This is a genomic window from Pseudomonas oligotrophica (assembly GCF_021726475.1).
Lineage (GTDB): Bacteria > Pseudomonadota > Gammaproteobacteria > Pseudomonadales > Pseudomonadaceae > Stutzerimonas > Stutzerimonas oligotrophica.
Window position 1 is genome coordinate 386,759 of the sequence record NZ_JAKJRU010000003.1, and the last position, 112,300, is coordinate 499,058.

107 protein-coding genes (2 of these 107 cut by a window edge) are annotated in these 112,300 nt (G+C 67.7%); 71 read left to right on the top strand and 36 right to left on the bottom strand.

Going from position 1 to position 112,300, the window contains the following annotated elements; all coding sequences use genetic code 11:
* The 18 genes from L3N39_RS08880 to L3N39_RS08965 form a co-directional block, all read left to right on the top strand.
* On the top strand, positions 1–92 hold the end of the coding sequence (locus L3N39_RS08880) for a chemotaxis protein CheV (protein ID WP_237256962.1). The gene continues 841 nt to the left of window position 1, outside the view; only the last 92 of its 933 coding nucleotides appear in the window; the start codon falls outside the window, past its left edge; it ends in the stop codon at positions 90–92.
* 35 nt (positions 93–127) lie between these two features.
* On the top strand, positions 128–952 hold the full coding sequence (gene cheR / locus L3N39_RS08885; RefSeq protein ID WP_237256963.1) for a protein-glutamate O-methyltransferase CheR: 825 nt from the start codon (positions 128–130) through the stop codon (positions 950–952).
* Positions 953–1,133: 181 nt separating this feature from the next.
* Positions 1,134–1,538 carry a flagellar basal body rod protein FlgB gene (gene flgB, locus L3N39_RS08890; protein WP_237256964.1) on the top strand — a complete coding sequence of 135 codons (405 nt, stop codon included), beginning with the start codon at positions 1,134–1,136 and terminating at the stop codon, positions 1,536–1,538.
* A gap of 12 nt (positions 1,539–1,550) precedes the next feature.
* Positions 1,551–1,994 carry a flagellar basal body rod protein FlgC gene (gene flgC, locus L3N39_RS08895; protein WP_237256965.1) on the top strand — a complete coding sequence of 148 codons (444 nt, stop codon included), beginning with the start codon at positions 1,551–1,553 and terminating at the stop codon, positions 1,992–1,994.
* A 15-nt stretch (positions 1,995–2,009) separates the two neighbouring features.
* Complete coding sequence (gene flgD, locus L3N39_RS08900) at positions 2,010–2,693, top strand: flagellar hook assembly protein FlgD (RefSeq protein ID WP_237256966.1); 684 nt, start codon at positions 2,010–2,012, stop codon at positions 2,691–2,693.
* 30 nt (positions 2,694–2,723) lie between these two features.
* Positions 2,724–4,097: a flagellar hook protein FlgE gene (gene flgE / locus L3N39_RS08905; protein WP_237256967.1), complete on the top strand. Its 1,374-nt coding sequence runs from the start codon at positions 2,724–2,726 to the stop codon at positions 4,095–4,097.
* Positions 4,098–4,300: 203 nt separating this feature from the next.
* Positions 4,301–5,041 (top strand): flagellar basal-body rod protein FlgF, encoded by a 741-nt coding sequence (gene flgF / locus L3N39_RS08910; RefSeq protein ID WP_237256968.1) that lies wholly within the window; start codon positions 4,301–4,303, stop codon positions 5,039–5,041.
* Positions 5,042–5,079: 38 nt separating this feature from the next.
* Entirely contained in the window at positions 5,080–5,865 is a 786-nt protein-coding gene (gene flgG / locus L3N39_RS08915) for a flagellar basal-body rod protein FlgG (RefSeq protein ID WP_237256969.1), read from the top strand.
* A 67-nt stretch (positions 5,866–5,932) separates the two neighbouring features.
* On the top strand, positions 5,933–6,625 hold the full coding sequence (flgH, locus tag L3N39_RS08920; RefSeq protein ID WP_237256970.1) for a flagellar basal body L-ring protein FlgH: 693 nt from the start codon (positions 5,933–5,935) through the stop codon (positions 6,623–6,625).
* Between the two features lie 11 nt (positions 6,626–6,636).
* Positions 6,637–7,737 carry a flagellar basal body P-ring protein FlgI gene (locus tag L3N39_RS08925; protein ID WP_237256971.1) on the top strand — a complete coding sequence of 367 codons (1,101 nt, stop codon included), beginning with the start codon at positions 6,637–6,639 and terminating at the stop codon, positions 7,735–7,737.
* Positions 7,738–7,746: 9 nt separating this feature from the next.
* Complete coding sequence (flgJ, locus tag L3N39_RS08930) at positions 7,747–8,922, top strand: flagellar assembly peptidoglycan hydrolase FlgJ (protein WP_237256972.1); 1,176 nt, start codon at positions 7,747–7,749, stop codon at positions 8,920–8,922.
* Between the two features lie 3 nt (positions 8,923–8,925).
* Positions 8,926–10,917, top strand: a complete 1,992-nt coding sequence (gene flgK / locus L3N39_RS08935) for a flagellar hook-associated protein FlgK (RefSeq protein WP_237256973.1) — start codon at positions 8,926–8,928, stop codon at positions 10,915–10,917.
* A gap of 11 nt (positions 10,918–10,928) precedes the next feature.
* The gene (gene flgL / locus L3N39_RS08940; protein ID WP_237256974.1) at positions 10,929–12,155 is read left to right on the top strand and encodes a flagellar hook-associated protein FlgL; all 1,227 of its coding nucleotides are present in this window, start codon (positions 10,929–10,931) and stop codon (positions 12,153–12,155) included.
* A gap of 125 nt (positions 12,156–12,280) precedes the next feature.
* Positions 12,281–12,598 carry a ComEA family DNA-binding protein gene (locus L3N39_RS08945; RefSeq protein ID WP_237257078.1) on the top strand — a complete coding sequence of 106 codons (318 nt, stop codon included), beginning with the start codon at positions 12,281–12,283 and terminating at the stop codon, positions 12,596–12,598.
* Between the two features lie 320 nt (positions 12,599–12,918).
* The gene (locus L3N39_RS08950; RefSeq protein ID WP_237256975.1) at positions 12,919–13,353 is read left to right on the top strand and encodes a YkvA family protein; all 435 of its coding nucleotides are present in this window, start codon (positions 12,919–12,921) and stop codon (positions 13,351–13,353) included.
* 100 nt (positions 13,354–13,453) lie between these two features.
* Entirely contained in the window at positions 13,454–13,783 is a 330-nt protein-coding gene (locus tag L3N39_RS08955; RefSeq protein ID WP_237256976.1) for a helix-turn-helix domain-containing protein, read from the top strand.
* Entirely contained in the window at positions 13,780–14,154 is a 375-nt protein-coding gene (locus L3N39_RS08960; RefSeq protein WP_237256977.1) for a hypothetical protein, read from the top strand. The genes L3N39_RS08955 and L3N39_RS08960 overlap by 4 nt, the downstream gene beginning before the upstream one ends.
* Positions 14,154–14,621 carry an SEL1-like repeat protein gene (locus L3N39_RS08965; RefSeq protein ID WP_237256978.1) on the top strand — a complete coding sequence of 156 codons (468 nt, stop codon included), beginning with the start codon at positions 14,154–14,156 and terminating at the stop codon, positions 14,619–14,621. The genes L3N39_RS08960 and L3N39_RS08965 overlap by 1 nt, the downstream gene beginning before the upstream one ends.
* Here the strand turns inward: L3N39_RS08965 and L3N39_RS08970 are convergent.
* Positions 14,588–16,369 carry a GGDEF domain-containing protein gene (locus L3N39_RS08970; protein WP_237256979.1) on the bottom strand — a complete coding sequence of 594 codons (1,782 nt, stop codon included), beginning with the start codon at positions 16,367–16,369 and terminating at the stop codon, positions 14,588–14,590. The genes L3N39_RS08965 and L3N39_RS08970 overlap by 34 nt on opposite strands.
* A gap of 112 nt (positions 16,370–16,481) precedes the next feature.
* Positions 16,482–18,569: a carboxy terminal-processing peptidase gene (locus L3N39_RS08975; RefSeq protein ID WP_237256980.1), complete on the bottom strand. Its 2,088-nt coding sequence runs from the start codon at positions 18,567–18,569 to the stop codon at positions 16,482–16,484.
* A 174-nt stretch (positions 18,570–18,743) separates the two neighbouring features.
* Between L3N39_RS08975 and L3N39_RS08980 the strand changes: the two genes are divergently transcribed.
* Positions 18,744–19,706: an NAD(P)H-quinone oxidoreductase gene (locus tag L3N39_RS08980; protein ID WP_237256981.1), complete on the top strand. Its 963-nt coding sequence runs from the start codon at positions 18,744–18,746 to the stop codon at positions 19,704–19,706.
* Positions 19,707–19,745: 39 nt separating this feature from the next.
* Here the strand turns inward: L3N39_RS08980 and L3N39_RS08985 are convergent, their stop codons facing one another.
* The 5 genes from L3N39_RS08985 to minC all read right to left on the bottom strand — a co-directional run bounded on the left by L3N39_RS08985 (position 19,746) and on the right by minC (position 23,688).
* Positions 19,746–21,035: a M18 family aminopeptidase gene (locus L3N39_RS08985; RefSeq protein ID WP_237256982.1), complete on the bottom strand. Its 1,290-nt coding sequence runs from the start codon at positions 21,033–21,035 to the stop codon at positions 19,746–19,748.
* Between the two features lie 70 nt (positions 21,036–21,105).
* Positions 21,106–21,741 (bottom strand): RluA family pseudouridine synthase, encoded by a 636-nt coding sequence (locus tag L3N39_RS08990; RefSeq protein WP_237256983.1) that lies wholly within the window; start codon positions 21,739–21,741, stop codon positions 21,106–21,108.
* A gap of 60 nt (positions 21,742–21,801) precedes the next feature.
* A complete protein-coding gene (gene minE / locus L3N39_RS08995) occupies positions 21,802–22,059 on the bottom strand; it encodes a cell division topological specificity factor MinE (protein ID WP_003287467.1) in 258 nt (85 codons plus the stop codon).
* Positions 22,056–22,871 (bottom strand): septum site-determining protein MinD, encoded by an 816-nt coding sequence (minD, locus tag L3N39_RS09000; protein ID WP_237256984.1) that lies wholly within the window; start codon positions 22,869–22,871, stop codon positions 22,056–22,058. The genes minE and minD overlap by 4 nt, the downstream gene beginning before the upstream one ends.
* A 91-nt stretch (positions 22,872–22,962) precedes the next feature.
* Positions 22,963–23,688, bottom strand: a complete 726-nt coding sequence (gene minC, locus L3N39_RS09005) for a septum site-determining protein MinC (RefSeq protein ID WP_237256985.1) — start codon at positions 23,686–23,688, stop codon at positions 22,963–22,965.
* Positions 23,689–23,839: 151 nt separating this feature from the next.
* On the opposite strand from minC, the gene L3N39_RS09010 reads away from it, so the two are divergent.
* On the top strand, positions 23,840–24,769 hold the full coding sequence (locus L3N39_RS09010) for a lipid A biosynthesis lauroyl acyltransferase (RefSeq protein ID WP_237256986.1): 930 nt from the start codon (positions 23,840–23,842) through the stop codon (positions 24,767–24,769).
* Between the two features lie 3 nt (positions 24,770–24,772).
* Here L3N39_RS09010 and L3N39_RS09015 read toward each other — a convergent pair whose 3' ends face one another.
* Positions 24,773–25,543 carry an MlaA family lipoprotein gene (locus L3N39_RS09015; RefSeq protein WP_431978014.1) on the bottom strand — a complete coding sequence of 257 codons (771 nt, stop codon included), beginning with the start codon at positions 25,541–25,543 and terminating at the stop codon, positions 24,773–24,775.
* Positions 25,536–26,828, bottom strand: coding sequence for an alpha/beta fold hydrolase family protein (locus L3N39_RS09020; protein ID WP_237256987.1), 1,293 nt, complete (start codon positions 26,826–26,828; stop codon positions 25,536–25,538). The genes L3N39_RS09015 and L3N39_RS09020 overlap by 8 nt, the downstream gene beginning before the upstream one ends.
* 217 nt (positions 26,829–27,045) lie before the next feature.
* Here L3N39_RS09020 and L3N39_RS09025 point away from each other — a divergent pair, with 217 nt between their 5' ends.
* Complete coding sequence (locus L3N39_RS09025) at positions 27,046–27,414, top strand: hypothetical protein (RefSeq protein ID WP_237256988.1); 369 nt, start codon at positions 27,046–27,048, stop codon at positions 27,412–27,414.
* On the opposite strand, the gene L3N39_RS09030 is transcribed toward L3N39_RS09025, so the two are convergent.
* A complete protein-coding gene (locus L3N39_RS09030; protein WP_237256989.1) occupies positions 27,399–28,964 on the bottom strand; it encodes a glycoside hydrolase family 17 protein in 1,566 nt (521 codons plus the stop codon). The two genes, L3N39_RS09025 and L3N39_RS09030, sit on opposite strands and share 16 nt — an antisense overlap.
* A gap of 372 nt (positions 28,965–29,336) precedes the next feature.
* Here L3N39_RS09030 and L3N39_RS09035 point away from each other — a divergent pair, with 372 nt between their 5' ends.
* The 5 genes from L3N39_RS09035 to L3N39_RS09055 all read left to right on the top strand — a co-directional run bounded on the left by L3N39_RS09035 (position 29,337) and on the right by L3N39_RS09055 (position 34,044).
* Positions 29,337–29,651, top strand: a complete 315-nt coding sequence (locus L3N39_RS09035; RefSeq protein WP_237256990.1) for a DUF485 domain-containing protein — start codon at positions 29,337–29,339, stop codon at positions 29,649–29,651.
* Complete coding sequence (locus tag L3N39_RS09040; RefSeq protein WP_237256991.1) at positions 29,651–31,303, top strand: cation acetate symporter; 1,653 nt, start codon at positions 29,651–29,653, stop codon at positions 31,301–31,303. Before L3N39_RS09035 ends, L3N39_RS09040 begins: the two co-directional genes overlap by 1 nt.
* Before the next feature lie 173 nt (positions 31,304–31,476).
* On the top strand, positions 31,477–32,283 hold the full coding sequence (locus L3N39_RS09045) for an SDR family oxidoreductase (RefSeq protein WP_237256992.1): 807 nt from the start codon (positions 31,477–31,479) through the stop codon (positions 32,281–32,283).
* 104 nt (positions 32,284–32,387) lie between these two features.
* Complete coding sequence (locus L3N39_RS09050; RefSeq protein ID WP_237256993.1) at positions 32,388–33,509, top strand: MFS transporter; 1,122 nt, start codon at positions 32,388–32,390, stop codon at positions 33,507–33,509.
* A 106-nt stretch (positions 33,510–33,615) separates the two neighbouring features.
* Entirely contained in the window at positions 33,616–34,044 is a 429-nt protein-coding gene (locus L3N39_RS09055) for a hypothetical protein (RefSeq protein ID WP_237256994.1), read from the top strand.
* On the opposite strand, the gene L3N39_RS09060 is transcribed toward L3N39_RS09055, so the two are convergent.
* From L3N39_RS09060 to L3N39_RS09080, 5 genes are all read right to left on the bottom strand, one after another.
* A complete protein-coding gene (locus L3N39_RS09060) occupies positions 34,041–34,271 on the bottom strand; it encodes a YheU family protein (RefSeq protein WP_237256995.1) in 231 nt (76 codons plus the stop codon). The two genes, L3N39_RS09055 and L3N39_RS09060, sit on opposite strands and share 4 nt — an antisense overlap.
* On the bottom strand, positions 34,265–37,030 hold the full coding sequence (locus L3N39_RS09065) for a hybrid sensor histidine kinase/response regulator (RefSeq protein WP_237257080.1): 2,766 nt from the start codon (positions 37,028–37,030) through the stop codon (positions 34,265–34,267). The genes L3N39_RS09060 and L3N39_RS09065 overlap by 7 nt, the downstream gene beginning before the upstream one ends.
* Before the next feature lie 179 nt (positions 37,031–37,209).
* Complete coding sequence (locus L3N39_RS09070; RefSeq protein ID WP_237256996.1) at positions 37,210–38,403, bottom strand: osmoprotectant NAGGN system M42 family peptidase; 1,194 nt, start codon at positions 38,401–38,403, stop codon at positions 37,210–37,212.
* Positions 38,404–38,499: 96 nt separating this feature from the next.
* On the bottom strand, positions 38,500–40,242 hold the full coding sequence (ngg, locus tag L3N39_RS09075; protein ID WP_237256997.1) for an N-acetylglutaminylglutamine synthetase: 1,743 nt from the start codon (positions 40,240–40,242) through the stop codon (positions 38,500–38,502).
* Positions 40,243–40,308: 66 nt separating this feature from the next.
* Complete coding sequence (locus L3N39_RS09080; protein WP_237256998.1) at positions 40,309–42,081, bottom strand: N-acetylglutaminylglutamine amidotransferase; 1,773 nt, start codon at positions 42,079–42,081, stop codon at positions 40,309–40,311.
* A gap of 176 nt (positions 42,082–42,257) precedes the next feature.
* Between L3N39_RS09080 and L3N39_RS09085 the strand changes: the two genes are divergently transcribed.
* Positions 42,258–42,728: a MarR family winged helix-turn-helix transcriptional regulator gene (locus L3N39_RS09085; protein WP_237256999.1), complete on the top strand. Its 471-nt coding sequence runs from the start codon at positions 42,258–42,260 to the stop codon at positions 42,726–42,728.
* Between the two features lie 3 nt (positions 42,729–42,731).
* Here L3N39_RS09085 and L3N39_RS09090 read toward each other — a convergent pair whose 3' ends face one another.
* Positions 42,732–43,586 carry a LysR substrate-binding domain-containing protein gene (locus tag L3N39_RS09090; protein ID WP_237257000.1) on the bottom strand — a complete coding sequence of 285 codons (855 nt, stop codon included), beginning with the start codon at positions 43,584–43,586 and terminating at the stop codon, positions 42,732–42,734.
* Between the two features lie 95 nt (positions 43,587–43,681).
* Here L3N39_RS09090 and L3N39_RS09095 point away from each other — a divergent pair, with 95 nt between their 5' ends.
* The gene (locus L3N39_RS09095) at positions 43,682–43,912 is read left to right on the top strand and encodes a DUF1127 domain-containing protein (RefSeq protein WP_237257001.1); all 231 of its coding nucleotides are present in this window, start codon (positions 43,682–43,684) and stop codon (positions 43,910–43,912) included.
* A gap of 9 nt (positions 43,913–43,921) precedes the next feature.
* Here the strand turns inward: L3N39_RS09095 and L3N39_RS09100 are convergent, their stop codons facing one another.
* From L3N39_RS09100 to L3N39_RS09120, 5 genes are all read right to left on the bottom strand, one after another.
* On the bottom strand, positions 43,922–44,677 hold the full coding sequence (locus L3N39_RS09100) for a sulfite exporter TauE/SafE family protein (protein WP_237257002.1): 756 nt from the start codon (positions 44,675–44,677) through the stop codon (positions 43,922–43,924).
* Positions 44,678–44,756: 79 nt separating this feature from the next.
* Positions 44,757–45,308 (bottom strand): Tll0287-like domain-containing protein, encoded by a 552-nt coding sequence (locus L3N39_RS09105; protein WP_237257003.1) that lies wholly within the window; start codon positions 45,306–45,308, stop codon positions 44,757–44,759.
* 99 nt (positions 45,309–45,407) lie between these two features.
* On the bottom strand, positions 45,408–47,387 hold the full coding sequence (mnmC, locus tag L3N39_RS09110) for a bifunctional tRNA (5-methylaminomethyl-2-thiouridine)(34)-methyltransferase MnmC2/FAD-dependent 5-carboxymethylaminomethyl-2-thiouridine(34) oxidoreductase MnmC1 (RefSeq protein WP_237257004.1): 1,980 nt from the start codon (positions 47,385–47,387) through the stop codon (positions 45,408–45,410).
* Between the two features lie 31 nt (positions 47,388–47,418).
* A complete protein-coding gene (locus L3N39_RS09115) occupies positions 47,419–50,187 on the bottom strand; it encodes a response regulator (protein WP_237257005.1) in 2,769 nt (922 codons plus the stop codon).
* A 67-nt stretch (positions 50,188–50,254) separates the two neighbouring features.
* Positions 50,255–50,881: a trimeric intracellular cation channel family protein gene (locus L3N39_RS09120; RefSeq protein ID WP_237257006.1), complete on the bottom strand. Its 627-nt coding sequence runs from the start codon at positions 50,879–50,881 to the stop codon at positions 50,255–50,257.
* Between the two features lie 133 nt (positions 50,882–51,014).
* Here L3N39_RS09120 and L3N39_RS09125 point away from each other — a divergent pair, with 133 nt between their 5' ends.
* The 7 genes from L3N39_RS09125 (at position 51,015) to L3N39_RS09155 (ending at position 58,583) form a co-directional block, all read left to right on the top strand.
* Positions 51,015–51,908, top strand: coding sequence for an HTH-type transcriptional regulator ArgP (locus L3N39_RS09125; RefSeq protein WP_237257007.1), 894 nt, complete (start codon positions 51,015–51,017; stop codon positions 51,906–51,908).
* 124 nt (positions 51,909–52,032) lie between these two features.
* Positions 52,033–52,935 (top strand): cysteine synthase CysM, encoded by a 903-nt coding sequence (cysM, locus tag L3N39_RS09130; protein ID WP_237257008.1) that lies wholly within the window; start codon positions 52,033–52,035, stop codon positions 52,933–52,935.
* 66 nt (positions 52,936–53,001) lie between these two features.
* A complete protein-coding gene (rlmD, locus tag L3N39_RS09135; RefSeq protein ID WP_237257009.1) occupies positions 53,002–54,366 on the top strand; it encodes a 23S rRNA (uracil(1939)-C(5))-methyltransferase RlmD in 1,365 nt (454 codons plus the stop codon).
* Between the two features lie 94 nt (positions 54,367–54,460).
* Positions 54,461–56,701, top strand: coding sequence for a GTP diphosphokinase (relA, locus tag L3N39_RS09140; RefSeq protein ID WP_237257010.1), 2,241 nt, complete (start codon positions 54,461–54,463; stop codon positions 56,699–56,701).
* Between the two features lie 150 nt (positions 56,702–56,851).
* Complete coding sequence (gene mazG / locus L3N39_RS09145; protein WP_237257011.1) at positions 56,852–57,682, top strand: nucleoside triphosphate pyrophosphohydrolase; 831 nt, start codon at positions 56,852–56,854, stop codon at positions 57,680–57,682.
* 108 nt (positions 57,683–57,790) lie between these two features.
* Entirely contained in the window at positions 57,791–58,330 is a 540-nt protein-coding gene (locus tag L3N39_RS09150) for a DUF2058 domain-containing protein (RefSeq protein WP_237257012.1), read from the top strand.
* 100 nt (positions 58,331–58,430) lie between these two features.
* Positions 58,431–58,583 (top strand): hypothetical protein, encoded by a 153-nt coding sequence (locus L3N39_RS09155; RefSeq protein WP_237257013.1) that lies wholly within the window; start codon positions 58,431–58,433, stop codon positions 58,581–58,583.
* Between the two features lie 57 nt (positions 58,584–58,640).
* Here the strand turns inward: L3N39_RS09155 and L3N39_RS09160 are convergent, their stop codons facing one another.
* A complete protein-coding gene (locus L3N39_RS09160) occupies positions 58,641–59,981 on the bottom strand; it encodes an erythromycin esterase family protein (protein WP_237257014.1) in 1,341 nt (446 codons plus the stop codon).
* Positions 59,982–60,163: 182 nt separating this feature from the next.
* On the opposite strand from L3N39_RS09160, the gene L3N39_RS09165 reads away from it, so the two are divergent.
* Positions 60,164–60,394 carry a hypothetical protein gene (locus tag L3N39_RS09165; RefSeq protein WP_237257015.1) on the top strand — a complete coding sequence of 77 codons (231 nt, stop codon included), beginning with the start codon at positions 60,164–60,166 and terminating at the stop codon, positions 60,392–60,394.
* Positions 60,395–60,453: 59 nt separating this feature from the next.
* Here the strand turns inward: L3N39_RS09165 and pdeM are convergent, their stop codons facing one another.
* The 8 genes from pdeM to mfd form a co-directional block, all read right to left on the bottom strand.
* Complete coding sequence (gene pdeM, locus L3N39_RS09170; protein WP_237257016.1) at positions 60,454–61,107, bottom strand: ligase-associated DNA damage response endonuclease PdeM; 654 nt, start codon at positions 61,105–61,107, stop codon at positions 60,454–60,456.
* Positions 61,104–63,692 (bottom strand): ligase-associated DNA damage response DEXH box helicase, encoded by a 2,589-nt coding sequence (locus tag L3N39_RS09175; protein ID WP_237257017.1) that lies wholly within the window; start codon positions 63,690–63,692, stop codon positions 61,104–61,106. The genes pdeM and L3N39_RS09175 overlap by 4 nt, the downstream gene beginning before the upstream one ends.
* Positions 63,693–63,953: 261 nt before the next feature.
* Positions 63,954–65,663: an ATP-dependent DNA ligase gene (locus tag L3N39_RS09180; protein WP_237257018.1), complete on the bottom strand. Its 1,710-nt coding sequence runs from the start codon at positions 65,661–65,663 to the stop codon at positions 63,954–63,956.
* Positions 65,660–66,685 carry a ligase-associated DNA damage response exonuclease gene (locus L3N39_RS09185; protein WP_237257019.1) on the bottom strand — a complete coding sequence of 342 codons (1,026 nt, stop codon included), beginning with the start codon at positions 66,683–66,685 and terminating at the stop codon, positions 65,660–65,662. The genes L3N39_RS09180 and L3N39_RS09185 overlap by 4 nt, the downstream gene beginning before the upstream one ends.
* A gap of 102 nt (positions 66,686–66,787) precedes the next feature.
* Entirely contained in the window at positions 66,788–67,333 is a 546-nt protein-coding gene (locus L3N39_RS09190; protein WP_237257020.1) for a hypothetical protein, read from the bottom strand.
* Between the two features lie 77 nt (positions 67,334–67,410).
* Positions 67,411–69,729 (bottom strand): DEAD/DEAH box helicase, encoded by a 2,319-nt coding sequence (locus L3N39_RS09195; protein WP_237257021.1) that lies wholly within the window; start codon positions 69,727–69,729, stop codon positions 67,411–67,413.
* 33 nt (positions 69,730–69,762) lie between these two features.
* The gene (locus tag L3N39_RS09200; RefSeq protein WP_237257022.1) at positions 69,763–70,287 is read right to left on the bottom strand and encodes a CsiV family protein; all 525 of its coding nucleotides are present in this window, start codon (positions 70,285–70,287) and stop codon (positions 69,763–69,765) included.
* Positions 70,288–70,296: 9 nt separating this feature from the next.
* Entirely contained in the window at positions 70,297–73,737 is a 3,441-nt protein-coding gene (gene mfd, locus L3N39_RS09205) for a transcription-repair coupling factor (protein ID WP_237257023.1), read from the bottom strand.
* A gap of 207 nt (positions 73,738–73,944) precedes the next feature.
* Between mfd and L3N39_RS09210 the strand changes: the two genes are divergently transcribed.
* The 10 genes from L3N39_RS09210 to sthA all read left to right on the top strand — a co-directional run bounded on the left by L3N39_RS09210 (position 73,945) and on the right by sthA (position 84,319).
* Positions 73,945–75,396 (top strand): glyceraldehyde-3-phosphate dehydrogenase, encoded by a 1,452-nt coding sequence (locus L3N39_RS09210; RefSeq protein ID WP_237257024.1) that lies wholly within the window; start codon positions 73,945–73,947, stop codon positions 75,394–75,396.
* Positions 75,397–75,719: 323 nt separating this feature from the next.
* Complete coding sequence (locus L3N39_RS09215) at positions 75,720–77,057, top strand: Na(+)-translocating NADH-quinone reductase subunit A (RefSeq protein ID WP_237257025.1); 1,338 nt, start codon at positions 75,720–75,722, stop codon at positions 77,055–77,057.
* Between the two features lie 4 nt (positions 77,058–77,061).
* On the top strand, positions 77,062–78,273 hold the full coding sequence (locus tag L3N39_RS09220; protein WP_237257026.1) for an NADH:ubiquinone reductase (Na(+)-transporting) subunit B: 1,212 nt from the start codon (positions 77,062–77,064) through the stop codon (positions 78,271–78,273).
* Positions 78,266–79,060, top strand: a complete 795-nt coding sequence (locus tag L3N39_RS09225) for a Na(+)-translocating NADH-quinone reductase subunit C (RefSeq protein WP_237257027.1) — start codon at positions 78,266–78,268, stop codon at positions 79,058–79,060. The genes L3N39_RS09220 and L3N39_RS09225 overlap by 8 nt, the downstream gene beginning before the upstream one ends.
* Positions 79,061–79,062: 2 nt before the next feature.
* Positions 79,063–79,731: an NADH:ubiquinone reductase (Na(+)-transporting) subunit D gene (locus L3N39_RS09230; protein WP_431978015.1), complete on the top strand. Its 669-nt coding sequence runs from the start codon at positions 79,063–79,065 to the stop codon at positions 79,729–79,731.
* Positions 79,731–80,339: an NADH:ubiquinone reductase (Na(+)-transporting) subunit E gene (gene nqrE / locus L3N39_RS09235; RefSeq protein WP_237257029.1), complete on the top strand. Its 609-nt coding sequence runs from the start codon at positions 79,731–79,733 to the stop codon at positions 80,337–80,339. Before L3N39_RS09230 ends, nqrE begins: the two co-directional genes overlap by 1 nt.
* Before the next feature lie 12 nt (positions 80,340–80,351).
* Complete coding sequence (gene nqrF, locus L3N39_RS09240; protein ID WP_237257081.1) at positions 80,352–81,578, top strand: NADH:ubiquinone reductase (Na(+)-transporting) subunit F; 1,227 nt, start codon at positions 80,352–80,354, stop codon at positions 81,576–81,578.
* A 1-nt stretch (position 81,579) separates the two neighbouring features.
* Positions 81,580–82,605, top strand: coding sequence for an FAD:protein FMN transferase (locus L3N39_RS09245; protein ID WP_237257030.1), 1,026 nt, complete (start codon positions 81,580–81,582; stop codon positions 82,603–82,605).
* Entirely contained in the window at positions 82,602–82,829 is a 228-nt protein-coding gene (gene nqrM / locus L3N39_RS09250) for a (Na+)-NQR maturation NqrM (protein ID WP_237257031.1), read from the top strand. Before L3N39_RS09245 ends, nqrM begins: the two co-directional genes overlap by 4 nt.
* A gap of 95 nt (positions 82,830–82,924) precedes the next feature.
* Positions 82,925–84,319 (top strand): Si-specific NAD(P)(+) transhydrogenase, encoded by a 1,395-nt coding sequence (gene sthA / locus L3N39_RS09255; protein WP_237257032.1) that lies wholly within the window; start codon positions 82,925–82,927, stop codon positions 84,317–84,319.
* Between the two features lie 156 nt (positions 84,320–84,475).
* Here sthA and L3N39_RS09260 read toward each other — a convergent pair whose 3' ends face one another.
* The 3 genes from L3N39_RS09260 to L3N39_RS09270 are packed head-to-tail and all read right to left on the bottom strand — an operon-like array spanning position 84,476 to position 86,081.
* Positions 84,476–85,201, bottom strand: a complete 726-nt coding sequence (locus tag L3N39_RS09260) for a glycerophosphodiester phosphodiesterase (protein ID WP_237257033.1) — start codon at positions 85,199–85,201, stop codon at positions 84,476–84,478.
* Between the two features lie 2 nt (positions 85,202–85,203).
* The gene (locus tag L3N39_RS09265; protein ID WP_237257034.1) at positions 85,204–85,503 is read right to left on the bottom strand and encodes a phosphodiesterase; all 300 of its coding nucleotides are present in this window, start codon (positions 85,501–85,503) and stop codon (positions 85,204–85,206) included.
* Positions 85,504–85,508: 5 nt separating this feature from the next.
* Complete coding sequence (locus L3N39_RS09270; RefSeq protein ID WP_237257035.1) at positions 85,509–86,081, bottom strand: PilZ domain-containing protein; 573 nt, start codon at positions 86,079–86,081, stop codon at positions 85,509–85,511.
* A gap of 96 nt (positions 86,082–86,177) precedes the next feature.
* Between L3N39_RS09270 and L3N39_RS09275 the strand changes: the two genes are divergently transcribed.
* From L3N39_RS09275 to L3N39_RS09285, 3 genes are read left to right on the top strand one after another with little or no spacing between them, the layout of a single operon-like run.
* Complete coding sequence (locus tag L3N39_RS09275) at positions 86,178–87,425, top strand: lipoprotein-releasing ABC transporter permease subunit (protein ID WP_237257036.1); 1,248 nt, start codon at positions 86,178–86,180, stop codon at positions 87,423–87,425.
* A 7-nt stretch (positions 87,426–87,432) separates the two neighbouring features.
* Complete coding sequence (gene lolD / locus L3N39_RS09280) at positions 87,433–88,128, top strand: lipoprotein-releasing ABC transporter ATP-binding protein LolD (RefSeq protein WP_237257037.1); 696 nt, start codon at positions 87,433–87,435, stop codon at positions 88,126–88,128.
* Positions 88,128–89,372 (top strand): lipoprotein-releasing ABC transporter permease subunit, encoded by a 1,245-nt coding sequence (locus L3N39_RS09285; RefSeq protein WP_237257082.1) that lies wholly within the window; start codon positions 88,128–88,130, stop codon positions 89,370–89,372. The genes lolD and L3N39_RS09285 overlap by 1 nt, the downstream gene beginning before the upstream one ends.
* 4 nt (positions 89,373–89,376) lie before the next feature.
* Here the strand turns inward: L3N39_RS09285 and L3N39_RS09290 are convergent, their stop codons facing one another.
* Positions 89,377–89,892 (bottom strand): DUF2062 domain-containing protein, encoded by a 516-nt coding sequence (locus L3N39_RS09290; protein ID WP_237257038.1) that lies wholly within the window; start codon positions 89,890–89,892, stop codon positions 89,377–89,379.
* A gap of 140 nt (positions 89,893–90,032) precedes the next feature.
* Here L3N39_RS09290 and L3N39_RS09295 point away from each other — a divergent pair, with 140 nt between their 5' ends.
* The 8 genes from L3N39_RS09295 to murB are packed head-to-tail and all read left to right on the top strand — an operon-like array spanning position 90,033 to position 96,870.
* On the top strand, positions 90,033–92,300 hold the full coding sequence (locus tag L3N39_RS09295; RefSeq protein WP_237257039.1) for a DNA internalization-related competence protein ComEC/Rec2: 2,268 nt from the start codon (positions 90,033–90,035) through the stop codon (positions 92,298–92,300).
* 29 nt (positions 92,301–92,329) lie between these two features.
* A complete protein-coding gene (locus L3N39_RS09300; RefSeq protein WP_237257040.1) occupies positions 92,330–92,962 on the top strand; it encodes a MotA/TolQ/ExbB proton channel family protein in 633 nt (210 codons plus the stop codon).
* On the top strand, positions 92,959–93,387 hold the full coding sequence (locus L3N39_RS09305; protein ID WP_237257041.1) for an ExbD/TolR family protein: 429 nt from the start codon (positions 92,959–92,961) through the stop codon (positions 93,385–93,387). Before L3N39_RS09300 ends, L3N39_RS09305 begins: the two co-directional genes overlap by 4 nt.
* Positions 93,387–94,394: a tetraacyldisaccharide 4'-kinase gene (gene lpxK / locus L3N39_RS09310; RefSeq protein WP_237257042.1), complete on the top strand. Its 1,008-nt coding sequence runs from the start codon at positions 93,387–93,389 to the stop codon at positions 94,392–94,394. The genes L3N39_RS09305 and lpxK overlap by 1 nt, the downstream gene beginning before the upstream one ends.
* 46 nt (positions 94,395–94,440) lie before the next feature.
* Complete coding sequence (locus tag L3N39_RS09315) at positions 94,441–94,626, top strand: Trm112 family protein (RefSeq protein WP_237257043.1); 186 nt, start codon at positions 94,441–94,443, stop codon at positions 94,624–94,626.
* Entirely contained in the window at positions 94,623–95,393 is a 771-nt protein-coding gene (gene kdsB, locus L3N39_RS09320) for a 3-deoxy-manno-octulosonate cytidylyltransferase (RefSeq protein WP_237257044.1), read from the top strand. Before L3N39_RS09315 ends, kdsB begins: the two co-directional genes overlap by 4 nt.
* Positions 95,390–95,854: a low molecular weight protein-tyrosine-phosphatase gene (locus tag L3N39_RS09325; protein WP_237257045.1), complete on the top strand. Its 465-nt coding sequence runs from the start codon at positions 95,390–95,392 to the stop codon at positions 95,852–95,854. Before kdsB ends, L3N39_RS09325 begins: the two co-directional genes overlap by 4 nt.
* Positions 95,851–96,870 carry a UDP-N-acetylmuramate dehydrogenase gene (gene murB / locus L3N39_RS09330; RefSeq protein WP_237257046.1) on the top strand — a complete coding sequence of 340 codons (1,020 nt, stop codon included), beginning with the start codon at positions 95,851–95,853 and terminating at the stop codon, positions 96,868–96,870. The genes L3N39_RS09325 and murB overlap by 4 nt, the downstream gene beginning before the upstream one ends.
* A 176-nt stretch (positions 96,871–97,046) precedes the next feature.
* Here murB and rne read toward each other — a convergent pair whose 3' ends face one another.
* Complete coding sequence (gene rne, locus L3N39_RS09335; RefSeq protein ID WP_237257047.1) at positions 97,047–100,160, bottom strand: ribonuclease E; 3,114 nt, start codon at positions 100,158–100,160, stop codon at positions 97,047–97,049.
* 544 nt (positions 100,161–100,704) lie between these two features.
* Here rne and rluC point away from each other — a divergent pair.
* From rluC to L3N39_RS09350, 3 genes are read left to right on the top strand one after another with little or no spacing between them, the layout of a single operon-like run.
* Positions 100,705–101,658 (top strand): 23S rRNA pseudouridine(955/2504/2580) synthase RluC, encoded by a 954-nt coding sequence (gene rluC, locus L3N39_RS09340; protein WP_237257048.1) that lies wholly within the window; start codon positions 100,705–100,707, stop codon positions 101,656–101,658.
* Entirely contained in the window at positions 101,651–102,316 is a 666-nt protein-coding gene (locus L3N39_RS09345) for an HAD-IA family hydrolase (RefSeq protein ID WP_237257049.1), read from the top strand. Before rluC ends, L3N39_RS09345 begins: the two co-directional genes overlap by 8 nt.
* A 6-nt stretch (positions 102,317–102,322) precedes the next feature.
* A complete protein-coding gene (locus L3N39_RS09350; protein ID WP_237257050.1) occupies positions 102,323–103,306 on the top strand; it encodes a S49 family peptidase in 984 nt (327 codons plus the stop codon).
* Between the two features lie 6 nt (positions 103,307–103,312).
* On the opposite strand, the gene L3N39_RS09355 is transcribed toward L3N39_RS09350, so the two are convergent.
* Positions 103,313–103,891 (bottom strand): Maf family protein, encoded by a 579-nt coding sequence (locus tag L3N39_RS09355; protein ID WP_237257051.1) that lies wholly within the window; start codon positions 103,889–103,891, stop codon positions 103,313–103,315.
* Between the two features lie 119 nt (positions 103,892–104,010).
* On the opposite strand from L3N39_RS09355, the gene L3N39_RS09360 reads away from it, so the two are divergent.
* From L3N39_RS09360 to L3N39_RS09410, 11 genes are all read left to right on the top strand, one after another.
* Positions 104,011–104,538: a YceD family protein gene (locus L3N39_RS09360; protein ID WP_237257052.1), complete on the top strand. Its 528-nt coding sequence runs from the start codon at positions 104,011–104,013 to the stop codon at positions 104,536–104,538.
* A 13-nt stretch (positions 104,539–104,551) separates the two neighbouring features.
* Complete coding sequence (rpmF, locus tag L3N39_RS09365; protein ID WP_041106089.1) at positions 104,552–104,734, top strand: 50S ribosomal protein L32; 183 nt, start codon at positions 104,552–104,554, stop codon at positions 104,732–104,734.
* 1 nt (position 104,735) lies between these two features.
* Positions 104,736–105,797, top strand: coding sequence for a phosphate acyltransferase PlsX (gene plsX / locus L3N39_RS09370; RefSeq protein WP_237257053.1), 1,062 nt, complete (start codon positions 104,736–104,738; stop codon positions 105,795–105,797).
* A gap of 54 nt (positions 105,798–105,851) precedes the next feature.
* Positions 105,852–106,790, top strand: a complete 939-nt coding sequence (gene fabD / locus L3N39_RS09375; RefSeq protein WP_237257054.1) for an ACP S-malonyltransferase — start codon at positions 105,852–105,854, stop codon at positions 106,788–106,790.
* A 14-nt stretch (positions 106,791–106,804) separates the two neighbouring features.
* The gene (gene fabG / locus L3N39_RS09380) at positions 106,805–107,548 is read left to right on the top strand and encodes a 3-oxoacyl-ACP reductase FabG (RefSeq protein WP_237257055.1); all 744 of its coding nucleotides are present in this window, start codon (positions 106,805–106,807) and stop codon (positions 107,546–107,548) included.
* Positions 107,549–107,739: 191 nt separating this feature from the next.
* A complete protein-coding gene (acpP, locus tag L3N39_RS09385; protein WP_003283670.1) occupies positions 107,740–107,976 on the top strand; it encodes an acyl carrier protein in 237 nt (78 codons plus the stop codon).
* Between the two features lie 167 nt (positions 107,977–108,143).
* Positions 108,144–109,388, top strand: coding sequence for a beta-ketoacyl-ACP synthase II (gene fabF / locus L3N39_RS09390; RefSeq protein ID WP_237257056.1), 1,245 nt, complete (start codon positions 108,144–108,146; stop codon positions 109,386–109,388).
* Positions 109,385–110,209 (top strand): aminodeoxychorismate lyase, encoded by an 825-nt coding sequence (gene pabC / locus L3N39_RS09395; RefSeq protein ID WP_431978016.1) that lies wholly within the window; start codon positions 109,385–109,387, stop codon positions 110,207–110,209. The genes fabF and pabC overlap by 4 nt, the downstream gene beginning before the upstream one ends.
* Positions 110,206–111,273, top strand: coding sequence for an endolytic transglycosylase MltG (gene mltG, locus L3N39_RS09400; RefSeq protein ID WP_237257057.1), 1,068 nt, complete (start codon positions 110,206–110,208; stop codon positions 111,271–111,273). Before pabC ends, mltG begins: the two co-directional genes overlap by 4 nt.
* On the top strand, positions 111,270–111,902 hold the full coding sequence (gene tmk, locus L3N39_RS09405) for a dTMP kinase (protein WP_237257058.1): 633 nt from the start codon (positions 111,270–111,272) through the stop codon (positions 111,900–111,902). Before mltG ends, tmk begins: the two co-directional genes overlap by 4 nt.
* Positions 111,895–112,300, top strand: partial view of a DNA polymerase III subunit delta' gene (locus tag L3N39_RS09410; RefSeq protein ID WP_237257059.1) — the 5' portion only. 581 nt of this gene lie beyond the right edge of the window; the window shows 406 of its 987 coding nt (coding positions 1–406); the start codon lies at positions 111,895–111,897; its stop codon lies beyond the right edge, outside the window. Before tmk ends, L3N39_RS09410 begins: the two co-directional genes overlap by 8 nt.

Here is a 112,300-nt window from a genome sequence, read left to right on the forward strand (position 1 = left end):
GCGTGGGGGCCGACGACTTCCTGGCGAAGTTCCAACCGGACGACCTGGCCGGTCGTGTGGTTGAGCGGATCAGGCAGGCAGATGCGAACTGAGGCTGGGTCCTCGCATTCGACAGTGAGGCAAATGGGTGTCAGTTGATCAGGATTTCGACCTGTTCCGCGCGTTCCTGGAAAAGGCCTGCGGGATATTGCTCGGCAGCAACAAGCAGTATCTGGTCTCCAGCCGGCTGAACAAGCTGATGGAGCAGCAGGGCATCAAGAGCCTGGGCGAGCTGGTGCGCCGGCTGCAGGCCATGCCGCGCTCGGGCCTCAAGGAGCAGGTCGTCGATGCCATGACGACCAACGAGACCCTGTGGTTTCGCGATACCTATCCGTTCGAGGTGCTCAAGGCGCGGCTCTTTCCAGAGCTGGTCAAGGCCGGCAGCGGCCAGCGCCTGCGCATCTGGTCGGCGGCCTGCTCGTCCGGGCAGGAGCCCTATTCGATCTCCATGTCCATCGACGAATACGAGCGCAGCCTGCCCAGCCAGCCGAAGCTGGGCGTGCAGATCGTCGCCACCGAGCTGTCCGGCGCCATGCTGGCGGCGAGCAAGGCGGCCGAGTACGACACCCTGGCGATTGCCCGCGGCCTTTCGAGCGAGCGCCTGCAGCGCTATTTCGATCCCAAGGGGCCGGGGCGCTGGGTCGTCAAGCCGGCCATTCGCAGCCGCGTCGAGTTCCGCGTGCAGAACCTGCTCGACAGCTATGCGGCGCTCGGCAAGTTCGACATCGTGTTCTGCCGCAACGTGTTGATCTACTTCTCGGCCGATGTGAAGAAGGACATCCTCAAGCGCATCCACGCCACGCTCAAGCCGGGTGGCTACCTCTTGCTCGGCGCCTCGGAGGCGCTCAACGGCCTGCCGGAGCTGTACCAGATGGTCCAGTGCAGCCCGGGCATCATCTACAAGGCCAAGTAGCCGGCCGGCGGCAAAAAACCGTCATCCAAGGCTGCCAGGGCGGCAATCGGTGCGGTAAAGCCTTGCCGCTTTTGACGCCGTGCCGCCGCCCTTTCTTCCTAGCCCCTTGAAATACCGGGCCTTTCCCGTTGTGGCATGGGCCTTGCTTTTTGCTCGCCACCATCAATAGGAGGGCGGGCCGATGAGCATCAGCTTCGACAAGGCTCTGGGTATTCACGAAAAGGCGCTGGACTTTCGCGCGCAGCGGGCCGAGGTGCTGGCCAACAATATCGCCAACGCCGATACGCCGAACTACAAGGCCCGCGACCTGGATTTCAAGACCGTGCTGGCGCAACAGGCGGCCAAGGGGCAGGGTGGCTTCGCGACCGAGCGGACCCATGCGCGCCATATCGCCAGCGAAGGCCTGGAGCTGGCCGACCCGGCGTTGCGTTTTCGCACCCCGGCGCAACCTTCCCTCGACCAGAACACCGTGGATCTGCAGATCGAGCAATCGAGCTACGCGCAGAACGCCATCGACTTCCAGGCCAGCTTCACCCTGCTCAACAGCAAGTTCCGCGGGCTGATGACCGCCCTGCGCGGCGAATAACGGAGTACGAGCATGTCCCTCAGCAGTGTTTTCAACATCGCCGGCACCGGCATGAGCGCACAGAGCACGCGCCTGAACACCATTTCCAGCAACATCGCCAACGCCGAGACGGTGTCTTCCAGCGTCGACCAGACCTACCGGGCCCGGCATCCGGTGTTCGCCACCATGCTCCAGCAGGCCAGTGGTGGCGCCGGTGATTCGTTGTTCGCCGACGAGCAGCAGGCTGGTGTCGGCGTGCAGGTGCTCGGCGTGGTCGAGGACCAGGGCGAGCTGCAGGCGCGCTACGAGCCGAATCACCCGGCTGCCGACGAAAGCGGCTACGTGTATTACCCCAACGTCAACGTGGTCGAGGAGATGGCGGACATGATCTCGGCCAGCCGTGCGTTCCAGACCAACGCCGAGTTGATGAATACCGCCAAGACGATGCTGCAGAAAGTTCTGACGCTCGGCCAGTAACCGCAGGAGTACGAGATGACAACTACCAGCGGCGTCAGCGCCGGCAGCTCGGTGCTCGATCAGTACCAGATCGGCAACGATCGTGAGGCCAAGGGCAACGACCTGGGCAAGAACGAATTCCTCGAGCTGCTGGTCGCCCAGCTGAACAACCAGAATCCGCTCGAGCCGCAGGAGAACGGCGAGTTCATCGGCCAGCTGGCGCAGTTCAGCACGGTCGAGGGCGTCGAGAAGCTCAACTCGAGCATGGAAACCATCCTTTCCGGCTACCAGTCCTCGCAGGCACTGCAGGCTTCGTCGCTGGTCGGGCGCAAGGTGATCGTGCCGACCGAGCGGGCAGTGGTCGACACCAGCGAGACGTTCAAGGCCAGCCTGGTGCTGCCCACCAGCAGCAGCAACGTCTTCGTCAACGTCTATGACAGCGCCGGGACCATGGTCAACCGGGTCAACCTCGGCCAGCAGCAGGCCGGCAACGTCTCCTTCATGTGGGACGGCAAGAACTCCAGCGGCGACGTGGTGCCGCCGGGTACCTACAGGTTCGAGGCGCAGGCCACCTACGACGGCGAGACCAAGGGGCTCTACACCTTGCTGCCGGCCAACGTGGACAGCGTCACCCTCGGGCAGAACGGTGGCGAGCTCATGCTCAACCTGGCCGGCGTCGGCAGCATCGGTCTTTCCCAGGTCCAGATCATCGGTCAATAAGCGCCGCCAGGTTCGGCACAGGAGCGATTCATGTCTTTCAACATCGGCCTCAGCGGCATGCGCGCCGCCAGCAAGGATCTCAACGTCACCGGCAACAACATCGCCAACGCCGGTACCGTAGGCTTCAAGCAGTCCCGCGCGGAATTCGCCGACGTGTACGCGGCCTCCGTGCTGGGTACCGGCAAGAACCCGCAGGGCAGCGGCGTGCTGCTGGCGAACGTGTCGCAGCAGTTCAACCAGGGCAACATCAACTACACGCAGAACGCGCTGGATCTGGCGATCAACGGCAACGGCTTCTTCCAGGTCAGCAACAACGGTGCGGTGAGCTACACGCGCGCCGGCTACTTCGGCACCGACCGCGAAGGCTTTGTCGTCGACAACTTCGGCTACAAGCTGCAGGGCTATGCGGTCGACGGCAACGGCAACCTGCAGAACGGCGTGGTCAGCGACCTCCAGGTGCAGACCACCAACCAGGCGCCGAAGGCCAGCTCGAAGATCGACACGGTCTTCAACCTGAACTCGACCAATGGCTCGCCGAGTGCCTGGACGAGTGCCTACGAGGGTTGGCTGACCACCAATCCCGGCGACACCGCCGGCGCCCTGACGGCCGCCAACGGCACCTTCGACCCGGCCGACCCGACCACCTACAACAGCTCGACCTCGCTGAACATCTATGACTCGCAGGGCAACGCCCACGTCATGACGCAATACTTCGTCAAGACGAGCGCCAATACCTGGGACATGCGCGTGCTGGTCGACGGCCGCAACCCGGCAAACCCGAGCTCAACCGATGCCTTCGATACGACCCTGACCTTCGATTCGTCCGGCAGCCTGCAAGGGACCACCGCTGGCGATTTCGCGCTCAATGCCGATGGGACCCTGCGTCTCACCAACTGGGTGCCGGCCATTTCCAATGGCGCCACCCCGGCGGTCTGGAGCGCCAACGGCGCACAGGCCGCGACCGGCGGCATCACCATCGACCTGACCAAGTCGACCCAGTTCGCCAGCTCCTTCGCGGTCAACAGCGTCGCCCAGGACGGCTACACCACCGGCGAGCTGGCCGGGCTGGAGATCGACGACACCGGCGTGATCTTCGCGCGCTACACCAACGGCCAGTCGAAGGTGCAGGGGCAGATCGTGCTGGCCAACTTCGCCAACGTGCAGGGCCTGACCCCAGTGGGCAAGAGCCAGTGGGTGCAGTCGTTCGAATCCGGCGAGCCGGTGGTGGGGACGCCACGCTCCGGCACGCTCGGTGCGTTGCAGGCCGGCGCGCTGGAGGATTCCAACGTCGAACTGTCCGACCAGCTGGTCAACCTGATCGTCGCCCAGCGCAACTACCAGGCCAACGCCAAGACCATCGAGACCGAGAGCGCGGTCACCCAGACCATCATCAACCTGCGTTGATGGCTGGAGGCGGCAGGCGACCGCTTGCCGCCGCCGGCAGTATTCCGCCGCCTCGTTCGGCAAGGCCCGCAAGGGCCTTTGTTTTTTCTGCTTAACCATTTGAATAAAAAGCAGAAATTCTGTGCCGTGGTGGGTGGCACGCGGCTTGCTATCTCCCTTGGGACTTCAACTTGGCGCGTCAAAACTCGTGCCTGGAGAACTCGATGGACAAGATGCTCTACGTGGCCATGACCGGCGCCAGCCAGAACGCGCGGGCACAGCAGGCCCATGCGAACAACCTGGCGAACATCTCCACCACCGGCTTTCGGCGCGACTTCGAACAGGCGCGCTCGATGCAGGTGTTCGGCGACAGTTTTCCGGCACGGGTCTATGCCATGGCCGAGCGCCCGGGCACCGACTTCACTCCCGGCGCGCTGCAGGAGACCGGGCGCGACCTGGACGTGGCGGTCGAGGGCGAGGGCTGGATCGCGGTGCAGGCCGCCGACGGCAGCGAGGCCTACGTGCGCACCGGCAGCCTGAACGTCGATGTGCTGGGCATGCTGCGCACCGCCGAAGGCATGCCGGTCATGGGCAATGCCGGGCCGATCGCCATCCCGCCGGAGGAAAAGGTCGAGATCGGCCATGACGGCACCATCAGCATCCGCGCCCTGGGCGAGGACCCGAACGTGGTGGTGACGGTCGACCGGCTCAAGCTGGTCAAGCCGGACCCGGCCCAGCTGGAGAAGGGCACCGATGGCCTGATCCGCATGAAGGGCGGCCAGCCGCTCGAGGCCGATGCCGGGGTGCGGGTCACTTCCGGCTTCCTCGAGGCGAGCAACGTCAATGCGGTCGCCGAGATGACTTCGATGCTGGCGCTGTCCCGCCAGTTCGAACTGCACGTGAAGATGATGCGAACCGCCGAGGAAGATTCGGCGGCCATGGCTCGCGTCCTGCAAATCAGCTAACAGCGCGTTGCGCCGCGGCGCACGAGGAGAAAAAGCACATGCTTCCAGCTCTCTGGGTCAGCAAGACCGGTCTGTCCGCGCAGGACATGAACCTGACCACCATTTCCAACAACCTGGCCAACGTCTCGACCACCGGCTTCAAGAAGGACCGCGCCGAGTTCCAGGACCTGCTGTACCAGATCCGCCGCCAGCCGGGCGGCCAGTCGACCCAGGACAGCGAGCTGCCCTCGGGCCTGCAGCTGGGTACCGGCGTGCGCATCACCGGCACGCAGAAGATCTTCACCACCGGCAGCCTGCAGACCACCGAACAGCCGCTGGACATGGCGATCAACGGCCGCGGCTTCTTCCAGGTGCTGCTGCCCGACGGCACGGTGTCCTACACCCGCGACGGCAGCTTCCACCTGAATGCCGACGGCCAGCTGGTCACCGCCAACGGCTATGCGCTGGAGCCGGCCATCGTGGTGCCGCCGGAGACCCAGAGCTTCACCGTCGGCGAGGACGGCACCGTGTCGGTGACCACCCTCGGCAACGCGCAGCCGCAGATCATCGGCAACCTGCAGACCGCCGACTTCATCAACCCGGCCGGCCTGCAGGCCATGGGCAGCAACCTGTTCCTGGAGACCGCCGCCAGCGGCGCGCCGCAGGTCAGCACGCCGGGCCTCAACGGCCTGGGCACGGTGCTGCAGAACACCCTGGAGAACTCCAACGTCAGCGTGGTGGAGGAGTTGGTCAACATGATCACCACCCAGCGCGCCTACGAGATGAACTCCAAGGTCATTTCCACCGCCGACCAGATGCTGTCCTTCGTCACCCAGCAGCTCTGACCGGCGTGACCGTTGCAGGCGGGCGCCGTGCTGCCCGCCGTGTTTCCCTGAAGGCTTGAGGTATCCCATGAGCCGCGTACTGCTTGCATTCTCGATGGCCGCCGTGGCCCTTTCCGGTTGCGTCGCCCCGGCGCCGAAACCGAACGACCCGTACTACGCGCCGGTGCTGCCGCGCACGCCGCTGCCGGCGGCGCAGACCAATGGCGCCATCTACCAGGCCGGTTTCGAGAACAACCTCTACGGCGACCGCAAGGCGTTCCGGGTCGGTGACATCATCACCATCACCCTGAACGAGCGGACCCAGGCCAGCAAGAACGCCAGCTCGCAGATATCCAAGGACAGCAGCGCGAACATCGGCCTCGGCTCGCTGTTCGGCGGCGCCGTGTCGATGGCCAACCCGCTGACCGGCAACACCATGTCGCTGGGCGCCGAGTACGACGCCTCGCGCGACACCTCCGGCTCCGGCCAGGCCGGGCAGAGCAACAGCCTGTCCGGCTCGATCACCGTCACCGTTTCGGAAGTGTTGCCCAACGGCATCCTCGCGGTGCGCGGCGAGAAGTGGATGACGCTCAACACCGGCGACGAGCTGGTGCGCATCGCCGGCCTGGTGCGCGCCGACGACATCACCACCGACAACACCGTGCCCTCGACACGCATCGCCGACGCACGCATCACCTATTCGGGCACCGGCGCCTTCGCCGATGCCAGCCAGCCGGGTTGGCTGGACCGCTTCTTCATCAGCCCGCTGTGGCCGTTCTGAGGTCTGCCGCCATGCTTGCAAGACTACTCGTGCTTCTCGGCCTGCTGGTCGCCGGCGCGCCGGCCCACGCCGAGCGCCTGAAGGACATCGCCACCATCAGCGGCGTGCGGACCAACCAGCTGATCGGCTACGGCCTGGTGGTCGGCCTCAATGGCAGCGGCGACCAGACCACGCAGACGCCGTTCACCGTGCAGACGTTCAACAACATGATGGCGCAGTTCGGCATCAAGGTGCCCAACGGCGGCAACGTGCAGCTCAAGAACGTCGCCGCGGTCTCGGTGCATGCCGACCTGCCGGCCTTCGCCAAGCCCGGGCAGACCATCGACATCACCGTGTCCTCGATCGGCAACGCCAAGAGCCTGCGCGGCGGCAGCCTGCTGATGACGCCGCTCAAGGGCATCGACGGCAACGTCTACGCCGTGGCCCAGGGCAACCTGGTGGTCGGCGGCTTCGATGCGGGCGGCGCGGACGGCTCGCGGATCACCGTCAACGTGCCGTCGGCTGGGCGTATCCCGGCTGGCGCGACCGTCGAGCGGCCGGTGCCGAGCGGTTTCAACCAGGGCAATACGCTGACCCTCAACCTCAATCGCCCGGACTTCACCACCGCCAAGAACATCGTCGACCAGATCAACGAACTGCTCGGCCCGGGCGTGGCGCGGGCGCTGGACGGCGGCTCGGTCAGTGTCACTGCGCCGCTGGATCCGGGCCAGCGCGTCGACTACCTGTCGATCCTGGAGAACCTCGATATCGAGGTCGGCCAGGCCGTGGCCAAGGTCATCATCAACTCGCGCACCGGCACCATCGTCATCGGCCAGAACGTGCGTGTGCAGCCGGCCGCGGTCACCCATGGAAGCCTCACCGTGACCATCACCGAGGACCCGCAGGTCAGCCAGCCGGAACCGCTGTCCGGCGGGCAGACGGTGGTAGTGCCCAATTCGCGGGTCAAGGCCGAGGAAGAAGCCAAGCCGATGTTCAAGTTCGGCCCCGGTACCACCCTCGACGAGATCGTCCGCGCGGTGAACCAGGTCGGCGCAGCGCCCAGCGACCTGATGGCCATTCTCGAGGCGCTCAAGCAGGCCGGCGCGCTGCAGGCCGACCTGATCGTGATCTGAGGGCATCGCATGGATACTCGACTCGGCGCCGGCCGGCGCGCCCCCGACAGTGGCAGCTACAACGACCTCAACCGCCTGAGCCAGCTCAAGGTGGGCAAGGAGCGCGACAGCGAAGAGAACGTGCGCCAGGTCGCCCAGGAATTCGAGTCGCTGTTCATGAACGAAATGCTCAAGTCCATGCGGGCGGCGACCGATGTAATGGCCAAGGACAACCCCTTCAACAGCCCGGCGGCCAAGCAGTACCAGGAAATGTACGATCAGCAGCTCTCGGTCAGCCTGTCCAAGGACGGTGGCGGCATCGGCCTGGCCGACGTACTGGTGCGCCAGTTGAGCAAGCAGACGGCCTCGGCCAGCCGCAGCAATCCCTTCGCCCAGGTCGAGCGCACCGAAGGCGCGGCCTGGCCGCAGCAACCGGCGCAGGCCGCCGAGCCCGTGCGCGACGACTCCAGGCTGCTCAACCAGCGGCGCCTGGCGCTGCCCGGGCGACTCGCCGCGCCCCAGCTGGCCGAGCTGCCGGCGACCGCACCCGCGGCGCCGGTCGAGGGCGGCCCGCAGCCGCTGGTCGACCTGGATTGGAAGCCGGCTACCGCCTTTGCCGCACCGCGCGAGCGCGCGCTGGTGGTCAATGGCGTCGAGGCGGGCCAGGCCGGTGCGGTCAGCCGCAAGCGCTTCGCTTCACCGCAGGAATTCATCGACACCATGCTGCCGATGGCCGAGAAGGCCGCCGAGCGCCTGGGCGTCGAGCCGCGCTTCCTGGTCGCCCAGGCGGCGCTGGAGACCGGCTGGGGCAAGTCGATGATCCGCCATCGCGACGGCAGCAACAGCCACAACCTGTTCGGCATCAAGGCCACCGGCTGGCAGGGTGAGTCGGCCTCGGCCACCACCACCGAATACGTCAACGGCAAGGCGCGCCGCGAAGTGGCCGGTTTCCGTGCCTACGATTCCTTCGAGCAGAGCTTCAACGACTTCGTCAACCTGCTGCAGAACAACGATCGCTACCGCTCCGCCATCCAGGTGGCCAGCCGTACCGGCGATTCCGAGCGCTTCGTGCACGAACTGCAGAAGGCCGGCTACGCCACCGACCCGCAATATGCACGCAAGATCAGCCAGATCGCGCGCAAGATGCAGACCTATCAGACCGTCGCCGACGCAGGTTCGGCGCCCGCCATGCGGACCAGAGGCTAATTCATGGCTGACCTTCTCAACATTGGCCTTTCCGGCCTCTCCGCCAGCAAGACCCAGCTGTCGATCACCGGCCACAACATCAGCAACGTCAACACGCCAGGCTACACGCGTCAGGATGCGACCCAGGCGACACGGCTGGCACAGTTCAGCGGCGCCGGCTATATCGGCTCGGGTACCACGCTGGTCGAGGTACGTCGCAGCTACAGCGAATTCCTCACCGCGCAGCTGCGCAGCAGCACGGCGCTGAGCAAGGATGTCGAGGCCTACAAGAGCCAGATCGACCAGCTCGACTCGCTGCTGGCCGGCAGCACCACGGGCATCACCCCGGCGCTCAACAGCTTCTTTTCGGCCCTGCAGACCGCCGCCGAGGACCCCGCCAACATTCCGGCGCGGCAGCTGGTACTGGCCGAATCCGAGGGCCTGGCACGACGTTTCAATACCGTCTACGACCGGCTCAACCAGCAGAACGAGTCGCTCAACAAGCAGATGCAGACGGTTACCGACCAGGTCAACCGCCTGGCCGGCAGCATCGCCAGCCTCAACGATGCGATCGCCGTGGCCGCCGCCAACGGCAAGCAGCCCAACGACCTGCTCGACCAGCGCGACGAGGCGGTGCGGCAGCTGTCGCAGTATGTCGGCGTGACGGTGGTTCCGCAGGACGACAGCTCGTTCAACATCTTCGTCGGCACCGGTCAGCCGCTGGTGGTCGGCGCGACGGCCAACCGCCTGGAGGCAGGCCCCGGCAGCAACGACCCGACGCGCTTCCAGGTCGCCTTCGTCAGCGGCAACTCGCGGCAGACGGTGACCTCCATGCTCACCGGTGGCGAGCTGGGCGGCCTGATCCGCTACCGTGACGAGGTGCTCGACCCCACGCTCAATTCGCTGGGGCGCCTGGCGCTGGGCATCACCGACCAGATCAACACCCAGCTCGGCCAGGGCCTGGACCTCAAGGGCAACGTCGGCGTCGATCTGTTCAAGGACATCAACGCGCCGGATTTGATCGACAAGCGCAGCTATCCGACCGGGGTCGATGTCACGATCACCGATACCAGCCAGCTGGGCACCAAGGATTACGAGATCGAGATCGTCGATCTGGCGGCGGGTACCTATCGCATTCGCGAGGCGGGCGGCAACTGGAGCGCCGGAGCCTTCGGCGACGACCGCTTCGGCTTCTCGCTCAGCCTGGCCGCGCAGCAGACGCTGAAGGACGGCGACCGGGTGCAGATCATGCCGACCCGCCGCGGTGCGGCCGGCATCAGCGTCGAGCTGGATCAGGCCGATCAACTGGCCTTTGCCTCGCCGGCACGCGCCGAAGCGAGCCTGCAGAACGTCGGTACCGGTGCCATTGGCCAGCCCGGCCTCGTCGCGGCGCCATCGCCGATCGATGTGGCGGGTCTGAAAAGCGCCTTCGACTCGCTGCCGTCGCTGCAGGCGAACGTTGCGGCTGATGGCAGCTATTCCCTGAGCGCCCTGCCGGCCGGCTGGAGTTATGTCGATGCGTCCGGCAACCCGGCCACTCCCAGCCTCCAGTCGGGAAGCAGCAACACGGTGCGCCTGGCCTATACCGATGCGAGCGGGAGCTACGAGTTCGAGTTCGCCCTGAGCGGCCGTCCGCAGACCGGCGACAGCTTCACCCTGGCGTTCAACCAGAGCGGTGTCTCCGACAACCGCAACGCGCTGGCGCTGGCCGGCCTGCAGAACAAGCAGACCCTCGGCGTGACGGCCGGTGTCGCTGGCAGCGGCGCCAGCTTCACCGACGGCTACGGCGAGCTGGTCGAGCGGGTCGGCACCCTGACTGCCCAGGCCCGCCTGGACAGCGAGGCGACCGGCGCCATCCTCAAGCAGGCCACCGGCAACCGCGACTCGCTGTCGGCAGTCAACCTCGACGAAGAGGCGGCCAACCTGATCAAGTTCGAGCAGTACTACAACGCCTCGGCACAGATCATTCAAGTTGCGCGCTCGTTGTTCGATACCCTGATCAGTACCTTCCGCTAACAGGCACCGTCATGCGTATTTCCACCTTGCAAGCGTTCAACAATGGCGTGGCCGGCCTGCAGCGCAACTATGCCAGCGTGACCCGCACCCAGGAGCAGATCAGCACCGGCAACCGCATCCTGACGCCGGCGGACGATCCGGTCGCCTCGGTGCGCCTGCTGCAGCTCGACCAGCAGCAGAGCGTGCTTGGCCAGTACAACTCGAACCTGACCGCGGCGAAGAACAGCCTGACCCAGGAGGAGGTCACGCTCAATTCGGTGAATACCGTCCTGCAGCGGGTACGCGAGCTTGCCGTGCAGGCGGGCAACGGCGCGCTCGATCCGCAGGACCGCAAGTCCATCGCCGCCGAGCTCGGCGAGCGCGAGGACGAGCTGCTGTCGCTGATGAACACCCGCAACGCGCGGGGCGAGTACCTGTTCTCCGGCTTCCAGGGCAAGACCCAGCCGTTCGTGCGCACTGCCGATGGCGAGTACCGCTACGACGGTGATGAAGGCCAGCGCAAGCTGCAGATCGCCAGCTCGCTGAGCATCCCCATCAGTGACAACGGCAAGTCGATCTTCCAGGGGGTAACGAACGCGGGGCGCCTCTCGGCCGCCGCGACGACCGGCGACGGTTCGGCCTCGACGCTGGCCATCTCCGCCCCGCTGATCACTGACGAAGTCGCATTCGCCGGGCTGGGCGATATCCGCATCGAGTTCGCCGCCAGTCCGAACGAACGCAACTACACCGTCACCGATGCGCAGGGCAACACATTGGGCACGGGCAGTCTGGACGATGATCCGCAGGCAGAAAACAAGCTGGTGTTCGGCGGCGTCACCCTTTTTATCGACGGCAACCCTTCGGCATCGGGCGAAACCATCGTCCTGAGCCAGACCGGCGACCAGAAGCAGGGCATCCTCGATACCATCGGCAACCTGCGCAAGGCCTTGGAGAATCCGGCCTCGAGCAATACCGATATCCGCGATGCCGTGGCTGTCGGGCTGACCAACCTCGACCACGGCATGGTCAGCGTCGATGCCGCACGCGGCAATATTGGCGCCCGCCTGAACGTCATCGAGACGACCACCACCGACAACGAGGACGTGGCGCTGGTGAACAAGGCCGTGCAGGCCGAGCTGCGCGAACTCGACTATCCCGAGGCGCTGTCGCGGCTGTCGATGCAGAGCGTGGTGCTGCAGGCGGCGCAGCAGAGCTATGTGAAGATCAGCGGCCTCAGCCTGTTCAACGTGATGCGCTGAGGATGTGGCCTCGTTCGCAAAATCGCCTGGGCCGCTTTGACAGGGCCCAGGTGCAGGCCGAAGCTTCGACGGCTGCGGAGCAGGAAGTCCCGCAACCCTCCGGTATTCATCATAAGGACATGATCATGAAGCAGTCGTTTTTCCGTTCCTTCCTTTTCGCTGCCCTGTGCGCCGTTTCGGTCGCAGGCCACGCCGCCAAGCAGGCCGACAGCGCGCAACAGCCCGCTGCCCCGGCTGTGGTAGCCCAGGCAACCGTCAACCTGAACAGCGCCGACGCCGAGACGCTCGGGCGTGAGCTGGTCGGTATCGGCCCGGCCAAGGCCAGGGCCATCGTTGCCTATCGTGAAAACCACGGTCCGTTCCAGTCCGTCGACGAGCTGCTCGAGGTCAAGGGCATCGGCGCGGCGACCCTCGAGAAGAATCGCAGCAAACTGCAGCTCTGACTGCCGGCGGGCCGCAAAGGCCCGCTTCCCCAGCCGAACCCGTCTCGCCTGATCCGGTCCGAATCCTTGTCGTTTCGACAATGGCAGCGGCCGGTTATGCACATTTGCCCCTGATCCGCCGCTTGTTGATACCTTGTCCGAGGCGCGTGCTTCGCCTAATGGCTAAGTTCTTGTTTTTCAAGCCTTTGCCTTGGTGATCAAAAATGCGGCGTTCTGTTGCCAGGCCTCGTCCGCCCTGGCCTGCGCGCATCGATCCAATCGCTTTCCACAAAGTTGTCCACAGCTTTGGTGGATAACCGCAACCTACGGAGCCTGGATCCATGAAGATGCCCTGGAAGATGCTTCCCTACCTGCCGATGGCGCGCCGGCTGCTGGCCGCCGGTAGGCTACCGGCACTGTTGCTGGCCGTGACACGCAAGAAGGGCTCGCGCCGCCTGGTCGGCGAGCTGGGCGAGCAGCTGACATTGCTCAGGCAGCTCTGCGTGGCCTGGTGGAAAGGCGAGTACCGCGCCGTCAGCGCCCAGGCGATGGTCTCGGTAGTCGCGGCGCTGCTGTACTTCCTCTCGCCGCTGGATGCCATTCCCGACTGGATTCCCGGGCTGGGCTTCGTCGATGACCTGGCGGTGCTGAGCTGGGTGGTGCGCAACTGGTCCGCCGAGCTTGCGGCATTCCGCGCCTGGCGCGATGCCGGCCCTGCGAGCCGCCGGGCTTCGCTGGACGTGCTGCCCGACAGCAAGGCCAAGCGCGAGGCCTGAACGAGCACCGTTCAACCGATTCATCGGAGCGCGGCCGGACGCTCAGGAGCCCGCAAGGGCTGTTAAGATTCCGGCTATCGGTTTCGCTAAGGATTGGATGATGAATGTTCAGGTGATCATGCGCGACGGTGCGCCCGATTACGCCGTGCTGCCGTGGGCGGAGTACCAGGCCTTGCTGGTGGCTGCCGGCCAACGTGAAGCGGTGCCCGCCCAGCCGGTCGCCCAGCCCCAGCCCCAGCGGCCGTCGTTCGGCGAGCTTGGCCGCCTGCGTCAGGCCGGCCATCTTTCCATCGAGGAGCTGGCGCGCTCGGTGGGCATCAGCCCGCCATACCTGGCACTGATCGAGAGCGGCGAGCGCGCGCCGGACGCGGCCATTCGCCGGGCGCTGGCCCGTGCGCTGGGTGTCGAGGGCTGGGAGGAAGACGCTTGAGCGATCGATCCGTGCGCATCAGCCGCGCGCACTGGGACGCACTGCTGGCCGAGCTGGCCGACGCCCAGCGCCAGCGCCACCTGGTGACCTATCGGGCCCTGGTCGAGCGCCTGCAGTTGCCTGCGCCGGCGATGCAGACGCTGACCGCCGCGCTGGAACACCTGGCGGCGCTGGATGCCCGCGCCGAACGTCCGTTGCGCAGCGCCCTGGTGATCAGCCAGGGGGCCAGCCGATTGCCCCGTCCGGGGTTCTTCGAATGCGTGGCGCGCCTGGGACGCTTCGTCGGGGCGGCCGACGGCACCGCGGCGGCCAGCTGGCATGCCGGCGAGGTGGCGCGCGTGTTCGAATACGACTACACGAGCCTGCATTGATGCTTTGGAAACTCCGCGCCCGCTTGGGCTACCTTGTCGCCCGGCGCCTGATGTCCTGGCGCGCTGCCGTCGGGCATCCGCGCCTGTGGCGCTGGATGGAAGGACAGTTCGCCCGCCGGGCGGCGCTGGGCGATCGCGGCGCCCAGAGCTTCTACGGCCACATGCTGTATTTCCGCGGCCAGGGCCTGGGTGCGAAGCAGGAAGGCATCCGCCTGTTGCGCCTGGCCGCCCAGGCCGGCGATGCCAAGGCCGCCTACCAGCTGGGCGCAATCAGCCTCGGTGAGCACGCCAGCCACGGCCCGGACGGTGTCGAGGCGGCACGCTGGTGGTCGCTGGCGGCCGAAGCCGGGCATCCGCTCGCTGCGATCCGCCTGGAGCAGCTCTATCGGGCAGGTGGCCACGGGCTGGCGGCCGATCCCGTGCAGGCCGAGCGCTACAAGGCGCTGGCACGCACGCTGGGCGCCTGAACTGCATCTCGCGCCTCGATCAGTTGCAGGCTGAAGCCGGCCTGCTGCTTGGCCAGGCGCTTGGCCTCCGATGCCAGGGACGCCAGCGTCGCGGCATCCGTGTGCGCGGCATGTGCGGCATGCAGGTGCACGGCACCGACTGACAGCGAGAGCAGGGCGAAGCACTCCGCCTCGCCGTTGCGGTTCTCGGCAATGAAGCAGCCACGGGCCAGGTGCTCGCTGCGGTAGAAGCGCCGGCAGCGGCTCTCGAAGCGCTCGAACAGGCGCTGGATGCGTATCTGCCAGTCGCCCGGGCCGAGTACCAGCATGAAATCGTCGCCTCCGATATGCCCGAGGAAGTCCCGCTGCGGGTCGATGCCTTCGGCCAGGCATTCGGCCAGGCACAGCAGCAATTCGTCGCCACTGGCGTACCCGTAGAGGTCGTTGAAGGGCTTGAAGTTGTCGATGTCGACGTAGCAGATCACCGCTTCCTGGCGCTGCTGGAGCAGCCGTGCCAGCGCCTGGCGAATGGGCACGTTGCCCGGCAGCAGGGTGAGCGGGTTGGCATGCCGGGCCTGCCGGATCTTCATCTCGGTGATCAGCTTGAGCACGTCGATGACGCGCCCAAGGCCCAGGTAGGCGCCATCGGCAGTGATCACGAAGTCCTCGTCGACGCGCTGGCGTGCACGGCTGGTCAGCAACCGGCTGACCTGGTGCAGCGAGCGGTTGATATCGACGACCAGCAGGTCGTTGCACATCAGCCGGCTGACCGGCTTGCGCGCCAGCAGGTCGGTCGCGAACGGCTTGAGCAGCGCGTCGGAGATCAGGCTGCGGTGAACGATACCCACCGGTCGCCGGGCATCGTCGAGTACCGCGATGCTGTTCAGGCTGGCCTGTTGGCGGAAGAAGTCGAGCAGCTCGCTGATCGGTCGCCCGGCCTCGATCGCCGGCTGGCGGATCAGCAGCGCGGCAAGGGCAGGGCCGTCCTCGTCGAAAGTTTCGGTGTGAGTGGCGGGCAGACGGATCGTTTCATCGCCCGGCGGCTTTTCCTGCGGACGGCCCAGCAGGTAACCCTGGACCAGGTCCACGCCCATGGCGGCCAGGGTCTGCAGCTCCTCGTTCAGCTCGATGCCCTCGGCGATGACCTTGGCATTGGAGGCTGCGGCGATCTTCAGGATTGAGTTGACGAACTCGCGCTTGACGCTGTCCTGGTGGATGCCATCGATGAAGTAGCGGTCGATCTTCACGTAGTCCGGCCGCAGTTGCGACCACATGCGCAGGCTGGAGTAGCCGGCGCCTAGGTCGTCCAGCGCGATGGAAAAGCCCATGGCGCGGTAATGGCGCAGCGCCGCATCCAGCAGTTCGAAGTCCTCGGTGGGCGTCTGCTCGGTGAGCTCGATGACCACGCGCTCGGGCGCGATGCCATGCTGGCGCAGCAGTTCGAGGGTGCGCCCGGGCTTGTGGTGCGGGTCGAGCAGCGTTTCGGGAGAGACGTTGAGAAACAGCTTGCCGCCCAGCTGTTGGTCGGTGAAGCGACGGCAGGCGCTCTGGCGGCAGGCTATCTCCAGCTCGTCCAGCCGCCCGGCATGGCGTGCCGTTGCCAGCAGGTTGATCGGTGAGTGCAGGGAGCTGTCGGATGGCCCGCGGCTCAGGGCCTCGTAGCCGAGAATGCGCTGGCTGGAAAGCGAGACGATGGGCTGGAACAGCGAGGTGATGGCACCTTGGGCGAGGATGCGTTGCAACGTGCCCAACTGCTCGGTGACGGTCATGGAAATCTCGAAGGCTACGAAAAAGGGCCACACTTGGTGGCCCTGCTATTTCAAGCTTCGCTCATTGCAGTTTCATGACCATGCTGGCGATATGCCTTTAGTGCGCTGCGGCTCAGTGCCGCGCCATGGCCGAAGCCAGGCCCAGGTAGTCCATGAGGATGCGGCCGCTCTCGGTCAGGTAGGCGTCCTTCTCCGGGTTCGGTTTCTGTGCCTCGGCGTGCGCCGCGGTCTGCTCGTCGTCGGTCTGCAGCTTCGCCAGCGGCTCCTCGCCCTTGGCAGCGCGCAGGGTGTTTTCCAGCGCCAGTTGCCGGCGTTCGACGTCGGCCTGCTGGGCGCGGCGCTTCTGCTCGTTGAGGCTGACGCTCGTCTCGTTCATCAGCTCCTGGGCCAGGGCCAGTCGATCACGGGTGAAGACGAAGTCCGGATTGCCCTCGGTACGCGCGTCGTGGCGTGCCTTGAGTTCGCTGAGGAACGGCTTGAACGGATTCATCTCCGGGTTGATCGCGGCGCGGATGCTGTCCCACGGCAGGGCCTCGGGCAAGGCGCTCTCGCCGATCTCCTTGGTGTCGACATCGGCCGGGTAGCTGATGTCCGGGATGACGCCCTGGTGCTGGGTGCTTTGCCCGGAGACACGGTAGAACTTGGCCAGGGTCAGCTTGAGCTCGCCATGGTTGAGCGGCTGGATGGTCTGTACGGTGCCCTTGCCGAAGGTCTGGCCACCAAGGATCAGCGCGCGGTGGTAGTCCTGCATGGCGCCGGCGAAAATCTCCGAGGCCGAGGCCGACAGGCGGTTGACCAGCACGGCCATCGGGCCCTTGTAGAGCGCCCCGGCGCTGTCGTCGGCGAGCACGTCGACGCGCCCGTCGGCGTTGCGCACCAGCACCGTGGGGCCCTGGTCGATGAACAGGCCGGTCAGCTCGGTGGCTTCCTGCAGCGAGCCGCCACCGTTGTTGCGCAGGTCGATGATGACGCCGTCGACTTTCTCCTGCTCCAGTTCGGTGAGCAGCTTCTTCACGTCGCGGGTGGTGCTCTTGTAGTTCTGGTCGCCGGCGCGCAGTGCCTTGAAGTCCAGGTAGAAGGCCGGAACCTCGATGACGCCGAGCTTGAACGACTGGCCCTCGTGCGAGAGCTTGAGCACCGACTTCTTCGCCGCCTGCTCCTCGAGCTTCACCGCCTCGCGGGTGATGGCCACGGTCCGGCTGGTCTGGTCGCTGGGAGCGTTGCTCGCCGGGATCACCTCCAGGCGCACGACCGAGCCCTTGGGCCCGCGGATCAGCTTGACCACTTCGTCCAGCCGCCAGCCGATCACGTCGACCATTTCCTCGTCGCCCTGGGCGACGCCGACGATGCGGTCGGCCGGCGCCAGCTGCTTGCTCTTCTCGGCCGGGCCGGCGGGCACCAGGCGCACGATCTTCACGTACTCGCTGTCGCTCTGCAGCACCGCGCCGATGCCTTCGAGCGACAGGCTCATGTTGATGTCGAAGTTCTCGGCGTTGTCCGGCGACAGGTACTGGGTGTGCGGGTCGTAGGACTGCGCGAAGGCGTTGATGTAGGTCTGGAACACGTCCTCGCTGCGCGTCTGGTTCAGCCGCGAGAGCTGGTTGCGATAGCGCTTGGTCAGCAGTTCCTGGATGTCCTTGGGCTCCTTGCCGGCGATCTTCAGGCGCAGGACCTCGTCCTTGACGCGCTTGCGCCAGAGCTCGTCGAGCTCCTTGGCATCCTTCGCCCAGGCAGCCTTTTCGCGATCGACCAGCAGGGTTTCGTCGACGCCGAAGTCGAAGCCGTCCACACCTTTTTCCAGCAGCCCCAGCGCATATTCCAGGCGCCCCTGGAGCCGCTCCAGATGGCGCTTGTAGATGACGAAGCCCGGTTCGAGGTTGCCGCTCTTGAGCAGGTCGTCGAAACGGTCGCGCCACTGGCGGAACTCGGCCAGGTCGGATTCGAGGAAATAGCTGCGCGACGGATCGAGCATCTCGATGTAGCTGTCGAAGATCTTCTCGGAACGGGCGTCGTTCAGCGGCGGCTTGTTGTAGTGATGGCGCTTGAGCAGCTCGACGATGTTCAGGCTGGCGATCACCTGGTCGCGGTCGGGCTGCAGGTAGTCCCACTGCTGGCCGCTCTCGCCCGGCTTGGCCAGCGCGACGGTGGCCTGCAGGCTCAGCAGCAGGGCGGAAAGGGTGCAGAGCAGCGTGCGTTTCATGGTTTGGGGGCGACGTGAGGCTGAGGAATAACGCATATTAGGCCATCTGGTAGTAAGCGCCGCGGCATGTCCGTCCGGCGGTAGAAGACCCGGGCCCGATGGTTACAGGTGGTGTTCGAGCAGCCAGCGAGTAGCGTTGGGACGGGGCGTAGCAAGGCTCACTATGGAGGCAGCATGAAGGCATTGCAAGGTATCGAGGGTGAACTGGAGTGGGCCGAGCGGCCGGCGCCAGCCTGTGGCGAAGGGCAGATCCGCATCCGCGTGGCGGCCGCCGGGCTGAATCGCGCGGACCTGCTGCAGCGCGCCGGACACTATCCGCCACCGCCCGGTGTCACCGATATCCTCGGCCTGGAATGCGCCGGCGTGGTCAGCGAAGTGGGGGCCGGTTCCCACTGGCGCGTCGGTGATCGCGTCTGCACGCTGCTGGCCGGCGGCGGCATGGCCGAGGAGGTGGTGGTCGACGCGCGGCATGCGCTACCGGTCCCCGACGGATTGTCGCTGCAGGAAGCCGCCGCGGTTCCGGAGGTCTATGCCACCGCCTGGCTGAACCTGTTCCGCCTCGGTGCGCTGCAGCCCGGCGAGAAGGTCTTGCTGCACGCCGGCGCCAGTGGCGTCGGCTCGGCGGCGATCCAGCTGTGCAAGGCGCTGGGCAACCCCTGCTGGGTGAGCGTCGGTTCGGCCGAGCGGCTGGCCTATTGCGAATCGCTGGGGGCCGAGGGCGGCGTGCTGCGTGGCGAGGCGCTGGAGGCGCTGCGCGATTTCGCGCCTTTCGACATGATTCTCGACCCGGTGGGGGCCAAGTACGCGCCGCTGAACCTGCAGTTGCTGGGCATGGATGGCCGCTGGGTGATCATCGGCCTGATGGGCGGGCGCAAGGCCGAGCTGGACCTCGCCGGCCTGCTGAGCAAGCGCATCCAGCTGATCGGTTCGACCCTGCGCAGCCGCGATGCGGACTACAAGGCCGGTCTGCTCGCCGAGATGCATGAGCGGATCTGGCCGCTGTTCGCCAGCGGCCAGCTGTCGCCGCGTCTGGAGCGCTCGTTCGCCGTGACCGATGCCGAGGCGGCATTCGCCGAGCTGGCCGGCAACCAGGTGTCCGGCAAGCTCGCCCTGGTGATCGATCCGAGCCTTCGCTGAGCGCATGGCTGGGTGCCTGCCGCACCCGGCCATGGCCGTTCAGGGCAGTTCGCTGCTGCGATAGAAGGCGGTCAGGACCTTCACCAGGTGGGCGAGGTCCTGGCTGCCGGCCAGCTCGCGGATCGAGTGCATGGCGAAGGTCGGCAGGCCGATGTCCACCGTGCGCACGCCCAGCTGGCTGGCGGTGATCGGGCCGATGGTCGAGCCACAGCCCATGTCGCTGCGGGTGACGAAGCTCTGCACCGGCACCTCGCTTTCCAGGCAGAGATGGCGGAAGAAGCCGGCCGTCTCGCTGTTGGTCGCGTAGCGCTGGTTGTTGTTGACCTTGATCACCGGCCCGGCGTTGATCTTCGGCCCGTGGTTGCCGTCGTGCTTGTCGGCGTAGTTGGGGTGCACCGCATGGGCGTTGTCGGCCGAGATCAGCAGCGAGCGGTTGATGCAGCGGCTGAAGGCGTCCGGCTCGGGCAGGATGCGGCGCAGCACCTGCTCGAGGAAGGGACCGTCGGCGCCGCAGTGCGAACTCGAACCGACTTCCTCGTGGTCGGTGCAGACCAGCACACAGGTCTGCTCGGGGCCGCTGGCCAGCAGCGCCTGCAGGCCGGCGAAGCAGGACAGCAGGTTGTCCAGGCGGGCGCCGCTGATGAAGTCGCGGTTGAGGCCGATCAGCGCCGCCGGCTGGGTATCGTAGAAACTCAGCTCGTAGTCCAGCACCACGTCGGCGACCAGGTCGTGCTCGCGGCCCAGTTGCTCGGCCAGCAGGGCGCGAAAGTCCGGCGTCTCCTGGCTGTAGACCTGCGCCAGGATCGGCGGCAGCTCGTTCTGCGGGTTGATCGCCCAACCCTGGTTGGCTTCGCGGTTGAGGTGGATGGCCAGGTTGGGGATCACCGCGATCGGCGCCTGGAAGTCGATCAGCTGGCTCTCGATGCGACCGTCGCGGCTGTAGGTGACGCGCCCGGCCAGCGACAGGTCGCGGTCGAACCAGGGCGCCAGCAGCGCGCCGCCATAGACCTCCACGCCCAGCTGCCAGAAGCCGTTGCGCTGCAGGTCCGGCTGCGGCTTGACCCGCAGGCACGGGCTGTCGGTATGGGCGCCGACCAGGCGCATGCCGGTTTCGCTGAGCGGGCGGCTGCCGATCTGGAAGGCGATGATCGCGGAGTCGTTGCGGGTGACGAAGTAGCGCCCGCCGGCGGCGAGCTGCCAGGCTTCGCGTTCGTCCAGGGGGACGTAGCCGGCCGCCTGCAGGCGCTTGGCCAGGCTGGAGGTGGCGTGGAAGGGCGTCGGCGAGGCCTTGAGGTAGTCGATCAGGCCCTGGTTGAGGTTGTCGTGCATGGTGGACTCCGGACTGCGATGCGCCGGAGTCTACCGTATCGGCCTGGGCGATGGCCTGTGGCGCGGCCGATCAGAACGGGGCGGGACACTCGAAGCGCATCCGCTCGCCGCTCTGCGGATGGCTCAGGCACAGCAGGCTGGCGTGCAGGCACAGGCGGTCATGGGCCGCGAGGGCTTCGGCGTGGGCATAGAGACGGTCGCCCAGCAGCGGATGACCGATCGACAGCATGTGCACGCGCAGCTGATGCGAGCGCCCGGTGATCGGCGTCAGCTCGACGCGACTGTAGTGCCCGCAGCGCTCCAGCACGCGCCAGAAGGTCAGCGCATGCTTGCCCAGCTCGTGGTCGACCACGTGCCGCGGCTTGGTCGGTGGGTCGTAGCGCAGCGGCAGGTCGATGCTGCCGCTGTCGGCCGCAGGCTCGCCCCAGCACAGCGCGGTGTAGGCCTTCTCCGTCTCGCGGTCGTGGAACTGGCGGGACAGCTCGCGATGGCTGTCGGCATCGCGCGCCAGGACGATCAGCCCCGAGGTTTCCCAGTCCAGCCGGTGCACGATGCGCGCCTCGGGATAGCCGTTTTCCTGCAGGCGGGTCACCAGGCAGTCGCGGTTGTCCTCGGCGCGGCCGGGCACCGAGAGCAGCAGGGTGGGCTTGTTGATCACCAGCAGCGCGGCGTCCTGGTGGATGATCCGGATATTGCTCAACGGCATGGTTTTTCCACAAACGAAGACGGCGGCTCGAAGGCCGCCGTTTCTGCAAACACCGGTCGCTCAGCGATCCGGCAGGGTGATGTTCAGCTCGAGGATCGAGCAGCTGCCCTGGTCTTCCAGCGCGACCTGGACCTGGTCCTGGTCGATGTTGACGTACTTGCGGATCACCTCGACCAGCTCCTTCTGCAGGGCCGGCAGGTAGTCGGGCTGGGTGCGCTGGCCGCGCTCATGGGCGACGATGATCTGCAGGCGCTCCTTGGCGATCGCCGCAGGCGTTTCCTTCTTCTTGCGTTCGCGAAAGAAGTCGAAAAGGTTCATTCACGGCCTCCGAAAAGTCGTTGCAGGAAGCCCGGCTTCTTCACGTCGAGGAAGCGGTGTGCGACTTCCTTGCCGAGCAGGCGGTCGACGGCATCGCTGTACGCCTGGCCGGCATCGCTCTGGTCGTCGAGGATCACCGGGATGCCCTGGTTGGAAGCCTTGAGCACGGCCTGGGATTCGGGAATCACGCCCAGCAGGCGGATCGAGAGGATCTCCTCGACATCCTCGACGCCGAGCATCTCGCCCTTGTTGACGCGCTCGGGGTTGTAGCGGGTCAGCAGCAGGTGTTCCTTGATCGGTTCCTGGCCGTTCTCGGCGCGGCGGGACTTGCTGGCCAGCAGGCCCAGCATACGGTCGGAGTCGCGTACCGAGGAGACCTCGGGGTTGGTCACCACGATGGCCTCGTCGGCGAAGTACATGGCCAGGTGCGCACCTTTCTCGATGCCGGCCGGCGAGTCGCAGATCACGTACTCGAAGTTCTGGCTCAGCTCGTCGATCACCTTGCCGACGCCTTCCTGGGTCAGGGCGTCCTTGTCGCGGGTCTGGCTGGCGGCTAGCACGTAGAGGTTCTCCAGGCGCTTGTCCTTGATCAGCGCCTGGCCGAGGGTGGCATCGCCGTTGATGACGTTGACGAAGTCGTACACCACGCGGCGCTCGCAGCCCATGATCAGGTCCAGGTTGCGCAGGCCGACGTCGAAATCGACCACGACGGTCTTGTGGCCACGCAGAGCGAGGCCGGTACCGATGGCGGCGCTGGTAGTGGTCTTACCAACGCCACCCTTGCCGGAAGTGACTACGAGGATCTTGGCCAAGGTGGTTCACCCTAAATATGAAGAGCGGGCCCGGCAGCCGATCGGCGCGGGATAGCCCGGTTTTGGTGCGGAAAATTCGCGGCAGTATCCGTTAAAGGCGGGTGATGTTCAACACGTCGCCAGTGAGCCCGATCTTCACGGCTTCGGCCCACAATGGCTCGCGTCTGAGGTCTTCGGCGACCTTGTAGTGACCGGCGATGGAGACCATTTCGGCAGCCAGTTGTTGGCAGAAGATCCGGGCGTTGGTGTCGCCCTTGATGCCGGCCAGGGCGCGGCCGCGAAGCGGACCGTAGACATGGATGTTGCCATCGGCGAGAAGTTCCGCACCGGGGCTGACCGGAGCGATGACGATGAGGTCGCCGCCCTGGGCATAGATCTGCTGGCCACCGCGGATTGGCGTGGTGATCACTCGGCTGGGCCGGTACTGCGGCTCGGCCGGCTTGGCCGGGGCCTTGCCGCCGAGGTCGAGCTTGCGCTCGCGGGCGCCGGAGGGCGGCAGCACGGGGATGTCCAGGTGCCCGGCCGCCTGTATGTAGGCGGCCTGGCCGGTGCGCACGGCGAGGGTCAGCAGGCCGTGCTTGCGGCACAGCTCGACCAGCGCCTGCAGGTCGACCTCCAGGCCGCCCTCGGGCAGCTTGTCCAGGCCGAGCACCAGTGGCGTGTTGTTGAAGAAGTCCGGCGCCTGCTCGACCTTGGCCGCGAGCTGCCGGTCGAGGCTGTCGAGGTCGTTGCGGACCAGTTCGAGCACGGTGATGGCGAGCATGCTGCCCTTGAGCTGGAAGGCGGGGGCTTGGGTGTCGGGTTCGGCTTGGCTCATGGTCTGCCTGCTGCGGTAAATGGCGAGGACTTATAACGGGGTGTGCCGTCTCCTGCAAGGGCGACCCGGGCTGCGATGCACGGCCGGCACGCGGGTCGGCCTGGCGGCGGTTTGCCGTTAGAATGCGCGGTTTCCGTGTTCGAGAGTGGTTATGGACCGTCCTCGCTTTCGCCCGCTGTTCCTTCATCCGCGCTTCTGGCCGCTGTGGCTTGGCCTCGGCGTGCTGTGGCTGCTGGTGCAATTGCCTTATGCGCTGCTGCTGCGCCTCGGTCGCCTGCTGGGCGCGCTGATGTACCGTTTCGCCGGCTCGCGGCGGCGCATCGCCCGGCGCAACCTCGAGCTGTGTTTCCCGGAGCTGGGCCGGGCCGAGCGCGAGCGGCTGCTGAAGGACAACTTCGCCTCCACCGGCATTGCCTTCTTCGAGATGGCAATGAGCTGGTGGTGGCCGCGCGCGCGGCTGCAGCGCCTGGCCCACATCGAGGGCCTGGAGCATCTGCAGAAGGCCCAGGCCGAGGGGCGCGGGGTGATCCTCATGGCGCTGCACTTCACCACCCTGGAAATCGGTGCGGCGCTGCTCGGCCAGCGGCACACCATCGACGGCATGTACCGCGAGCACAAGAACCCGCTGTTCGACTACATCCAGCGGCGCGGCCGCGAACGGCACAACCTGGATGCCAGCGCCATCGAGCGCGAGGACGTGCGCGGCATGCTCAAGGTGCTGCGCGCCGGGCGGGCGATCTGGTACGCGCCGGACCAGGACTACGGCCGCAAGCAGAGCCTGTTCGTGCCGCTGTTCGGCATCCCGGCGGCCACCGTCACCGCCACAACCAAGTTCGCCAAGCTCGGCCGTGCGCTGGTGGTGCCCTTCACCCAGGAACGCCTGGCCGACGGCTCCGGCTACCGCCTGGTGATCCATCCGCCGCTGGCGGACTTCCCCGCCGAGAGCGAGGAGGCCGACTGCCTGCGCATCAACCACTGGGTCGAGCAGGCCGTGGGCGCGCTGCCCGAGCAGTACCTGTGGGCGCACCGGCGCTTCAAGACCCGGCCCGAGGGCGAGCCGAGCCTGTATCGCCGGGGCTGAGGGCTACTCGTCCACCTGCAGGTCGCGCGCACGGCTGTAGACGTAGCGCACCTGCTCGTACTCGAACGGCGAGTTCAGCTGGCCGTAGCGGAAATCTGTCGTGTAGCGGGTGTCCACCAGGCGCAGCGCGGTGATGCCGGGCTCGCCGCCGCTGGCCTGGGCGTAGTCCAGGTAGTCGACCTGCCGCTCGATGCCGAAGTCCACCGCCAGGCCCGTCGCGTCGCGCAGGTTCGACGGCCCCAGCGCCGGCAGGACCAGGTACGGGCCGCGCGGCACGCCCCAGCGACCGAGGGTCTGGCCGAAGTCCTCCGACTGGCGGACCAGGCCCATGCGGGTCGCCGGATCCCAGACCCCGCCGACGCCGATGATGGTGTTGAACAGCAGCCGCGCGGTGGCGTTCATCGCCCGCTTGCCCTTGAGCTGCAGCACGCTGTTGGCCAGCGTCGGAATCTCGCCGAGATTGCTGAAGAAATTGCTCACGCCGGTGCGCACGAAGCGCGGCGTGACGTACTGGTAGCCGCGCACCGCCGGCAGCATGACCCACTGGTCCAGCCGGTAGTTGAAGTGGTACATGCGCCGATTGAACGACTCGAAGGGGTCTTGCACCGCCAGCGCATGGAAGGTGGCGCGCTCGAACTCGCGCTGATCGAGCCCCGGGTTGAAGCGCAGCGTGTCGAGCGGACGGGTGAAGCCGTCCTCGTCGGCCGGCCGCGCATGCGCATCGAGCGTGCCGGCCGCCAGCAGCAGCGGCAGCAGGGATAGGAACCTAGCCACGGAAGAACTCCAGCATGTGTCGTGCGTTGACGCGGTAGTCGAGGTTGCCGCAGTGGCCGCCGCGCGGATAGAGCGTCAGGCGCTCGCCGAAGGTACGGCGCAGGAAGCCGATGTCGCCGGGGCCGAGGATCAGGTCGTCGGCGTTGTGCATCACCGCGATCTTGCTGCTGCGGCGCAGGTAGTCCTCCAGGGCGTAGAGGCTGACCTGGTCGATCAGCTGGGTCAGGCTGCCGCCGTCGTACTGGGCGCGCCACATGGGAATCAGCTGCTCGGTGATGTAGCAGTCGAAATTGCACTGCATCGCGCGGCGGAAAAACGGCTCCAGGCTGGTGCCCTCGTTGATCGGGTAGTCCGGCGGGGTGATCAGCCCGCGCCGGTTGATCAGGTCCGAGGTGAAGGTGATGTCCGCCGCCGAGAGGCGGAACACCGAGCCGATCAGCATCGCCATCTGCTCGTCGGACAGGCGCTGCGGCGATTGCTGGAAGTCGTAGAGCAGGGCGTCGCTGAGGTCGATGAAGCCCTTGCGGTGGTAATAGCGGGTCAGCTTCTCGAAGATCATCTCGTAGAAGGTGGTGTTGTCGTCGACGCCCTTGACCTGCGTCTGCACCAGGCGGTCCAGGTTGCTGATCGAGGTATAGAGGTTGACCGGCGGGTTGATCAGCAGCACGCGCTTGAAGTTGAAGCTCTGGCGCGCCTCGTCCAGCTCGCTGACGAAGGCCGCGTTGAGCGCGCCCAGGCTGTAGCCGACCAGGTAGAAGTCGGTCACTGGCAGCTTGTGCTGCTGCGCGCGCACGGCCTGCATCACGCGGTAGAGATCCTGGGCGTCGTCGCGGCTGTAGCCCGGGGTGGCATAGCGCGAGGCGGCCGCCATGAAGTCGTAGCTGGTCGGCGAGGACAGCTGCACCACGTGGTAGCCGGCGCTGTAGAACAACCGCTTGAGCGACTCGGTCTTGGCCGCCGAATAGTGCGCGCCGGTGCCGGATATCACGAACACCAGCGGTGCCGGGCCGTCCTGCCTGGCCAGGCGGTAGCCGAGGCGCTTCACCGGCCAGAAGTTGTCCGGCAGGCTGAACTCGCGGTCCGGGCGCAGACGCAGGCTGTAGTCGCGCTGGTCGATGTCGTCGTCCAGCGGCACCGAGGCGCGCAGCTCCAGCGGCGTGCTGGCGATGGTCGCCTCGAAGGGGTTGTCCAGCGGGAACCCGTAGTCCTCGGGACTGATGTCCGCCGCCTGCGCCGGCAGCGCCAGGGCGGCCAGCAGGGGGATCAGGCGCAGCAACTGCAACATGGTGAGCCTCCGATACAGCTTCGTCAGGGCGGCGTGCAGCCCTGGTGTCACCGGCTGTAATGCCGATCTGCCTGCACTATGACCAGCGCAGCGGCGGTTTGTTAGCGTTGCGCCATCAGCATGCAGCAGGGACGCCGGCGCGGCCAGCGTGGCGCGGCTTGCGTCGGGCGCGGCGGCAGCTATGCTGTGCCGCCTCGCCGAGCCGGAGTCGTCCCTGATGTCGCGTGTGCCTGCCTTGCTGCCCGTTTCCCTGCTGCTGTGCCTGTGGCTGGCGCTGCTCTACTGGCTGCGCTTCGCGCTGATGGAGGATGCCCGCTGGCTGGAGAGTTGCCTCGCCCAGCCGGAACAACTGGCCTGCCAGCTGCGTGCCGCCCTCGGGCTGGTCATCCACTGGCGCCTGCTGGCCTGGCTGGCGCTGGGCGGCGCGCTGCTCGCGCTGTGCCTGCCACGCCGCGCCGGCTGGTGGCTGGCGGCCGTGGCGCTGCACCTCGGCGCGGCCGCGCTGGTGCTCTACAGCGCCAGCCTCGCGGTGTTCGCCGTGGTGCTCGCGGCGCTGCGCCTGGTCCGCGCTCAGCCGCGCGACTGACGCGCGCTGGCGCGAATGCCGCGCCACAGGGCGAGCACCAGCAACACGGCGGTGACCGCCCAGAGCAGCGCCTGGCGATTGTCCAGCCCCTCCTGCAGCAACTGCGGCGCGATGCCGGCGGCGATCAGCGCGGCCAGCAGGCTCAGCTCGCGGCGCGGACCGGGCGCCGGGCGAAGCAGGTAGACCAGCGCCGGCAACAGCAGCGCGGCGCTGGGGAATTCGCGATAGCGCGCATCGAACACCAGCCCCAGCATGCTCACCGCACCGGCGAAACCGGCGCCCAGCAGCAGCCAGCCGGCGCGCGCCTCGAGCCGGGCGAGCAGGGCGCCGCGCCAGCCAGCGCCGCTGCCCTGGGCCAGGCCCGCCTGCAGCAGCACCAGCAGGTTCAGGCCGAGCAGGGCCACGGCCCAGGCCCATTCGCCGAAGGTGCGGCTGCTGACCAGCGCCAGTTCGGCGAAGGCGGCCATGCAGCAGGCGCCGAACGCGGCGGTCAGCGGCAGTCCGAGGGCTTCCAGGTGCTCCTGTGGCCGGCCGGCCAGCAGCAGGACCAGGAGCCAGAGCGCGCCGGCCGCGGCCAGCCAGCGCGGCCAGTGCGGCAGGTCGCTGACCGGCCCGGCGAGGATCTGCTTGTCCTGCCGGTCGGCGTCGTAGAGCCCCCAGTAGCCGCCGACGGCACCCTCGCTGATGCGCTTCCAGGGCTGGTCGAAGGCCTCGATCAGGTTGTAGCGCCAGCCGTTGGCCTCGGCCATCTCGACGAATCCGCGGGTGAACAGCGCCTGGTTGATGCGGCTGGGCAGGGCGGTCTCACGCTGGCGGCCCTCGCTCGGCCAGCCGGTCTCGCCGATGAGGATGTCCTTCGGCGCGAAGCTGTTGCCGAACAGCCGGCGCACCTGGGCAACCTGCTCGAGCGCGCCCTCGATGCCGGTCGGCTCATCCTCCCAGTACGGCAGCAGGTGGATGGTGAGGAAGTCCACCGCGGGCGCGACCTCCGGGTGGCGCAGCCAGAACTCCCAGACGTCGGCATAGGTCACCGGCACCGGCACCGCGGCCTTGACCTCGTCGATCAGCGCGACCAGCTGCCCGGCGGTGACTTCCTTGCGCAGCAGCGCCTCGTTGCCGACGATCACCGCGTCGACCAGGTCGGCATTGGCCCTGGCTGCGTCGATCAGGCGGTCGATCTCGCGGCGGGTCGCCTGCGGGTCGCTGCTGACCCAGGCGCCGAGCAGCAGGCGCAGGCCGTGCTTGCGCGCCAGCGCCGGCACCGCCTCGAGACCCTCCATCGAATAGGTGCGCACGCAGGCAAAGCGCTCGGCGAGCAGCGCGAGGTCGGCGTCGATGCGTGCCTGGCGCAGCTGCAGCGGCTTGTCGAACGGCGACTGGTCCTTGTCGAACGGGCTGTAGGAGGCGCATTGCAGCTTGCCGGCCCGGCCCAGGTCAGGCAGTCGCAGCGCCTGGCCCTGCTGCTGCCAGAACAGCGCCATGGCCGATAGCGCCAGCACGCTGGCGAAGAGAAACAGCAGAAGCGGCGAACGGCGAGCGGATGAGTGCATGGCGGCGGCGTGCTGGGCGGGGGGCGCGCATCTTAGCCGAGCGCGGCAGGCGCAGACAGGGGGGCGGGCAGGGCGGTGGATGTGGCCACCGAGCCGCTGTGCGGGTCCGCCGGTTGGATGAGATCGTCTCTCGTTTCGTCGCTTTCCATGCGCAAGATTCATGTTGCCGAACGCCGACAAAAGCTGTGCCGGAAACCGCCGAGGCCGCGTGGCGCCTGGCCTGAAAGATATTTCAGAATGTTCGCGTCGCTCTATTCCGGATGTTTGGCCGGCGCGCAGCCAGACTAAAGTCGCCTAGAAAAGCGCCCGCCCGACCGTAAATTAGCCGCCTGGTCGCCAGCGGGCGGCCTGTGATCGTGTGGAGACAATCCAATGAACAATGAAAATGTTTACCGGCAGATCAATGCCGACCCGCGCTTCCAGGAGCTGGTAGCCAAGCGTGGTCGTTTCGCCTGGGGACTGGCCATCATCATGCTGGCGTCCTACTTCGCCTTCATTCTGGTGATTGCCTTCGATCCGCAGCTGCTGGGTGCACCGCTGGGTGCCGGGTCCGTGACCACCTGGGGCATCCCCGCAGGCCTGGGCCTGATCTTCCTGTCCTTCGCCCTGACCGGCGTCTACGTGCAACGCGCCAACGGCGAGTTCGATCGCATCACTCAGGAAATCCTGAAAGAGGCCCAGAAATAATGCTTGCCCGTCTCCTGACCGCTGCCGCCCTGCTGGCAGCCTCCCCGGCGTTCGCCGATGCCCTGACTGGCGACGTCCAGAAGCAGGCGACCAACTGGACCGCGATCGGCATGTTCGTGGTGTTCATCATCTTCACGATGGGCATCACCAAGTGGGCGGCCAAGCGCAACACCTCCACCTCCGACTACTACACCGCTGGCGGCAGCATCACCGGCTTCCAGAACGGCCTGGCGATCGCCGGCGACTTCATGTCCGCGGCGTCCTTCCTCGGCATCTCCGCGCTGGTGTTCACCAGCGGCTACGACGGCCTGATCTACTCGATCGGCTTCCTCGTCGGCTGGCCGGTGATCCTGTTCCTGATGGCCGAGCGCCTGCGCAACCTCGGCAAGTTCACCTTCTCCGACGTCGCTTCCTACCGCCTCGGCCAGACGCCCATCCGCGTGCTCTCGGCCTTCGGTTCGCTGATCGTCGTGGCCTTCTACCTGATCGCCCAGATGGTCGGCGCCGGCAAGCTGATCCAGCTGCTGTTCGGCCTGGACTACCTGGTCGCGGTGGTCATGGTCGGTGTGCTGATGGTCATGTACGTGATGTTCGGCGGCATGCTGGCCACCACCTGGGTACAGATCATCAAGGCGGTGCTGCTGCTCTCCGGCGCGACCTTCATGGCCGTGATGGTGATGTACAACGTCGGCTTCGACTTCAGCCGCCTGTTCTCCGAGGCCGTGGCACTGCATCCCAAGCACGAGGCGATCATGAGCCCCGGCGGCCTGGTGTCCGACCCGATCTCGGCGATCTCCCTGGGCCTGGCGCTGATGTTCGGCACCGCCGGCCTGCCGCACATCCTGATGCGCTTCTTCACCGTGGGTGACGCCAAGGAAGCGCGCAAGAGCGTGTTCTACGCGACCGGCTTCATCGGCTATTTCTACATCCTGACCTTCATCATCGGCTTCGGCGCGATCCTGCTGGTGATGACCAATCCGGAGTTCAAGGACGCCAGCGGCGCCATCGTCGGCGGCACCAACATGGTGGCCATCCACCTGGCTTCGGCGGTCGGCGGCAACCTGTTCCTGGGCTTCATCTCAGCCGTGGCCTTCGCCACCATCCTGGCGGTGGTCGCTGGCCTGGCGCTGGCCGGTGCCTCGGCGGTCGCGCACGACCTCTATGCCTGCGTGATCAAGCAGGGCAAGGCCAAGGAAGAGGACGAGATGAAGGTGACCAAGCGCACCACCCTGGCGCTGGGCGTGGTCGCGATCCTCCTCGGCATCGCCTTCGAGAACCAGAACATCGCCTTCATGGTGGGCCTGGCCTTCTCCGTGGCAGCCAGCTGCAACTTCCCGATCCTGTTCCTCTCCATGTACTGGAAGAACCTGACCACCCGCGGCGCGCTGATCGGCGGTGCCATGGGCCTGGTCACCGCGCTGGCGCTGACCATCCTCAGCCCGACCGTCTGGGTCGATGTCCTGCACTTCGAGCAGGCGATCTTCCCCTACAAGTACCCGGCGCTGTTCGCGATGCTCGCTTCGTTCTTCGGCCTGTGGTTCTTCTCCATCACCGACAAGTCCAAGGCGGCGGACGAGGAGCGTGCGCGCTTCTTCCCGCAGTTCATCCGCTCGCAGACCGGCCTGGGCGCCAGCGGTGCAGTCGCGCACTGATCACGCCTGGCGGTACACGAAAAGGGCAGCCCTCGGGCTGCCCTTTTTCGTTTCGGCGTGCCGCTGCCGGCACGTTTTGCCAGGGGCATTCAGCGGCCTGATGGTCGGCGGCCGCGCGGGGCGCTTTCGCTAGACTCCGGCGCAACGCGAGCAAACCACAAGGCGGCGAAACCATGCACAAGCGGATGATGATTACCGGAGCCGGTTCGGGACTGGGGCGCGAGATCGCCCTGCGCTGGGCGCGCGAGGGCTGGCGCCTGGCGCTTGCGGATGTCAACGAGGCGGGCCTGGCCGAAACCCTGGCGCTGGTCCGCGCGGCCGGTGGCGACGGTTTCACCCAGCGCTGCGACGTACGTGACTACAGCCAGCTGATCGCCCTGGCCCAGGCCTGCGAGGAAAAGCTCGGTGGCATCGATGTGCTGGTCAACAATGCCGGGGTCGCCTCCGGCGGCTTCTTCGAGGAGCTGTCGCTGGAAGACTGGGACTGGCAGATCGCGATCAACCTGATGGGCGTGGTCAAGGGCTGCAAGGCCTTCCTGCCGCTGCTGCAGCGCAGCAAGGGGCGGATCATCAACATCGCCTCGATGGCCGCGCTGATGCAGGCGCCGGCGATGAGCAACTACAACGTCGCCAAGGCCGGGGTGGTCGCATTGTCGGAAAGCCTGCTGGTGGAGCTGCGCCAGCAGGAGGTGGCGGTACACGTGGTCTGCCCGTCGTTCTTCCAGACCAACCTGCTCGATTCGTTCCGCGGGCCGACCCCGGCAATGAAGGAACAGGTCGCCAAGCTGCTGGCCGGTTCGCCGATCAGCGCAGCGGACATCGCCGACTACATCCACCAGGAGGTCGCCCGCGGCACCTTCATGATCCTGCCGCACGAGGAGGGCCGCCTGGCCTGGCAACTCAAGCAGCACAACCCGCAGGCGATCTACGACGAGATGGCCCTGCTCGCCGAGAAGAAGCGCAGCAAGGGCAAAAGCTGATCGTCCGGTCCACAATGCTTGCCGCTCGAGGGAGGCGGGGGTAGGGTTGCCTGCCCCGCCCATCGAGCCGAAGCCTGGTGAAAACGCCCTCCCGAACGCTCCTGATGCTGGCCCTGGTCCTGGCGGCCATCAACCTGCGCCCCGGCATCACCTCCTTCGCCCCGCTGATCGAACGCATTGCCGAGGCCCTTGGCCTGGGCCGCGGCGTGGTCAGCCTGACCACCGCGCTGCCGGTACTGCTGATGGGCCTGCTGGCCCCGCTGGCGCCGCGCCTGGCGGTGCGCTGGGGGCTGGAGCGCACCCTCGTGCTGTGCCTGGCGCTGATTGCTGTGGCGCTGACGCTGCGCCTGTTCGGCCAGCAGCCGCTGCTGCTGATTGCCACCGCGGCGCTGGTCGGAGCCGGCATCGCCGTGGCCGGCCCGCTGCTGTCGGGCTACATCAAGCGCTATTTCCTCGAGCGGATCGGCCAGACGGCGGCCTGGTATTCGCTGAGCATGGCCATCGGCGGCACCCTCGGCGTGGTGCTCACCGCGCCGGTGACCGCGCTGCTCGGCGATCGCTGGACCCTGGGCCTGGCGTTCTGGGCCTTGCCGGCCCTGCTGGCCCTGGCGTTCTGGCTGCGCCTGCCCAACCGTGCCGAGGCCCCCGGCGAGCAGCGCGCCGGGTTGCCCTGGCGAGAGCCGCGGGCCTGGCTGGTCAGCCTCTATTTCGCCCTGCAGGCCGGGCTGTTCTACGCCCTGGCCACCTGGCTGGTGGCGCGCTACCACGAGGTCGGCTTCAGCCTGCTGCAGAGCAATGCCTTCTTCAGCGGCTTCATGCTGATCGGCCTGCCGAGCGCCTTCGCCATGCCCTGGCTGGCCCAGCGTTTCGGCCGGCGGCATCTGCTGATGGCCGGCTGTGGCGTGCTGGCGACCACCTGCCTGGGGCTGATCGCCCTGCAGCCGCAGTGGCAGCCGTTGCTGGTCTGCATGCTGCTGGGCGTGGCGCTCAACGGCACCTTCTCGCTGGCGCTGGTGCTGCCAATGTACGAAGCCGGCTCGCCGCTGGCGGTCAGCCGGTTGACCGCGATGATGCTCTGCACCGGCTACAGCCTGGCCTGCCTGTCGCCGGTGCTGACCGGCCTGGGCCGCGACCTGGCCGGCAGCTATCGCCTGCCGTTCCTGGTGCTGGCCGGCATGAGCGCGTGCATGACCCTGCTGGCGCTGCGCCTGGCGCCGCGGCGCTGAGCGTGCCCGTGTGGCATGCGTCAAATCCCGCCGTGCTGCGGGTGACCGCCGGGTCGGGGCTGTGCTAGAAAGCCTGCCCGTCCATGCCTGGCCCCGGAGTTATCGCTTGGAGTCCGAATCCATCGTTTACGGCTGCATCCGCGACTGGCCGGCCCTCGATCCGGAGGAATGCCGCCGGCGCCGGGCCAGCAACCTGGCCGCGCTGGATGCGTTGCCGAGCGGCGAGGGCTGGCCGTTCCTCGGCCGCGAGATGTTCTCCTTCTGCGGCGAGCCGGAGCAGGGGCTCTACCACACCCAGATCATCCACTTCGGCGCCAGCTACGCGGCGGTCGAGTACGAGTGGTCGCTGTGGGTACAGCATTTCGAGGCACTGCTGCGGCGCTTGTACTGGAGCAGCGCAGTGGTGCACCTGGAGACCGAGCTGAACGGCGCACACACCTTTCGCTGGGAAACCGACTCGGGCTGCCACAGCCCGGAGCAGAGCGACATGCGCCTGCGCTGCGCCTGGGAGCGCGAGAGCGCGCTGCTCGGTTAATCCTCCAACCACTCCTTCGGCACGTCGCGCCGTAGCGCCAGCTGGCACTGCTGGCTGTCGGGGTCGAAGAGGATCACCGCCTGGCCCTTTTCCAGCGCCCGGCGCACGCGCTCGACCCGCGTCGCCAGCGGGGTTTCGTCGCCGTTGTCGGTGCCGTCGCGGGTGACGAAATCCTCGATCAGGCGGGTCAGGGTGTCGGCTTCGAGCAGGTGGTGGGGTATCAGCATCGTTCTCTCGTGGGCGCGTCGTTCGTCGGCAGCGGCTGCAGGTGGCGGTCCAGGCAGGCGTAGAGGTCGTCGGCCACCAGCGGTTTGGCGACGAAGCCATCCATGCCGGCGGCACTTCCGCGGCGCTGCTGTTCATCGCGCGGGTGGGCGGTCACCGCGAGGATCGGCACGCGCGGCAGGCCGCGCTCGATCTCCAGTGCGCGAATCTGGCTGCTGGCCTCGTAGCCGTCCAGCTCGGGCATCTCGCAATCCATCAGGATCAGCTGGATGGCGCCGGGGTCGCGCCGATAGAGGCGCACCGCCGCCGCGCCATCCTCCACCAGCCTGACATCATAGCCGCGCTTGTGCAGCAGCCCGCGCAGCACCATCTGGTTGACCGGGTTGTCCTCGGCCACCAGGATGCTCGGCGCCGCATCGGCTGGCGCCAGGGCAGTGCCGGGTGCGGCATCGCGGGGTGCGCCTTCGTACAGCCCGTGCAGCGCCTCGCGCAGCGGTGCGCTCTGCAGCGGCAGCGACACGCAGGCCAGGCGCAGGTGCTGCGAGGTCGGCGGCTGGCGGTGCAGCGGTGAGGACAGCAGCAGCACGCGCTGCTGCGGCGCGTGCTTCGCCTCCAGCTGGCGGACCCATTCCTGCGGCGAGCCCGGCCAGGGTTCGAGCAGCACCAGCAACGGCGGCGCGCTGTAGTCGTCCAGGTAGTCGAGCAGGCGCCCTGGCTCGTGGCAACGCTCGGTGCGCATGCCCCAGCGGCGCAACAGGTGGCCGAGCGAATCCAGCCCCTGGAGGTCCAGCGAGGCGAGCAGCGCCGGCTGGCCGCCGAGCAGCGCCGGCAGCGGGTCGTGGTCCTCCTCGACGGCGTGCAGCGGGATGTCGAAGCTGAAGCGGCTGCCGGCGCCGGGTGCGCTCTGCACCTCGATCTGGCCCTGCATCATTTCCACCAGCTCCTTGCTGATCGCCAGGCCCAGGCCGCTGCCGCCGTAGCGCCGGGTGGTGCTCGAATCGCCCTGGGAGAAGGACTGGAACAGCTTGGCCATGACCTGCGGGCGCATACCGATGCCGCTGTCGGTGACGGAAAAATGCAGGCGCGGCTGGCCCTCGAGCGGCTGGCTGCAAACCACGTCGAGGCGCACGTAGCCCTTGTCGGTGAACTTCAGGGCGTTGCTCAGCAGGTTCATCAGCACCTGCTTCAGGCGCGTCGGGTCGCCACGCACGCGGCGCGGCACCTGGGCATGCAGGCCGACGTGCAGGCTCAGCTGCTTTTCCAGCGCCTGGGCGGCGAACAGGCTGATGGTCTCGGAGACCAGCGCCTCGAGGTCGAACTCGATGTCTTCCAGGCTGAGCTTGCCCGAGCCGATGCGGGCATAGTCGAGGATGTCGTTGATCACCTTCATCAGCGAATTGCCGGAACTGGTGATGGTGTCCAGGTAGAAGCGCTGGCTGCGGTCGAGCTGGGTCTCGCGCAGCAGCTGCAGCATGCCCAGCACGCCGTTGAGCGGGGTGCGGATCTCGTGGCTCATCTTGGCCAGGAAGCGGCTCTTGGCCTCGCTCTCGCTGTGCGCCTGCTCGGCGGCGCGGCGCGAGCGGAAGCCTTCCTCCTTGAGCCGGTTGATGCGGTCGGCCAGGCCCAGCGAGAGGGTGATCAGCTCGAAGGCGACGCTGGCCTTGACCACCGCCGGGCCGTACAGGCCGAACAGCTCCAGGCCCAGCGAGCCGGCGGTGACGATGATGAACGAGGCCAGCAGTACGCCCCAGGCCAGGGTGTAGTAGAGCCCGTAGCGCACACCATGGCGCCAGACGAAGGCGCCGGTGGCCAGCAGGCCGATGGAGGTGATGATGACGGTGATGCTCGACAGCACGCTCCAGGCCTGCAGCGGCAGCAGCGGGCCGGACAGCAGCGCGCCGAGGGCCAGCAGCAGGGCGATGCGCAGACCCTTGTCCAGGCGCGGGAAGTGCTGACGGGTATGCAGGAAGTGGCGGCTGAACTGGATGGCGATCAGGCAGTGACTGAACATCAGCAGGTAGATGCCGATGGTCGACATCGCGCTGTTGTCCGGCAGCCATTTGTTCAGCTCGCCGTCGAAGGCCAGGGCGAACAGGCCGACGTTGAGGTTGTAGATCAGGTACCAGAAGTAGGCCGGTTCGCGCAGCGAGACGAACAGGAACAGGTTGTAGCAGAACATCGCGAACAGCACGCCGTAGAAGGCGCCGCCGATGTTGGCGCTGAACTCCTGGGCCGCGGCGCTGGCGGCGACGCTGGAGAAGTACAGCGGCACGTAGAGCGTGCTGCTGGTCTTGATGCGCAGCACCAGGGTGGTGGTGCCCGGTGCCAGGTCGAGGGGAAACCAGAAGGTGCTGACCTTCACCGGGCGTTCGGCGAAGGGCAGCGCATCGCCCGACAGCTGGCGGCTCAGCTGGCCGTCAGCGGTCTGGGCGAACAGCTCGATGCGGTCGAGCAGCCCGTAGTTGATTTCGACGAAGCCTTCCAGCGGCCGCGCCAGGCGGTTGTCCAGGCGCACGCGCAGCCACCAGGTCGAGGTGTTCTTGCCCTGGTTGAGGTGCTTGCCGCGAATCGGCTGCAGCTCGGCATCCGACAACGCCAGGACCTGCTCCAGGCTGAGCGAGCCGTCGGGATCTTCGAGGTAGAGGACCGAGGGGCCGAGGTTCTGGCGAAAATCGCTCGAGTCGACGATCACGGCCGGCAACGCCCAGGCCCGGACGGACAGGAACATAACCAACAGGGCCAGGCAGAGACGCAGCAATATGTCGATTTCCGTATGACAGGGCGAACCGGGGCTCGCGTGCACAACACCGTGCGGGAAACAATGCAGCCCACCGGCGCGACGCAGACCAGCGGTCGCGCAGGGGGAGCGCTACTGTGCCGGCCTCGGCCGCGTCGGGCAACCCTTGGCGTGACGAAGCCGGCAACCCGTCACGCCTGCGCTCAGCCCTGGTCCGGCTGGCGCCCCAGCAGGGAGTCGACCGGCGGCACCCGGGTATCGCTCTCCATCTGCGCGTCGTGCTCGAGCTGGTGGCTGAAGCGGTCCAGCGAGTCCTGGCTGTGCTGCGCGTCGCTGGCGAACACCGGCTGGCTCAGCATGTAGGCCGAGAGCAGGCGCGCCATGGCCGCCAGGCTGTCGATGTGGGTGCGCTCGTAGCCGTGGGTCGCGTCGCAACCGAAGGCCAGCAGGGCGGTGCGGATGTCGTGCCCGGCCTCGATCGCCGACTGCGCGTCGCTGTGGTAGTAGCGGAACAGGTCGCGGCGCACCGGGATCTCGTGCTCGCCGGCGAGCTTTAGCAGGTGGCGCGAGAGATGGTAGTCGTAGGGCCCGCCCGAATCCTGCATGGCCACGGTGACCGCATGCTCGCTGGACGCCTGGCCCTTGGCCGCCGGGGCGATGTCGATACCGACGAACTCGCTGACGTCCCAGGGCAGGGCGCCGGCGGCGCCCGAGCCGGTCTCCTCGGTGATGGTGAACAGCGGGTGGATGTCGATCGGCGGCTCGCGGCCGCTGTCCACCACCGCTTTCAACGCGGCGAGCAGGGCGGCGACGCCGGCCTTGTCGTCCAGATGGCGGGCGCTGATGTAGCCGTTCTCGGCAAACTCTGGCAGCGGGTCGAAGGCGACGAAATCGCCGACGTTGACCCCCAGTGCCAGGGTCTCGGCACGGCTGTAGGTGTAGGCGTCCAGGCGCAGCTCGACGTGGTCCCAGCTGATCGGCGCCTCGTCCACCGCGGTGTTGAAGGCGTGCCCGGAGGCCAGCAGCGGCAGCACGCTGCCGCGGATCACCCCGCTGTCGGTGAACACGCTGACCCGGCTGCCCTCGGCGAAGCGGCTCGACCAGCAGCCCACCGGGGCCAGGGCGACGCGGCCGGTCTCGTGGATCTCGCGGACGATGGCGCCGATGGTGTCGACGTGGGCGGCGACCGCACGGTCCGGGCTGTAGCGGCGGCCCTTGAGCGTTGCGCGGATGGTGCCGCGGCGGGTCAGCTCGAAGGGGATGTCGAGTTCCTTCAGGCGCTCGGCGACGTAGCGCACGATGGTGTCGGTGAAGCCGGTCGGGCTGGGAATGGCGAGCATCTCCAGCAAGACGCGTTGCAGGTAGTTCAGGTCCGGTTCGGGAAGCGTTGCATGCATGGGGCAGACTCCGTCGCGGCGCCGCGGCCGCGTGCTTGCAAGGGAAACGCCAGCGCAGCCGGCGCCAGGGGCGGCCGGTGCGCGGTGCAGCGTCGCTCAGTGGGGGTTCTGGCTGAGCGGAAAGAGCAGGTCGATGAAGCGCTCGGCGGTCGGCTGCGGCTGGTGGTTGGCCAGGCCGACCCGCTCGTTGGCCTCGATGAACACGTACTCCGGCCGGTCGGCGGCCTCGACCAGCAGGTCCAGGCCGACCACCGGGATGTCCAGCGCGCGCGCGGCCTGGACCGCCGCCTCGGCCAGCTGTGGGTGCAACTGGGCGGTGACGTCCTCGAGGGTGCCGCCGGTGTGCAGGTTGGCCGTGCGGCGCACCGCCAGGCGCCGGCCCTGTTCGAGCACGCTGTCGTAGGTCAGGCCGGCCTCCTGCAGGCAGCGTTCGGTTTCCTCGTCCAGGGGGATGCGGCTCTCGCCACCGGTGGCCGCCTGGCGGCGCCGGCTCTGCGCCTCGATCAGCGCGCCGATGCTGTTGCGACCGTCGCCGATCACCTCGGCCGGACGGCGGATCGCCGCGGCGACCACCTCGTAGCCGATCACCACGATGCGCAGGTCCAGCCCCGGGTGGAAGCTCTCCAGCAGCACCCGGCTGTCGTACTGGCGGGCGCGCTGCACGGCCTGCTCGACGGCCTCGGCGTCACGCAGGTCGACGGCGACGCCATGGCCCTGTTCGCCGTTCACCGGCTTGACCACCAGGCTGCCGTGCTCGGCGAGGAACGCGGCGTTGTCCTCGGCGCCGCCGGCCAGGCGCTGTGCCGGCAGGCGGATGCCGACGCGGGCGAGGGTGCGGTGAGTCAGCTGCTTGTCCTGGCAGAGCGTCATGCTCACCGCCGAGGTCAGGTCCGACAGCGACTCGCGGCAGCGCACCCGCCGGCCGCCCTGAGCCAGGGTGAACAGCCCGGCCTCGGCATCGTCGATGCTGATGTCGATGCCACGCCGGCGCGCCTCGTCGACGATGATGCGCGCGTAGGGGTTGAGTTCGGCCTCCGGCCCGGGGCCGAGGAACAGCGGCTGGTTGAAGCTGTTCTTGCGCTTGACGGTGAAGGTCGGCAGGTCGCGAAAGCCGAGCTTGGCGTAGAGCGCCTTGGCCTGGCGGTTGTCGTGCAGCACCGAGAGGTCGAGGTAGGCCAGCCCGCGGCCCATGTAGTGCTCGATCAGGTGGCGCACCAGCGCCTCGCCGACGCCGGGCCGTGCGCAACTGGGCGAGACCGCCAGGCACCAGAGGCTGGAGCCGTGTTCCGGGTCGTTGAAGGCCTTGAGGTGGTTGAGGCCCATGACGCTGCCGATGATCTGCCCGGAGCTTTCGTCCTCGGCCAGCCAGTACACCGGCCCGCCTTCGTCCCAGGGCGTGCAGCGCCCGGGCTCGACCGGCATCATCCCGCGCGACTGGTAGAGCGCGTTGACCGCCTGCCAGTCGGCATCGCTCTGCACGCGGCGCACGCAGAAGCCGCGCACGCCCTTCTGCGCCGGGCGGTAGTCGGTGAACCAGATGCGCAGCGTGTCCGAGGGGTCGAGGAACAGTTGCTGCGGGGCATGCGCCAGCACCTGGTGCGGTGCGGCGACGTAGAGGGCGATGTCGCGCTCGCCGGGCTGCTCGTTGAGCAGGTCGGCCGCCAGGGCCGCCGGGTCGGCGAAGGTATGGCCGATCAGGATGCGCCCCCAGCCGCAGTGCACGCTGACCGGGCCGGCCGGCTCATCCAGGCCGTCGCCGGCCAGGCGCTGCTGCAATCGCTGGTAGGACGGCGTCTGTCCGCGCAGCAGGCGCTGTCCGTAGGCTTGAGACTTCTGCATGGTGCGTTTCCTTGAGATGGCCCGCGCCCCGCATGCCGCTCGGCAACGCGGGGCCTGCGGCGGTTCTTAGAGGCCTTGTTCGCTCAACCATAGGTTGACCGCCGCCAGCTGCCAGAGTTTGGAGCCGCGCAGCGGGGTCAGCTGGCCCTCCGGGTCGGCGAGCAGGCGCTCGATCGCCTCGGGCTTGTAGAGGCCGCGGTCCTGGCTGGGGTCGAGCAGCAGCTGGCGGACCCAGTCCAGGGTCGCGCCCTGCAGGTGCTTGAGCCCCGGCACCGGGAAGTAGCCCTTGGGCCGGTCGATGACCGCGGCGGGGATCACCCGGCGCGCGGCTTCCTTGAGCACGTACTTGCCGCCCTCGGGCAGCTTGTAGCGCGCCGGGATGCGTGCCGACAGCTCGGCCACGCGGTAGTCGAGGAACGGCGTGCGCGCCTCCAGCCCCCAGGCCATGGTCATGTTGTCGACGCGCTTGACCGGGTCGTCGACCAGCATCACGGTACTGTCGATGCGCAGCGCCTTGTCCACCGCGGCCTCGGCACCGGGCGCGGCGAAGTGCCGGCGCACGAAGTCGCCGGAGAAGTCGCCGCGGTGCCATTGGTCCTGCATCAGCGCGCGGTACTCGTCGTAGTCGCGGTCGCGGAAGGCGCGCAGGTAGGCCGCCAGCGGGTCGCTGGCGCCGTCCACCTGCGGGTACCAGTGGTAGCCGGCGAACAGCTCGTCGGCGCCCTGGCCGCTCTGCACCACCTTGCAGTGCCGCGAGACCTCGCGCGAGAGCAGGTAGAAGGCGATGCAGTCATGGCTGACCATCGGTTCGCTCATGGCGCGGAAGGCCGCTGGCAGCTGCTCGAGGATTTCCCGCTCGCGGATGCGCAACTGATGGTGGCGCGTCTGGAAGTGCTCGGCGATGAGGTCCGAATACTTGAACTCGTCGCCGCGCTCGCCCCCGGCATCCTCGAAGCCGATGGAGAAGGTCAGCAGATTCTCGCCGACCCCGGCCTCGCGCAGCAGGCCGACCAGCAGGCTCGAATCGACGCCGCCGGAAAGCAGTACGCCGACGTCCACCGCCGCGCGCTGGCGGATCGCCACGGCCTCGCGCAGGGTGTCCAGGGTGGCCTGCTGCCAGTCCTCGAAGCTGTAGTCCTGTTCCTCGGCGCGGGCGCCGAAGGTCAGCTCCCACCAGCGCTGGGTGGTCACCGTGCCGGCCGCGTCGACGCGCATCCAGCTGGCCGGTGGCAGCTTCTCGATGCCGGCGACCAGGGTGTCGGGTGCCGGCACCACGGCGTGGAAACTCATGTAGTGGTTCAGCGCCACCGGGTTCAGCTCACCGCCGATGTCGCCGCCTTGCAGCAGCGCCGGCAGGCTGGAGGCGAAGCGCAGGCGCTTGTCGCTGCGCGACAGGTAGAGCGGCTTGACGCCCAGGCGATCGCGGGCGATGAACAGCTGGCGGCTGTCGCGCTCCCAGATGGCGAAGGCAAACATGCCGTTGAGCCGCGGCAGGAGCGCCTCGCGCCAGGCGTGATAGCCCTTGAGCAGGACCTCGGTGTCGCCGTCGGAGAAGAAGCGGTAGCCCAGGCCTTCGAGCTCGGCGCGCAGCTTGGGGTAGTTGTAGATGGCGCCGTTGAAGACCATGGCCAGGCCCAGGGCCGGGTCGAGCATCGGCTGGCCCGAGGCCTCGCACAGATCCATGATCTTCAGCCGCCGGTGGCCGAAGGCGAGCGGGCCCTGGCTGTGGAACCCGCAGGCGTCGGGGCCGCGGGCGGTGAGGTGTTGGGTGATGCGTTCAATCGCGGCCAGGTCGGCCGGTTGATTATCGAAGCGAAGTTCTCCAGCTATGCCACACATAGGATCCTTACCGGTTGTGCCGTTGGGGAGTGTGACCGGTGCGTCGCGCGGTGGTTCAGGCGCGCTGGAAGCCTTCCGCGGGCCGAAGCCGCCGTCGTCGCCAGGCGGTCACGTTTTTACACCAAAGCAAATAAGTGCTTTCATGTCAAAGTTATTGGTCGTGTGGTTTCGGCAATATGAATGATGAAAAAGTTTCAGTCGAAACGAATCTGTCGGTCGATGGGCTGGACCTGCCGCTGTTCCAGGCGCTGCGCCGGCTGCAGCAGGATGCCGAGGTCCACGCCAAGCGCCTGGCGCGCTTCGGCGGCCTCACCCCGATGCAGCGGATGATCCTGCAGGTGCTGGCCAGCGAGGGGCAGCAGACGGCCAGCGCGCTCAGCCGGCGGGTCAGCCTGACCGCGGCGACGCTCTCCGGCCAGCTCGACCGGCTGGAGGAGCGCGGCCTGTTGCTGCGTCGCCGTGACGAGGCGGATCGGCGCCGCCAGTGGCTGCTGATCACCGCGGCCGGCCTTGCCCTGCTGCAGGAGGCGCCGCCGCTGCTGCCGCCGGAATTCCGCATGCGCTTCGCCGCACTGCCGGAATGGGAGCGCCACGCCATCACCGCCGCGCTGCTGCGCGCGGCGAGCCTGTGTGGCGAGGTGGACTGAGCACTACTGGCGGAAGCCCTCGACGATGTATTCGGCCAGCGCCTCGCTGACCGGGGAGCGGGTCTGCGCGTTGCGCAGCAGCACGATGCTGGAGAGCGGCAGGCGCGGCAGCCCTTCGTTGTCTCCGAGGATGCGCAGCTCGGCCGGAACCAGGCTCTGCAGCTGCGCGGTAACCGCCAGGCCGGCACCGACCAGCGCCATGATCGCCGCCAGGCTCGGGCTGGTGTAGGCGATGCGGTAGTCGATCTCGGCGGCATCCAGCGCATTGCAGACCCAGGCGCGGCAGAAGCAGCCATTGTTGAACATCGCCAGCGGGATCGGCCGCTGCCGGTGCAGGTCGAAGCCGGCGGCCTCGGCCCAGACGAAATGCTCCTGGCGCAGCAGCTGGCCGATCTCGGTGCCCGGTTCGCGGGTGACGATGGACAGGTCCAGGTCCTGGCGCTGCAGCAGCTGGCCGGAGGGTTCGCAATGCACCTCGACCTGCACCAGCGGGTAGGCCTGGGCGAAGCGCGCCAGGATGCCTGGCAAAAAGCGCATCACGTAGTCGTCCGGCGTGCCGATGCGCACCGCGCCGACCATGTGCGGCTGGCGCAGGGTGGTGATGACCTCGCCATGCAGCTTGAGGATGCGCCGCGCATAGCCGAGCAGCACCTGGCCCTCGGCGGTCAGGCGCACCTGGCGGCCGCTGCGCTCGAACAGCGGGCGCTGCAGCACGTCCTCCTCGAGGCGCTTCATCTGCATGCTCACCGCCGACTGGGTGCGGTTGACCGCTTCGGCGGCACGGGTGAAGCCGCCGTGGTCGGCGATGGCGACGAAGCTGCGCAGCAGCTCGGTGTCGATGCTCGGGAAGTGCGCCATGGATCAATCTCCGAGATGGCAGGCATCAGAAGTATTCGTTGGATTGATCCTAAGCCTGTCGCGACACTGGCGCCAACCCCACCGAGGAGCGCGCCATGAACCGTCAACGCCTGCATCCCCTCGTTCCGCTGCGCCAGCTCGCGGCGCTCGATCTTCCCCGGCTCTCCGTACGGCCGCTGCTGGCGCGCCTGCGGCACTGGCGCACGCTTGCCCGGCAGCGCCGGCAGCTGGCGGCGCTGGACCTGCATGCGCTGAAGGACATCGGCCTGAGCCGCGCCGATGTCGAGCGGGAAATCAGCCGGCCGTTCTGGGACGACCGCGCGTAACCTGTCTGATCAATGGCCGAGCAGCAGTTTCTGCACGCCCAGCGACAGGCTGACCACGACCAGCATCAGCGCGAACAGCCGCTGCAGCAGGCTGCCGCTGAGGTACTGTGCCAGCCGGTTGCCGGTCAGCACGCCACAGGCGCCGCCGGTGGCCAGGCCGGCCAGCAGCGCCAGCGGCGGCTGCGCATCGGTCAGGTAGAGCAGGAAACCGCCGCCGCTGACCAGCGCGATCACCGCCATCGAGGTGCCCATGGCGGCCAGCAGCGGCAGCGGGCTGAACCAGAGCAGCGCCGGCACGATGAGAAAGCCGCCGCCCACGCCCATCAGCCCGGACAGCAGGCCGACGCCGACGCCGATGCCGGCGAGCGCCGGGTAGCGCATCGTGCGGCCCTCGGGGACCGGCAGGTCGGCGCCGCGCCACATGCGCCGTGCCGACCAGAGCACCAGCAGGCAGAAGGCGACGATCAGCCATTGCTCCGGCACGTAGCGGCCCAGCCACTGGCCCGCGGCGTTGCCAGGCAGGCCGCACAGCGCCAGCAGCAGCGCCGGGCGCCAGGCGACCTGGCCAAGCCTGGCCCGTGGCACCGCGCCGACCAGCGCCGACATCGCCACCGCGCCAAGGCTGACGCCGATGGCATCGCGCAGCGGCAGGTGCAGGCTGAGCAGCAGCGGCAGCGCCACCAGCGAGCCACCGGCGCCGGTCAGGCCGAGCAGCAGGCCGAGCACCAGGCCGATACCCAGGGCCTCGAGCAACAGGATGTCCATCAGCGCGTTGGCCGCAAGGGCAGCGGGGAAGGGCGGGGTGTGCTCGGCATGCGCTCTCCATTGGCCGGGAAGTTTGGGGTCAGTGTGGCAGAGCCTTGCGCAACGTGAATGCGCCGCGCAGCTCGCCCTGGCTGAAGCCGCGGGCCTGGTCGTCCGGATAGAGGCTCGACAGCAGGCCGGTCAGCTCCGGCTTGATCGCCTTGCCGTGGCAGGCCAGGCAGGGCTCGCCGGTGGCGATGGCCTGCATGTAGCGGTACTCGTTACCGATGACCTCGCCATGGCTGAGGCGTTCCAGCGGTTCGCCCGCCGCGGCGCGCTGCTGGAACTGCTCGAGCACCTGGCGTTCCCAGGCGTCCGGGGCGTTGTCCGGGTTGCGCAGTTTCAGCGAGGTGCGGCCGACCGTCCAGGGCGCACGGCTGTGCTCCTCGGCGATCGCCGGTGCCAGCAGGTTGCAGCTCTCGATGGCCGCGCGCGGCCCGCCTTCGGCCACGGCCTTCTTCACCGTGCCGAGCAGTTGCTGCTGGAACGGCGGGATCAGGCCGGCGGCTTCCTCGCGCAGCTGTGCGGCGTCCGGCTGGGCGACGGCCTGGCTTGCGAGCAGGCCGAGGATGAACAGGTAGGCGGGTTTCATCGGGTATCTCCTTGAGGGACCAAAGCTCGCCATTATACGGGTGGGGGTATATGAAGGCATGATCCCCGGCAAGCCAAGGCCCCTTCGCCGCGCGGCCGGCTATTCGCCGCGCACCAGCCGGCGGACCAGGAAACGGTTCGGGTGGCAGGCCTCGGCGACTTCCCGCGGCAGTGGCAGCGGCTCGTCCTCCAGCCAGGCGGCGAGCAGCTCGCCGGATAGCAGCGTGCTGATCATCCCGCGCGAGCCGTGGGCGGTGTTGACGTAGAGGCCGTCCTGCCAGGGGCAGGCGACATCCGGCACCTGCCGGGCGTTGCGCGACAGCGCGGCGTAGGCCTCGAGGAAGCGGCCGGCATCGGCGAGCGGGCCGATCACCGGCAGGTAGTCCGGGCTGGTACAGCGGAAGGCGGCGCGGCCGTCGAGCTGCTCGGGTTGCTGCGCCGAGGCCTGCAGGCGCTCCTCGAGGTCGGCGGAAATACCGGCCAGCAGTTCCAGGTTCGAGCGGTGTTCCTCGGCGCTGAGCTGGGTGTCGGCGCGCTTGAAGTTGAAGCTGGCGCCGAGGGTGTGCTGGCCGTCGCGTACCGGCGCCACGTAGCCCTTGGCGCAGAGCACCGTGCGCAGGGCCTGGCTGGCATCGCTGGCCGGCAGCGCGGTGATCTGCCCGCGGATGCGCTTGAGCGGCAGCCAGGCGCTCTGCTCGAAGCCGGCGCTGTCCGCCGCGCCGGCAATCACCACCACCGGCGCGGTGGCGATGACCTCGCCCTCGGCCAGCGCCTGCCACTGCCCGCCCTCGTGCACCAGCGAGAGCACCGCCTGGTGGCGGCGCAGCTCGATGTTCGGCTGCGCCAGCAGGTACCGGCATACCGCCGGTGGATGCGCCCAGCCGGCGTCGGGGTAGAACAGCCCGCCGTCGGCCAGGCCGATGCCGGCCAGTTGCTCGGCCTCAGCGCGGCCGACCGGGCGGACCAGCTCCGCGGGGAAGGCACCGGCGAGCTCGGCCTGGCGCTCGCGTTCCTTGTCGTCGTAGGCCAGTTGCAGCACGCCGCAGGCATCCCAGTCGCGGCCGCGCTGCAGGCGTTCGAGCAGGCGTCGCGTATAGCCGAAGCCGCCGACCACCAGCCGCGACAGCGCCGTGCCGTGGGCCGAGAGCTTGAGGTAGAGCACGCCCTGGGGGTTGCCCGAACCCTCCTGCGCCGCCTCGGCATGCCGCTCCAGCAGCGTGACCTGCCAGCCGCGGGCCGCCAGGCTGGCCGCGCTGGCGCAGCCGGCCAGGCCGGCGCCGATGACCAGCGCGCGCCGTTCGCGGGACGCCTGGCCCGGGCGCGCGAACCACGGCTTGGGCGCGATGCCGCCCTGGCCGAGGAAACGGCCGCGCAGGATCTCGCGCTTGTGGCCGAAGCCCGGCGCGCGCTGCATGTCGAAGCCGGCCTCGGCCAGCCCGCGGCGCACGAACCCGGCGCTGGTGAAGGTGCCCAGGGTGGCGCCGGGCGCCGACAGCCGGGCCAGCTCGGCGAACAGCGCCGGCTGCCACATATCCGGGTTCTTCGCCGGGGCGAAGCCGTCGAGGAACCAGGCATCGACCCGCGCATCCAGCGCCGGCAGCCCGTCCAGCACGTCGCCCACCAGCAGGGTCAGGCTGACCCGGCCGGCGGCGAAGGTGAGGCGCTGGAAGCCTGGGTGGATCGCCAGGTACTGGCTGCGCAGCTCGCTGGCCAGCGGTTCGAGTTCAGGCCACAGGGCCAGCGCGCGTTGCAGGTCCGCGGCGCTCAGCGGGTGCTTCTCGACGCTGACGAAATGCAGGCGGGCACTGGCCGGGGCCTGGCGCTCGAACAGCTGCCAGGCGCAGAGGAAGTTGAGCCCGGTGCCGAAGCCGGTCTCGCCGATGGTGAAGGCCTGGCCGGGGGCGAGGGCGGCGAAGCGCTCGGCCAGCGCGTTCTGCGCGAGGAACACGTGCTCGGTCTCGGCCAGGCCGCTGGCACGCGAGAAATACACATCGCCGTACTGGCGCGATTGCGGCTGGCCGCTGGCGTCCCAGTCGAGTTCGGCCGGCTGGAAGCGGGGCGGGGTGGGCTGGTCCTGCATGAATCGTCCTGTGGCGGCGCCTGCCGCGCGGTCAGGAGGCGCGGTGCGCCTCGCGTTGAAGTCGTTCGATGGCCGCATCGAGGGCATCCAGTGCGGCCTCGGCGGTCGGGTCCTGCTGCTTGAGCAGCGTCTCGGCCTGCATGCAGGCCTGGCGTAGCTGCGGCACGCCGCAATAGCGCGTGGCCCCGTGCAGGCGGTGCACGCGGTCGACCTGCGCGCGCCGGTCGCCGGCCTGGCGCGCCTCGCGGATGGCGAAGCGCTCGCTGTCCAGCGAACCGAGCAGCATGCTCAGCATCTCGGCGGCCAGGTCCGCCTTGCCGGCGGCCAGGCGCAGGCCCTCGTGCTCATCGATCACCGCCAGCTCGCGCGGCGCGGCCAGGCTGCCGGCGCCTTCCGCCGCTTCCACCTGCGGCGGCGCCTGGCGCAGGCCGAGCCCGGTCCACTTGAGGATGACCTGGGCCAGCTGGCGTTCGCTGATCGGCTTGGTCAGGTAGTCGTCGAGGCCGGACTGCAGCAGCGCGCGCTTCTCGTTGGCCAGGGCGTGGGCGGTCAGCGCGATCACCGGCAGCGGCGTGCGGCCGACCTGGCTTTCCCACTGGCGCAGCGCTTCGGTGGTCTGGCGGCCATCCATGCCGGGCATCTGCACGTCCATCAGCACCAGGTCGAAGTCCTGCTCCTTCACCGCGGCCAGGGCATCGGGGCCATTGTCCACCGCCACCACGGCGGCGCCCATGTCGCTGAGCAAGGTCTCGACCAAGAGCAGGTTGGCCGGGTTGTCGTCGACGCAGAGCAGCCGTGGCTGGCGATGCACCGGCGCGGGTAGCGGCACGCTCGGCGGCTGCTGCGGGCGCAGCAGCTCGACCAGCACCCGTTGCAGCTTGCGCATGCGCGCCGGCTTGGCCTGCAGGCGGGTGTGGCTGAAGACATCCGGCAGCGCGTCCTGGTAGGCCGCCTGGTCGACCGTCGGGCAGAGCACGACCGGGTGGCAGCCGAGCGCCTCGAAGGCCTCGATGCGCTCGGCCAGCGCCGCCGGACCGAGATCGTGGGCGCTGACCCCCAGCACCGCCAGCTCTATCGGCCGGCCGGCGGCCTGGTCGGCGGCGACCCCGGCGAGCATGCGCTGCAGGCTGTCGAACGGCTGCACCTGCAGGCCGCAGCCCTCGAGCTGGTGCTGCAGCGCCTGGCGCGCCAGCGAATGCTCCTCGAACAGCCCGACGCGGATGTCGCGCAGCGCCGCTGGCGGCTGGTCCTCGATGTCCTCGCGGGCCTTGGGCAGGCTCAGGCTGATCCAGAATTCCGAGCCCTCGTCGGGGATGCTGTCGACGCCGATCTCGCCGCCCATCTGCTCGATCAGGCGCTTGGAGATGACCAGCCCGAGGCCGGTGCCGCCGGGCTGGCGCGACAGCGAGTTGTCGGCCTGGCTGAAGGCCTGGAACAGTGCGCGCAGATCCTGCTCGGTGAGGCCGATTCCGGTGTCCTGCACGCTGATGCGCAGCTGCGCGCGCTCGGCGGTCTCGTCCTCGACCATGGCGCGCACCACGATGGTGCCTTCGTTGGTGAACTTGATGGCGTTGCTGACCAGGTTGGTCAGCACCTGCTTGAGCCGCTGCGGGTCGCCGATCAGCGACAGCGGCGTGTCCTGGTAGACCAGGCTGATCAGCTCCAGCTGCTTGGTGTGCGCCGAGGGCGCGAGGATGGTCAGGGTGTCCTCGATCAGGTCGCGCAGGTTGAACGGCACGCTGTCGAGCACCAGCTTGCCGGCCTCGATCTTCGAGAAGTCGAGGATCTCGTTGATGATGCCGAGCAGGTTGTCGGCGGATTTCTCGATGGTCGCCAGGTAGTCCTGCTGGCGCGGCGTCAGCTCGCTTTTCTGCAGCAGGTGGGTGAAGCCGAGGATGCCGTTGAGCGGAGTGCGGATCTCGTGGCTCATGTTGGCGAGGAACTCGGACTTGATGCGGCTCGCCTCCAGGGCCTCCTTGCGCGCCAGGTCCAGCTCGATGTTCTGGATCTCGATGGTCTCCAGGTTCTGCTGCACGTCGGCGGTGGCCTGGTCGATGCTCTGCTGCAGTTCCTCCTGGGCGCTCTGCAGGGCCTCGGCCATGCGGTTGATGCCCGAGGCCAGCTCGTCCATCTCGTGGCTACCGAGCGGCGGCAGGCGCGTTTCCAGGTGGCCTTCCTTGAGCTGGGCGACCGCCAGCTTGACGCGTTCGAGGGGCTTGCTGATGGTGCGGCTCATGCGCAGGGCGAGCAGCGCGGTGATCAGCAGCCCGGCGCCGATCAGCACCAGGCTGGTGAGCAGGCTGCGGTAGCCGCGGATCAGCGTGCCCTGGTGCGAGACTTCCAGCTCCAGCCAGCCGATCAGCGCCGGGTCGCCGGTGCGGCTGTCGTCGGCCAGGTTCAGGTGGTGTGCCAGCACCGGCATGAGGATGCGCGTGGTCTCCAGCCCGCTGACCCGGGTCAGGCCCTCGGGGTCGGCCGGCGGCGGCGGGGTGACCATGCGCGGCCCGGCATAGGCGCGCGGCTTGCGTTCGGTGTCGAGCACCGACACCGCGCGCACGTCGGTCTGGTCCAGCACCTGGTTGATGATGCGCTGCAGGCGCTTGTCGTAGCCGAGGTTCATCGCCGGGGCGGTCAGCGGTGCCAGCTGCTGGGCGATCAGCTCGCCGCGCTCGTCGAGCTGGTGGCGCAGCTCGGCCAGCTGCATCCAGGTGAAGTAGATGCCGAGCACCACGGCGAGCAGGGTGCTCGGCAGCAGCGTCAGTATCAGTACACGACCACGTATTCCCAGGTCTTTCAGCACGGTCCGTCCCCTCTGGCAAGCGCGCTAGTGTAGCCCGTTGCCGGTCGGGAATCTGCCCGCCGCGCCGCTAGTCCAGGCCGCGGATGTCCTTGCCGTTGAAGTCCGGCAGCTTCCAGCGCAGGGTCATCGCCAGCACCCGGAACAGGAAGCCGGCGGCCAGCGCCACCAGCGACGCCAGGCCGTTGCCGACGCCGAGCCAGAGCAGGCCGACATAGAGCACGCCGGCGGCCAGCGCCACGGTGGCGTAGAGCTCGCGCTGCAGCACCATCGGCACCTGGGTGCAGAGCACGTCGCGCAGGAGGCCGCCGAAGATGCCGGTGATCAGCCCGGCGAGCACGACGATCGCCGGGTGCGCCTGCATGCTCATGGCCACGTCGCAGCCGATGATGGTGAAGGCCACCAGGCCCAGGCCGTCGACCAGCAGGAAGACCCGGCGCAGGTGATGCAGGTGGCGGGCGATCATCGCCGTGACGATGGCCGCGCCGATGGTGAAGCCCAGGTACTCGGGGTTGGCGATCCAGCCGATCGGGTAGTGGCCCAGCAGCACGTCGCGCGCGGTGCCGCCGCCCAGCGCGGTGACGGTGCCGAGCAGGCAGATGCCGAACAGGTCCATGCCGCGGCGCATGCCCATGATGGCGCCGGACATGGCTTCGGCGGTGATGGCGACCAGATAGATGGTGTGCAGCAGATCCACGCGGGGTTCTCCACGGACGCAGCCGGAGGGCTGCGGCAAAAAAAGGTGCGCGATTATGGGGCAACGCTGGTAACAGTTGAGATCGCTAAGTATTTTTTGTCCATCCAAAATTTTTCTTAAGCGAGGCGCTCGCGTGAACCTCGACCCGAAACAGACCGAAGCCTTCCGCGCGGTGATCAAGACCGGCAGCTTCGAGCAGGCCGCGCAGCGCCTGCACCTCACCCCGCCGGCCATCTCGCAGCGCGTGCGGGCACTGGAAAGCACCCTGGGCAGCGCGCTGATCGTGCGCAGCCGGCCCTGCCGGCCGACCGAGACCGGCCAGCGCCTGCTGCAGTACCTCAAGCGCGCGACGCTGCTGGAGGCCGACCTGCTCGCCGACCTCGCCGAGCGCAGCGACGCGCCGCTGGTGGTGGTCGCCGCGCTGAACGCCGACAGCCTGGGTACCTGGTTCTTCCCGGCGCTGGCCGAGGTGCTGATCCGCGAGCGCGTGCTGCTCGACCTGACGGTGGAAGACCAGGACCACACCTACAGCCTGCTGGAGACCGGGCTGGCGATCGGCTGCATCAGCACCGAGCCCAAGCCGATGCGCGGCTGCACGGCCAGCGCGCTGGGGCGCATGCGCTACCGGCTGGTGGCCTCGGCCGGCTTCCGCGACCAGCATTTCCCGGCCGGCATGACCCGCAGTGCGGCGCGCCGCGCGCCGGTGGTGGCCTATACCCGCAAGGACACCCTGCAGTCGTCGTTCCTGCTGCGTCGCTTCGGCCTGCCGGAAGGCGCCTACCCCTGCCACTACGTACCGGGCGCCGAGCCGCATTTCAGCGCGATCCGCTACGGGCTGGGCTACGGCATGGTCCCCGAGCTGCTGCTGCGCGCGGCGCTGGAGAGTGGCGAGCTGGTCGACCTGGCGCCGGACGAGCCGCTTGACCTGGCGCTCTACTGGCACACCTGGAAGGTGCAGTCGCCGCGCATGGAGCACCTGTCGCGGCAGATCGTCGAGGCGGCGCCGAAGATCCTCGGCCGCGCCTGAGGGGGCGCCGCGACGCGGCTCGCGGCGAAACGTTGTGCCTCGCTTCGACTACCCGCTATGCCCGTCGCCCGGCGATGCCGTTATCATGTGCGCCTTTTCCAGATGCCCGCGGTGCGCAGACGCCATGACCATGCATTACCCGACCATCGCCGACTGCATCGGCAACACCCCGCTGGTGCGCCTGCAGCGCATGCCCGGCTCGACCAGCAACACCATCCTGGTCAAGCTCGAGGGCAACAACCCGGCCGGTTCGGTGAAGGATCGCCCGGCGCTGTCGATGATCAATCGCGCCGAGCAGCGCGGCGACATCCAGCCCGGCGACACCCTGATCGAAGCGACCAGCGGCAACACCGGCATCGCCCTGGCCATGGCGGCGGCGATCAAGGGCTACCGGATGATCCTGATCATGCCGGACAACTCCAGCGCCGAGCGCAAGGCAGCGATGACCGCCTACGGCGCCGAGCTGATCCTGGTGAGCAAGGAAGAAGGCATGGAAGGCGCCCGCGACCTGGCGCTGAAGATGCAGGCCGAAGGCCACGGCAAGGTGCTCGACCAGTTCGCCAACGGCGACAACCCGGTCGCCCACTACAGCAGCACCGGCCCGGAAATCTGGCAGCAGACCGGCGGGCGCATCACCCACTTCGTCAGCTCCATGGGCACCACCGGCACCATCATGGGCGTGTCGCGCTACCTCAAGGAGCAGAACCCCGGCGTGCAGATCGTCGGCCTGCAGCCGATGGAGGGCTCGGCGATTCCCGGCATCCGCCGCTGGCCGGCCGAGTACCTGCCGAAGATCTTCGAGGCCGAGCGGGTCGACCGGGTGATCGACATGTCCCAGGCCGAGGCCGAGCAGACCATGCGCCGCCTGGCGCGCGAGGAAGGCATCTTCTGCGGCGTCTCCTCCGGCGGCGCGGTGGCCGCGGCGCTGCGCCTGTCGCAGGAAGTCGAGAACGCGGTGATCGTGGCGATCATCTGCGATCGCGGCGACCGCTACCTGTCCACCGGCGTGTATGACGCCGACCACTGATCGCCGCCCCGGCCGCCGCCAGCGCGGCGCGGCCGGGCGTTATTCGCATTTCGGCAGGTTCCCCTGATGGCAAGACGCAGTGGCGGTTTGCGCTTCCAGCCGGTGGGCGGCGAGCGCAAGGCGCAGCTTCCGCCGGGCAAGAAGCAGGTCCTCGAGATCGAGCGCCTGGCCCACGATGGCCGTGGCATCGGCTTCTGCGACGGGCGCACCTGGTTCGTCGAAGGTGCGCTGGCTGGCGAGCGGGTCGAGGCGCGCGTGCTCGGCGCCCGCAGCCAGGTGGTCGAGGCTCGCTGCGAGCGGGTGCTGACCGCCAGTGCGCAGCGCCGCCCGGCGCCCTGTCCGCATGCCGCGGTGTGCGGTGGCTGCAACCTGCAGCACCTGGGCGAGGCCGACCAGCTCATGCTCAAGCAGCGCACCCTCGCCGAGCAGCTGCAGCGCCTGGCCAACCTCGAACCCGAACAGTGGGCCGCGCCGCTCAGCGGGCCGGCGTTCGGCTACCGCCGCCGCGCGCGCCTGGCGGTGCGCTGGGACGAGCGCGCCGGGCGCCTGGAGGTCGGTTTCCGCGCCGGCAGCAGCCAGCGCATCGTGCCGGTGGAGGTCTGCCCGGTGCTGGTGCCGGCCCTCGAGCGGCTGCTGCCGCCGCTGCGAGAGGCCCTGCAGGCGCTGCACAAGCCACAGCTGATCGGCCATGTCGAGCTGTTCAGCGGCACTGCCGAGGCGCTCCTGGTGCGGCACACCGCGGCGCTGGCCGAGGCCGATCGCGCCCGTCTCGTCGCCTTCGCCGAGGCGCACGGCGTGCAGCTCTGGCTGCAGGGTGCCGGCGAGCCGCAGCCGGTGTCGCCGGGCTGGCTCGGCTATCGGCTGGAACGCTGGAATGTCGACCTGGCCTGGCAGCCGGGCGACTTCGTCCAGGTCAACGCGCAGGTCAACGAGGCGATGATCGCCCAGGCCCTCGACTGGCTGGCGGCTCCACCCGGCGAGCCGGTGCTCGACCTGTTCTGCGGGCTGGGCAACTTCTCCCTGCCGCTGGCGCGCAGCGGCGCGCAGGTGGTCGGCGTCGAGGGCGTCGAGGCGATGGTCCGCCGCGCCGGCGAGAACGCCGAGCGCAACGGCCTGGCCGGCGTGCACTTTTATCGTGCGGACCTGTCGAAGCCGCTGGCCGACGCACCCTGGGCGGGCAGCGGTTTTGCCCGCGTGCTGCTCGACCCGCCGCGCGACGGCGCGCTGGAAGTGGTACGCCAGATGGGCAGGCTGCAGGCCCGGCGGCTGGTCTATGTTTCCTGTAACCCCGCGACGCTGGCGCGCGATGCCGCCGAGCTGGCCGCCCAGGGGTTCCGTCTGACCCGCGCCGGGGTGCTGGACATGTTTCCGCAGACTGCTCACGTCGAGGCCATGGCCCTGTTCGAGAAGGGGCCTGGCGCGAGCGAATGATTTCTTGGCAGGCACCTGCCTGTGGTTCAACCGACCGGCACATAGAATGCAGGCGTAAACGACGCAGAGTCGCTGCGTAGAGGGAAGGTTTCAGATGGTACAGGTGAGAGCGCTTCAGCCGATCAACACCGACGGCAGCATCAATCTGGAAAGCTGGCTCGATCATGTGCTGGGCATGGACCCGGCACTGGACCGCGCCGCGCTTCAGGAGGCCTGCGAGTTCGCCCGCGATGCGGAGCAGCAGGCCAACGCGGCACAGAATCTCTGGAGCGAGGGCGCCTCCAGCTACCAGATCGGCCTTGAGATCGCCGAGATCCTCGCCGACCTCAAGCTCGATCAGGACAGCCTGGTCGCCGCCGTGCTCTACCGCGGCGTGCGCGAGGGCAAGATCCAGCTCGCCGAGGTGCACTCGCGCTTCGGTCCGGTGGTGGCCAAGCTGATCGAGGGCGTGCTGCGCATGGCCGCGATCAGCGCCAGCCTCAACCCGCGCGAGTCGCTGGTGCTGCCGCCGCAGACCCAGGTCGAGAACCTGCGCAAGATGCTGGTGGCGATGGTCGATGACGTGCGCGTCGCGCTGATCAAGCTTGCCGAGCGCACCTGCGCCATCCGCGCGGTGAAGAACGCCAGCGACGACAAACGCCATCGGGTCGCGCGCGAGGTGTTCGACATCTACGCGCCGCTGGCCCATCGCCTGGGCATCGGCCATATCAAGTGGGAGCTGGAGGACCTGTCCTTCCGCTACCTGGAGCCCGAGCAGTACAAGCAGATCGCGACCCTGCTGCACGAGCGCCGGCTCGACCGCGAGCAGTACATCACCAACGTGGTGCAGCAGCTCAAGGACGAACTCTCGGCCGCCGGCATCCAGCCCGAGATCGACGGCCGCGCCAAGCACATCTACTCGATCTGGCGGAAGATGCAGAAGAAGGGCCTGCAGTTCAGCCAGATCTACGACGTGCGCGCGGTGCGCGTGCTGGTGCCGGAGATCCGCGACTGCTACACCGCGCTCGGCATCGTGCACACCCTCTGGCGGCACATTCCCAAGGAGTTCGACGACTACATCGCCAACCCCAAGGAGAACGGCTACCGCTCGCTGCACACCGCGGTGCTCGGCCCGGAGGGCAAGGTGCTGGAGGTGCAGATCCGCACCCACGCGATGCACGAGGAGGCCGAGCTGGGCGTCTGCGCGCACTGGCGCTACAAGGGCACCGACGTCAATTCCGGCTCCGACCACTACGAGGAAAAGATCGCCTGGCTGCGCCAGGTGCTCGAATGGCACGAGGAGCTCGGCGACATCGGCGGCCTGGCCGAGCAGCTGCGCGTGGACATCGAGCCGGACCGCGTCTACGTGTTCACCCCCGACGGCCATGCGATCGACCTGCCCAAGGGCGCCACGCCACTGGACTTCGCCTACCGTGTGCACACCGAGATCGGCCACAACTGCCGCGGCGCCAAGGTCAACGGGCGCATCGTGCCGCTCAACTACAGTCTGCAGACCGGCGAGCAGGTGGAGATCATCACCAGCAAGCAGGGTTCGCCGAGCCGTGACTGGTTGAACCCGAACCTGGGCTACATCACCACCTCGCGCTCGCGGGCCAAGATCGTCCACTGGTTCAAGCTGCAGGCGCGCGACCAGAACGTCGCCGCCGGCAAGGCGCTGCTCGAACGCGAGCTGAGCCGCCTCGACCTGCCGCCGGTGGACTACGATCGCCTGGCCGAAAAGACCAACCTGAAGACGGCCGAGGACATGTTCGCCGCGCTCGGCGCCGGCGACCTGCGCCTGGCGCACCTGGTCAACATGGCCCAGCAGCTGGTCGAGCCCGAGCGCGACGAGGACCAGCTCGAGCTGATCCCGCGGCGCGCGCCGCACAAGCCGGGCAAGCGTGGCGACGTGCAGATCCAGGGCGTCGGCAACCTCTTGACGCAGATGGCCGGCTGCTGCCAGCCGCTGCCGGGCGACCCGATCGTCGGCTACATCACCCAGGGCCGCGGGGTGAGCATCCACCGCCAGGACTGCGCCTCGGTGCTGCAGCTGGCCGGGCGCGAGCCGGAGCGGATCATCCAGGTCAGCTGGGGCCCGGTGCCGGAGAAAACCTACCCGGTGGACATCGTCATCAAGGCCTACGATCGCTCGGGCCTGCTGCGCGACGTGTCGCAGGTGCTGCTCAACGAGCGCATCAACGTGCTGGCGATGAATACCCGTTCGAACAAGGAGGACAGCACCGCGCAGATGTCGCTGACCATCGAGATCCCCGGGCTCAATGCCCTGGGTCGCCTGCTTAGCCGGCTCTCGCAGCTGCCCAATATCATCGAGGCCAAGCGCCAGCGGGCAACGTAAGGCGCAAGGTCGGCGCCGGCCGCGTCACGGTGGATGGCTGAAGCGTCAGCTACGCGCCCCGATCCACCCTACAATCGGCCTGATATTGGGTGGATGTCGCTTTTTACATCCACCCAAACGCCGCCGCGATAGCCTGGCTTGAGGAATTCTATGTACCAACTCGCCGATCTGCTGCACCTGATGGCCCGCCTGCGCGACCCGCGGCATGGCTGCCCGTGGGACCTGCAGCAGGACTACGCCAGCATCGTCCCGCACACCCTGGAGGAAGCCTACGAGGTCGCCGACGCCATCGAGCGGCGCGATTTCGCGCACCTGCCCGGCGAACTCGGCGACCTGCTGTTCCAGGTGGTCTACTACAGCCAGCTGGCGCGGGAGGAGGGACGTTTTGACTTCGCCACGGTGGTCGATGCCATCACCCGCAAGCTGCTGCGCCGGCACCCGCACGTGTTCCCCGATGGCGACCTGTACGGCTCGCCCGAGCTGCCGCGGCTCGACGAGGCGGCGATCAAGCGCCGCTGGGAAGAGATCAAGGCCGAGGAACGCGCCGAACAGGCCGCCGCACCGGAGCAGCTGTCCCTGCTCGACGACGTGCCCCATGCGCTGCCGGCGCTCAGCCGCGCCGCCAAGCTGCAGAAGCGTGCCGCCGGCGTCGGCTTCGACTGGCCGGAGGCCCTGCCGGTGGTGGACAAGCTGCACGAGGAGCTGAACGAGGTGCTCGAGGCCATGAGCGCGAACGACCCGCAGGCGATCACCGAGGAGATCGGCGACCTCTTGTTCGTGGTGGTCAACCTCGCACGCCACCTCAAGGTCGACCCGGAAAACGCCCTGCGTGCGGCCAACGGCAAGTTCGAGCGGCGCTTTCGCTTCATCGAGCAAGCCTTGCGCGAAGCGGGGCGCGCGCCCGAGGATTGCGACCTGCAGGAGCTGGATGCGCTCTGGGACGCAGCGAAGAAGGCCGAACGGCCGCTTTCCTGCGGCTGACGGCTGCCCGGGGTGGATGTCGCCCGGCACATCCACCACAATCGCGCGCTGGATCGACGAAGCACGGTCCCGCGTTCACATTCGAATTCACGACAGACGAGCCGAACCATGAGTCTTTCCCTTCGCGACCAGCTGCTCAAAGCCGGGCTGGTCAATGAAAAGCAGGCCAAGCAGGCGAGCAAGCAACAGCAGAAGCAGCAGCGCCTGGAGAAGAAGGGCCAGGTCGAGAAAGACAACAGCCAGCGCGAGGCTGCGCTCAAGGCCCAGGCCGAGAAGCAGGCCCGCGACCAGGAGCTCAACCGCCAACAGCAGGAAAAGGCCGAGCAGAAGGCCCGCGCCGCGCAGGTCAAGCAGCTGATCGAGACCAGCCGGCTGCCCAAGCTGACCACCGACGACTACTACAACTTCGTCGACGACAAGAAGGTCAAGCGCATCTCGGTGAACAACCTGATGCGCGACAAGCTGTCCAGCGGCTCGCTGGCCATCGTCCGGCATGGTGGCGGCTACGAGATCATCCCGCGCGATGCCGCGCTGAAGATCCAGGAGCGCGATCCGCGCCGGGTGGTGCTGCTCAACACGCGGACCGAGGAGGTCGACGAGGACGATCCGTACGCCGCCTACAAGGTGCCCGACGACCTGATGTGGTAAGCCCGGCGCAAGCGCCGACGGAAGGTCGGATAGAAAGCCGTCGCATCAGCCTCTACTGATGGACCGCCCGCACCGGGCGGCAGCAGTGGAGGGAAAGCTCATGTCGCAAGATCAGACGATGACCGCCCGGGAGCTTGGCTGGCGTGCCGCCGGCGTACCCGGCGACCCGGAAGAGCCCGGCGTGCCGGACCTGCCGCACGAACCCGGCGAGCCCACGGTGCCCGACCAACCGCCGCCGGCACCGGTGGCCTGAGGCGCAAGGCGCCACGCGCTGGCGTGGCGTGCGCTGCCGGCCCGTCGTCCGCGGCGCTCATTCGGCTGACGGATAGGTGTCCGGTACCGCCTGCAGGTCGGCTTGCTGCGGGCCGATCGGGGTGACCGGCGAGGTGTTTTCGAACCACACCAGCGCATCGAACTGCTCGGCCAGGATCGCGCGGAAGTAGTGACTCTGGCGCTCGGTCTGCGGCCGGTAGATCACGCCGATCGCGCGCTCCAGGCGCGGTTGTGCCAGCAGGCTGCGCAGCGAACGGCCGTCCGCGTCGCGCCAGCTGGTCAGCGAGGCCGGCACGCCGGCACGCAGGAACAGCTGCTCCCAGCTGTCCGGGCGCGAGGGCAGCACCTCCTTGATGCGCATCGGCTCGTCCCAGTTGTCCGCCGCGGCCACCCGGCCGCGATCGGTGGCCATGCCGATCAGCACCGCGTCGCGGCCGAAGGCGGTGCGGCACAGCTCGCCGATGTTGAACTCGCCGCCCCAGCCCATCGAGGTCGCCGCCGCGTTGCCGATGTGCGAGTTGTGCGCCCAGACTACCGCGCGTGCCTGCGGCCCGCGGTGCTCGAGCAGGGCACGCAGGGTGTCGAACATGTGCCGGTCGCGCAGGTTCCAGGATTCGCTGGAACGCCGATACATGGCGCGGTAGTACTGCTCGGCCGCCAGCACCACGCGGGCGTTGCGCTCGGCCTCGAAGAAGCGCTCGCCATCGGCGGCGCCGTAGTTCAGGCGTTGCTCCAGCAGGCGGCCGAGCTGCTCGACCACCGCGTCCTCGCAGGACGGTTGCCCGAGCATCACGTTGTGGCCGTAGGCCGCCGGCTCCTCCTGCCAGGGGCTCAGGCAACCGTAGCGCCGGCGCGCTTCGCGCGCGGCCGCCGGGTCGACCTGATCCAGGTAACGCAGCACCTCGCCGATCGAACTGCCCAGGCTGTAGACGTCCAGCCCACGGAATTCCACGCGCTCGGGCGCGACCAGGCCATCGTTGTGCTGGCGCAGCCAGGCGGCGAACTCGGCCACCTCGCGGTTGCGCCACATCCAGGTCGGGAAGCGCTTGAAGGCGTCCTCGATCCAGTCCGGCGGTTGCTGCCGGCGCAGGTACTGGTCGATGCGCGCGGCGTCCGGCCAGTCGGCTTCGGCGGCGACGATGGTGAAACCATGCCGCTCGATCAGCCGCCGGGTGATGGCGGCGCGCGCCCGGTAGAACTCGGAAGTCCCGTGGCTGGCCTCGCCGATTAGCACCACGCGCGCGTCGGCGAAGCGCTCGAAGGCGTCGGCGAAGCTATCCTCTTGCAGGGGAGCAAGCGCAATGGCGTGGCCGCGAAGGGCCTCGACCAGTTGCTCCTCGCTCGGTTGGGACGGTTCTCGGGCGCTGGCGGCGGTCATGGCGGTGGCTCCTGGCGCGGCACGTACTCTGCTGACAGGGTAGTTCGCGGCGCTGTTCGTGCCATGCGACAGAAGGCAGTCGTCGCCGGCGCACAGAACTGAAAGACTCGAGGCCGTCTCTAACGGTGCATAACGGCGCGCCAGAGCGGTTCCGGCAGCGCGTATAACGACGAGGGGCAGACATGACGACCTGGATCATCACCTACAGCAAAGACGGCAACACGGCGGTTCTGCGTACCGAATCCACGCATCAGCCCGACATCGACGAGGCCGTCGAACTGGTTACCCGCAAGGCGGAACAGGAATACGAGGCGGACCTGGAGCACGAGCACGATGCCGACCTCGACGACACCCCGGCCACCCGCCTGGCCGAGCGCTACGGCATCACCATCACCGGCATCGCCCAGGCCTAGTCGCCTGTGCGGTTGCATGATCGCCCCGCACTGAGCAGGCGAATCGACCCGACCGACCGCTAGAGCGGCCAGATTTCCCCATCCCCGACCAGGAACAGACGCCGGCCCGGCCCGGCGTCGACCTCGGCCGTGCCGGTGAAATCGCCGAAGGCCGGCAGCAGGCTGACCCGCTCGCCGATGCAGAAGCACGGCAGGCGCAGGCTCTGCCGGCCGCGGCCGCGCAGGCGGTGGGCCGGGTGCAGGTGGCCGGCCAGCACGTGGTGGGTCGGGTGCGGCGCGGGTTCGTGCTGCAGGGCGAAGGGGCCGAGCAGCAGCGGTTCGCTGTGCACCTCGATGCCGAGCCCGGCCGGCGGATCGCCGGCGCGGCGGTCGTGATTGCCGCGGATCAGTGTCAGCCGCAGCCCGGCGTGCCGGCTGCGCCAGGCGGCGAGCCGGGCCAGGGTCGATGGCGCGTGGGATTCGGGCGCGTGGAGGAAGTCGCCGAGAAAGATCAGCCGCCGCGCCGGGTAGCGTGCCAGCAGCGCGTCCAGCCGCGCGAGATTGGTCTCGGTGGTCCCGCTCGGAACCGGCTGGCCGAGGCGGCGATAGGCCGCGGCCTTGCCGAAATGGATGTCGGCGACCAGCAGCGCCTGCTGCTGCGGCCAATAGAGCGCCTTGTCGGCAAGCAGCCAGAGTTCGGTGGTGCAGAGGTCGATGGCGAGGTGGGCGGTCACGGGCGTGGGGTGGGTCCTGGGGCCTTTTTCTTCTGCCGCGGGCGGCCGTCCTTGCGCGCGCGCGGCCGGCGCGCGCGCGGCGCTTCGCGCTCGACGGCCGGCACCGCGGCGGGCTCGGGCTGGTAGCCGCCCGGGCCGGCCGCCTGGTCCAGCTCGGCGACCATGCGACGGATGCGGTCAGCGAGTTTCTCCGAACTCAGGCTCTCGCGAAAGCGCTCGACCAGCAACGGGAAGGCCAGCGGCGTCGGTCGCCTGACCTGGCGCAGGTCGAGCCGGCGTTGCTGCAGGCGCTCGAGCGTCTGGCGCAGGCGGTCCAGTTCCAGCTCCTGGCGCAGCACTTCCTCCTCGGCCTGGTTGAGCAGCAGGTTGCCAGGGTCGTACTGGCGGAACACATCGAAGAACAGCCCGCTGGAGGCCTGCAGCTGGCGTGCGCTCTTCTGCGCGCCGGGGTAGCCGGAGAACACCAGCCCGGCGATGCGCGCGATCTCGCGAAAGCGCCGCCGTGCCAGCTCGCCGGCGTGGAGGCTGGCGAGCACGTCGTGCAGTAAGTCGTCGGTGCTGAACAGGCCCTCGCCGAGCGCACCCGGCCAGTCCACTTCGGTGGGCGCGAGCAGTTCCAGGCCGTAGTCGTTGACGGCGATGGAGAAGCTCACCGGCTGGCGCCGGCCCATGCGCCAGGCGAGCAGGCTGGCGAGGCCCAGGTGCACGTGGCGGCCGGCGAAGGGATAGAGGAACAGGTGCCAGCCCTCGCGCGACTTCAGCACCTCGGCCAGCAGCGTCGTTTCGTTCGGCAGCGCCGACCAGTCGCGCTGCACCTCGAGCAACGGCTGCACCAGGCGCATCTCGGCGCCGGCGAAGCAGCCGCGACCGGCAGCGCCGAGCTGCTCGACCACCGCGTCGGCCAGCTCGCTGGAGAGCGGCATGCGCCCGCCGTTCCAGCGCGGCACCGCGGCCTTGCGGCCACTGGCGCGGTTGACGTAGATGGTCATGTTTTCGACCCGTACCAGCTCCAGCAGGCGCCCGGCGAAGAGGAAGCAGTCGCCGGGGCGCAGGCGGGCGATGAAGCCTTCCTCGACCGAGCCCAGCGAGCGGCCGCTGCCACTCTTGGCCCAGAACTTCACCGTCAGGCTGGCATCGCTGACGATGGTGCCGATGCTCATGCGATGGCGCAGCGCCACGCGCCGGCTGGGCACCTTCCACAGCCCCGATGCATCCGGCTCGACGCGCTGGTAGTCGGGGTAGGCGGTCAGCGATTCGCCACCGTGGCGCACGAAGGCCAGGGCCCATTGCCAGTGGCCTTCCGGCAGCTGGCGGTAGGACCAGGCCTGGCGCACCTCGCCGAGCAGGTCAGCCGGGCGGAAGCCGCCAGCCAGCGCCATGCTCACCAGGTGCTGAACCAGCACGTCGAGCGGCTGCTGCGGTGCCTCGCGCGCCTCGATGCGCCGCTCGGCGACGGCCTGTTGCGCGGCGGCGGCCTCGATCACTTCCAGGCTGTGGGTGGGCACCAGGGTCACCCGCGAGGTGCGCCCCGGCGCATGCCCGGAGCGGCCGGCGCGCTGCAGCAGCCGCGCCACGCCCTTGGGCGAGCCGATCTGCAGCACCCGCTCGACCGGCAGGAAATCCACCCCGAGGTCGAGGCTCGAGGTGCAGACCACCGCCTTGAGCCGGCCTTCCTTGAGCCCGAGCTCGACCCAGTCACGCACCTCGCGCGCCAGCGAGCCGTGGTGCAGGGCGATCAGCCCGGCCCAGTCCGGCCGCGCGTCGAGCAGCGCCTGGTACCAGAGTTCGGCCTGCGAACGGGTGTTGGTAAAGACCAGCGAGGTGGCCGCGCCATCCAGTTCGGCGACCACCTGCGGCAGCATGCGCAGGCCCAGGTGCCCGGCCCAGGGGAAGCGCTCGATGCGCTCGGGCAGCAGCGAGTCGATCACCAGTGGCTTGTCCACGCGCCCCTCGACCAGCCGGCCGCGACCGGGGTGCAGCAGGACTTCCAGCGCGTGCGGCAGGTTGCCGAGGGTGGCCGACAGGCCCCAGACGATCAGCGCCGGCTGCCATTGGCGCAGGCGGGCCAGCGCCAGCTGCAGCTGGACGCCGCGCTTGTTGCCGAGCAGCTCGTGCCATTCGTCGACGATCAGCATGCGCAGCCCGGCGAACGCCTGGCGCGCGTCGGCGCGGGTCAGCAGCAGGGTCAGGCTTTCCGGCGTGGTGACCAGCACGCTGGGCAGGCGCCGACCCTGGCGTGCACGCTCGGCGCTGTCGGTGTCGCCGGTGCGCAGGCCGACGCTCCAGTTCAGCCCCAGCTCGCCGAGCGGCGCCTGCAGCGCGCGCGCGGTGTCGGCGGCCAGCGCGCGCATCGGGGTGATCCACAGCGCGGCGAGCGGTGCCGGCTGGCCGGGCGCTGCGTCAGTGGCGAACCGTTGCAGCGCACCGAGCCATACTGCATAGGTCTTGCCCGAACCGGTGCTGGCATGCAGCAGCCCGGACTCGCCGGCAGCCACCGCCTGCCAGACCTCGCGCTGGAAGGCGAACGGCTGCCAGCCGCGACGGGCGAACCACCGCTCGCTCAACAGCCCGGTCGCCTCACTCATGGCGCGCGCCGTGCCGGTTCGCGGTCGGGACCGCTCCCACGTATGCGCGGGCCAGCCCTGTAGGAGCGGCCTGGGCCGCGAAGCGGGCGGCGCCGGGGTCAGGCGGGGCAGCGAAGCACCGGGCTCGTCGTTCGCGGTCGAGACCGCTCCCACGGGTGCGCGGGGCCAGCCCTGTAGGAGCGGCCTTGGCCGCGAAGCGGGCGGCGTCGGGGTCAGGCGGGGCAGCGAAGCGGGCCGGGTTGAGGTGGCAGGGCTGGTCGATCATTCAAGCAGCTCCTTGAGCGTCGCCAGCGTATCGGCTTCTTCCACCGGCTTGTCGTGGCGCCAGCGCAGCATGCGCGGGAAGCGCACGGCGATGCCGCTCTTGTGCCGGCTGCTGGCGGCGATGCCCTCGAAGCCGAGTTCGAAGACCAGGGTCGGCGTGACGCTGCGCACCGGGCCGAACTTCTCCACGGTGGTCTTGCGCACGATGGCATCGACCTGGCGCATCTCCGCATCGGTGAGCCCGGAGTAGGCCTTGGCGAAGGGCACCAGCTTGCGCTCCGGGTCGCCCGGCGCGCCGTCCCAGACGGCGAAGGTGAAATCGGTGTAGAGGCTGGCGCGCCGGCCGTGGCCGCGCTGGGCGTAGATCAGCACCGCGTCGATCGAATAGGGGTCGATCTTCCACTTCCACCAGAGGCCGACGTCGCGGGTGCGGCCGACGCCATACTGGCCGGTGCGGGCCTTGAGCATCATGCCTTCCACACCCAGCGCGCGAGAGGCTTCGCGCTGGCGGGCCAGATCGGCCCAGTCATCGCCGGTAACCAGTGGCGAGAGCATCAGCCGCGGGTTGGGGCACTGCTCGACCACTGCTTCGAGCTGCTCGCGGCGCTCACGGTGTTCGCGCTGCCGCCAATCGTCGCCCTGCCATTCCAACAGGTCGTAGGCGAGCACGCCGACCGGGGCGTCCTGCAAGACCTTGGCGCTCAGGTTCTTGCGGCCGATACGCTGCTGCAGCAGGGCGAAGGGCTGCACGCCGAATTCGCCAGCAGCCGGCGGCACGGCGCCGGCGGAGGCGTCGAACAGCTCGCCCGCCAGGGCCGCCGGTGCGTGCTTCCAGACTACGATCTCGCCGTCGATCACCGTGCCGTCGGGCAGGCAGCCGGCCAGCTCGCACAGTTCGGGGAAGCGCTCGCTGACCAGTTCCTCGCCGCGCGACCAGATCCAGATCAGCCCGTCGCGCTTGACCAACTGGGCGCGGATGCCGTCCCACTTCCATTCCACCAGCCAGTCCCCCGGCGGGCCGAGCAGCTCGTCGAAGCGCTCCGGCGCGGCTTGCAGCGGGTGGGCGAGGAAGAACGGGTAGGGCTGGCCGCCGCGCTGGGCATGCTCGTCGGCCGACTCGGCGGCGATCAGCGCGCGATAGCCCTCGGCAGTGGGGCGGTGGGCGAGGTCGGTGTAGCCGACCAGGCGCTGCGCCACGCGCTTAGGGTCCAGATCGGCCAGCGCGGCGAGGGCGCGGGTGACCAGCAGGCGCGACACGCCGACCCGGAACGCGCCGGTGATCAGCTTCAGGCTGACCATCAGGCTGCGCCGGTCGAGCTGCGCCCAGAGCGCGGGCAGGCGCTCGGCCGTTTCCTCCGGCGGCAGGCCGCGCAGCGGCAGCAGGCGCTCCTGCATCCACACGGCCAGCCCTTCGTCACTGGCCTGGGTCGCCTCGGGCACCAGCAGCGAGATGGTTTCGGCCAGGTCGCCGACCGCCTGGTAGCTTTCCTCGAACAGCCATTCCGGCAGCCCGGCGACGGCCATCGCGGTTTCCCGCAGCAGACGCGCCGGCACCAGCTGGCGCGGACGGCCGCCGGCGAGAAAGTACACCGCCCACGCCGCGTCCTCGGCCGGGGCGTCGCGCAGGTAGTCGCGCATCGCGGCGAGCTTGGCGTTGCTCGAGGTGGTCGCGTCCAGGCGCGCGTAGAGGTCGGCGAAGGCCTTCATGACGAGGCCTCGCCCTGTTGCGCCGGCACGTCGTCTTCCTCGCCGTACTCGGTGTCGAAGGCCTGCGCATCGAGCCCGCGGATCTCGCGCAGGTAGCGCACCAGCACCGCCACCGAGCCATGGGTCACCATCACCCGTTGCGCGCCGGTCGCCTCGATCGCCCCCAGCAGCCCGGGCCAGTCGGCATGGTCGGAGAGCACGAAGCCACGGTCCACGCCGCGTCGCCGGCGGGTGCCGCGCAGCATCATCCAGCCACTGGCGAAGGCGTCGGCGTAGTCGCCGAAGCGGCGCATCCAGCTGCTGCCGCCGGCCGACGGCGGTGCAATGACGATGGCCTGCCTCAGGCGTGGGTCATTCTTCGCCAGGTCCCCGGCGTAGAGGGTTTCCGGCAGGGCGACGCCGGCTTGCCGGTAGACCCGGTTCAGCGGCTCGACGGCGCCGTGCACGACGATCGGGCCGATGCCGGCCTCCAGGCCGTGGAGGATGCGCTGCGCCTTGCCGAAGGCGTAGCTGAACAGCACGCTGGTGCGCCCGACCGCGGCGTTGGCGCGCCACCAGTCGTTGATCTCGCGAAAAACCTCGGCCTGCGCCGGCCAGCGGTAGATCGGCAGGCCGAAGGTGGACTCGGTGATGAAGGTATGGCAGCGCACCGGCTCGAACGCCGCGCAGGTGGCATCGGGCTCGACCTTGTAGTCGCCGGAGGCGACCCAGACCTCGCCGTGGTATTCGAGGCGCACCTGTGCCGAGCCGAGCACGTGGCCGGCCGGGTGCAGGCTCAGGCGGACGCCGTGATGCTCGAGAGTCTCGCCGTAGGCCAGCGTCTGCAGCGGCATGTCGGCGCCGATGCGCGTGCGCAGGATGCCTTCGCTGTCCTGGCTGGCCAGGTAGTGGCCCATGCCCCAGCGCGCATGGTCGCCGTGGGCATGGGTAATGACGGCGCGTGCCACCGGCCGCCAGGGGTCGATGTAGAAATCACCGGGCGGGCAGTACAGGCCTTCGGGGCGGGCGACGACAAGATCCATGGCAGGCGCGTGCGTGGCGGGCTTGCTGGTTTGGAACCCGGCGCGGCGCGTCGAGTTCGCTCATCGGCCGGGCGGGGCGTACGCCGCCTGGCCGGCGGCGGCTCAGTCCAGCAGCTTCAGGTGCGAGATGTCCGGCGCCGGGCCGTCGGCATCGCGCGGCAGCTCGCCCATGTCGCTGCCGACCGGAGCCAGGCTCAGGCGCGAGAGGTCCAGCGCGGGTGCCGCCGGCTCGGGGCGGCTGTCCTGCAGGTCGACGCCGACCGGGGCGATGCCGAAGTCCGGCGCCTGGACCTCGGCGAACGCCGCCATGTACTCGTCGCGTGGCGCGACCTGTAGACGGCCGACCGGTGCGGCCGGGGCGGGCGCGGCATCGGCCGGCGGCGGTGGGGCCAGCTCGATCTCCTCGACCTCGACATCCAGCGCGCAGACCTCCACCTGGGCCCCGGCGCGCTCCATGGCCTGGCGATACTTGTCGGCCGCGGCGGCATCGAGGTTCTGCTTGATCACCATGCGCCGCCCGGAGAACAGCAGGGCGATGCGCTGGGCGTCGGCCTGGAACAGCCGGGCGAGGTTGGCGCGAACCTGCTCCGGCTCGGCACCGGGCAGCGTCTGCCCGGAAAAGGCGATTTCGTAGCGGACGTCGGTCATGGCTGAATCTCCGAACCTGGGGGGCGAGGCCGAACGTTAATCGATGCCGGCGGCGCGGCAAAGCGTGGCGGCATCCGTCAGCGAAGCGGTGCGAACAGTGCCTCGATATCGCCCGGCTCGAGTTCCAGCGCTTCGCTTCCAGCACCGGCCAGCAGCCCGGCGGCGAGCTCGGCCTTGCGGTGCTGCAGTTCGCCGATGCGCTCCTCGACGGTGCCGCGGCTGATCAGCCGGTAGACGAACACCGGCTTGTCCTGGCCGATGCGGTAGGCGCGGTCGGTGGCCTGGGCCTCGGCGGCGGGGTTCCACCAGGGGTCGTAGTGGATCACGGTGTCGGCCGCCGTCAGGTTCAGCCCGGTGCCACCGGCCTTGAGGCTGATCAGGAAGACCGGCACCTCGCCGCGCTGGAAGCGCGCCACCGGCGTGCGGCGGTCGCGGGTCGCACCGGTCAGGCTGAGGTAGGCGATGCCCTGCTGCTGCAGCGCCTGTTCGATCAGTGCCAGCATCGAGGTGAACTGCGAGAACACCAGCACGCGGCGGCCCTCGGCGATCAGCTCGCGGAGCATCTCGACCAGGCTGTCGAGCTTGGCCGAGCTGCTGCCGCGGCGCGATGCCTCCGGATGGCTCTTGACCAGGCGCAGGTCGCAGCAGACCTGGCGCAGCTTGAGCAGCGCCTCGAGGATGATCATCTGGCTGCTGGCCAGCCCGCGCCGGGCGATCTCCTCGCGCACCTTGCGGTCCATCGCCAGGCGCAGGTGCTCGTAGGTCTCGCGCTGCGCCTCGCTGAGTTCGACCCAGTGGGTCATCTCGGTCTTGGCCGGCAGCTCGCTGGCGACGTCCTCCTTGCGCCGGCGCAGCAGGAAGGGGGCGATGCGCGCGCGCAGGTGGGCCAGGCGTTCCTGGTCGCCGTGCTTCTCGATCGGTGTGCGGTAGTCGCGGCTGAACGCGCGGGCGTCGCCGAGCCAGCCGGGCATGAGGAAATGGAACAGCGACCAGAGCTCGCCCAGGTGGTTTTCCACCGGCGTGCCGGTCAGGCACAGGCGCTGGCGGGTGTCGAGCTGGCCGGCGGCCTGGGCGGCCTTGCTCGAGGCGTTCTTGATGTTCTGCGCCTCGTCGAGGATCAGCAGGTGCAGCGGTTGCTCGCGCAGTCGCTCGATGTCGCGCGGCAGCAGGGCGTAGCTGGTCAGCAGCAGGTCATAGTCGGCGAGCTGGTCGAAGTACCGGCGCCGGCCGCTGCCCTGCAGCACCAGCACCTTCAGCGCCGGGGCGAAGCGCGCCGCCTCGTCCTGCCAGTTGGGCAGCAGGCTGGTCGGCATCACCACCAGCGCCGGGCGGTCCAGGCGCCCGGCCTCCTTCTCGATGAGCAGGTGGGCGAGGCTCTGCAGCGTCTTGCCCAGGCCCATGTCATCGCCGAGGATGCCGCCGCAGCGCGCCTCGCGCAGGGCCTGCAGCCAGGCTACGCCCTGCAGCTGGTAGGGCCGCAGGCGCGCCGCCAGCCCGCGTGGTGCTGCGAGCCGGCTGTCGCGCAGCGCTTGCAGGCGGCTGGCCAGCTCGCGCAGCTCGTCGCCGCCCTGCCAGTCGAGCCGGGCGTCCTTCAGCCCGGCCAGGCGGGCGCCGTCGATCCGGCTCAGGTGCAGGCGGCCGCCTTGGATAGCGTCCTCGAAATACAGCTCGCCGAGGGTGGCGAGGATCGGCCGCAGGCGCGCGATGGGCAGCAGGACCTGCAGCGGTTGTCCGTCGCTGCGACGGGTCTGGTCGAGCTGCACGCGCAGCTGCTCGTCGTCGCTGCGTTGCTGCAGCTGGCGCGGGCGCAGCAGCTCGCCATGCTGGCGGATCAGTTTGAGCAGCACCGGCAGCAGGCCGATGCGCTGGTCGTCGACGATGATGCCGATGTCGAGGTCGAAACCGTCCCGCACGCCGTCCTGGATCTCGGCGTACCAGCCATCCACCGGGGTCAGGTCGTAGAGGAAGCCGGGGCGCAGGTCGATCTGCCAGCCCTGGCGGTACAACTCCGGCAGCTGCTCGCGGACGAAGCGCAGCCAGGCCTCCTCGTTGGGCAGCTGGTACATCTCCGCCGAGTCACGCGGCAGCGCCTGGCTCTGGCGCAGGGCAACCCGAAAGCCGAGCGCCTCGAGCTGGCGGCGCAGCTGTTGTTCGGCCTGCGGCTGGCGGGCGATCAACAGCATCTCGTCGCCCTGCGGCTGGCGGATGCGCTCGCCGTCGCGCTTGCCGTGCGCCACGGCGGCGCCGTAGACGAAGCTGAGCCCGGCGCGGTGCTGGTACTCGCGGACCATGCGCTGGCTGCCCGGCTGGTAGTTGATCGCCAGGTGGCTGCCCAGGCTGAGCCTGGGTGTCGGCAACAGGTCGTCGACCTGGCGTTGCGCGCGCGGCTCAGGCATCGCGCGCACCGCATGCGGCGCAGCGGCTGCCGGTCACAGTGGCATGACCCGGATCAGCAGGCCGAGGCCCTGGTTGTCGAGGAAGTTCAGCCGGTTCGGTTCCAGGCGCCGGCGGCTGGCGAAGCGCTCGCTGCCGAGCAGTTCGCCGTAGGCGCCGAAGCGATTGATCCAGAACTCGGCCTCGATGACCTGATAGCGCCCCGGATGCAGGCGCAGAGTGCCCTGCACCGGGTAGTGCTCGTAGTGACGCGGGCCGGCGACCAGCGCCAGCGGGCGTGCCGGTTCGCTGATCGGCTGCCGCCAGGCGCGATGCAGCAGCACCTGGTAGCCGGCGTCGGGGGTCAACCGCGCAGCCAGCGCCAGCAGCGCCGGCTCGCGCCAGTCGCGCTTGCCCAGCAGGCGCGCGCCATTGGCCCAGCCGGCCGGCGCCGGCTGGCTGGCCGCCAACGCCGGGCCCTGGCGGAACAGGATGAGTTCCACCCGGTAGTGCTGCTCGGCGGCCGGCGCCTGCGAGCAAACCAGCACCGCCAGCAGGGCGATGCAGTACGACAAGCGCATGGCGCGTCCTTATTGATCAGCAGGCGCGAGGCGCTCCAGCAGCGCTTCGAGGGTGTTGAAGCGTTCCTCGGGTCGCTCCATCGGGACGAGGAACCGGAACAGGGTGGCGCCTTCGAACTTGTAGCGGTTGGGCTGGCCCTGGATCAGCTTGATCAGCACCAGCGGGTCCACCGGGGTGCTGGCAGAGAACTCGAGGCGTCCGCCCTGCGGGCCGGCGTCGATCTTGCTGATGCCCAGCTTCTCGGCCTGCAGCTTGAGCAGGGTCAGGCGCACCAGGTTCTTGGTCGGCTCGGGCAGCAGGCCGAAGCGGTCGATCATCTCCACCTGCAGCTCCTTCAGGCCGTCCTCGTCGGCGGCGTTGGCGATGCGCTTGTAGAGGATCAGCCGCGCATGCACATCCGGCAGGTAGTCTTCGGGGATCAGCGCCGGCAGGCGCAAGTTGATCTCAGGGCCGCCACCGAGCGGCTGCTCCAGGTTTGGCTGTTCGCCCTTCTGGATGGACTTGACCGCGCGCTCGAGCATTTCCATGTAGAGGGTGAAGCCGACCGCCTGGATCTGCCCGCTCTGGCCTTCGCCGAGCAGCTCGCCGGCGCCGCGGATCTCCAGGTCGTGGGTGGCCAGGACGAAGCCGGCACCGAGGTCCTGGGCGTTGGCGATGGCTTCCAGGCGCTTCTGCGCATCGTCGGTCATCTGCTTGCGTGGCGGCGTCAGCAGGTAGGCATAGGCCTGGTGGTGGCTGCGGCCGACGCGGCCGCGCAGCTGGTGCAGCTGGGCCAGGCCGAACTTGTCGGCGCGCTCGATGATGATGGTGTTGGCGCTCGGCACGTCGATGCCGGTCTCGATGATGGTCGAGGCCACCAGCACGTTGAAGCGCTTGTGGTAGAAGTCGCTCATCACCTGTTCCAGCTCGCGCTCGCGCATCTGCCCGTGGCCGATGGCGATGCGTGCCTCGGGCACCAGGGCGGCGAGGTCGGCGGCGCACTTCTCGATGGTCTTCACGTCGTTGTGCAGGTAGTAGACCTGGCCGCCGCGCAACAGCTCGCGCAGCAGCGCTTCCTTGATCGTCGGGTTGTTGGCCTCCATGACGAAGGTGCGCACCGACAACCGGCGCGCCGGCGGCGTGGCGATGATCGACAGGTCGCGCATGCCGGCGATCGACATGTTCAGCGTGCGCGGAATCGGCGTGGCGGTGAGGGTGAGGATGTCCACCTCGCTGCGCAGCGCCTTGAGCTGCTCCTTCTGGCGCACGCCGAAGCGATGTTCCTCGTCGATGATGACCAGCCCCAGGTTGCTGAACCTGACGTCGTCCTGCAGCAGCTTGTGGGTGCCGATGAGGATGTCGATCTTGCCTTCGGCCAGCTCGGCGATGGCGTTCTGCACGTCCTTGGCCGATTTGAAGCGGCTCATTACCTCGACCCGCACCGGCCAGTCGGCGAAGCGGTCGCGGAAGCTGTTGTAGTGCTGCTGGGCGAGCAGGGTGGTGGGCACCAGCACCGCCACCTGCTTGCCGCCGTGCACGGCGATGAAGGCGGCGCGCATGGCCACCTCGGTCTTGCCGAAGCCGACGTCGCCGCAAACCAGGCGGTCCATCGGCTTGGCCGAGAGCAGGTCCTCGCGCACCGCGTCGATGGCGGCCTGCTGGTCCGGCGTCTCCTCGAAGGGGAAACCGGCACTGAAGGTCTCGTAGTCGACCTGCGGGTCCTTGAAGGCATAGCCCTGGCGTGCGGCGCGGCGGGCGTAGATGTCGAGCAGTTCTGCAGCCACGTCGCGCACCTGCTCGGCGGCCTTGCGCTTGGCCTTCTGCCAGGTTTCCGAACCGAGCCGGTGCAGCGGCGCCAGGGCGTCGTCGCTGCCGGTGTAGCGGGCGATCAGGTGCAGGCTGGCGACCGGCACGTAGAGCTTGGCCTCCTCGGCGTACTGCAGCAGGAGGAATTCCTGCGCCTGGCCTTCGATCTCCAGGGTGACCAGGCCGTGATAGCGGCCGACGCCATGGTCGATGTGCACCACCGGCGCACCTTCACGCAGCTCGGTGAGGTTGCGGATGACGTTGTCGCCGGCGTCGCGGCCCTTCTCGCGGCGCCGGCGCTGCATGACGCGCTGGCCGAACAGCGGGCTCTCGGCCACCAGCGCCAGTTCATCGAGCAGCAGGCCCTCGTCCAGCGGCGCGATGGCGATCGCCAGGCGCTCCGGGCTCTGCAGGAAACCGGCCCAGCCGTCGACTTCCTGCGGGCGCAGCTTCAGCCGGGCCAGCAGTTCGAGCAGCACCTCGCGGCGGCCGGCGGACTCGGCGGTGAACAGCACGCGCCCGGGATACTGGTCGAGGAAGCGGCGCAGCTTGCCCAGCGGCTCGCCGGCCTTGGCCTCGATGGCGAGGTCCGGCAGCGGCTCGACGGCGAAGCGCTCGCGGCCGACGCCGGGCTCGACGTCCTGCTGGCTGACCACCACGCGCGGCCAGTGCTTGAGGCGGGCGAAACAGTCCTCCACCGGGACGAACAGGTCGGCCGGCGGCAGCAGCGGACGCTCCGGATCGATGCGGCGTTCCTCGTAGCGGTTGCGCACGTCGCTCCAGAACTGCTCGGCGGCCTGTTCGATGCCGGGCAGGGAGAACACCTGGCTGTCCTCGGGCAAGTAGTCGAAGAGGGTGGCCGTCTCGTCGTAGAACAGCGGCAGGTAGTACTCGATGCCGGCCGGGGTGATGCCGGTGGACAGGTCCTGGTAGATCGGGCAACGGCGGAAGTCGACGTCGAAGCGCTCGCGAAAGCGCGCGCGAAAGCCGGTCACCGCTTCCTTCTTCAGCGGGAACTCGCGGGCCGGCAGCAGGCGGATCGATTCGACCTTGTCGATGGAACGCTGGGTTTCCGGATCGAAGGTGCGCAGGGTCTCGATTTCGTCATCGAAAAGATCGATGCGATAGGGCAGCTCGCTACCCATCGGGAACAGGTCGATCAGCGCGCCGCGCACGGCGAACTCGCCGTGCTCGTAGACGGTATCGACGCAGCGGTAGCCGGCCGCTTCCAGGCGCGTGCGCATCTCCTCGACATCGAGTCGCTGGCCGACGTCGAGCACCAGGCTGGAGCCGAGCAGGAAGCGCTTGGGCGCGAGCCTGTGTAGGGCCGTGGTGATGGGCACTACCAATACGCCGTGGCCGAGCGAAGGCAGCCGGTAGAGCGTGTCGATGCGCTGGGAAATGATGTCCTGGTGCGGCGAGAACAGGTCGTAGGGCAGGGTTTCCCAGTCTGGGAAGTGCAGCACCGCGAGATCCGGCGCGAAGAAGGCGAGCTCCTCCTGCAGGCGTTCGGCGCTCTGGCTGTCGGCGGTCAGCAGCAGGGTGAAGCGTTTGGCTTGGCTGGCGGCCTCGGCGATGGCCAGGCTCAGCGCAGCTCCGGAAAGGTTGCCCCAGTGTTGCTTGCCACCAGCGGCAGGCAGGGGCGCAAGGCGCAGGACGGACACGAGTGGGCGTGGCTCCGATCGAAAAATTTGGCCGGCGGGATTGTAACTATCGACACCCGCGGCTGTCAGTGTTTCGTCCGCTGCACGATGGCGGGCGCAAGGAGCGGCATTGTTCTTCCGGACAGGGGGAGGCTGATGACACGCACCTGGCGCGCCGTCATAATGTAGCCCCTTTTTTCAGCCCCTACATGTGGAAGGAACTGTCCCGTGACTCAGAAGCCCGACCAGTGTCTTGGTGAATGGATTGACCGCGAAGCCCTCGCCGAAGCGATGATTCCGCTGATTGGTCAGCTGTACCGTAACAACAACGTGGTGACTTCGATCTACGGGCGCGGCCTGATCAATCGCTCGGTCATCGAGATCCTCAAGGCCCACCGCTTCGCCCGTCACCGCCTGGCCGACGAGACCGAGCTGTCGGTGCACGACGCCTTCCAGGTACTCAAGACCATGAGCGAGATGAACCTGGGCGCCGCGTCGGTCGACCTGGGCAAGATGATCGCCAAGTACAAGGAAAAGGGCGAGGGTCGCGGCCTCGAGCAGTTCGTCCGCGAAGAGCTGGCGGCAGTTGCCGACAAGCGTCATGCCGCCGGTGCGCACAAGGGTACCGATGTGGTGCTCTACGGTTTCGGCCGCATCGGTCGCCTGCTGGCGCGCATTCTGATCGAGAAGACCGGTGGTGGCGACGGCCTGCGCCTGCGTGCCATCGTCGTGCGCAAGGGTGCCGACAACGACCTGATGAAGCGCGCCAGCCTGCTGCGCCGCGACTCGGTGCATGGTCCGTTCAACGGCACCATCACCATCGACGAGGCCAACAACACCATCACTGCCAACGGCAACCTGATCCAGGTGATCTATTCCAACGATCCGGCTTCGGTGGACTACACCCAGTACGGTATCGAGAACGCGCTGCTGGTGGACAACACCGGCAAGTGGCGTGACGCCGAGGGCCTCGGCCAGCACCTCAAGTGCCCGGGCGTATCCCGCGTGGTGCTGACCGCGCCGGGCAAGGGCGAGCTGAAGAACATCGTGCATGGCATCAACCATGGCGACATCACCGCCGATGACAAGATCATCTCCGCGGCCTCCTGCACCACCAACGCCATCGTGCCGGTGCTCAAGGCGGTGAACGACCAGTACGGCATCGTCAACGGCCACGTCGAAACCGTTCACTCGTACACCAACGACCAGAACCTGATCGACAACTTCCACAAGGGCAGCCGTCGTGGCCGCAGCGCCGCGCTGAACATGGTGATCACCGAGACCGGTGCCGCCACCGCCGCCGCCAAGGCCCTGCCGGTGCTCAAGGGCAAACTGACCGGCAACGCCATTCGCGTGCCGACGCCCAACGTATCGATGGCCATCCTCAACCTGAACCTGGAGAAGGCCACCAGCCGCGACGAGATCAACGAGTACCTGCGTCAGATGGCGATGCACTCGGACCTGCAGAAGCAGATCGACTTCGTCAACTCCCAGGAAGTTGTTTCAACAGATTTCGTCGGCTCCCGTCATGCCGGTGTCGTCGATGCCGAAGCGACCATCTGCAGCGACAACCGGGTCGTCCTCTATGTCTGGTACGACAATGAGTTCGGCTACAGCTGCCAGGTGGTGCGGGTGATGGAAGACATGGCTGGGGTCAACCCGCCGGCCTTCCCACGCTGATAGCGACTGCCGCGTCAAAGGAAACGGGAGCCTCTGGCTCCCGTTTTCGTTTCCGGAAGGCAGGTTTTCTGGTCAGACCTTATTACCAAGAGGTCGAATTCTAATCCGGGCTTATTCGCGGTTCGCTTGTCTGCAGTCAAAAAAGCCGTACGCGTCGGGTGGCCAGGCGGCAAGACTGGCCTCTATAATCGGGCGGATTTTTTACCTGGATCTGCGGCATAGCGCCGCGCCGACTCAGCTTGGCGCGGCTCAGCAGCTATTCGGTTGCCGAATGCCGCGCCGATCTGGAAAAGCTTTTATAAATTAATTGGTTAGGCAAACCGATGATCAACATAAAACGAGGGCTGGATCTGCCTGTCGCTGGGGAGCCCGCACAGCGGGTCGAGGCCGGCAGGACCGTCAGAAGCGTCGCGGTCATAGGCTTTGATTACCCGACCATGAAACCCACCATGGCGGTGCAGGTGGGTGATCGGGTCAAGCTGGGGCAAGTGCTGTTTTCGGACAAGAAATCTCCTGGCGTCAATTTCACCTCGCCCGGTGCTGGCGTCGTCAGCGCCATCAATCGCGGCGAGAAGCGCGTCCTGCAGTCGGTGGTGATCGACCTGGAAGGCACCGAAGAGGAAAGCTTCGCTTCCTATCCGGCCGGCCAGCTCGACGGCCTGAGCGACGCCCAGGTCCGCGAGAACCTGCAGCAGTCGGGCCTGTGGACTGCGCTGCGCACCCGACCCTACAGCAAGGTTCCGGCTGTCGACGCGCAGCCGAGCTCGATCTTCGTCACGGCGATCGATACCCACCCGCTGGCGGCCGACCCGGCCGTCATCATCGCCGAGCAGGCCCAGGCCTTCGAAGACGGTCTTAAGGTCCTCGGCAACATCGCACCGATCTTCCTCTGCAAGGCCAACGGCGCAGCGCTGCCGGGCGAAGGCCTGGCCAAGGTCCGCACCGAGGCCTTTTCCGGCCCGCACCCGGCGGGCCTGGCGGGCACCCACATTCATTTCCTCGATCCGGTCAGCGCGAGCAAGAGCGTCTGGACCATCGGCTATCAGGATGTCATCGCGGTCGGCAAGCTGTTCGTCAGCGGCCGGCTGTCGGTCGAACGCGTGGTCGCGCTGGCCGGTCCGGTGGTGGAAAAGCCTCGCCTGGTGCGTACCCGCCTGGGTGCCAACCTCGACGAGCTCACCGCTGGCGAGCTGCAGCCCGGTGCCAATCGCGTGGTGTCCGGCTCGCTGCTCGGCGGTCGCACCGCCCATGGCGCCTTCGCCTACCTCGGTCGCTACCACCAGCAGGTGTCCTGCCTGCGCGAGGGCAAGGAGCGCGAGATGCTCCATTACATGCGCGCCGGTGTGGACAAGCACTCGGTGCTGAACATCTTCATCTCCAAGCTGCTGGGCGCGAAGAAGTTCGCCCTGACCACCACCACCAACGGCAGCCCGCGGGCCATGGTGCCGGTCGGCAACTACGAGCAAGTGATGCCGCTGGACATCCTGCCGACCCAGTTGCTGCGCTCGCTCATCGTCGGCGATACCCAGATGGCGCAGAAGCTCGGCTGCCTGGAGCTGGACGAAGAAGACCTGGCGCTGTGCACCTACGTGTGTGCCGGCAAGTACGAATACGGCCCGATCTTGCGGGACAACCTGACCCGCATCGAGAAGGAGGGATAAGGCAATGGGCATTCGCGCATTCCTCGACAAGATCGAGCACCATTTCGAAAAGGGCGGCAAGCTCGAGAAGTGGTATGCGCTGTACGAAGCGGCGGATACCTTCCTCTACCGCCCCGGCAGCGTGACCAAGACCACCGCACACGTGCGTGACGGTCTGGACCTCAAGCGCATGATGATTACCGTCTGGCTGTGCACCTTCCCGGCGATGTTCTTCGGCATGTGGAACGCCGGCTACCAGGCCAACCTCATCTATGCAGCCAACCCCGACCTGCTGCAGGCCCAGGGCGACTGGCAGTTCGCGCTCACCGCGATGCTCGCCGGCTTCGATCCGAACAGCCTGTGGGACAACTTTGTCCAGGGCGCGGCCTACTTCCTGCCGATCTACGCGGTGACCTTCATCGTCGGCGGTTTCTGGGAAGTGCTGTTCGCCTCGATCCGCAAGCACGAGGTGAACGAGGGCTTCTTCGTCACGTCGGTGCTGTTCGCGCTGATCCTGCCGCCGTCGATCCCGCTGTGGCAGGTGGCGCTGGGCATCAGCTTCGGCGTGGTGATCGGCAAGGAAGTCTTCGGCGGTACCGGCAAGAACTTCCTCAACCCGGCACTGACCGGCCGTGCCTTCCTGTTCTTCGCCTACCCGGCGCAGATGTCGGGCGATGCGGTGTGGACGGCGGTCGACGGCTTCGCCGGCGCCACCACCCTGAGCCTCGGCTATGCCGGCGGCATCGACAACGTGGTGCAGAACGGCATCAGCTGGATGGACGCCTTCGTCGGCACCATCCACGGTTCGGTCGGCGAGACCAGCACGCTGGCCATCTTCATCGGCGGCGCCGTGCTGCTGATGACCAAGATCGCCTCCTGGCGCATCGTCAGCGGCGTGATGATCGGCATGATCGCGCTGAGCTACCTGTTCAACCTGATCGGCTCGGACACCAACCCGCTGTTCGCCATGCCCTGGTACTGGCACATGGTCGCCGGCGGCTTCGCCTTCGGCATGATCTTCATGGCCACCGATCCGGTATCGGCGTCGATGACCAACACCGGCAAGTGGGTCTTCGGCATCCTCATCGGCGTCATGGTGGTGCTCATCCGCGTGGTCAACCCGGCGTTCCCGGAAGGCATGATGCTGGCGATCCTGTTCGCCAATCTCTGTGCCCCCTTGATTGACCACTTCGTCGTTCAGGCCAACGTCAAGCGGAGGCTGGCCCGTAATGTCTAGTCAGAAAGAATCCACCGTCCGTACGCTGACGGTTGCCCTGCTGGTCTGCCTGGTGTGCTCGGTGTTCGTCGCCGGGGCCGCGGTGGCCCTGCGTCCGACCCAACAGCAGAATGCCCTGCTGGACAAGCAGCGCAGCATCCTGGCGATCGCCGGCCTCGGTGAGGCCGGCATGTCCGGCAAGCAGGTCCGCGCGCTGTTCGACGAGCGCATCGTCGCCCGCCTGGTCGACCTGGAAACCGGCAAGTTCAGCGACGCGTTCGAGGCCAAGAGCTTCGATCCGCTGGTCGCGGCGAAGGACCCGAAGCTGTCGCAGGTACTCTCCGGTGAGCAGGACATCGCCTCGATCAAGCGTCGCGAGCGCTACAGCATCGTCTACATCGTCGAAGGCAAGGGCGAGGGCGCGATCGACACGCTGATCCTGCCGATCCGCGGCTACGGCCTGTGGTCGACCCTCTACGGCTTCATGGCGCTCGAGGGCGACCTCAACACCGTCGGCGGCCTGGGCTTCTACCAGCACGGGGAAACCCCCGGCCTGGGCGGCGAAGTCGACAATCCGAAGTGGCGCGGCCTGTGGCCGGGCAAGGAGCTGTTCGGCGACAACGGCCAGTTGGCGATCCAGATCGTCAAGGGCGGTGTCGATCCGAAGAGCCCGAAGGCCGACCACCAGGTGGATGCCCTGGCCGGCGCGACCCTGACCAGCAACGGGGTGAACAACCTGTTGCATTTCTGGCTGGGCGAGAACGGCTTCGGTCCTTTTATCGCTAACCTGCGTGCCGGGGAGGCTTGATCATGTCGCAACCCAAAGTCAAAGAAGTACTGCTCAACCCGATCGTCGCCAACAACCCGATCGGCCTGCAGATCCTCGGTATCTGCTCGGCGCTGGCAGTCACCTCGAACCTGAAGACCGCGCTGGTGATGTCCATCGCGCTGACGCTGGTCACTGCGTTCTCGAACCTGTTCATCTCGATGATCCGCAGCCAGATTCCCAGTTCGATCCGCATGATCGTGCAGATGGTGATCATCGCCTCGCTGGTGATCCTGGTCGACCAGGTGCTCAAGGCCTATGCCTTCAGCCTGTCCAAGCAGTTGTCGGTGTTCGTCGGCCTGATCATCACCAACTGCATCGTGATGGGCCGTGCCGAGGCGTTCGCCATGCAGAACCCGCCGCTGCTGTCGTTCTTCGACGGCATCGGCAACGGCCTGGGCTACAGCGCCATGCTGATCGTGCTGGGCATCGTCCGCGAGCTGTTCGGTGCCGGCAAGCTGCTGGGCTACACCGTGCTGCCGGTGGTCAACGACGGTGGCTGGTACCTGCCCAACGGCCTGCTGTTGCTGCCGCCGTCGGCGTTCTTCCTCATCGGTCTGATCATCTGGGGCATCCGTAGCTGGAAGAAGGAACAGGTCGAGAAGCCTGCCTTCAAGATGGCGCCGCAAGTCTCGAACAAGGAGGCTTATTAATGGAGCATTACATCAGCCTGTTCGTCCGTGCCGTGTTCATCGAGAACATGGCGCTGGCGTTCTTCCTCGGCATGTGTACCTTCATCGCGATCTCGAAGAAGGTCGAGACGGCCATTGGCCTGGGTATCGCGGTCATCGTGGTGCAGGCCATCACCGTGCCGGCCAACAACCTGATCTACACCTACCTGCTGAAAAGCGGTGCGCTGGCCTGGGCCGGCCTGCCGGACGTCGACCTGTCGTTCCTCGGCCTGCTCAGCTACATCGGCGTGATCGCGGCCATCGTGCAGATCCTCGAGATGCTGCTCGATAAGTACGTGCCCAGCCTGTACAACGCGCTGGGCGTGTTCCTGCCGCTGATCACCGTCAACTGCGCCATCATGGGTGGCACGCTGTTCATGGTCGAGCGCGACTACAACCTCGGCGAGAGCGTGGTCTACGGCTTCGGTTCCGGCGCCTCCTGGGCGCTGGCCATCGCCTTGCTGGCCGGTATCCGCGAGAAGCTCAAGTACAGCGATGTGCCGGAGGGCCTGCAGGGGCTCGGCATCACCTTCATCACCATCGGACTGATGTCGCTGGGCTTCATGTCTTTCTCTGGCGTACAGCTGTAAGGACGGGATGAACTGATGAGTTACGAAATTTTCCTCGCCATCGGGATGTTCACCGCCATCGTGCTCGCGCTGGTGGTCATCATCCTGGCCGCACGCGCCAAGCTGGTCTCCAGCGGCGACGTGACCATCGAGATCAACGGCGAACGCACCATCACCGTGCCCGCCGGCGGCAAGCTGCTGCAGACCCTGGCGGCCAACAACATCTTCCTCTCGTCCGCCTGTGGCGGCGGCGGTACCTGCGCCCAGTGCAAGTGCGTCGTCGAGAGCGGCGGCGGCGAGATGCTGCCGACCGAGGAGTCGCACTTCACCCGCCGCGAGGCTGGCGAAGGCTGGCGCCTGTCCTGCCAGACCCCGGTCAAGGCGGACATGAAGATCGAGGTACCGGAAGAAGTCTTCGGCGTGAAGAAGTGGGAATGCACGGTGGCTTCGAACCCCAACGTGGCCACCTTCATCAAGGAACTGACGCTCAAGCTGCCCGAGGGCGAGAACGTCGACTTCCGCGCCGGTGGCTACGTGCAGCTGGAATGCCCACCGCACACCGTGCACTACAAGGATTTCGACATCCAGCCGGAATTCCGCGGCGACTGGGACAAGTTCAACCTGTGGAAGTACGTGTCCAAGGTCGACGAGACGACCATCCGCGCCTACTCCATGGCGAACTACCCGGAAGAGAAGGGCCTGGTCAAGTTCAACATCCGGATCGCGTCGCCGCCGCCGGGTCGCGACGACGTGCCGCCAGGCAAGATGTCGTCGTGGGTGTTCGGCCTGAAGCCGGGCGACAAGGTCACCGTGTACGGTCCGTTCGGTGAATTCTTCGCCAAGGACACCGATGCCGAGATGGTCTTCATCGGCGGTGGTGCCGGCATGGCGCCAATGCGCTCGCACATCTTCGACCAGCTCAAGCGCCTGAAGTCGACGCGCAAGATGAGCTTCTGGTACGGCGCGCGCTCGCTGCGCGAGGCCTTCTACGTCGAAGAGTACGACCAGCTGCAGGCGGAGAATCCCAACTTCAAGTGGCACCTGGCGCTGTCCGACCCGCAGCCGGAGGACAACTGGCAGGGGCCGACCGGCTTCATCCATAACGTGCTGTTCGAGAACTACCTCAAGGGCCATCCGGCTCCGGAGGACTGCGAGTTCTACATGTGCGGCCCGCCGATGATGAACGCCTCGGTGATCAAGATGCTGACCGACCTGGGGGTCGAACCGGAGAACATCCTGCTCGACGACTTCGGCGGCTAGCATGGTCAAAGCGTTCCTGCAGCCCGTCATGACTGCCGCACTCGCGGCAGCCCTGGCGGGCTGTCTGTTTCAGGAGCAGGTCGAGAGCTTCGACGGCCCCACCATGGGCAGCACCTACTCGGTCAAGTACGTGCGCAGCAAAGGCGTCGCGCCCCGCGAGGCGTTGCAGGCTGAGACCGAGGCGATCCTCGCCGAGCTTGACCGGCAGTTGTCCACCTATCGCGACGATTCCGACATCGCCCGCTTCAACCGACTGCCGGGCGGCGAATGCCAGCCGGTAGCCGAGGACCTGCGCACCCTGGTGGCCGCCGGCGAGCGCCTGTCGCGCCAGACCGGTGGTTCGCTCGACCTGACGCTGGAACCGCTGCTGGATCTCTGGGGCTTCGGGCCCCGGGGTCGGGTGGAGAACGTGCCCAGTGCGAGCGAGATCGCCGAGGCGCGGCGCAAGGTCGGCCACCAGCACCTGCATCTCGACGGCGAACGCCTGTGCAAGGATGCGCCCGTGCAGGTGGATTTCAACAGCATCGCCGCGGGCTACGCGGTCGATCGAGTCGCGGCGCGACTCAAGGATCTCGGCGTCAGCAGCTACCTGGTGGAGATCACCGGAGAGCTCAAGGCCGAGGGGCGCAAGCCCGGCGGCGAGCCCTGGCGCATCGCCATCGAGGCGCCGCGCGACGACGAGCGCGTCGCGCAGCAGGTCATCGCCCTCGACGGCCTGGCGGTCTCGACCTCGGGCGACTACCGCAACTATTACGAACGCGATGGTCGGCGCTATTCCCATACACTTGACCCTGTCACCGGCGCCCCCATCGAGCATCGGCTGGCAGCGGTGACGGTGCTGCATGCCTCGGCACTGGAGGCCGATGGTCTGTCCACCGCGCTGATGGTGATGGGGCCGGACAAGGGGCTGGAATACGCCAATCGCGAACAGCTCTCCGCACTCTTCGTGGTGCGGCAGGGGCAGGAATTCACAAGCATGGCCACCGCCGCCTTCGACAGGCAGTTCGGTGGAGGAGAACGCAAATGACCTTTTTGCTGGTTTTTCTGGTGATGCTGCTGGTCGTCTTCGGCATGGCCATCGGCGTGATCATGGGGCGCAAGCCCATCGCCGGGTCCTGTGGCGGCATCGCCGCGCTGGGCATCGAGAAGGAATGCTCGATCTGCGGCGGTAGCCGCGAGAAGTGCGAGGAAGTGAATCAGGAGCGGGCCCAGGCGCAGAGCGACCTGGCCTACGACGCAACGCGCAAGTGACGGGGTTCGGCTCGCGTCGAGCGCCTTGCGCTCCGCGAGCACCGAAGGATTGTTTGGTGCGGCGCTAGCGTAGCGGCCGCGTTTGGGGAGTACATATGGCTGTCTATAACTACGATGTGGTGGTGCTGGGCTCGGGCCCGGCCGGTGAAGGCGCGGCGATGAACGCCGTGAAGGCCGGGCGCAAGGTCGCCGTGGTGGACAATCGACCGCTGGTGGGCGGCAACTGCACTCACCTGGGGACCATTCCCTCCAAGGCCCTGCGTCACTCCGTCCGCCAGATCATGCAGTACAACACCAATCCGCTGTTCCGCCAGATCGGCGAGCCGCGCTGGTTCTCCTTCCCGGACGTGCTCAAGAGTGCTGAGAAGATCATCAGCAAGCAGGTAACCTCGCGCACCGGCTATTACGCGCGCAACCGCATCGACACCTTCTTCGGCACGGCGAGCTTCTCCGACGAGCAGAGCGTCGAGGTGGTCTGCCTCAACGGCATGGTGGAAAAGCTGGTCGCCAAGCAGATCGTCATCGCCACCGGCTCGCGCCCGTACCGGCCGGCGGACATCGACTTCAGCCACCCACGCATCTACGACAGCGATACCATCCTGACGCTCAGCCACACGCCGCGGCGGATGATCATCTACGGAGCCGGGGTGATCGGCTGCGAGTACGCCTCGATCTTCAGCGGCCTCGGCGTGCTGGTCGACCTGATCGACAACCGCGACCAGTTGCTGTCGTTCCTCGACGACGAGATCTCCGATGCGCTGTCCTACCACCTGCGCAACAACAACGTGCTGATCCGCCACAACGAGGAGTACGACCGCGTCGAAGGCCTGGACAACGGGGTGATCCTGCACCTGAAGTCGGGCAAGAAGATCAAGGCCGATGCGTTTCTCTGGAGCAACGGGCGGACCGGCAACACCGACAAGCTGGGCCTGGAGAACATCGGCCTGAAGGCCAACAGCCGCGGGCAGATCCAGGTCGACGAGCACTATCGCACCGACGTGGGCAACGTCTATGCCGCGGGCGATGTGATCGGTTGGCCGTCGCTGGCCAGTGCCGCCTACGACCAGGGGCGCTCGGCCGCCGGCAGCATCGTCGAGAACGACACCTGGCGCTTCGTCGACGACGTGCCCACCGGCATCTACACCATTCCGGAGATCAGTTCGATCGGCAAGAACGAGCGCGAGCTGACCCAGGCCAAGGTGCCCTACGAGGTAGGCAAGGCCTTCTTCAAGAGCATGGCGCGGGCGCAGATTTCCTACGAGCCGGTCGGCATGCTGAAGATCCTCTTCCATCGCGAGACGCTGGAAGTGCTCGGCGTGCACTGCTTCGGCTACCAGGCCTCGGAGATCGTGCACATCGGCCAGGCGATCATGAACCAGAAGGGCGAGGCGAATTCGATCAAGTACTTCGTCAACACCACCTTCAACTACCCGACCATGGCCGAAGCCTATCGGGTGGCGGCGTTCGATGGCCTGAACCGGCTTTTTTGAAAGGCTCCGACCGGTGGCCTGAGCCGGTCGGAGGCACCGGCGATTCCCGGGACTGGCACTGGCCAAACCGGGAAAGCCTGTAGATCAGGCGCGGTGGCACTGGTCATCGCAGCTTCGCAGGGCCTGTCCGCGGACGCGTGACAGGCCCTGTTCGTTTCAGTCGCGTGCTGCCAGGGTGGTGACTGCAAGCCGTGGGAAGTCGGTAATCAGGCTGTCGACGCCCATGTCCGCCAGGCGCAGCATCAACTCCGGCTCGTTGACCGTCCAAACCGACACATGCATACCCTGCTGGCGCGCCTTGCGGATGCGTTCGGGCGTGCATAGCGTCCATTTCAGTGCCAGCAGGTCGCAGCCATGCGCCCTGGCGACCTTGAGCGGATCGAGCCAGCCATATTCGGCGACCAGCCCGCGCGAGATTCCCGGCGCGAACTCGCGCATCGCGCGCAGCACCACGCGCGAGCTCGAGGTGACGGTGATGCGCTCGCTCAGCGCATGTCGCTCGGCCAGGGCCTTGATCGCCAGGACCGTGCGCCTTGCGCGCTCGTGCGATGCGCTCTTGACCTCCAACTGCCAGTGCTCGAAGGCGCAGCTGGCAAAGAGCTCGTCCAGCCGCGGAATCGGGCAGGGCTGGTGCCAGCCGGGCCCGCCAAGGCGCGCGTCATAACCGACGAGTTCCTCCGCGCTGTGCTCGGACACCTTGCCGCGGCGGCCGGTGGTGCGCTTGAGGGTCGGATCGTGGATTACCATGAGTTCGCCGTCGCGCGACAGGTGCAGGTCCAGCTCGCAGCGACGCACGCCGTCGTCCAGGCATTGGCGGAAGCTGGCCAGGGTGTTTTCCGGCGCCTGGCCCTTGGCGCCGCGGTGGCCGTAGATCAGGGTCACGATCAGTGCTGTTCCTCTGCCGGTTGCCGAGGGCGATGATCGAGCACGCTGTTGATGACGCGCTCGCCCTCGAAGTAGACGGAAAATTCGCGATAGTCCCAGCGCGTGATCGGCGGCTTGCCGACGGCTGGATGTTCCTGGTCGGGCAGGCCGAAGCGTTCGAGAACCTGGCCCTTGGCATCGCCGCGCGCAGGCAGCGCGATGTCGCCGCCGCCCTGCTGGCCGAGCGGAATGAGGATCTGCTCGGCCGCGAGCGGGGCGCTCAGCGACAGCAGCAGGGCGAGAAGGGCAGTGCGGGGCATTCGGGTCAGTCTCCTTGCAGATGTTCACGGGCCAGGCGCCGCTCCAGCGCCTGTTTCTGCAGGATATGCCGCGCCAGCAGTTGCCGCTGTGCTTCAGTCAGCGCTTCGAATTCGGTGGCCACTTCATAGCCGCCGCCGGCCTGCGGGTCGCAGCGGCCGATGCGCGCCGGCAGCAACAGGCCCAGCCCCTGCGGCAGCAGGACCATCTTGAGCAGCACTTGTGTGCCTTCGGCCAGCGCGCGGTCATGGACGAAACTGACGCCGCCTTCGGACAGCGTCACGCTGCGTTCGGGCCCCATGCCGGCGAGCAGCCCCTGCACCAGCGCCTGGCCGAGCAGGTCCATGCGCTTGTTCTGTACCTTGAGGTAGCTGGCCAGGGTGCGATTGTGCTCGGCGATCTGGCGCAGCAGGTGCTGTGACTCGAAGTCCAGCAGGTGCAGGTCGGCCAGCAGCGAGAACTGCCGGGGCAGGGCAGGCGGCTCATTGTTACCGTGCGCTTCGGCGGGCAGTATTTCCAGTGCGACGCGATCCTCGATACGGTAGTATTCGCGGCGTTCTTCAGTGTCTTGTGTCGGCATGGCACGTCCCGCTAGCTGTAGTGGCCAGAGTCTATCAGGCCTGTGGGTGTCAGCTGTCACGCTCGTTTCTCTCCCGCCAGCGATTAAGTCGACCCTATGTTCAGACCGCTGTCCGTGTACATCGGGGCGCGCTATACACGCGCCAGGCGCCGCAGCCTCTTCGTCTCCTTCATCTCCTTCACCTCCATGATCGGCCTGGCCCTCGGCGTGCTGGTGATGATCCTGGTGTTGTCGGTGATGAACGGCTTCGATCACGAAATGCGCACCCGGGTGCTCGGCATGGTGCCGCACGCCACCATCGAGAGCCCGCTGCCGCTGGATGACTGGCAGGCGCTGGGCGAGCGCATCCAGGTCAATCCGCAGGTCGATGCGGTGGCACCCTTCATCCAGATGCAGGGGCTGCTGACCAATCGCGGGCAGGTCAGCAAGATCCTCATCAACGCCATCGACCCCGTCGCCGAGCGCCAGGTCTCGATCATCGACCGCTTCTTCACCGAGGGCCGGCTCGATGACCTGGCGCCGGGTGAGTTCGGCATCGTCATCGGCGACAAGGCGGCAGAGAAACTCGGCCTGGCGGTAGGCGACAAGGTCACCTTCGTCGCGCCGGAAGTGACGGTTACTCCAGCCGGCATGTTCCCGCGCATGAAGCGCTTCACCGTGACCGGCATCTTCCACGTCGGTGCGGGGGAACTCGACGGCTACCTGGCGCTGGCCAATATCGCCGACCTGGCCCGCCTGCAGCGCTGGAAACCTGGCCAAGTGCAGGGGCTGCGGCTGCATTTCGAGGACCTGTTCCAGGCGCCGCGCATCGCCTGGCAGCTCGCCGGGCAACTCGGCGAGGACTACTACTCGCGGGATTGGACCCGCACCCACGGCAACCTTTACCAGGCCATCCGCATGGAGAAGGCCATGATCGGCCTGCTGCTGCTGCTGATCGTCGCGGTGGCGGCGTTCAACATCATCTCCACCCTGGTGATGGTGGTCACCGACAAGCGCGGCGATATCGCCATCCTGCGCACGCTGGGGGCGACGCCACGGCAGATCATGGCGATCTTCATGGTCCAGGGCACGGTCATCGGTGTGGTCGGCACCCTGGTCGGCGCCGGCCTCGGCATTCTCGCGGCGCTCAATATCAGCGCCTGGATCGCCGCGCTGGAGCGGCTGATCGGCCACAAGTTCCTAAGCGCCGACGTCTATTTCATCGACTATCTGCCGTCCCGCCTGCTGGCTGCCGACGTGATCCAGGTCTGCGTGGCGGCATTGCTCCTGAGTTTCCTTGCCACCCTTTACCCGGCCTGGCGTGCCGCCCGCACTCAGCCGGCCGAGGCGCTACGTTATGAGTGAGCCGGCCATGAATGCTTCAACCCAAGAATCCGCGGTGCTCAGCTGCCGCAACCTCGGCAAGCGCTACGAGCAGGGGCCCGAGTCGGTCGACGTGCTGAGCGGCCTGGAAATGGAGCTGTTCCCGGGTGAGCGGGTCGCCATCGTCGGCAGCTCCGGTTCCGGCAAGAGCACCCTGCTCAACCTGCTTGGCGGCCTGGATACGCCGAGCGAGGGCAGCGTCTGGCTGGCCGGCGAGCAGCTCTCGGCCCTCAGCGAGAAGGCCCGCGGGCTGCTGCGCAACCGGGCGCTGGGCTTCGTCTACCAGTTCCACCACCTGCTGCCCGAGTTCACCGCACTGGAGAACGTCTGCATGCCGCTGCTGATCGGTACGACGCCGATCGACGAGGCGCGCCGTCGTGCCAGCGAGCTGCTCGAACGCGTAGGGCTCGGCCATCGCCTGGAGCACAAGCCGTCCGAGCTTTCCGGTGGTGAACGCCAGCGCGTGGCCATTGCTCGCGCGCTGGTCAACCGGCCGGCGCTGGTACTGCTGGACGAACCGACCGGCAACCTCGATCACCACACCGCCCAGGGCATCCAGGAGCTGATGCTCGAGCTCAGCCGTTCGCTGCGTACCGCCTTCCTGGTGGTGACCCACGATCCCCAGCTTGCGGCGCAGATGGACAAGATCCTGCGCCTGCAGGACGGTCGCCTGGTGGCTGCATGATGTTCCGCCCGCTGAGCCTGTACGTCGGCAGCCGCTATACGCGGGCCAAGCGCCGCAACCACTACATCTCGTTCATTTCGCTGACCTCGCTGATCGGCCTGGCGCTTGGCGTGCTGGCGATGATCCTGGTGCTCTCGGTGATGAACGGCTTCCAGCGCGAGATGAGCTCGCGCATCCTCGGCATGGTTCCGCATGCCGTCCTGTCCGGCGAGGCACCGCTGGAGGACTGGCAGGCGCTGGCGCAGCGTCTCGCGGCGCAGCCGGAGGTGCTCGGTGCCGCGCCGCTCACCCAGCTGGAGGGGATGCTGTCATACAAGGGCGCGATGCAGCCGGTGCAGATCAGCGGCATCGAGCCGGCAGCGGAGGCGCAGGTCTCCATCGCGGCGTCGCGGATGATCGCCGGTCGGCTGGACGACCTGCGCCCGGGCGACTATGGCGTGGTACTCGGCGCCATCACCGCGCGGCGCTTCGGCCTGTCGCTCGGTGACAAGCTGACGTTGATCGTGCCGGAGGTCAGCGATTCGCCAGGTGGCGTCACGCCGCGCATGCAGCGCCTGACCGTGGCCGGGATCTTCAAGGTGGGCGCCGACCTGGACGGCAGCCTGGTGATGATCCATCGTGCCGACGCAGCGGCGATCCAGCGCTGGCAGCCCGAGCAGGTACAGGGCGTGCGCGTGCGCCTGGCCGACCTTTATCGGGCGCCGCAGATCGCCGCGCAGCTGGCTGCAGGGCTGGGCGAGGGCTATCACGCCGAGGACTGGTCCAAGACCCAGGGCAGCCTGTTCAGCGCGATGAAGATGGAGAAGACCATGATCGGTCTGTTGCTGATGCTGATCGTCGCGGTCGCCGCGTTCAACATCATCGCGACCCTGATCATGGTGGTGGCGGACAAGCGCGCCGACATCGCGATCCTGCGCACGCTCGGCGCGACGCCGCGGCAGATCATGGCGATCTTCATGGTTCAGGGCAGCATCATCGGCCTGAGCGGCACGCTCATCGGCGTCGTGCTCGGCGTGCTCGGGGCGCTGAATGTCAGCGCGCTGGTGGCCTGGCTGGAACGCGTGTCCGGCCAGCACATCTTCAGTTCGGACGTCTATTTCATCAGCAGCCTGCCGTCCGAACTGCAGGTGGTCGACGTCGTGCTGGTTGCCGCGGTGGCGCTGCTGCTGAGCTTCCTGGCAACCCTGTATCCCGCCTGGCGCGCGGCACAGACCCAGCCTGCCGAGGCGCTGCGCTACGAGTGATGGCTCAGCGGCGGTCCTGCTGCCGTTGACGCCAGTTGCGTCCGACCCACCAGCGCCAGTAAGCCTGGGTGCCGAAATAGCCGAGGAGGCTGAGAACCACGGCCACCACCAGCGAGCCGAGGTACAGCGGCTGCCAGTTGTCCTGCAGCAGGCGGCTGATCCAGCCCAGGCTCAGATGGTCCGGCATGCCGATCGCCGGCGTGTCCATCAGCCAGGCCCCGACCTTGTAGTTGCAATAGAACACCGGCGGCATCGTCAGCGGGTTGGTCAGCCAGACCAGGCCGACGGCGATCGGCAGGTTGGCCCGCGCCGGCAGGGCACAGGCGGCCGCGGCGAGCATCTGCAGCGGCATCGGGATCATCGCCCAGAACAGTCCGATGGCCATGGCGCGGGAGACCGAGTGGCGGTTGAGGTGCCAGAGGTTCGGATCGTGAATCAGACCGCCAAGAAAACGCAGCGACTTGTTACCCTTGATGCGGTCGGGGTGGGGCATGTAGCGCTTGAAGATACGACGCGGCATGTGGGGACTCGGCTTGCGTGAGCGCGTGATTATGCCGTGGTCTCCGCCCCGCGCCGATAGGTCTTTTGTCACAGACTTGTGCGTCGCAACGGATCGCGGCGCCGAGGCCCGGAGCAGAGCCGGGCCGTCAGGAGCGATGGATGCGCACATGGATGGCTGCGCTGGCGGTGGGCCTGATCCTGCCGCGTTTTCTACCCGGACTGCCGGCGCCTGCCGTGCTGGTGATGCTCGGTTGCGCAGCCTTGCCGGCGCTGTGCTGGCGCCGCCTGCGTGCGCCAGCCTTGCTGCTGCTGGGCTTTGCCTGGGCCTGCTGGCAGGCGCACCTGGCGCTGGCCGACCGCCTACCGGCCCGGCTCGATGGTCGCGCCCTGTGGCTGGAGGGCACGGTGACGGGGCTGCCGGCGGTAGCCGACGGCGTCACCCGTTTCGAACTGACCGAAATCCGCTCGCGGCACGCCGGGCTGCCGTCGCGTATCCGGCTGGGCTGGTACGCCGGGCCCGCCCTCCAGGCCGGCGAGCGCTGGCGCGTCGCGGCCCGCCTCAAGCGCCCGCACGGGCTGGTCAATCCGCAAGCGTTCGACTACGAGGCTTGGCTGCTTGCCCAGGGCATTGGCGCCAGCGGCACGGTCAAGACCGGTGAACGGCTGACGGCCGGCGTGTCGCCGAGCACCTGGCGGGACACGTTGCGCAGCCGGCTTGCAACGGACGGTGCCTGGCAGCGCGGTGGCGCGATCGCCGCGCTGGTGGTCGGGGACGACGCGGGGTTGAGCCATACCGACTGGCAGCTGCTGCAGGACACCGGCACCGTTCACCTGCTGGTGATCTCCGGCCAGCACGTAGCCATGCTGGCCGGCCTGCTCTACGGACTGGTCGCGCTGCTGTACCGCCTGGGGCTGTGGCCGGCGCGCATGCCCTGGGTGCCGGCGGCGGTGCTGCTGGCCATCGCCGGCGCCCTGGGTTACGCCTGGCTGGCGGGCTTCGAGGTGCCGGTGCAGCGCGCCTGCGTGATGGTCGCGCTGGTGCTGCTGTGGCGCCTGCGCTATCGCCATCTTGGCGTCTGGTTCCCCTTGCTGCTGGCGCTGGACCTGGTATTGCTGGCCAACCCGCTGGCGACGCTGCAGCCGGGTTTCTGGCTGTCGTTCGCCGCGGTTGCGCTGCTGGCGCTGGTGTTCGCCGGGCGATTGGGCAGCTGGCGATGGTGGCAGACGCTGCCGCGGGCCCAGCTGGCCATGACCATCGGGCTGCTGCCGCCGATGCTTCTGCTCGGCCTGCCGGTCAGCCTCAGCGGGCCGTTGGCCAACCTGGTCGCCGTGCCCTGGGTCAGCCTGACCGTGCCCTTCGCCTTGCTCGGTAGCGCCTTGCTCACGTTGTCCGGGGCGCTGGGCGAGCCGCTGCTGGTCGGCGTCGGGTTCTCGCTGCAGGGGCTGTTCCGCTTCCTGGCCTGGGTCGCGGCCTGGCAGCCGGCCTGGGTTTTCGCGCAGACATCGATCTGGGTCGTGCTGGCAGCCGCTGCCGGCGCGCTGCTGATGCTGCTACCCGCCGGCGTCCCGCTGCGCCTGCTCGGCGTGGTCCTGCTGCTGCCGCTGGGGTTCGCCGCCGCGCCTCGGCCGGAGGTCGGCGAGGCGCAGGTGCGGGTGCTGGATGTCGGTCAGGGGCTCTCGGTGCTGGTGCTGACCCGCCATCATGCGTTGCTGTACGACGCCGGCCCGCGACATGGCACCTTCGACCTCGGCGAGCGAGTGGTCGCACCGTCACTGCGCAGGCTCGGTGCCGCTCGCCTGGACATGTTGTTGCTGAGCCATGCCGACAGTGACCACGCCGGCGGCGCCGCCGCGGTGCTGCGTGCGATACCGACCCGGCGTGTGGTCAGCGGGGAGCCGGGCAGGCTGGCGCTTCCGGCAGTCGAGGCCTGTGCGGCCGGTGAGCATTGGCAGTGGGATGGCGTCGACTTCCGCCTGTGGCAGTGGAGCCAGGCGGACGATGGCAACGCCGCCTCCTGCGTGCTGGCGGTCGAGGCTGGTGGCGAGCGCCTGCTGCTTTCCGGCGATCTCGACAGCCGGGGCGAGCAGGCGCTGCTGGACTCCGGCCTGCCGGTCGCCAGCCAGTGGCTGCTGCTCGGCCACCACGGCAGTCGGACCTCGAGCTCGCCAGCCTTCCTGGCCGCGGTCGCGCCACATGCTGCCGTGGTCTCGCGCAGCCGGCACAACCCGTTCGGCCATCCCCACGAGACGGTGCTGCGGCGGCTCGACGAGGCGGGCATCGTGCTCTACGACACTGCGCTGGACGGGGCCCTGCGGATCGACCTCGGGCGTTTCGCGCCCGCCGAAGGGTTGCGCTGGCAACGCCGTTTCTGGCGGCAAAATGAGAACGACGGCCGTCGGCTGCCCAGGAGCCCTGTGCTAGAGTGACGCCCACTTTTTCGAGGGGGATTCGACTCGTGTGGGAGCTGGTCAAAGCCGGTGGCTGGATAATGCTGCCGATCATTCTGTGTTCGATCGTTGCCGTCGCCATCATCGCCGAGCGCTTGTGGACGCTCCGGCCTCGCCGGGTGACGCCGCCGCATCTGCTGGGGCAGGTGTGGAAGTGGATCAAGGACAAGCAGCTCAGCAACCAGAAGCTCAAGGAGCTGCGCGCCGATTCGCCGCTGGGCGAGATCCTCGCCGCGGGCCTGGCCAATTCCAAGCGTGGCCGCGAGATCATGAAGGAGTGCATCGAGGAGGCCGCGGCCCGGGTGATCCACGATCTGGAGCGCTACCTGAATGCCCTCGGCACCATCGCCGGCATCGCGCCGTTGCTCGGCCTGCTGGGCACGGTGCTCGGCATGATCGAGATCTTCAGTTCCTTCATGGGTGCGGGCATGGCCAACGCGCCGCAGCTCGCCGGTGGCATCGCCAAGGCGCTGATCACCACGGCAGCCGGATTGATGGTCGGGATTCCTGCGCTGTTCTTCCATCGCTTCCTCAGCCGTCGCGTCGATGAGCTGGTGGTCGGCATGGAACAGGAGGCCATCAAGCTGGTCGAGGTGGTGCAGGGCGACCGCGACGTCGACCTCAGCGAGGGTCGGCCGTGAAATTCCGCCGCAAGCCGCGGGAGAACGTCGATATCGGGCTCGCGCCGCTGATCGACGTGGTGTTCATCCTCCTGCTCTTCTTCGTCGTGACCACTACCTTCACACGCGAGACCCAGTTGAAGGTCGACCTGCCGGAGGCGGCCAGCGGAACGCCGCCGCAGCAGACCGAGATCAAGCAGCTGGAGGTGGTCATCGATACCGCCGGCAACTACTCGCTGAACGGCAAGGCGCTGCTGCAGAGCGACCTCAAGTCGCTGATGGCGGCGCTCGGCAAGGAATCGGAGGGTGACCACAGCCTGCCGCTGGTCATCAGCGCCGATGGCAAGACCCCGCACCAGGCGGTGATCACCGCGATGGACGCGGCCGGCAAGCTCGGCTTCGCCCACCTGCGCATCACCACGGTCGAGGCCCAGGCGACGCCTTGATGAAACTGGCGCAGCGCCTGCAGCAAGCCTGGTACCACGGGCACCCGGCCCTCGCGCTGCTGGGGCCGCTCGAGGGACTCTATCGCCTGGTCGCCAAGCGCAGGCGGCAACGCTTTCTCGATGGCTCGGCGCCGAGCTACCGGGCGCCGGTGCCGGTCGTCGTGGTCGGCAACATTACCGTCGGCGGCACCGGCAAGACCCCGCTGATCCTCTGGCTGGTGGAACACTGCCGCGCCCGCGGGCTCAAGGTCGGGGTCGTCAGCCGTGGCTATGGCGCGCAACCGCCGTCGCTGCCCTGGCGGGTCACGGCCGAGCAGCCGGCAGGGCAGGTCGGTGACGAGCCGTTGCTGATCGTGCAGCGCACGGCGGTGCCGCTGATGATCGATCCGGATCGCCCGCGCGCGGTCCGCGCACTGTTGGCGGCCGAGCCACTGGACCTGATCCTCTGCGATGACGGCCTGCAGCACTACCGCCTGGCACGCGACCTGGAATTGGTGCTGATCGATGCGGCGCGCGGCTTGGGCAACGGGCGCTGCCTGCCGGCCGGCCCCCTGCGTGAGCCGGCCAGCCGCCTGCAGGACGTGGATGCGGTGCTGTTCAATGGCGGCGCCCCCGACGATGCGCCGGCGGCCTTCGGCTTTCGCCTGGAGCCGAGTGCGCTGATCGAAATCGCCACGGGCCGATCGCTGCCGCTGGACCGGTTCCGGCCTGGCGAGCAGATCCATGCGGTGGCCGGCATCGGCAATCCAGAGCGTTTCTTCGCCACGCTCGAGGCGCTAAACTGGCGCCCGATTCCGCACCCGTTCGCCGACCACGCTGCATTCAGTCCCGAGCAGCTCCACTTCGCTCCCGACCTGCCGCTGGTCATGACCGAGAAGGATGCGGTCAAGTGCCGGGCGTTCGCGCGTCCCGGCTGGTACTACCTGCAGGTGCAGGCCCGGCCATGCGACGCTTTCGTCGCCTGGTTCGACGAGCGTCTGGCCCGCCTGTTTCCCGAACCCACCTAGCTGCTCGACCTGCTGCTGCAGTCGACCGCTCCCAGAGGACTGCGCATTGGATACCAAACTGCTCGATATTCTGGCTTGCCCGCTGTGCAAGGGGCCGCTGAAGCTCACCGACGACAAGTCCGAGCTGATCTGCAAGGCCGACGGCCTCGCCTATCCGGTGCGCGACGGTATCCCGGTGATGCTGGAAGGCGAGGCGCGCACCCTGGATGTCGACGAGCGCCTGGACAAATGAGCCTCGACTTCAGTGTCGTGATTCCTGCCCGCTTCGCGTCCACGCGGCTGCCGGGCAAGCCGCTGCAGGACATCGCCGGCCTGCCGATGATCCAGCACGTGTGGAACCAGGCTCGCCGCAGCTCGGCCCGGCAGGTGGTGGTCGCCACCGACGATGCCCGTATCCTCGAGGCCTGCCGGCGCTTCGGTGCCGACGCGCTGCTGACTGCCGCCGAGCACAATTCCGGTACCGATCGCCTGGCCGAGGTCGCCGCGCAGCTGGGGCTCGCCGCCGATGCGATCGTGGTCAACGTCCAGGGTGACGAACCGCTGATTCCGCCGGCCGTGATCGACCAGGTGGCTGCCAACCTGGCGGCCCATCCGGAGGCGGCCATTGCTACCCTGGCCGAGCCGCTGAGCGAGGCCGAGCAGTTGTTCAATCCCAACGTGGTCAAGGTGCTCAGCGACATCGACGGCCTGGCCCTGACGTTCAGCCGCGCGCCCCTGCCGTGGGCGCGAGAGGCATTCGCCGCTGGCCGCCAGGCACTGCCGGCCGGGGTGCCGTTCCGTCGGCACATCGGCATCTACGCCTATCGGGCCGGCTTCCTTGCCGATTTCGTCGGCTGGGGGCCGTGCTGGCTCGAGGAGGTCGAATGCCTCGAGCAGCTGCGTGCGCTCTGGCACGGCCAGCGCATCCATGTTGCCGACGCGCTCGAGGCTCCGCCCGCGGGGGTCGATACGCCGGAAGACCTCGAGCGGGTGCGTCGCCTGCTGGGGCAGGCGCAGTGAAGGTCCTGTTCGTCTGCCTGGGTAACATCTGTCGCTCGCCGACTGCCGAAGGGGTGTTCCGCCGGCGTCTGCGTGATGCCGGGCTGCAGGCGCGCGTCGAGGTTGATTCCGCTGGCACCGCCGATTGGCATGCAGGCAAGGCGCCGGATGCACGGTCCTGCCGGGCTGCCGCGACGCGCGGCTATACCCTGGACGCACTACGTGCGCGCCAGGTCAGCGCTGAGGATTTCCAGCGCTTCGACCTGATCCTGGCCATGGATCATGACAACCTGGCGCGCCTCGAGGCGCTGCGGCCTCAGGGGTCGCGCGCCGAAGTGGATCTGCTCCTGCGCCGTTACGGCCTGGGCTGCGATGCCGTTCCCGACCCTTACCATGGTGGCGCGGACGGCTTCGACGAGGTGCTCGACCTGATCGAGCAGGCGGCCGATCGCCTCCTCGATGAAGTGCGGGCCCGGCTGTGACGCTGCACGTCGAGACGCAGCGCTCGCTTCGTACGCTCAATACCTTCGGCCTGGAGCAGCGGGCGCGCCTGTTTGCCGAGGCACGCTGCGACGCCGAGGTGCTCGAAGCCGTTGCGCGGGCTGAGCAGGAAGGCCTGCCGTTGCTGCCGCTCGGCGGCGGCAGCAACCTCCTGCTGACCGGCGACGTCGAGGCGCTGGTGCTGCATATGGCCAGCCGAGGGCGGCGGCTGCTGCGCGAGACGGGCGACGCGGTCATCGTCGAAGCCGAGGCCGGTGAGCCCTGGCATGATTTCGTGCTGTGGACGCTGGCCCAGGGTCTCTCCGGCCTGGAGAACCTCAGCCTCATTCCCGGCACCGTCGGCGCGGCGCCGATCCAGAATGTCGGCGCCTATGGCGTGGAGATCCGCGATGTCTTCGCCGGCCTCACGGCGCTTGATCTTCATGGCAGGGAGATTTGCGAGCTGTCTCTCGAGGACTGCGCGTTCGGATATCGCGAAAGCCTTTTCAAGCGCGAACCTGGGCGCTATCTGATTCTCCGGGTGCGCTTTTGCCTCAGCCGTACGGCCAGGCTGCAGCTGGAATATGGGCCGATCAGGCAAAAGCTGGCCGAGTTCGGCGTCGTTGCGCCCACGCCTGCGGATGTCAGCCGGGCGGTATGCGCGATACGCAGTGAGAAGCTGCCCGATCCGGCGCAGCTTGGCAACGCCGGCAGCTTTTTCAAGAACCCGCTTGTCGAGGCCGAGCACGCCGAGCGCCTACGCCAGGCTTACCCGAAGCTGGTCGGCTATCCGCAGGTCGATGGACGGGTCAAGCTGGCAGCCGGCTGGCTCATCGAGCAGGCCGGCTGGAAGGGTTTTCGCGAGGGCGATGCCGGGGTGCACCAGGCGCAGGCGCTGGTGCTGGTCAACTACGGTGGCGCCACGGGCCGGCAGTTGTTCGAGCTGGCCCGCCGTATCCAGGCGGATATCCGCGAACGCTTCGCCGTGGAACTGGAAATCGAGCCGAACGTCCTCTGACAGCGCTTGCCCGACGGCGACGGCGACGGCGACGGCGACGGCATGGCCGTGGCGGGGAGTAGCGTGCCCAACCCTCTCCCTGATGAGATGTTCGTCGAAACGCTGAAACGAAAAAGCCCCGGCATCGACCGGGGCTTTTTCTGTCCGAAGGGCGCGTCAGCCGCGCCCCGGTTCAATCACCGCTCGGTGCTGGACTTACGCTCGTCCTCGGGCTGCGGTTCAGCTTCCTGCTCGGCTTCGGCCTCGGTTGGGGCCAGGTCCTGACGAGGGGTTTCCTCGACCGGCTGCTCCTCGGCAGGGGCTTCGGCTGCAGCCGGCTCGTCAGCAGCGCCACGCTCCTCGGCCGCGACCGGCGCCTCGGGCTGGACGATCGTCGCCTCGCTCGCTTCGGCCTGCTTGGTTGCAGCGAACTCGGCTGCAACCTCGGCCGGCGGCGTTACGACGATCTCCGGGCTGGCGGCGAGCTCGGGCTCCGGCTGGACGGCTTCGACTACCGGTGCTTCGGCTTGCGCCTTGGCTGCTTCCTGGGCCTGGCGTTCGGCTTCGCGCTGGCGGCGGCGCACTTCGCGTGGATCATTCGGTGCGCGGCCGGTCGCGCGGCTCGGCTGCGCAGTTTCGGCGCTGGGGGCCTCGGCAACGGCCGGCTCGGCAATGGCAGGCTCGCTCGGAGCCGGAGCCGGAGCCGGAGCCGGCTCGGCGGCCACTTCGGCAGCCGCTTCGGCTTCAGGGGCAACTTCCTCGGCGAGCGGTTGCGGCTCGGCCTGCGGTGCCGGTTCGGCGCCCAGGCTCACGGCTTCGGCCATGACTTGTGCTTGCTCGATCTCCGGGCTGTCGGTCGGGGCTGCCGCTTCGGTGTCCGCGGTGTTGGCCGCCAACGCCGCAGCGGTCGCCGCGACTGCAATTTCCTCGCTCTTCACCGGGGCGTTGCTTTCGTCGACGTCGTCGATCTCGTTGCCGTTGGCGTCGCGCTGGCGCTCGCGCCGGTTGCTGCGGCGACGCTGTCCACGGGAGCGGCGACGCGGGCGCTCGCCCTCGCTGCCTTCCTGGGCTTCGTCAGCGGCTTCTTCCGGCTCGTTCTGCAGCAGCACTTCTTCTTCGCTCGCAGCCGCTACCGGCTCGTTTCGCGGGCGGCGCTCTTCACGCGGCTGGCGCGGCTTGCGCTCGCCGATTTCCTCGCTGGCAGGCGTGGTTGCCTCCTCGAGCGGGGCGCGCAGTTCGCGCTTGCGTTCTTCGCGCGGCTGGCGCTCTTCACGCGGCGTGCGCTCGCGACGGGGTTGCTGGCCATCGCTACCTTCGACCTGCTCGCGGGGCTTGCGCTCCTCGCGCGGCGGGCGCGGCTGGCGCTCTTCACGGTTCGGGCGCTCCTCGCGCGGCTGGCGCTCTTCACGAGGCTGGCGCTCTTCGCGGGCCTGGCGTTCCTCGCGCGGCTTGCGCTCGTCGTCGCGTCCACGGGTGTCGCGGCGGCGATTCTGCTGGCGACCGGAGCGGCGTTCGTCGTTGCGCGGCTGGCGGCTGGTTGCCGGCTTCTGCTCGGCTGCAGCGGCCGGCTGGGCCTCCGGTTTGCCGGCGAACAGGCCCACCAGGGACTTGATCAGTCCCTTGAACAGGCTCGGCTCGGGCGCCGGAGCGGCTGCCGGTGCCGATGCCGGTGCGGCAGGCGCCGCCTCCTCGGTTGCGGTCGGAGCAGGCGCGGTGCGCTGCGGGGCGGTCTTGACCGCGGCTTCCTGGCGTACCAGGGTGCGCGTCGAGCTGATCGGCTGGACCTCCTCGGCGACGCTCTGGCTCATTTCATAGCTGGCCTTGCCGGCGGTGATGTCCGGGCTGTCGTCACGCAGGCGCTGCACCTCGAAGTGCGGCGTTTCCAGATGGTCGTCCGGCAGGATGAAGATGCGCGCGCGGGTGCGCAGCTCGATCTTGGTAATGGCGTTGCGCTTTTCGTTGAGCAGGAAGGCGGCAACCTGGAACGGCACGCGGGCACGAACTTCGGCGGTGCGGTCCTTCAGCGCCTCTTCCTCGATCAGGCGCAGGATTGCCAGCGAGAGGGATTCGACGTCGCGGATGATGCCCTGGCCGTTGCAGCGCGGGCAGACGATGCCGCTGGTCTCGCCGAGCGAAGGGCGCAGGCGCTGACGCGACATCTCCAGCAAGCCGAAGCGGGAGATGCGGCCGACCTGGATGCGTGCGCGGTCGGCTTCGAGGGCCTCGCGGACCTTCTCCTCGACGGCGCGCTGGTTCTTCGCCGGGGTCATGTCGATGAAGTCGATGACGATCAGGCCACCGATGTCGCGCAGGCGCAGCTGGCGGGCGATTTCCTCGGCTGCCTCCAGGTTGGTCTGCAGTGCGGTTTCCTCGATGTCGCCACCCTTGGTTGCGCGGGCCGAGTTGATGTCGATGGACACCAGAGCCTCGGTCGGGTCGATGACGATGGAGCCACCGGAGGGCAGCTTCACTTCGCGCTGGAAGGCGGTCTCGATCTGGCTTTCGATCTGGAAGCGATTGAACAGCGGCACGCTGTCTTCGTACAGCTTGATCTTGCTCGCATACTGCGGCATGACCTGCTGGATGAAGGAGAGGGCCTCGTTCTGTGCTTCGACGCTATCGATCAGCACCTCGCCGATGTCCTGGCGCAGGTAGTCGCGGATGGCGCGGATGATGACGTTGGATTCCTGGTAGATCAGGAAGGGCGCGGCGCGGTCCTGGGACGCTTCCTTGATGGCGCTCCACAGTTGCAGCAGGTAGTCGAGGTCCCACTGCAGTTCTTCGCTGGAGCGACCGAGGCCGGCGGTGCGGACGATCAGGCCCATGTCGGCCGGAACGTTCAGGCCGTTGAGGGCCTCGCGCAGTTCGTTGCGCTCCTCACCCTCGATGCGGCGGGAGATGCCGCCAGCGCGCGGGTTGTTCGGCATCAGCACCAGGTAACGACCGGCGAGGCTGATGAAGGTGGTCAGTGCTGCGCCCTTGTTGCCGCGCTCCTCCTTCTCGACCTGGACGATGACTTCCTGGCCTTCCTTGAGCACGTCCTTGATATTGACGCGACCGCCTTCCGGCGCCTTGACGAAGTATTCGCGGGAGATTTCCTTGAGCGGCAGAAAGCCGTGGCGCTCGGCGCCGAAGTCGACGAAGGCCGCTTCCAGGCTGGGCTCCACGCGGGTGATGCGACCCTTGTAGATGTTGGCCTTTTTCTGCTCGCGCGCGCCGGACTCGATATCGAGATCGAACAGGCGCTGGCCGTCGACCAGTGCGACACGCAACTCTTCGGGCTGAGTTGCGTTAATTAGCATTCTTTTCATGTTGTACCGTCGGTTTCCGTGACGTCCGGAAACCACGTTCGGCACACACGACTCTCGCGGTCGGTGTCAGGTGCGTCAGGAATGGTTGTAAGGCACTCCAGTGTCTAGCGATGTGAGGCCCGAAAGGGCCGGCGTCGCGACGACGTCTCCTGCTTGCTGTCTGAACAGAAGCAATGCGGGGAGGAGGAATCGGCTGCCGTAGCGGACGGAACGAAGCGTCTGTGAAGCCTTTGCTACGCCATCGGCGGCTGTGCATCTCCACCCAACACGCATACTTTGAAAATCGGGTGCCGCTCGCAGAATCCAGAGCGGTTGTCGATTCGCGATTCCCCGTCGGGGGCACGCGTCAATGTCTTCAAGGCTTGTTTCGACCTCTGCCTGCAACCAGGGAGCGATCGTCGGACGGCCTCACGTCCTCGAACTTTTCTCAGCAGGTCGGGATGGCGTATCGCATATATCCCGAACTGGCCACTTTTGGCGGCGTTCGCGACTATAACAGCAATGTCGGAGTGCTTCAAATAGACGAAATTGGTATCATGCCGCGATGACCAATACCCCATCCCAGACCTCCGGCGTTCAGCTGCTCGAGGTGTCGCCGGAACTTGCCGGCCAGCGTATCGACAACTTCCTTCGTGCCCAGCTTCGTGGCGTGCCCAAGACGCTGATCTATCGCATCCTGCGCAAGGGCGAAGTGCGCGTGAACAAGGGGCGCATCAAGCCGGAGTACAAGCTCCAGGCCGGTGATGTCGTCCGGGTTCCGCCGCTTCGCCTTGCCGAGCGCGACGAGCCCGAGCCGCTGGCCCAGGGTCTGCTGGCGCGCCTGGAGGCGAGCATCGTCTACGAAGACAAGGCCCTGATCGTGATCAATAAGCCGGCTGGCATCGCCGTGCACGGCGGTAGCGGGCTCAGCTATGGCGTGATCGAGGCGCTGCGGCAATTGCGCCCGGAGGCCAAGGAACTCGAGCTTGTCCATCGGCTGGACCGGGACACCTCCGGCCTGCTGATGATCGCCAAGAAGCGCAGCATGCTGCGTCATCTGCACCAGGCCCTGCGTGGCGATGGCGTCGACAAGCGCTACCTGGCGCTGGTGCGGGGGCGCTGGGAAGCCTCGAAGAAGCAGGTCAGCGCTGCGTTGCAGAAGAACACGCTGCGCTCGGGCGAGCGCATGGTCGAGGTGTCGGAAGAGGGCAAGGAGGCGCTGACGTTGTTCCGCGTGCTGCGCCGCTTCGGCGATTTCGCGACCTTGGTGGAGGCCAAGCCGGTGACCGGGCGTACCCATCAGATCCGGGTACATGCGCGGCATGCCGGGCACGGTATAGCCGGAGACAGCAAGTACGGTGACGAGGAATTCTCGCGCGTCGTTCGCGAGCTTGGCGGCAAGCGGCTGTTCCTGCATGCCTATGCGCTTCGCGTGCCGCTTCCCGAGGGCGGCGAGCTGGCGCTCGAGGCGCCGGTGGACGAGATGTGGGCCCGAACCCTGGAGCGCCTGGGTGAGTAAGCGTTATCCGGTACTGATCTTCGACTGGGATGGGACGCTGGTCGACTCGATCGGCAGGATCGTTGCCTCGATGCATGTCGCTGCCGGCGCCTGTGGCCTCGAGCGCCAGTCGGACGATGCGGTGCGCGGCATCATCGGCTTGTCGCTGGGCGAGGCGTTCCAGGTGCTGCATCCGGAGGCGGGTGATGATGCCGCGCTGCAGGAGCGCTTCCGCGAGCGCTACAGCGATCATTACCTGGCGCTCGAGGCCGAGCCTTCGGCGCTCTATCCGGGAGTTGCCGAGACGCTGCTCCGGTTGCGCGAGCGTGGCTACCTGCTTGCCGTCGCCACTGGCAAGGGGCGGCGCGGACTCGATCGCGTTCTGGCAGGGCAGCGCTGGCAGGATTTCTTCGATGTGACGCGCTGTGCGGACGAAACGGCCGGCAAGCCCGATCCTCTCATGGTCAACGAGATCCTCGCGTTCACCGGGCGGCAGCCTGGGCAGGCCCTGATGGTCGGGGATTCGGTGTTTGATATGCAGATGGCGCAGCGGGCCGGCGTGGATGGCGTGGCCGTGAGCTACGGTGCCCAGGCTGCGGATGTGCTGCAGGCGTGGCGCCCGCGTTTGGTCATAGATGAGTTTTCCGAGCTGGACGACTGGCTGGCTCGACAGGAGTAGAAAGGCATGGCTGACGAATGGAAGGCTCCTTCGGAGGGTGACAAGGAGGAGCGCAATAGCTGGAAACTGCTGGAAAAGACCCTGCTGGCCGGGGTGCAGGAGCAGCGCCGTGCCCGACGCTGGGGTATTTTCTTCAAGCTGCTGACCTTCGCCTACCTGTTCGGCGCCTTGCTGGTGTTCTCGCCGCTCATGCAGTTCGGTGAGAACAAGGCGCGCAGCTCGAGCCATACGGCCGTCATCGATGTGCGCGGCACCATTGCCGACCAGGAGTCCGCCAGTGCGGACAACGTGGTCGGGGCGCTGCGCGCGGCATTCAAGGATCCGAACACCAAGGGCGTGATCCTGCGCATCAACAGTCCGGGTGGCAGTCCCGTGCAGTCGGGTTATATCTATGACGAAATCCGCCGCCTGCGTGGCGAGTATCCGCAGATCAGGCTCTATGCGGTGATTTCCGATCTGGGGGCGTCCGGTGCCTACTACATCGCCAGTGCGGCGGACGAAATCTACGCCGACAAATCGAGCCTGGTCGGCTCCATTGGCGTGACGGCGGCCACCTTCGGCTTTGTCGATGCGATGCAGCGGCTCGGGGTCGAGCGGCGCGTCTATACCTCGGGCGAGCACAAGGCCTTCCTCGATCCGTTCCAGCCGCAGAAGCGCGAAGAGACGGAGTTCTGGCAGGGCGTGCTGGCCACCACCCATCGTCAGTTCATCGATAGCGTCAAGAAGGGGCGTGGTGATCGACTGCACGACGGCGAGCATCCGGAGCTGTTTTCCGGTCTTGTCTGGTCTGGCGAGCAGGCGCTCGAGTTGGGCCTGATCGATGGTCTGGGCAGTACGTCCTACGTTGCGCGCGAGGTGGTCGGCGAGCCCGAGCTGGCCGACTTCACGGTGAAGGAGTCCCCGCTGGATCGCTTCAGCAAGAAGCTGGGGGCGGGGGTGGCGGAAAGGCTGGCGATGCTGACCGGGCTTTCTGCGCCAGCCCTGCGCTGAGCTCTCTCAGGGGAGTTCGATGCCTGCTGCGATGAGCATGTCCGTCAGGCGGATCAGTGGCAGTCCGATCAGGCTGGTGGCATCGCTGCCCTCGGTCGCGCGGAATAGCGTGACGCCCAGGCCTTCGGCCTTGAAGCTGCCGGCGCAGTCGTAGGGTTTGTCGCGCTGCAGGTAGCGTTCGATCTGTTGTGTGCTCAGCTCGCGGAAGTGGACGATAAAGGGGATGCAATCGACCTGCAGTTGTCCGCTGGCGCTGTCGAGCAGGGCAAGGCCGGTCAGGAAGCGGACCGAGCGGCCGCTGGCGGCAAGCAGTTGCCGAGTGGCCTGTTGGTGGCTGCCGGGCTTGCCGAGCACGGTATCGCCGAGAGTGGCGACCTGGTCGGAGCCGATGATGAGGCGGTTCGGATGAAGGTGCGCGAGTGCGCAAGCCTTCTCCGCTGCCAGTCGGCGGACAAGTCGTTCGGCCGGCTCGTCCGGTTGCCGGGTTTCGTCAATATCCGGTGAGCTGCATTCGAAAGGCAGGCCCAGTCGTTCCAGTAGTTCGCGGCGGTAGGGCGAGCTCGAGGCGAGAAGCAGGGGGTGCATGGTGGCTCCGGCAGTTTTTCTTCCTTATATAGGACTCTCGCCGCTGCTGCATGCCTCTCGGTCGGCGCGGTTGGAATTCCTTTGACAGTCGCAAGGCGCGACCCTAGAATGCCGCGCTTATGTTGAAAGGACCGATACCTCCGTACGTTGACCCGCGCAAGCTGGCCGATCGAGACGTTGTTCTCGAGGGCGACTTGAAGCTGCAGCAGCTGAAGCGGCTCACCGATGCGCTGGAGGATGACCAAGGCCTCGTTCATGCCCGTTTTTCCTTCGGGCGTGATGAGCAGCGTGCCCTGGTTATTCGCAGCGAGCTGGACGTTGAGGTCAAGATGATATGCCAGCGTTGTCTGGGGGCGGTTGTGCTGCCTGTACACAGCGAATGCAGCTACGCAGTCGTGAACGAAGGCGCGAGCAGTGACCATCTTCCCCGGGAATATGACGTACTGGAAGTGGGAGAGGATCCGTTGGATCTTCAGGCGTTGATCGAGGACGAGCTCTTGCTTGCTCTGCCGATTGTTCCACTCCATGACCCTGAAATTTGCCAGCCGCCGGCTGGGCTCGAAGAGCCCGAGTCGAGTGAGGACGAGGTGACGCGGTCCAACCCGTTCAGCGTTCTGGCGCAGTTAAAGCGTGACCCAAACGTTTAGGAGTTGATCCAAAATGGCTGTTCAGCAGAACAAAAAATCCCGTTCCGCCCGTGACATGCGCCGTTCCCACGACGCGCTCGAGGCGAACGCCCTGTCCGTGGAAAAGAGCACCGGTGAAGTTCACCTGCGCCACCACGTCTCCCCGGACGGTTTCTACCGTGGTCGCAAGGTGATCGACAAGGGCGCTGACGAGTAACTTGTCCGCTCCGGTCATCGCGATCGACGCAATGGGCGGGGACTTCGGTCCCCGTTGCATTGTTCCAGCCAGCCTTGCCTGTCTGGCTGAAGACCCCTCGTTGCATCTGGCTCTCGTCGGCCAACTCTCCGTCATAGAAGAACTCATCGCTCGCTCCCCACGGGTCGATCGTGCGCGCCTGCGTCTCGTCGAAGCCGACGAGGTAATCGGCATGGACGAGCGGCCAGCCCAGGCGCTGCGTGGCAAGCCGCGTTCGTCCATGCGCGTGGCGCTCGAGCTGCTGCGCGATGGCCAGGCGGATGCGTTCGTCAGCGCCGGCAACACCGGAGCGCTGATGGCGCTCGCCCGACAGGTGCTCAAGACCCTGCCCGGGATCGATCGCCCGGCGATGGCGACCTCGCTGCCAACCCTGCGCGGCTCCTGCCTGCTGCTGGACCTGGGGGCCAATGTCGACAGCGAGCCCGAGCAGCTCTACCAGTTCGCCATCATGGGTGCCGCCGCGGCGCAGTCGCTGGGGATCGCCGATCCGCGCGTCGCGCTGCTCAATGTCGGTGTCGAGGACGTCAAGGGCAACCAGCAGGTGAAAGCCGCTGCCCTGTTGCTGCAGCAGGCGCCCGGCCTGAACTACCAGGGCTTCATCGAGGGCGATGGCCTCTACCGGGGCGAGACTGATGTGGCCGTGTGCGACGGATTCGTCGGCAACCTGGTGCTGAAGTCCAGCGAGGGGCTGGCTGAAATGGTCATGGCCCGTGTGCAGGCGTTGTTCACCTCCTCCTGGCGCGGCCGCCTGGTCGGTGCCCTGGCGCTGCCGCTGCTGCGCCGATTGCGGGATGACTTCCGGCCGGCGCGCTACAACGGCGCCAGCTTCCTCGGCTTGCAGGGCATCGTCGTGAAAAGCCATGGCGCGGCTGGCGAGGAGGGCTTCAAGGCTGCGATCCGCAGGGCTGCCCTTGATATCGAGCATGACCTGCCGGGTCTGCTGCGCGGACATCTCGATCCGCTGCTGGGTGCGCCTCGGCCGGGGGTGGATGTGACCGCTCCCGGTGGGCCACCATCCAACTGAAATCGCTGTGTCTGCCAGCAGGCGCATTCATTCAGAACCACAAGAGAGTCGCACATGTCTGCATCACTCGCTTTCGTCTTCCCCGGGCAGGGCTCCCAGTCTCTGGGCATGCTGTCGGAACTCGGCAGCCAGCAAGCCGTTGTCCGCGATACCTTCGCCGAAGCCTCCGCGGCGCTCGGCTACGATCTCTGGGCGCTGACGCAACAGGGTCCGGAAGAGCAGCTCAACCAGACCGACAAGACCCAGCCCGCCATCCTGACGGCTTCGGTCGCCCTGTGGCGCCTGTGGCTGGCCGAAGGTGGGGCGCGTCCGGCATTCGTCGCCGGGCACAGCCTCGGCGAGTACTCGGCGCTGGTCGCCGCCGGCAGCCTGTCCTTCGTCGATGCGGTCAAGCTCGTCGAGCTTCGCGGGCAGCTGATGCAGCAGGCGGTACCGGCCGGGCAGGGCGGCATGGCGGCGATCCTCGGCCTGGAAGATGCCGATGTGCTGGCTGCCTGTGCCGAGGCTGCGCAGGGCGAGGTGGTCAGCGCGGTGAACTTCAATGCGCCGGGCCAGGTGGTGATCGCCGGTAGCGCGGCCGCCGTGGAGCGGGCGATCGATGCGTGCAAGGCGCGCGGCGCGAAGCGGGCCATGGCGCTGCCGGTCAGCGTGCCGTCGCATTGCGCGCTGATGCGCCCTGCTGCCGAGCGCTTTGCCGAGTCGGTGGCCGCCGTCGCCTGGCAGGCGCCGCAGATTCCGCTGGTACAGAACGTCAGTGCCGCGGTCGTCGCCGACCTGGATACACTCAAGACCGATCTGCTGGCGCAGCTCTACAGCCCGGTTCGCTGGGTCGAGTCGATGGTCGCCCTCGGTGAACGCGGGGTGACCGATGTCGTCGAGTGCGGGCCGGGCAAGGTGCTTTCCGGTCTCAACAAGCGCTGCGTCAAGGGCCTCAACACCTACAATCTGGATACCCCCGAATCTTTCGCTGCGGCCCGTCAGGCGCTGGCGTGAACAAGGAGAACACAATGAGTCTGCAAGGCAAGGTCGCGCTGGTCACCGGTGCAACGCGTGGGATCGGCCAGGCCATCGCGCTGGAGCTGGGTCGCCAGGGTGCGATCGTCATCGGCACCGCCACCTCTCCTGCCGGTGCCGAGCGCATCGCCGAGACCCTCAAGAACAACGGCATCGAAGGTGCCGGGCTGGTGCTCGACGTCGGCAACGACGAGTCGGTGCGCACCACGCTGGAGCACATCCAGCAGCACCTCGGCCAGCCGGCCATCCTGGTCAACAATGCCGGTATCACTCGCGACAACCTGATGCTGCGCATGAAGGACGACGAGTGGCACGACGTCATCAATACCAACCTCAACAGCCTGTACCGCCTGACCAAGGCGGTCCTCAAGGGCATGACCAAGGCGCGCTGGGGGCGGATCATCAATATCGGTTCGGTGGTTGGTGCCATGGGCAACGCCGGCCAGGTAAACTACGCCGCCGCCAAGGCAGGGCTCGAAGGATTCGGCCGGGCGCTGGCACGTGAGGTCGGTTCGCGTGGCATCACCGTGAACTCGGTGGCGCCGGGCTTCATCGACACCGACATGACTCGCGAGCTTCCCGAAGCGCAGCGCGATGCACTGCTCGGCCAGATTCCGCTGGGACGCCTCGGCCAGGCCGAGGAAATCGCCAAGGTCGTGGCCTTCCTGGCTTCGGACGGCGCGGCGTACGTGACCGGCGCGACCGTGCCGGTCAACGGCGGGATGTACATGAGCTGAGTGTGACGCCGCGCCTGGGGCGACAGTCATAGGGCTGTCTTTGTTTCGCCCGCCAGCGTGGCAAAGAGATGGACAGATGGCTGGAGGTGGGTCCATGCTTGCCTGCTTCCAGCTTGAAAAGCGGAAAACGCTTTCTATACACTACCGAGCAGACCAGCTGCCTGATTTTTCCATAGGAGTGAAAACAAGGTATGAGCACCATCGAAGAACGCGTCAAGAAAATCGTTGCCGAGCAACTTGGCGTTAAAGAAGAGGAAGTCACCAACAGCGCTTCCTTCGTCGAAGACCTGGGTGCCGATTCTCTTGACACCGTCGAGCTGGTAATGGCTCTGGAAGAGGAATTCGAGACCGAAATTCCGGACGAGCAAGCAGAAAAGATCACTACCGTTCAAGAAGCCATCGATTACATCAACGCCCACGCGCAGTAAGTTGTAATCCCGCTTCGAGCGAAGGAAAGCCGCACTGCCTTGTACGAGGTAGTGCGGCTTTTCTTTGATGAGCTATCCAAGACAGGCTGCCCGAACGGGCCGGGATAGCGGCCATGGGGACGCGCTCGCCATGGCTCCTAGTAACGCAAGGTATAGGAGAGTTTGCTGTGTCGCGTAGACGCGTCGTGGTTACCGGTATGGGCATGGTTTCGCCGCTGGGTAACGATGTGCCGAGCAGCTGGCAGGGCATTCTGGCCGGTCGCAGCGGTATCGGCCTGATCGAGCATACGGATCTGTCCGCCTATTCGACCCGTTTCGGCGGCTCGATCAAGGGGTTCGAGGTGGAGCAGTACCTGCCCGCCAAGGAGGCGCGCAAGCTCGACCTGTTCATCCAGTACGGCCTGGCGGCGAGCTTCCAGGCGGTGCGTGATTCCGGGCTGGAGATCACCGATGCCAATCGTGAGCGCATCGGTGTGGCCATGGGCTCTGGCATCGGTGGCCTGACCAACATCGAGAACAGTTGCCGGGCCCTCATCGACCAGGGGCCGCGGCGTATCTCGCCGTTCTTCGTCCCCGGCTCGATCATCAACATGATCTCCGGCTTCCTGTCCATTCACCTGGGCCTGCAGGGGCCGAACTACGCCATTGCCACGGCCTGTACCACCGGCACCCACTGCATCGGCATGGCTGCGCGCAACATCGCCTATGGCGAGGCCGACGTGATGGTCGCCGGCGGTTCGGAGATGGCAGCCTGCGGCCTGGGCATCGGCGGCTTCGCGGCGGCGCGCGCGCTCTCGACGCGCAACGACGACCCGACTGCCGCCAGCCGGCCCTGGGATCGTGATCGCGATGGCTTCGTGCTCTCCGACGGCGCCGGCGCGCTGGTTCTCGAGGAGCTGGAGTACGCCAAGGCGCGCGGCGCGACCATCTATGCCGAGGTCATCGGTTTCGGCATGAGCGCCGACGCCTTCCACATGACCTCGCCGCCGGACGATGGCGCCGGTGCGGCGCGCTGCATGAAGAGCGCGCTGAAGGACGCCGGCATCAATGCCGACCAGGTGCAGTACATCAACGCCCACGGGACCTCGACGCCGGCCGGCGACATGGCCGAGGCGGCGGCGATCCGCAATGTCTTCGGCGAGCATGCCTATCGCCTGTCGGTCAGTTCGACCAAGTCGATGGTCGGACACCTGCTCGGTGCCGCCGGCGCGGTCGAGGCGATCTTCAGCATCCTAGCGATCCGCGACCAGGTGGCGCCGCCGACGATCAACCTGGACAACCCGGACGAAGGCTGCGACCTGGACTTCGTGCCGCATCAGGCCAAGCCGCTGCCGATCGAGGTGGCCGTGTCCAACTCGTTCGGCTTCGGCGGCACCAACGGTTCGCTGGTGTTCCGCCGGTTCGGCGAGTGAACCTGTGCCGGGTGAACGGGCAGCCCGTCGAGGTGCTGTCCGTTCAGGATAGAGGCCTGGCCTATGGCGACGGCCTGTTCGAGACCATCCGGATCGCGGCCGGTCAGCCGCAACTCTTCGAACGCCACCTGCAGCGGCTTGGCCAGGGCTGCAGCCGGCTGCGCATTCCCTGCGACCTGGATGCCCTTGCCGGCGAGGTCCGCCAGTTCGCTGCCGAGCTCGGCACCGGCGTTGCCAAGCTGATCGTCACCCGGGGCGCTGGTCAGCGTGGCTATGCACCCAGCGCGACGGCCGCGCCGACCCGGATCCTGCTGGGTTCGGCGGCGCCGGACTACCCGGCCAGCCATGCCCGCGACGGCATCCAGCTGTTTCCCTGCGCCACCCGGCTGGCCGAACAGCCGCTGTTGGCCGGACTGAAGCATCTGAACCGCCTGGAACAGGTCTTGGCCCGGGCCGAATGGAGCGATCCGGCGTTCGCCGAAGGGCTGATGCGCGACCATGGCGGTCGGGTGGTCGAGGGGGTCTTCAGCAATCTGTTCCTGGTTCGCGGCGGCCGCCTGCTCACCGCCGAGCTGTCACGCTGCGGGGTCGCCGGGGTGATGCGCGCGCAGATCATCGAATCCGTGGCACCGGCGCTCGGCCTGCCGGTCGAGGTCCGCGACATCGACTACCAGGAGCTGCTGGTGACCGAGGAAGTCTTCACCTGCAACAGCCTCTACGGCATCTGGCCGGTCCGTGCGCTTGCCGGGCATCACTGGCCGGTCGGGCCGGTGACCCGTAAACTGCAGGCCGTTCTCGCCGAACCATCGAGTGATCCGTGATACGCAAGATTTCCCTCGCCCTGCTGGGCCTGGCACTGCTGGGCTGCCTCGTGCTGGGTTTCGCCCTGTGGAAGCAGCATGCTGCGCTTGGCCAGCCGCTGGCGCTCGATGCGCCCCGGCTGCTCGAGGTCGAGCCGGGCGATACCCCGAGCGGCCTGTTCCTGCGCCTGCAGAACGAAGCGCTGCTCGAGGATGCCTTCTGGCTGCGCCTGTACTGGCGGCTCAATCTCTCACGCCAGACGCTGCACAGCGGTGAGTACCAGCTGACGCCGGGCATGACCGTGCGCGAGCTGATCGAGCTCTGGCGCCGCGGCGAAGTGGTGCAGTACAGCTTCACCCTGGTCGAGGGCTGGAACTTCCGCCAACTGCGCGCGGCGCTGCGTGGGCAGCCGAAGCTGGAGCAGGCGCTGGACGGTGTTCCGGACGCCGAACTGATGGTCCGGCTCGGCAAGCCCGAGCGCCATCCCGAGGGGCAGTTCTTTCCCGATACCTACCACTACACCCGCGGCACCAGCGACCTGGACCTGCTCAAGCGCGCATCGGCTCGCCTGGATGGCGTCCTTCAGGAGGAATGGGACAGGCGTGCCGAAGGCCTGCCGTACCAGGACGCCTACCAGGCGCTGGTGATGGCGTCGATCATCGAGAAGGAGACCGGTGTCCCGCACGAGCGAGGCGAGATCGCCGGCGTGTTCGTGCGTCGCCTGGAGCGCGGCATGCTGCTGCAGACCGATCCGACGGTGATCTACGGCATGGGCGAGCGCTATCGCGGGCGCATCACCCGCAACGACCTGCGTACGCCGACGCCGTACAACACCTACACCACCGCCGGCCTGCCGCCCACGCCCATCGCGATGGTCGGCCGCGAAGCCATCCATGCTGCGCTCAACCCCGTGCCTGGCAAGAGCCTGTACTTCGTGGCCCGCGGCGACGGCAGCCATGTCTTCAGCGAGACGCTGGAAGCGCACAACCGCGCCGTGCGGCAGTACCAGCTGAAGCGTCGGGCCGACTACCGTTCCAGCCCGGCACCGAAACCGGCGCCGGCGGCCAGCGAGGAAACCCAGTGAGCGGTCTTTTCATTACCCTCGAAGGCCCCGAAGGGGCCGGCAAGAGCACCAATCGAGACTACCTGGCCGAACTGCTGCGCGGGGCCGGCGTCGAGGTGGTGCTGACCCGTGAACCCGGCGGTACGCCGCTGGCCGAGCGTATTCGCGAGCTGCTGCTGACTCCGGCCGAGGAAGTCATGGCCAGCGATACCGAGTTGCTGCTGGTGTTCGCCGCTCGGGCGCAGCACCTGCAGGCGGTCATCCGCCCGGCGCTGGCGCGCGGCGCGGTGGTGCTCTGCGATCGCTTCACCGATGCCACCTATGCCTACCAGGGTGGCGGCCGCGGCCTGCCGAACGAGCGCATCGCGCTGCTCGAGACCTTCGTCCAGGGGGCGTTGCGCCCGGACCTGGTCCTGGTGTTCGACCTGCCGGTAGCGGTCGGGCTGGCCCGCGCGGCGGCACGCGGCCGGCTGGATCGCTTCGAGCAGGAAGACCTGGCGTTCTTCGAGGCGGTGCGCCACGCCTACCTGCAGCGGGCCGAACAGGCACCGGAGCGTTATCGCGTGCTGGACGCGGCGCAGCCACTCGAGCAGGTCCAGCGGGACATCGCTGCGCTGCTGCCACAACTGCTGGAGCGCACCCATGGCTGACGCGCTGCCCTGGCAGCAGCAAGTCTGGCGACAGCTGGCCGGGCGCAGCCAGCATGCCCATGCCTACCTGCTGCACGGGCCGGCGGGGATCGGCAAGCGGCTGTTCGCCGAACGCCTGATGGCGCTGCTGCTGTGCCAGGCACCGACCGGAATGCAGGCCTGCGGCCAGTGCAAGAGCTGCCACCTGCTTGCCGCCCAGACCCACCCGGACCACTTCGTGCTCGAGCCGGAGGAGGCGGACAAGGCCATCCGGGTCGATCAGGTGCGCGAACTGGTCGGCTTCGTGACCCAGACCGCACAGCTCGGCGGGCGCAAGGTGGTGCTGCTCGAGCCGGCCGAGGCGATGAACCTGAACGCCGCCAACGCCCTGCTCAAGAGCCTGGAAGAGCCTTCCGGCG

Bases quoted from the DNA above. Each gene is read 5' to 3' on its own strand.
- flgB (WP_237256964.1), top strand. From the start codon at position 1,134: ATGAGCATCAGCTTCGACAAGGCTCTGGGTATTCACGAAAAGGCGCTG.
- flgC (WP_237256965.1), top strand. From the start codon at position 1,551: ATGTCCCTCAGCAGTGTTTTCAACATCGCCGGCACCGGCATGAGCGCA.
- flgD (WP_237256966.1), top strand. From the start codon at position 2,010: ATGACAACTACCAGCGGCGTCAGCGCCGGCAGCTCGGTGCTCGATCAG.
- flgE (WP_237256967.1), top strand. From the start codon at position 2,724: ATGTCTTTCAACATCGGCCTCAGCGGCATGCGCGCCGCCAGCAAGGAT.
- flgF (WP_237256968.1), top strand. From the start codon at position 4,301: ATGGACAAGATGCTCTACGTGGCCATGACCGGCGCCAGCCAGAACGCG.
- flgG (WP_237256969.1), top strand. From the start codon at position 5,080: ATGCTTCCAGCTCTCTGGGTCAGCAAGACCGGTCTGTCCGCGCAGGAC.
- flgH (WP_237256970.1), top strand. From the start codon at position 5,933: ATGAGCCGCGTACTGCTTGCATTCTCGATGGCCGCCGTGGCCCTTTCC.
- L3N39_RS08925 (WP_237256971.1), top strand. From the start codon at position 6,637: ATGCTTGCAAGACTACTCGTGCTTCTCGGCCTGCTGGTCGCCGGCGCG.
- flgJ (WP_237256972.1), top strand. From the start codon at position 7,747: ATGGATACTCGACTCGGCGCCGGCCGGCGCGCCCCCGACAGTGGCAGC.
- flgK (WP_237256973.1), top strand. From the start codon at position 8,926: ATGGCTGACCTTCTCAACATTGGCCTTTCCGGCCTCTCCGCCAGCAAG.
- flgL (WP_237256974.1), top strand. From the start codon at position 10,929: ATGCGTATTTCCACCTTGCAAGCGTTCAACAATGGCGTGGCCGGCCTG.
- L3N39_RS08945 (WP_237257078.1), top strand. From the start codon at position 12,281: ATGAAGCAGTCGTTTTTCCGTTCCTTCCTTTTCGCTGCCCTGTGCGCC.
- L3N39_RS08950 (WP_237256975.1), top strand. From the start codon at position 12,919: ATGAAGATGCCCTGGAAGATGCTTCCCTACCTGCCGATGGCGCGCCGG.
- L3N39_RS08955 (WP_237256976.1), top strand. From the start codon at position 13,454: ATGAATGTTCAGGTGATCATGCGCGACGGTGCGCCCGATTACGCCGTG.
- L3N39_RS08965 (WP_237256978.1), top strand. From the start codon at position 14,154: ATGCTTTGGAAACTCCGCGCCCGCTTGGGCTACCTTGTCGCCCGGCGC.
- L3N39_RS08970 (WP_237256979.1), bottom strand. From the start codon at position 16,369: ATGACCGTCACCGAGCAGTTGGGCACGTTGCAACGCATCCTCGCCCAA.
- L3N39_RS08975 (WP_237256980.1), bottom strand. From the start codon at position 18,569: ATGAAACGCACGCTGCTCTGCACCCTTTCCGCCCTGCTGCTGAGCCTG.
- L3N39_RS08980 (WP_237256981.1), top strand. From the start codon at position 18,744: ATGAAGGCATTGCAAGGTATCGAGGGTGAACTGGAGTGGGCCGAGCGG.
- L3N39_RS08985 (WP_237256982.1), bottom strand. From the start codon at position 21,035: ATGCACGACAACCTCAACCAGGGCCTGATCGACTACCTCAAGGCCTCG.
- L3N39_RS08990 (WP_237256983.1), bottom strand. From the start codon at position 21,741: ATGCCGTTGAGCAATATCCGGATCATCCACCAGGACGCCGCGCTGCTG.
- minE (WP_003287467.1), bottom strand. From the start codon at position 22,059: ATGAACCTTTTCGACTTCTTTCGCGAACGCAAGAAGAAGGAAACGCCT.
- minC (WP_237256985.1), bottom strand. From the start codon at position 23,688: ATGAGCCAAGCCGAACCCGACACCCAAGCCCCCGCCTTCCAGCTCAAG.
- L3N39_RS09010 (WP_237256986.1), top strand. From the start codon at position 23,840: ATGGACCGTCCTCGCTTTCGCCCGCTGTTCCTTCATCCGCGCTTCTGG.
- L3N39_RS09020 (WP_237256987.1), bottom strand. From the start codon at position 26,828: ATGTTGCAGTTGCTGCGCCTGATCCCCCTGCTGGCCGCCCTGGCGCTG.
- L3N39_RS09025 (WP_237256988.1), top strand. From the start codon at position 27,046: ATGTCGCGTGTGCCTGCCTTGCTGCCCGTTTCCCTGCTGCTGTGCCTG.
- L3N39_RS09030 (WP_237256989.1), bottom strand. From the start codon at position 28,964: ATGCACTCATCCGCTCGCCGTTCGCCGCTTCTGCTGTTTCTCTTCGCC.
- L3N39_RS09035 (WP_237256990.1), top strand. From the start codon at position 29,337: ATGAACAATGAAAATGTTTACCGGCAGATCAATGCCGACCCGCGCTTC.
- L3N39_RS09040 (WP_237256991.1), top strand. From the start codon at position 29,651: ATGCTTGCCCGTCTCCTGACCGCTGCCGCCCTGCTGGCAGCCTCCCCG.
- L3N39_RS09045 (WP_237256992.1), top strand. From the start codon at position 31,477: ATGCACAAGCGGATGATGATTACCGGAGCCGGTTCGGGACTGGGGCGC.
- L3N39_RS09050 (WP_237256993.1), top strand. From the start codon at position 32,388: ATGCTGGCCCTGGTCCTGGCGGCCATCAACCTGCGCCCCGGCATCACC.
- L3N39_RS09060 (WP_237256995.1), bottom strand. From the start codon at position 34,271: ATGCTGATACCCCACCACCTGCTCGAAGCCGACACCCTGACCCGCCTG.
- L3N39_RS09070 (WP_237256996.1), bottom strand. From the start codon at position 38,403: ATGCATGCAACGCTTCCCGAACCGGACCTGAACTACCTGCAACGCGTC.
- ngg (WP_237256997.1), bottom strand. From the start codon at position 40,242: ATGCAGAAGTCTCAAGCCTACGGACAGCGCCTGCTGCGCGGACAGACG.
- L3N39_RS09080 (WP_237256998.1), bottom strand. From the start codon at position 42,081: ATGTGTGGCATAGCTGGAGAACTTCGCTTCGATAATCAACCGGCCGAC.
- L3N39_RS09085 (WP_237256999.1), top strand. From the start codon at position 42,258: ATGAATGATGAAAAAGTTTCAGTCGAAACGAATCTGTCGGTCGATGGG.
- L3N39_RS09090 (WP_237257000.1), bottom strand. From the start codon at position 43,586: ATGGCGCACTTCCCGAGCATCGACACCGAGCTGCTGCGCAGCTTCGTC.
- L3N39_RS09095 (WP_237257001.1), top strand. From the start codon at position 43,682: ATGAACCGTCAACGCCTGCATCCCCTCGTTCCGCTGCGCCAGCTCGCG.
- L3N39_RS09100 (WP_237257002.1), bottom strand. From the start codon at position 44,677: ATGGACATCCTGTTGCTCGAGGCCCTGGGTATCGGCCTGGTGCTCGGC.
- L3N39_RS09105 (WP_237257003.1), bottom strand. From the start codon at position 45,308: ATGAAACCCGCCTACCTGTTCATCCTCGGCCTGCTCGCAAGCCAGGCC.
- mnmC (WP_237257004.1), bottom strand. From the start codon at position 47,387: ATGCAGGACCAGCCCACCCCGCCCCGCTTCCAGCCGGCCGAACTCGAC.
- cysM (WP_237257008.1), top strand. From the start codon at position 52,033: ATGACCATGCATTACCCGACCATCGCCGACTGCATCGGCAACACCCCG.
- rlmD (WP_237257009.1), top strand. From the start codon at position 53,002: ATGGCAAGACGCAGTGGCGGTTTGCGCTTCCAGCCGGTGGGCGGCGAG.
- relA (WP_237257010.1), top strand. From the start codon at position 54,461: ATGGTACAGGTGAGAGCGCTTCAGCCGATCAACACCGACGGCAGCATC.
- mazG (WP_237257011.1), top strand. From the start codon at position 56,852: ATGTACCAACTCGCCGATCTGCTGCACCTGATGGCCCGCCTGCGCGAC.
- L3N39_RS09150 (WP_237257012.1), top strand. From the start codon at position 57,791: ATGAGTCTTTCCCTTCGCGACCAGCTGCTCAAAGCCGGGCTGGTCAAT.
- L3N39_RS09155 (WP_237257013.1), top strand. From the start codon at position 58,431: ATGTCGCAAGATCAGACGATGACCGCCCGGGAGCTTGGCTGGCGTGCC.
- L3N39_RS09160 (WP_237257014.1), bottom strand. From the start codon at position 59,981: ATGACCGCCGCCAGCGCCCGAGAACCGTCCCAACCGAGCGAGGAGCAA.
- L3N39_RS09165 (WP_237257015.1), top strand. From the start codon at position 60,164: ATGACGACCTGGATCATCACCTACAGCAAAGACGGCAACACGGCGGTT.
- L3N39_RS09175 (WP_237257017.1), bottom strand. From the start codon at position 63,692: ATGAGTGAGGCGACCGGGCTGTTGAGCGAGCGGTGGTTCGCCCGTCGC.
- L3N39_RS09180 (WP_237257018.1), bottom strand. From the start codon at position 65,663: ATGAAGGCCTTCGCCGACCTCTACGCGCGCCTGGACGCGACCACCTCG.
- L3N39_RS09185 (WP_237257019.1), bottom strand. From the start codon at position 66,685: ATGGATCTTGTCGTCGCCCGCCCCGAAGGCCTGTACTGCCCGCCCGGT.
- L3N39_RS09190 (WP_237257020.1), bottom strand. From the start codon at position 67,333: ATGACCGACGTCCGCTACGAAATCGCCTTTTCCGGGCAGACGCTGCCC.
- L3N39_RS09195 (WP_237257021.1), bottom strand. From the start codon at position 69,729: ATGCCTGAGCCGCGCGCGCAACGCCAGGTCGACGACCTGTTGCCGACA.
- L3N39_RS09200 (WP_237257022.1), bottom strand. From the start codon at position 70,287: ATGCGCTTGTCGTACTGCATCGCCCTGCTGGCGGTGCTGGTTTGCTCG.
- L3N39_RS09215 (WP_237257025.1), top strand. From the start codon at position 75,720: ATGATCAACATAAAACGAGGGCTGGATCTGCCTGTCGCTGGGGAGCCC.
- L3N39_RS09220 (WP_237257026.1), top strand. From the start codon at position 77,062: ATGGGCATTCGCGCATTCCTCGACAAGATCGAGCACCATTTCGAAAAG.
- L3N39_RS09225 (WP_237257027.1), top strand. From the start codon at position 78,266: ATGTCTAGTCAGAAAGAATCCACCGTCCGTACGCTGACGGTTGCCCTG.
- L3N39_RS09230 (WP_431978015.1), top strand. From the start codon at position 79,063: ATGTCGCAACCCAAAGTCAAAGAAGTACTGCTCAACCCGATCGTCGCC.
- nqrE (WP_237257029.1), top strand. From the start codon at position 79,731: ATGGAGCATTACATCAGCCTGTTCGTCCGTGCCGTGTTCATCGAGAAC.
- L3N39_RS09245 (WP_237257030.1), top strand. From the start codon at position 81,580: ATGGTCAAAGCGTTCCTGCAGCCCGTCATGACTGCCGCACTCGCGGCA.
- nqrM (WP_237257031.1), top strand. From the start codon at position 82,602: ATGACCTTTTTGCTGGTTTTTCTGGTGATGCTGCTGGTCGTCTTCGGC.
- sthA (WP_237257032.1), top strand. From the start codon at position 82,925: ATGGCTGTCTATAACTACGATGTGGTGGTGCTGGGCTCGGGCCCGGCC.
- L3N39_RS09265 (WP_237257034.1), bottom strand. From the start codon at position 85,503: ATGCCCCGCACTGCCCTTCTCGCCCTGCTGCTGTCGCTGAGCGCCCCG.
- L3N39_RS09270 (WP_237257035.1), bottom strand. From the start codon at position 86,081: ATGCCGACACAAGACACTGAAGAACGCCGCGAATACTACCGTATCGAG.
- L3N39_RS09275 (WP_237257036.1), top strand. From the start codon at position 86,178: ATGTTCAGACCGCTGTCCGTGTACATCGGGGCGCGCTATACACGCGCC.
- lolD (WP_237257037.1), top strand. From the start codon at position 87,433: ATGAATGCTTCAACCCAAGAATCCGCGGTGCTCAGCTGCCGCAACCTC.
- L3N39_RS09285 (WP_237257082.1), top strand. From the start codon at position 88,128: ATGTTCCGCCCGCTGAGCCTGTACGTCGGCAGCCGCTATACGCGGGCC.
- L3N39_RS09290 (WP_237257038.1), bottom strand. From the start codon at position 89,892: ATGCCGCGTCGTATCTTCAAGCGCTACATGCCCCACCCCGACCGCATC.
- L3N39_RS09295 (WP_237257039.1), top strand. From the start codon at position 90,033: ATGCGCACATGGATGGCTGCGCTGGCGGTGGGCCTGATCCTGCCGCGT.
- lpxK (WP_237257042.1), top strand. From the start codon at position 93,387: ATGAAACTGGCGCAGCGCCTGCAGCAAGCCTGGTACCACGGGCACCCG.
- kdsB (WP_237257044.1), top strand. From the start codon at position 94,623: ATGAGCCTCGACTTCAGTGTCGTGATTCCTGCCCGCTTCGCGTCCACG.
- rne (WP_237257047.1), bottom strand. From the start codon at position 100,160: ATGAAAAGAATGCTAATTAACGCAACTCAGCCCGAAGAGTTGCGTGTC.
- rluC (WP_237257048.1), top strand. From the start codon at position 100,705: ATGACCAATACCCCATCCCAGACCTCCGGCGTTCAGCTGCTCGAGGTG.
- L3N39_RS09350 (WP_237257050.1), top strand. From the start codon at position 102,323: ATGGCTGACGAATGGAAGGCTCCTTCGGAGGGTGACAAGGAGGAGCGC.
- L3N39_RS09355 (WP_237257051.1), bottom strand. From the start codon at position 103,891: ATGCACCCCCTGCTTCTCGCCTCGAGCTCGCCCTACCGCCGCGAACTA.
- L3N39_RS09360 (WP_237257052.1), top strand. From the start codon at position 104,011: ATGTTGAAAGGACCGATACCTCCGTACGTTGACCCGCGCAAGCTGGCC.
- rpmF (WP_041106089.1), top strand. From the start codon at position 104,552: ATGGCTGTTCAGCAGAACAAAAAATCCCGTTCCGCCCGTGACATGCGC.
- fabD (WP_237257054.1), top strand. From the start codon at position 105,852: ATGTCTGCATCACTCGCTTTCGTCTTCCCCGGGCAGGGCTCCCAGTCT.
- fabG (WP_237257055.1), top strand. From the start codon at position 106,805: ATGAGTCTGCAAGGCAAGGTCGCGCTGGTCACCGGTGCAACGCGTGGG.
- acpP (WP_003283670.1), top strand. From the start codon at position 107,740: ATGAGCACCATCGAAGAACGCGTCAAGAAAATCGTTGCCGAGCAACTT.